At 70.4% G+C, this 109,992-nt stretch carries 119 protein-coding genes and 1 tRNA gene (2 of these 120 running past the window's edge); 50 read left to right on the top strand and 70 right to left on the bottom strand.

Annotation, left to right across the window (positions count from 1 at the left end; translation table 11 throughout):
- The 3 genes in view from kdpB to H284_RS20735 are tightly spaced (at most 14 nt apart) and all read right to left on the bottom strand, a layout consistent with a single transcriptional unit that may run on beyond the window.
- A protein-coding gene (gene kdpB / locus H284_RS0111785) for a potassium-transporting ATPase subunit KdpB (RefSeq protein WP_020076386.1) crosses the window boundary here: on the bottom strand, positions 1-1,250 show its 5' portion. 907 nt of this gene lie to the left of the window's left edge; 1,250 of the gene's 2,157 nt are visible here — the first part of the coding sequence; it begins with the start codon at positions 1,248-1,250; the stop codon falls past the left edge of the window.
- A 2-nt stretch (positions 1,251-1,252) separates the two neighbouring features.
- Positions 1,253-2,929, bottom strand: coding sequence for a potassium-transporting ATPase subunit KdpA (gene kdpA, locus H284_RS0111780; protein ID WP_029042914.1), 1,677 nt, complete (start codon positions 2,927-2,929; stop codon positions 1,253-1,255).
- Between the two features lie 14 nt (positions 2,930-2,943).
- Positions 2,944-3,033, bottom strand: a complete 90-nt coding sequence (locus H284_RS20735) for a potassium-transporting ATPase subunit F (protein ID WP_018192608.1) — start codon at positions 3,031-3,033, stop codon at positions 2,944-2,946.
- A 312-nt stretch (positions 3,034-3,345) separates the two neighbouring features.
- Between H284_RS20735 and H284_RS0111765 the strand changes: the two genes are divergently transcribed.
- A complete protein-coding gene (locus H284_RS0111765; protein WP_020076384.1) occupies positions 3,346-3,906 on the top strand; it encodes a hypothetical protein in 561 nt (186 codons plus the stop codon).
- A 108-nt stretch (positions 3,907-4,014) separates the two neighbouring features.
- Positions 4,015-4,533 (top strand): DUF6611 family protein, encoded by a 519-nt coding sequence (locus H284_RS0111760; RefSeq protein ID WP_020076383.1) that lies wholly within the window; start codon positions 4,015-4,017, stop codon positions 4,531-4,533.
- A 19-nt stretch (positions 4,534-4,552) separates the two neighbouring features.
- On the opposite strand, the gene H284_RS0111755 is transcribed toward H284_RS0111760, so the two are convergent.
- Positions 4,553-4,996, bottom strand: coding sequence for a DUF6069 family protein (locus H284_RS0111755; RefSeq protein ID WP_020076382.1), 444 nt, complete (start codon positions 4,994-4,996; stop codon positions 4,553-4,555).
- Between the two features lie 91 nt (positions 4,997-5,087).
- Here H284_RS0111755 and H284_RS0111750 point away from each other — a divergent pair, with 91 nt between their 5' ends.
- Entirely contained in the window at positions 5,088-5,675 is a 588-nt protein-coding gene (locus H284_RS0111750; protein ID WP_020076381.1) for a TetR/AcrR family transcriptional regulator, read from the top strand.
- A 27-nt stretch (positions 5,676-5,702) separates the two neighbouring features.
- Here H284_RS0111750 and H284_RS0111745 read toward each other — a convergent pair whose 3' ends face one another.
- From H284_RS0111745 to H284_RS0111730, 4 genes are read right to left on the bottom strand one after another with little or no spacing between them, the layout of a single operon-like run.
- A complete protein-coding gene (locus tag H284_RS0111745; protein WP_020076380.1) occupies positions 5,703-6,437 on the bottom strand; it encodes a Type 1 glutamine amidotransferase-like domain-containing protein in 735 nt (244 codons plus the stop codon).
- Between the two features lie 43 nt (positions 6,438-6,480).
- Positions 6,481-7,710, bottom strand: coding sequence for an ABC transporter permease (locus H284_RS0111740; protein ID WP_020076379.1), 1,230 nt, complete (start codon positions 7,708-7,710; stop codon positions 6,481-6,483).
- Positions 7,707-8,405: an ABC transporter ATP-binding protein gene (locus tag H284_RS0111735; protein WP_020076378.1), complete on the bottom strand. Its 699-nt coding sequence runs from the start codon at positions 8,403-8,405 to the stop codon at positions 7,707-7,709. Before H284_RS0111735 ends, H284_RS0111740 begins: the two co-directional genes overlap by 4 nt.
- The gene (locus H284_RS0111730; RefSeq protein WP_081630402.1) at positions 8,405-9,424 is read right to left on the bottom strand and encodes an efflux RND transporter periplasmic adaptor subunit; all 1,020 of its coding nucleotides are present in this window, start codon (positions 9,422-9,424) and stop codon (positions 8,405-8,407) included. The genes H284_RS0111735 and H284_RS0111730 overlap by 1 nt, the downstream gene beginning before the upstream one ends.
- 119 nt (positions 9,425-9,543) lie before the next feature.
- Between H284_RS0111730 and H284_RS0111725 the strand changes: the two genes are divergently transcribed.
- Together H284_RS0111725 and H284_RS0111720 are read left to right on the top strand one after the other, a co-directional pair.
- A complete protein-coding gene (locus tag H284_RS0111725; RefSeq protein ID WP_018192615.1) occupies positions 9,544-10,071 on the top strand; it encodes a winged helix-turn-helix domain-containing protein in 528 nt (175 codons plus the stop codon).
- Positions 10,068-11,327 (top strand): MFS transporter, encoded by a 1,260-nt coding sequence (locus H284_RS0111720; protein ID WP_020076376.1) that lies wholly within the window; start codon positions 10,068-10,070, stop codon positions 11,325-11,327. The genes H284_RS0111725 and H284_RS0111720 overlap by 4 nt, the downstream gene beginning before the upstream one ends.
- Positions 11,328-11,340: 13 nt before the next feature.
- Here H284_RS0111720 and erm read toward each other — a convergent pair whose 3' ends face one another.
- A complete protein-coding gene (gene erm / locus H284_RS0111715) occupies positions 11,341-12,102 on the bottom strand; it encodes a 23S ribosomal RNA methyltransferase Erm (protein WP_020076375.1) in 762 nt (253 codons plus the stop codon).
- Between the two features lie 166 nt (positions 12,103-12,268).
- Positions 12,269-13,264 (bottom strand): GlxA family transcriptional regulator, encoded by a 996-nt coding sequence (locus H284_RS20170; protein ID WP_020076374.1) that lies wholly within the window; start codon positions 13,262-13,264, stop codon positions 12,269-12,271.
- A 224-nt stretch (positions 13,265-13,488) separates the two neighbouring features.
- On the opposite strand from H284_RS20170, the gene H284_RS0111705 reads away from it, so the two are divergent.
- The 3 genes from H284_RS0111705 (at position 13,489) to H284_RS0111695 (ending at position 14,709) form a co-directional block, all read left to right on the top strand.
- Positions 13,489-13,971: a DUF2269 family protein gene (locus H284_RS0111705; protein WP_020076372.1), complete on the top strand. Its 483-nt coding sequence runs from the start codon at positions 13,489-13,491 to the stop codon at positions 13,969-13,971.
- Positions 13,968-14,243 carry a hypothetical protein gene (locus H284_RS0111700; RefSeq protein ID WP_020076371.1) on the top strand — a complete coding sequence of 92 codons (276 nt, stop codon included), beginning with the start codon at positions 13,968-13,970 and terminating at the stop codon, positions 14,241-14,243. Before H284_RS0111705 ends, H284_RS0111700 begins: the two co-directional genes overlap by 4 nt.
- 133 nt (positions 14,244-14,376) lie before the next feature.
- Positions 14,377-14,709, top strand: coding sequence for a hypothetical protein (locus H284_RS0111695; RefSeq protein ID WP_231371189.1), 333 nt, complete (start codon positions 14,377-14,379; stop codon positions 14,707-14,709).
- Positions 14,710-14,758: 49 nt separating this feature from the next.
- Here the strand turns inward: H284_RS0111695 and H284_RS0111690 are convergent.
- The 4 genes from H284_RS0111690 to serS form a co-directional block, all read right to left on the bottom strand.
- Positions 14,759-14,843 (bottom strand) — tRNA-Ser (locus H284_RS0111690).
- A 54-nt stretch (positions 14,844-14,897) separates the two neighbouring features.
- Entirely contained in the window at positions 14,898-16,190 is a 1,293-nt protein-coding gene (locus H284_RS0111685; protein ID WP_018192623.1) for an LCP family protein, read from the bottom strand.
- A gap of 154 nt (positions 16,191-16,344) precedes the next feature.
- Positions 16,345-17,148: an HAD family hydrolase gene (locus H284_RS0111680; RefSeq protein ID WP_018192624.1), complete on the bottom strand. Its 804-nt coding sequence runs from the start codon at positions 17,146-17,148 to the stop codon at positions 16,345-16,347.
- On the bottom strand, positions 17,145-18,410 hold the full coding sequence (serS, locus tag H284_RS0111675) for a serine--tRNA ligase (RefSeq protein ID WP_018192625.1): 1,266 nt from the start codon (positions 18,408-18,410) through the stop codon (positions 17,145-17,147). The genes H284_RS0111680 and serS overlap by 4 nt, the downstream gene beginning before the upstream one ends.
- Positions 18,411-18,448: 38 nt before the next feature.
- On the opposite strand from serS, the gene H284_RS0111670 reads away from it, so the two are divergent.
- Positions 18,449-19,447 (top strand): diacylglycerol/lipid kinase family protein, encoded by a 999-nt coding sequence (locus H284_RS0111670; RefSeq protein WP_018192626.1) that lies wholly within the window; start codon positions 18,449-18,451, stop codon positions 19,445-19,447.
- Positions 19,448-19,493: 46 nt separating this feature from the next.
- On the opposite strand, the gene H284_RS0111665 is transcribed toward H284_RS0111670, so the two are convergent.
- The 4 genes from H284_RS0111665 to pheA form a co-directional block, all read right to left on the bottom strand.
- The gene (locus H284_RS0111665; RefSeq protein ID WP_231371188.1) at positions 19,494-20,744 is read right to left on the bottom strand and encodes an SGNH/GDSL hydrolase family protein; all 1,251 of its coding nucleotides are present in this window, start codon (positions 20,742-20,744) and stop codon (positions 19,494-19,496) included.
- Positions 20,745-20,879: 135 nt separating this feature from the next.
- A complete protein-coding gene (locus H284_RS0111660) occupies positions 20,880-21,341 on the bottom strand; it encodes a hypothetical protein (RefSeq protein ID WP_020076369.1) in 462 nt (153 codons plus the stop codon).
- Between the two features lie 113 nt (positions 21,342-21,454).
- Entirely contained in the window at positions 21,455-22,078 is a 624-nt protein-coding gene (locus H284_RS0111655) for a hypothetical protein (RefSeq protein WP_020076368.1), read from the bottom strand.
- Between the two features lie 31 nt (positions 22,079-22,109).
- A complete protein-coding gene (gene pheA, locus H284_RS0111650; RefSeq protein ID WP_018192630.1) occupies positions 22,110-23,111 on the bottom strand; it encodes a prephenate dehydratase in 1,002 nt (333 codons plus the stop codon).
- A 57-nt stretch (positions 23,112-23,168) separates the two neighbouring features.
- On the opposite strand from pheA, the gene pgm reads away from it, so the two are divergent.
- Complete coding sequence (gene pgm / locus H284_RS0111645) at positions 23,169-24,788, top strand: phosphoglucomutase (alpha-D-glucose-1,6-bisphosphate-dependent) (protein ID WP_020076367.1); 1,620 nt, start codon at positions 23,169-23,171, stop codon at positions 24,786-24,788.
- A gap of 18 nt (positions 24,789-24,806) precedes the next feature.
- Here the strand turns inward: pgm and H284_RS0111640 are convergent, their stop codons facing one another.
- Positions 24,807-25,634, bottom strand: coding sequence for a M15 family metallopeptidase (locus H284_RS0111640; RefSeq protein WP_231371187.1), 828 nt, complete (start codon positions 25,632-25,634; stop codon positions 24,807-24,809).
- 60 nt (positions 25,635-25,694) lie between these two features.
- Entirely contained in the window at positions 25,695-26,594 is a 900-nt protein-coding gene (locus H284_RS0111635; RefSeq protein WP_020076365.1) for an amidase domain-containing protein, read from the bottom strand.
- 319 nt (positions 26,595-26,913) lie between these two features.
- Between H284_RS0111635 and H284_RS0111630 the strand changes: the two genes are divergently transcribed.
- The 6 genes from H284_RS0111630 (at position 26,914) to H284_RS0111605 (ending at position 35,076) form a co-directional block, all read left to right on the top strand.
- Positions 26,914-28,980 carry an MDR family MFS transporter gene (locus tag H284_RS0111630; protein ID WP_018192634.1) on the top strand — a complete coding sequence of 689 codons (2,067 nt, stop codon included), beginning with the start codon at positions 26,914-26,916 and terminating at the stop codon, positions 28,978-28,980.
- Between the two features lie 219 nt (positions 28,981-29,199).
- Positions 29,200-30,522, top strand: a complete 1,323-nt coding sequence (locus H284_RS0111625; RefSeq protein ID WP_018192635.1) for an ABC transporter substrate-binding protein — start codon at positions 29,200-29,202, stop codon at positions 30,520-30,522.
- A gap of 68 nt (positions 30,523-30,590) precedes the next feature.
- Positions 30,591-31,673 (top strand): carbohydrate ABC transporter permease, encoded by a 1,083-nt coding sequence (locus tag H284_RS0111620; RefSeq protein ID WP_020076364.1) that lies wholly within the window; start codon positions 30,591-30,593, stop codon positions 31,671-31,673.
- Positions 31,670-32,572 (top strand): carbohydrate ABC transporter permease, encoded by a 903-nt coding sequence (locus tag H284_RS0111615; RefSeq protein WP_020076363.1) that lies wholly within the window; start codon positions 31,670-31,672, stop codon positions 32,570-32,572. The genes H284_RS0111620 and H284_RS0111615 overlap by 4 nt, the downstream gene beginning before the upstream one ends.
- A 2-nt stretch (positions 32,573-32,574) precedes the next feature.
- Positions 32,575-34,026 (top strand): GH1 family beta-glucosidase, encoded by a 1,452-nt coding sequence (locus tag H284_RS0111610; RefSeq protein ID WP_020076362.1) that lies wholly within the window; start codon positions 32,575-32,577, stop codon positions 34,024-34,026.
- Positions 34,027-34,053: 27 nt separating this feature from the next.
- Positions 34,054-35,076 carry a LacI family DNA-binding transcriptional regulator gene (locus tag H284_RS0111605; protein ID WP_020076361.1) on the top strand — a complete coding sequence of 341 codons (1,023 nt, stop codon included), beginning with the start codon at positions 34,054-34,056 and terminating at the stop codon, positions 35,074-35,076.
- On the opposite strand, the gene H284_RS0111600 is transcribed toward H284_RS0111605, so the two are convergent.
- The gene (locus H284_RS0111600) at positions 35,064-35,624 is read right to left on the bottom strand and encodes a CGNR zinc finger domain-containing protein (protein ID WP_020076360.1); all 561 of its coding nucleotides are present in this window, start codon (positions 35,622-35,624) and stop codon (positions 35,064-35,066) included. The two genes, H284_RS0111605 and H284_RS0111600, sit on opposite strands and share 13 nt — an antisense overlap.
- Before the next feature lie 45 nt (positions 35,625-35,669).
- On the opposite strand from H284_RS0111600, the gene H284_RS0111595 reads away from it, so the two are divergent.
- From H284_RS0111595 to H284_RS0111585, 3 genes are all read left to right on the top strand, one after another.
- The gene (locus H284_RS0111595; RefSeq protein ID WP_020076359.1) at positions 35,670-36,917 is read left to right on the top strand and encodes a hypothetical protein; all 1,248 of its coding nucleotides are present in this window, start codon (positions 35,670-35,672) and stop codon (positions 36,915-36,917) included.
- Between the two features lie 120 nt (positions 36,918-37,037).
- Positions 37,038-37,430: an SRPBCC family protein gene (locus H284_RS0111590; RefSeq protein WP_020076358.1), complete on the top strand. Its 393-nt coding sequence runs from the start codon at positions 37,038-37,040 to the stop codon at positions 37,428-37,430.
- An 11-nt stretch (positions 37,431-37,441) separates the two neighbouring features.
- Entirely contained in the window at positions 37,442-38,326 is an 885-nt protein-coding gene (locus tag H284_RS0111585; protein ID WP_020076357.1) for an alpha/beta fold hydrolase, read from the top strand.
- A 4-nt stretch (positions 38,327-38,330) separates the two neighbouring features.
- Here the strand turns inward: H284_RS0111585 and H284_RS20525 are convergent, their stop codons facing one another.
- From H284_RS20525 to H284_RS0111570, 3 genes are all read right to left on the bottom strand, one after another.
- Positions 38,331-39,080 (bottom strand): DUF4190 domain-containing protein, encoded by a 750-nt coding sequence (locus tag H284_RS20525; RefSeq protein WP_020076356.1) that lies wholly within the window; start codon positions 39,078-39,080, stop codon positions 38,331-38,333.
- Positions 39,081-39,210: 130 nt separating this feature from the next.
- Positions 39,211-40,035, bottom strand: a complete 825-nt coding sequence (locus tag H284_RS0111575) for a phosphatase PAP2 family protein (RefSeq protein WP_020076355.1) — start codon at positions 40,033-40,035, stop codon at positions 39,211-39,213.
- Between the two features lie 68 nt (positions 40,036-40,103).
- Positions 40,104-40,991, bottom strand: a complete 888-nt coding sequence (locus H284_RS0111570) for a DNA-methyltransferase (protein WP_020076354.1) — start codon at positions 40,989-40,991, stop codon at positions 40,104-40,106.
- 31 nt (positions 40,992-41,022) lie between these two features.
- On the opposite strand from H284_RS0111570, the gene H284_RS0111565 reads away from it, so the two are divergent.
- A complete protein-coding gene (locus tag H284_RS0111565) occupies positions 41,023-41,901 on the top strand; it encodes a hypothetical protein (RefSeq protein ID WP_020076353.1) in 879 nt (292 codons plus the stop codon).
- A 154-nt stretch (positions 41,902-42,055) separates the two neighbouring features.
- Here the strand turns inward: H284_RS0111565 and H284_RS0111560 are convergent, their stop codons facing one another.
- The gene (locus tag H284_RS0111560; RefSeq protein WP_018192647.1) at positions 42,056-42,532 is read right to left on the bottom strand and encodes an ATP-dependent zinc protease family protein; all 477 of its coding nucleotides are present in this window, start codon (positions 42,530-42,532) and stop codon (positions 42,056-42,058) included.
- A gap of 26 nt (positions 42,533-42,558) precedes the next feature.
- Between H284_RS0111560 and rimK the strand changes: the two genes are divergently transcribed.
- Positions 42,559-43,785, top strand: coding sequence for a 30S ribosomal protein S6--L-glutamate ligase (rimK, locus tag H284_RS0111555; RefSeq protein ID WP_020076352.1), 1,227 nt, complete (start codon positions 42,559-42,561; stop codon positions 43,783-43,785).
- 8 nt (positions 43,786-43,793) lie between these two features.
- Here the strand turns inward: rimK and H284_RS0111550 are convergent, their stop codons facing one another.
- Positions 43,794-44,375 carry a helix-turn-helix domain-containing protein gene (locus H284_RS0111550; protein WP_020076351.1) on the bottom strand — a complete coding sequence of 194 codons (582 nt, stop codon included), beginning with the start codon at positions 44,373-44,375 and terminating at the stop codon, positions 43,794-43,796.
- A gap of 65 nt (positions 44,376-44,440) precedes the next feature.
- Between H284_RS0111550 and H284_RS0111545 the strand changes: the two genes are divergently transcribed.
- On the top strand, positions 44,441-45,427 hold the full coding sequence (locus H284_RS0111545) for an NAD(P)/FAD-dependent oxidoreductase (RefSeq protein ID WP_020076350.1): 987 nt from the start codon (positions 44,441-44,443) through the stop codon (positions 45,425-45,427).
- Here the strand turns inward: H284_RS0111545 and H284_RS0111540 are convergent.
- Positions 45,387-46,358 carry a PrsW family intramembrane metalloprotease gene (locus tag H284_RS0111540; RefSeq protein WP_020076349.1) on the bottom strand — a complete coding sequence of 324 codons (972 nt, stop codon included), beginning with the start codon at positions 46,356-46,358 and terminating at the stop codon, positions 45,387-45,389. The two genes, H284_RS0111545 and H284_RS0111540, sit on opposite strands and share 41 nt — an antisense overlap.
- A 98-nt stretch (positions 46,359-46,456) precedes the next feature.
- A complete protein-coding gene (locus H284_RS0111535) occupies positions 46,457-47,020 on the bottom strand; it encodes a TetR/AcrR family transcriptional regulator (protein ID WP_020076348.1) in 564 nt (187 codons plus the stop codon).
- Between the two features lie 106 nt (positions 47,021-47,126).
- On the opposite strand from H284_RS0111535, the gene H284_RS0111530 reads away from it, so the two are divergent.
- Positions 47,127-48,032, top strand: coding sequence for an SDR family oxidoreductase (locus tag H284_RS0111530; protein WP_020076347.1), 906 nt, complete (start codon positions 47,127-47,129; stop codon positions 48,030-48,032).
- Positions 48,033-48,036: 4 nt separating this feature from the next.
- Here H284_RS0111530 and gadC read toward each other — a convergent pair whose 3' ends face one another.
- From gadC to H284_RS0111505, 5 genes are all read right to left on the bottom strand, one after another.
- Complete coding sequence (gene gadC / locus H284_RS0111525) at positions 48,037-49,650, bottom strand: glutamate/gamma-aminobutyrate antiporter GadC (protein WP_020076346.1); 1,614 nt, start codon at positions 49,648-49,650, stop codon at positions 48,037-48,039.
- Positions 49,651-49,707: 57 nt separating this feature from the next.
- Positions 49,708-51,141: a glutamate decarboxylase gene (gene gad / locus H284_RS0111520; protein ID WP_020076345.1), complete on the bottom strand. Its 1,434-nt coding sequence runs from the start codon at positions 51,139-51,141 to the stop codon at positions 49,708-49,710.
- Between the two features lie 180 nt (positions 51,142-51,321).
- On the bottom strand, positions 51,322-51,678 hold the full coding sequence (locus H284_RS0111515) for an META domain-containing protein (RefSeq protein WP_018192656.1): 357 nt from the start codon (positions 51,676-51,678) through the stop codon (positions 51,322-51,324).
- Between the two features lie 109 nt (positions 51,679-51,787).
- Positions 51,788-52,498, bottom strand: a complete 711-nt coding sequence (locus H284_RS0111510; protein WP_039731379.1) for an esterase/lipase family protein — start codon at positions 52,496-52,498, stop codon at positions 51,788-51,790.
- Complete coding sequence (locus H284_RS0111505) at positions 52,495-53,268, bottom strand: alpha/beta fold hydrolase (protein WP_020076343.1); 774 nt, start codon at positions 53,266-53,268, stop codon at positions 52,495-52,497. Before H284_RS0111505 ends, H284_RS0111510 begins: the two co-directional genes overlap by 4 nt.
- A 127-nt stretch (positions 53,269-53,395) precedes the next feature.
- Between H284_RS0111505 and H284_RS0111500 the strand changes: the two genes are divergently transcribed.
- The 4 genes from H284_RS0111500 (at position 53,396) to H284_RS0111485 (ending at position 56,068) form a co-directional block, all read left to right on the top strand.
- Positions 53,396-53,797, top strand: coding sequence for a ChaB family protein (locus tag H284_RS0111500; protein ID WP_018192659.1), 402 nt, complete (start codon positions 53,396-53,398; stop codon positions 53,795-53,797).
- A gap of 2 nt (positions 53,798-53,799) precedes the next feature.
- Positions 53,800-53,973 (top strand): hypothetical protein, encoded by a 174-nt coding sequence (locus H284_RS21050; RefSeq protein ID WP_020076342.1) that lies wholly within the window; start codon positions 53,800-53,802, stop codon positions 53,971-53,973.
- Between the two features lie 65 nt (positions 53,974-54,038).
- On the top strand, positions 54,039-54,977 hold the full coding sequence (locus H284_RS0111490; RefSeq protein ID WP_020076341.1) for a helix-turn-helix domain-containing protein: 939 nt from the start codon (positions 54,039-54,041) through the stop codon (positions 54,975-54,977).
- 194 nt (positions 54,978-55,171) lie between these two features.
- Positions 55,172-56,068 carry a glucose 1-dehydrogenase gene (locus H284_RS0111485; protein ID WP_020076340.1) on the top strand — a complete coding sequence of 299 codons (897 nt, stop codon included), beginning with the start codon at positions 55,172-55,174 and terminating at the stop codon, positions 56,066-56,068.
- 56 nt (positions 56,069-56,124) lie between these two features.
- Here H284_RS0111485 and H284_RS0111480 read toward each other — a convergent pair whose 3' ends face one another.
- The 12 genes from H284_RS0111480 to H284_RS0111420 form a co-directional block, all read right to left on the bottom strand.
- A complete protein-coding gene (locus H284_RS0111480; protein ID WP_018192663.1) occupies positions 56,125-56,460 on the bottom strand; it encodes a histone-like nucleoid-structuring protein Lsr2 in 336 nt (111 codons plus the stop codon).
- 74 nt (positions 56,461-56,534) lie between these two features.
- Positions 56,535-57,071 (bottom strand): DUF6328 family protein, encoded by a 537-nt coding sequence (locus H284_RS0111475; RefSeq protein ID WP_020076339.1) that lies wholly within the window; start codon positions 57,069-57,071, stop codon positions 56,535-56,537.
- The gene (locus H284_RS0111470) at positions 57,068-57,547 is read right to left on the bottom strand and encodes a CinA family protein (RefSeq protein WP_020076338.1); all 480 of its coding nucleotides are present in this window, start codon (positions 57,545-57,547) and stop codon (positions 57,068-57,070) included. The genes H284_RS0111475 and H284_RS0111470 overlap by 4 nt, the downstream gene beginning before the upstream one ends.
- Positions 57,548-57,708: 161 nt before the next feature.
- Positions 57,709-57,915, bottom strand: coding sequence for a CDGSH iron-sulfur domain-containing protein (locus tag H284_RS0111460; protein ID WP_018192667.1), 207 nt, complete (start codon positions 57,913-57,915; stop codon positions 57,709-57,711).
- Positions 57,912-58,949 carry an iron-containing redox enzyme family protein gene (locus H284_RS0111455; protein WP_231371186.1) on the bottom strand — a complete coding sequence of 346 codons (1,038 nt, stop codon included), beginning with the start codon at positions 58,947-58,949 and terminating at the stop codon, positions 57,912-57,914. The genes H284_RS0111460 and H284_RS0111455 overlap by 4 nt, the downstream gene beginning before the upstream one ends.
- Before the next feature lie 117 nt (positions 58,950-59,066).
- Entirely contained in the window at positions 59,067-60,044 is a 978-nt protein-coding gene (locus H284_RS0111450) for a glycosyltransferase family 2 protein (RefSeq protein WP_020076335.1), read from the bottom strand.
- A 10-nt stretch (positions 60,045-60,054) separates the two neighbouring features.
- Positions 60,055-60,399: a PRC-barrel domain-containing protein gene (locus tag H284_RS0111445; protein WP_020076334.1), complete on the bottom strand. Its 345-nt coding sequence runs from the start codon at positions 60,397-60,399 to the stop codon at positions 60,055-60,057.
- Positions 60,386-60,790 (bottom strand): hypothetical protein, encoded by a 405-nt coding sequence (locus tag H284_RS0111440; protein WP_020076333.1) that lies wholly within the window; start codon positions 60,788-60,790, stop codon positions 60,386-60,388. The genes H284_RS0111445 and H284_RS0111440 overlap by 14 nt, the downstream gene beginning before the upstream one ends.
- Positions 60,787-62,019: an NRAMP family divalent metal transporter gene (locus H284_RS0111435; RefSeq protein WP_020076332.1), complete on the bottom strand. Its 1,233-nt coding sequence runs from the start codon at positions 62,017-62,019 to the stop codon at positions 60,787-60,789. The genes H284_RS0111440 and H284_RS0111435 overlap by 4 nt, the downstream gene beginning before the upstream one ends.
- Positions 62,016-62,465 (bottom strand): hypothetical protein, encoded by a 450-nt coding sequence (locus H284_RS0111430; protein ID WP_231371185.1) that lies wholly within the window; start codon positions 62,463-62,465, stop codon positions 62,016-62,018. Before H284_RS0111430 ends, H284_RS0111435 begins: the two co-directional genes overlap by 4 nt.
- 58 nt (positions 62,466-62,523) lie before the next feature.
- Positions 62,524-62,829 (bottom strand): hypothetical protein, encoded by a 306-nt coding sequence (locus H284_RS0111425; RefSeq protein WP_018192674.1) that lies wholly within the window; start codon positions 62,827-62,829, stop codon positions 62,524-62,526.
- Between the two features lie 160 nt (positions 62,830-62,989).
- Positions 62,990-65,947 carry a PAS domain-containing hybrid sensor histidine kinase/response regulator gene (locus tag H284_RS0111420; protein ID WP_020076330.1) on the bottom strand — a complete coding sequence of 986 codons (2,958 nt, stop codon included), beginning with the start codon at positions 65,945-65,947 and terminating at the stop codon, positions 62,990-62,992.
- A gap of 258 nt (positions 65,948-66,205) precedes the next feature.
- Here H284_RS0111420 and H284_RS0111415 point away from each other — a divergent pair, with 258 nt between their 5' ends.
- The gene (locus tag H284_RS0111415) at positions 66,206-66,853 is read left to right on the top strand and encodes a response regulator (protein WP_020076329.1); all 648 of its coding nucleotides are present in this window, start codon (positions 66,206-66,208) and stop codon (positions 66,851-66,853) included.
- Here the strand turns inward: H284_RS0111415 and H284_RS0111410 are convergent.
- Positions 66,850-67,068, bottom strand: coding sequence for a hypothetical protein (locus H284_RS0111410; RefSeq protein WP_020076328.1), 219 nt, complete (start codon positions 67,066-67,068; stop codon positions 66,850-66,852). The genes H284_RS0111415 and H284_RS0111410 overlap by 4 nt on opposite strands.
- Positions 67,069-67,295: 227 nt before the next feature.
- On the opposite strand from H284_RS0111410, the gene H284_RS0111405 reads away from it, so the two are divergent.
- Genes H284_RS0111405 through H284_RS0111395 form a run of 3 tightly spaced genes read left to right on the top strand, consistent with a single transcriptional unit; the run spans position 67,296 to position 71,475 of the window.
- Positions 67,296-68,501 carry an EfeM/EfeO family lipoprotein gene (locus H284_RS0111405; protein WP_020076327.1) on the top strand — a complete coding sequence of 402 codons (1,206 nt, stop codon included), beginning with the start codon at positions 67,296-67,298 and terminating at the stop codon, positions 68,499-68,501.
- The gene (gene efeB, locus H284_RS0111400) at positions 68,498-69,727 is read left to right on the top strand and encodes an iron uptake transporter deferrochelatase/peroxidase subunit (RefSeq protein ID WP_020076326.1); all 1,230 of its coding nucleotides are present in this window, start codon (positions 68,498-68,500) and stop codon (positions 69,725-69,727) included. Before H284_RS0111405 ends, efeB begins: the two co-directional genes overlap by 4 nt.
- 59 nt (positions 69,728-69,786) lie before the next feature.
- Entirely contained in the window at positions 69,787-71,475 is a 1,689-nt protein-coding gene (locus H284_RS0111395; RefSeq protein WP_020076325.1) for a phospholipase C, read from the top strand.
- A gap of 60 nt (positions 71,476-71,535) precedes the next feature.
- Here H284_RS0111395 and H284_RS0111390 read toward each other — a convergent pair whose 3' ends face one another.
- From H284_RS0111390 to H284_RS0111370, 5 genes are all read right to left on the bottom strand, one after another.
- Positions 71,536-71,808 (bottom strand): DUF4190 domain-containing protein, encoded by a 273-nt coding sequence (locus H284_RS0111390; protein ID WP_020076324.1) that lies wholly within the window; start codon positions 71,806-71,808, stop codon positions 71,536-71,538.
- 79 nt (positions 71,809-71,887) lie between these two features.
- The gene (locus tag H284_RS0111385) at positions 71,888-72,742 is read right to left on the bottom strand and encodes an SDR family oxidoreductase (protein WP_018192684.1); all 855 of its coding nucleotides are present in this window, start codon (positions 72,740-72,742) and stop codon (positions 71,888-71,890) included.
- Between the two features lies 1 nt (position 72,743).
- On the bottom strand, positions 72,744-73,109 hold the full coding sequence (locus tag H284_RS0111380) for a VOC family protein (RefSeq protein ID WP_018192685.1): 366 nt from the start codon (positions 73,107-73,109) through the stop codon (positions 72,744-72,746).
- Positions 73,110-73,162: 53 nt separating this feature from the next.
- Positions 73,163-74,377 carry an alpha/beta hydrolase family protein gene (locus H284_RS0111375; protein ID WP_020076323.1) on the bottom strand — a complete coding sequence of 405 codons (1,215 nt, stop codon included), beginning with the start codon at positions 74,375-74,377 and terminating at the stop codon, positions 73,163-73,165.
- A 73-nt stretch (positions 74,378-74,450) separates the two neighbouring features.
- A complete protein-coding gene (locus H284_RS0111370) occupies positions 74,451-74,855 on the bottom strand; it encodes an NUDIX domain-containing protein (protein WP_018192687.1) in 405 nt (134 codons plus the stop codon).
- A gap of 46 nt (positions 74,856-74,901) precedes the next feature.
- Between H284_RS0111370 and H284_RS0111365 the strand changes: the two genes are divergently transcribed.
- Positions 74,902-75,261 carry a nuclear transport factor 2 family protein gene (locus H284_RS0111365; protein WP_020076322.1) on the top strand — a complete coding sequence of 120 codons (360 nt, stop codon included), beginning with the start codon at positions 74,902-74,904 and terminating at the stop codon, positions 75,259-75,261.
- Here H284_RS0111365 and H284_RS0111360 read toward each other — a convergent pair.
- The gene (locus H284_RS0111360; RefSeq protein WP_018192689.1) at positions 75,258-75,707 is read right to left on the bottom strand and encodes an SRPBCC family protein; all 450 of its coding nucleotides are present in this window, start codon (positions 75,705-75,707) and stop codon (positions 75,258-75,260) included. The two genes, H284_RS0111365 and H284_RS0111360, sit on opposite strands and share 4 nt — an antisense overlap.
- A gap of 88 nt (positions 75,708-75,795) precedes the next feature.
- Between H284_RS0111360 and H284_RS0111355 the strand changes: the two genes are divergently transcribed.
- Positions 75,796-76,704, top strand: a complete 909-nt coding sequence (locus tag H284_RS0111355) for a 5'-3' exonuclease (RefSeq protein WP_020076321.1) — start codon at positions 75,796-75,798, stop codon at positions 76,702-76,704.
- 9 nt (positions 76,705-76,713) lie between these two features.
- Here the strand turns inward: H284_RS0111355 and H284_RS0111350 are convergent, their stop codons facing one another.
- Positions 76,714-77,922, bottom strand: coding sequence for a GDSL-type esterase/lipase family protein (locus H284_RS0111350; protein ID WP_020076320.1), 1,209 nt, complete (start codon positions 77,920-77,922; stop codon positions 76,714-76,716).
- 172 nt (positions 77,923-78,094) lie between these two features.
- Positions 78,095-79,024: an aldo/keto reductase gene (locus H284_RS0111345; RefSeq protein WP_020076319.1), complete on the bottom strand. Its 930-nt coding sequence runs from the start codon at positions 79,022-79,024 to the stop codon at positions 78,095-78,097.
- A gap of 84 nt (positions 79,025-79,108) precedes the next feature.
- Here H284_RS0111345 and H284_RS0111340 point away from each other — a divergent pair, with 84 nt between their 5' ends.
- Both H284_RS0111340 and H284_RS0111335 read left to right on the top strand, forming a co-directional pair.
- On the top strand, positions 79,109-79,378 hold the full coding sequence (locus tag H284_RS0111340) for a hypothetical protein (RefSeq protein ID WP_018192693.1): 270 nt from the start codon (positions 79,109-79,111) through the stop codon (positions 79,376-79,378).
- Positions 79,379-79,413: 35 nt separating this feature from the next.
- The gene (locus tag H284_RS0111335; protein ID WP_020076318.1) at positions 79,414-79,959 is read left to right on the top strand and encodes a hypothetical protein; all 546 of its coding nucleotides are present in this window, start codon (positions 79,414-79,416) and stop codon (positions 79,957-79,959) included.
- Between the two features lies 1 nt (position 79,960).
- Here the strand turns inward: H284_RS0111335 and H284_RS0111330 are convergent, their stop codons facing one another.
- Entirely contained in the window at positions 79,961-80,251 is a 291-nt protein-coding gene (locus H284_RS0111330; RefSeq protein WP_018192695.1) for a hypothetical protein, read from the bottom strand.
- Positions 80,252-80,316: 65 nt separating this feature from the next.
- On the opposite strand from H284_RS0111330, the gene H284_RS0111325 reads away from it, so the two are divergent.
- Positions 80,317-80,850 carry a TOPRIM nucleotidyl transferase/hydrolase domain-containing protein gene (locus H284_RS0111325; protein WP_231371183.1) on the top strand — a complete coding sequence of 178 codons (534 nt, stop codon included), beginning with the start codon at positions 80,317-80,319 and terminating at the stop codon, positions 80,848-80,850.
- Positions 80,851-80,859: 9 nt separating this feature from the next.
- Positions 80,860-81,375, top strand: a complete 516-nt coding sequence (locus H284_RS0111320) for a tetratricopeptide repeat protein (protein ID WP_020076316.1) — start codon at positions 80,860-80,862, stop codon at positions 81,373-81,375.
- A gap of 31 nt (positions 81,376-81,406) precedes the next feature.
- On the opposite strand, the gene H284_RS0111315 is transcribed toward H284_RS0111320, so the two are convergent.
- The 4 genes from H284_RS0111315 to H284_RS0111300 form a co-directional block, all read right to left on the bottom strand.
- Positions 81,407-82,330 (bottom strand): AEC family transporter, encoded by a 924-nt coding sequence (locus H284_RS0111315; RefSeq protein ID WP_020076315.1) that lies wholly within the window; start codon positions 82,328-82,330, stop codon positions 81,407-81,409.
- A 90-nt stretch (positions 82,331-82,420) separates the two neighbouring features.
- The gene (locus tag H284_RS0111310; protein ID WP_020076314.1) at positions 82,421-83,236 is read right to left on the bottom strand and encodes a TspO-related membrane protein; all 816 of its coding nucleotides are present in this window, start codon (positions 83,234-83,236) and stop codon (positions 82,421-82,423) included.
- 54 nt (positions 83,237-83,290) lie between these two features.
- Entirely contained in the window at positions 83,291-84,082 is a 792-nt protein-coding gene (locus H284_RS0111305) for a putative protein N(5)-glutamine methyltransferase (protein ID WP_020076313.1), read from the bottom strand.
- Between the two features lie 22 nt (positions 84,083-84,104).
- Positions 84,105-84,716 carry a flavodoxin family protein gene (locus H284_RS0111300; RefSeq protein WP_018192701.1) on the bottom strand — a complete coding sequence of 204 codons (612 nt, stop codon included), beginning with the start codon at positions 84,714-84,716 and terminating at the stop codon, positions 84,105-84,107.
- An 87-nt stretch (positions 84,717-84,803) separates the two neighbouring features.
- Between H284_RS0111300 and H284_RS0111295 the strand changes: the two genes are divergently transcribed.
- From H284_RS0111295 to H284_RS0111280, 4 genes are all read left to right on the top strand, one after another.
- Positions 84,804-85,142, top strand: a complete 339-nt coding sequence (locus H284_RS0111295) for a hypothetical protein (protein WP_020076312.1) — start codon at positions 84,804-84,806, stop codon at positions 85,140-85,142.
- Positions 85,143-85,223: 81 nt separating this feature from the next.
- On the top strand, positions 85,224-85,505 hold the full coding sequence (locus H284_RS0111290) for a hypothetical protein (protein WP_018192703.1): 282 nt from the start codon (positions 85,224-85,226) through the stop codon (positions 85,503-85,505).
- Positions 85,506-85,550: 45 nt separating this feature from the next.
- Positions 85,551-87,074, top strand: coding sequence for an FAD-dependent oxidoreductase (locus tag H284_RS0111285; protein ID WP_020076311.1), 1,524 nt, complete (start codon positions 85,551-85,553; stop codon positions 87,072-87,074).
- A gap of 155 nt (positions 87,075-87,229) precedes the next feature.
- Complete coding sequence (locus tag H284_RS0111280) at positions 87,230-87,643, top strand: hypothetical protein (RefSeq protein WP_020076310.1); 414 nt, start codon at positions 87,230-87,232, stop codon at positions 87,641-87,643.
- Between the two features lie 3 nt (positions 87,644-87,646).
- Here the strand turns inward: H284_RS0111280 and H284_RS20160 are convergent, their stop codons facing one another.
- Positions 87,647-88,618, bottom strand: coding sequence for a hypothetical protein (locus H284_RS20160; protein ID WP_155885489.1), 972 nt, complete (start codon positions 88,616-88,618; stop codon positions 87,647-87,649).
- 234 nt (positions 88,619-88,852) lie between these two features.
- Between H284_RS20160 and H284_RS21190 the strand changes: the two genes are divergently transcribed.
- The 3 genes from H284_RS21190 to H284_RS0111255 all read left to right on the top strand — a co-directional run bounded on the left by H284_RS21190 (position 88,853) and on the right by H284_RS0111255 (position 90,729).
- On the top strand, positions 88,853-89,506 hold the full coding sequence (locus H284_RS21190; protein ID WP_231371182.1) for a hypothetical protein: 654 nt from the start codon (positions 88,853-88,855) through the stop codon (positions 89,504-89,506).
- A 61-nt stretch (positions 89,507-89,567) separates the two neighbouring features.
- Complete coding sequence (locus tag H284_RS0111260) at positions 89,568-89,831, top strand: DUF7218 family protein (protein ID WP_020076308.1); 264 nt, start codon at positions 89,568-89,570, stop codon at positions 89,829-89,831.
- A 22-nt stretch (positions 89,832-89,853) separates the two neighbouring features.
- On the top strand, positions 89,854-90,729 hold the full coding sequence (locus H284_RS0111255; RefSeq protein ID WP_020076307.1) for a hypothetical protein: 876 nt from the start codon (positions 89,854-89,856) through the stop codon (positions 90,727-90,729).
- Positions 90,730-90,732: 3 nt separating this feature from the next.
- On the opposite strand, the gene H284_RS0111250 is transcribed toward H284_RS0111255, so the two are convergent.
- The 9 genes from H284_RS0111250 to H284_RS0111210 form a co-directional block, all read right to left on the bottom strand.
- Positions 90,733-91,698 (bottom strand): glycosyltransferase, encoded by a 966-nt coding sequence (locus H284_RS0111250; protein WP_020076306.1) that lies wholly within the window; start codon positions 91,696-91,698, stop codon positions 90,733-90,735.
- Positions 91,695-92,330 carry a hypothetical protein gene (locus tag H284_RS0111245; protein WP_018192710.1) on the bottom strand — a complete coding sequence of 212 codons (636 nt, stop codon included), beginning with the start codon at positions 92,328-92,330 and terminating at the stop codon, positions 91,695-91,697. Before H284_RS0111245 ends, H284_RS0111250 begins: the two co-directional genes overlap by 4 nt.
- Positions 92,323-92,772 carry a DUF6098 family protein gene (locus tag H284_RS0111240; RefSeq protein WP_020076305.1) on the bottom strand — a complete coding sequence of 150 codons (450 nt, stop codon included), beginning with the start codon at positions 92,770-92,772 and terminating at the stop codon, positions 92,323-92,325. Before H284_RS0111240 ends, H284_RS0111245 begins: the two co-directional genes overlap by 8 nt.
- Positions 92,753-93,235 carry a hypothetical protein gene (locus tag H284_RS0111235; protein WP_020076304.1) on the bottom strand — a complete coding sequence of 161 codons (483 nt, stop codon included), beginning with the start codon at positions 93,233-93,235 and terminating at the stop codon, positions 92,753-92,755. The genes H284_RS0111240 and H284_RS0111235 overlap by 20 nt, the downstream gene beginning before the upstream one ends.
- Positions 93,236-93,309: 74 nt before the next feature.
- The gene (locus H284_RS0111230) at positions 93,310-93,627 is read right to left on the bottom strand and encodes a DUF7882 family protein (protein ID WP_018192713.1); all 318 of its coding nucleotides are present in this window, start codon (positions 93,625-93,627) and stop codon (positions 93,310-93,312) included.
- Positions 93,628-93,701: 74 nt separating this feature from the next.
- Positions 93,702-95,252, bottom strand: a complete 1,551-nt coding sequence (locus H284_RS0111225) for an FAD-dependent oxidoreductase (protein ID WP_020076303.1) — start codon at positions 95,250-95,252, stop codon at positions 93,702-93,704.
- A complete protein-coding gene (locus H284_RS0111220; RefSeq protein WP_020076302.1) occupies positions 95,249-96,508 on the bottom strand; it encodes a 6-phospho-beta-glucosidase in 1,260 nt (419 codons plus the stop codon). The genes H284_RS0111225 and H284_RS0111220 overlap by 4 nt, the downstream gene beginning before the upstream one ends.
- Complete coding sequence (locus tag H284_RS0111215; protein WP_020076301.1) at positions 96,505-97,659, bottom strand: BadF/BadG/BcrA/BcrD ATPase family protein; 1,155 nt, start codon at positions 97,657-97,659, stop codon at positions 96,505-96,507. Before H284_RS0111215 ends, H284_RS0111220 begins: the two co-directional genes overlap by 4 nt.
- Before the next feature lie 445 nt (positions 97,660-98,104).
- The gene (locus H284_RS0111210) at positions 98,105-99,139 is read right to left on the bottom strand and encodes a LacI family DNA-binding transcriptional regulator (protein WP_020076300.1); all 1,035 of its coding nucleotides are present in this window, start codon (positions 99,137-99,139) and stop codon (positions 98,105-98,107) included.
- A gap of 477 nt (positions 99,140-99,616) precedes the next feature.
- Here H284_RS0111210 and H284_RS0111205 point away from each other — a divergent pair, with 477 nt between their 5' ends.
- The 3 genes from H284_RS0111205 (at position 99,617) to H284_RS0111195 (ending at position 102,947) form a co-directional block, all read left to right on the top strand.
- Positions 99,617-100,585, top strand: coding sequence for a carbohydrate ABC transporter permease (locus H284_RS0111205; protein WP_018192718.1), 969 nt, complete (start codon positions 99,617-99,619; stop codon positions 100,583-100,585).
- Positions 100,585-101,559 carry a carbohydrate ABC transporter permease gene (locus tag H284_RS0111200; RefSeq protein ID WP_020076299.1) on the top strand — a complete coding sequence of 325 codons (975 nt, stop codon included), beginning with the start codon at positions 100,585-100,587 and terminating at the stop codon, positions 101,557-101,559. Before H284_RS0111205 ends, H284_RS0111200 begins: the two co-directional genes overlap by 1 nt.
- Positions 101,560-101,693: 134 nt before the next feature.
- Positions 101,694-102,947, top strand: a complete 1,254-nt coding sequence (locus tag H284_RS0111195) for an MFS transporter (RefSeq protein ID WP_020076298.1) — start codon at positions 101,694-101,696, stop codon at positions 102,945-102,947.
- Positions 102,948-103,790: 843 nt separating this feature from the next.
- Here the strand turns inward: H284_RS0111195 and H284_RS0111190 are convergent.
- Positions 103,791-105,161, bottom strand: coding sequence for an extracellular solute-binding protein (locus H284_RS0111190; RefSeq protein ID WP_018192721.1), 1,371 nt, complete (start codon positions 105,159-105,161; stop codon positions 103,791-103,793).
- Positions 105,162-105,421: 260 nt separating this feature from the next.
- On the opposite strand from H284_RS0111190, the gene H284_RS0111185 reads away from it, so the two are divergent.
- The 3 genes from H284_RS0111185 to H284_RS0111175 all read left to right on the top strand — a co-directional run.
- The gene (locus tag H284_RS0111185) at positions 105,422-107,707 is read left to right on the top strand and encodes a glycoside hydrolase family 38 N-terminal domain-containing protein (protein ID WP_020076297.1); all 2,286 of its coding nucleotides are present in this window, start codon (positions 105,422-105,424) and stop codon (positions 107,705-107,707) included.
- Positions 107,708-108,007: 300 nt separating this feature from the next.
- On the top strand, positions 108,008-108,781 hold the full coding sequence (locus H284_RS0111180) for an ABC transporter ATP-binding protein (RefSeq protein WP_018192723.1): 774 nt from the start codon (positions 108,008-108,010) through the stop codon (positions 108,779-108,781).
- A protein-coding gene (locus tag H284_RS0111175) for a hypothetical protein (RefSeq protein WP_020076296.1) crosses the window boundary here: on the top strand, positions 108,763-109,992 show its 5' portion. The gene runs 342 nt beyond the window's last position; the window shows 1,230 of its 1,572 coding nt (coding positions 1-1,230); it begins with the start codon at positions 108,763-108,765; its stop codon lies off the right edge, out of view. The genes H284_RS0111180 and H284_RS0111175 overlap by 19 nt, the downstream gene beginning before the upstream one ends.

Genomic DNA, 109,992 nt, shown 5'->3' with positions numbered 1-109,992 from the left:
TCGGCGAAGTCGACGCCGCTCATCCGTGTCTGCGCGGTGAACGGCACCACAACGCCGTCGAGGGTTCCGGCCTGAACGAATCCCTGCTGTTCGGCGAGCACGACCACCGAGGAGCCCTCCGGCGTCGGGTCGCTCAGGGATGCCTGCGCAGCCGCCTTCACGAGCTCACGCTGGTCCACTCCCTCGACCGCGGTGAACTCCGCGGCCTGGCGGTTGCCGTAGGTGATGGTGCCGGTCTTGTCGAGGAGGAGCGTCGTCACGTCGCCGGCCGCCTCGACCGCACGCCCCGACATCGCGAGGACGTTGTGCTGCACCAGGCGGTCCATCCCGGCGATGCCGATCGCCGACAGCAGCGCGCCGATGGTCGTCGGGATGAGACACACCAGCAGAGCGACCAGGACCGTGACGCTCGGTGCGGCGTTCGCGAACCCGGCCGTGGGGCCGAGCACCAGGACGACGACGACGAACACGATCGTGAGTGCCGCGAGCAGGATGTTCAGGGCGATTTCGTTGGGCGTCTTCTGCCGTGCCGCGCCCTCGACCAGCTTGATCATCCGGTCGACGAAGGTCTCTCCCGGCTTGCTGGTGATCCGCACCACGATCCGGTCGGACAGCACCCGGGTGCCGCCCGTGACGGCGCTGCGGTCGCCGCCCGACTCGCGGACCACCGGGGCGGACTCGCCCGTGATGGCCGACTCGTCGACGGAGGCGATGCCCCAGACGATGTCGCCGTCCCCGGGGATGAGTTCCCCGGCCGTGACGACCACGACATCCCCCAGGCGCAGCTCGGCCGAGGGGACCTGCGCCACCGCTGCGGCGAGCGCCGCCGCATCCGACTCCGGGTCGTAGTCGGCGACCCGGTTGGCGACGGTCGTGGTCCGCGTCTTGCGGAGGCTGGCGGCCTGCGCCTTGCCGCGGCCCTCGGCGACCGACTCCGCCAGGGTGGCGAAGAGCACGGTGAGCCACAGCCAGACAGCGATCGCCCAGGTGAAGGCGAGCGTGGTGACCGTGCCGCCGGAGGTCTGCCGACCGAGGAACGGCTCGGCGATCGCTAGGATCGTGGTCAGCGCAGCGCCGACCTCGACGATGAACATGACCGGGTTGTGCCACATGTCGCGCGGGTCGAGCTTGCGGAACGCGCCGGGGAGCCCGGCCCAGAGCTGCCGCCCGTTGAAGGCGCCGGTGGGCGCCTTCCCGCCGTGGGGCTGGTTCTGACCGCGGTCCTCCGCGGTGTCGGTGAGAGTGGACATGATCAGTGAAGCCCTTCCGCCAGGGGACCCAGCGCGAGAACGGGGAAGTAGGTGAGTGCAGCGACGACGACGACCACGCCGACGACGAAGGCGACGAACAGGGGTCGATGCGTCGGGAGGGTGCCGGTCGTGGCGGGAACCTTGTCCTGAGCCGCCAGCGAGCCGGCGAGCGCCAGGACGAACACGATCGGCAGGAACCGGCCGAGGAACATGGCCGTGCCGAGCGCGGCGTTAAGCCAGGGCGTGTTCGCGGTGAGCCCGGCGAAGGCCGACCCATTGTTGTTCGCCGCGGAGGTGAACGCGTAGAGCACCTCGGAGAAGCCGTGCTGTCCGGGGTTCCAGATCGAGACCTTCTCGACGTTGTCCTTGATCGCGGGGATGGCGAAGCTGAGCCCGGTGCCGAGCAGCACCAGCGTCGGCGTGATCAGGATGTACAGGCTGGCCAGCTTGATCTCCCGCGACCCGATCTTCTTCCCCAGGTACTCCGGAGTGCGACCGACCATCAGGCCGGCGAGGAAGACGGAGATGATCGCGATGATCAGGATGCCGTAGAGTCCTGCGCCGATACCGCCGGGAGCGACCTCGCCGGTCATCATGTTCAGCATCGTCATCATCCCGCCGAGAGGCGTGAAGCTGTCGTGCATCGAGTTCACCGCGCCGGTGGAGGTCAGCGTGCTCGTCGTCGCGAAGAAGGTGGATCCGAGGATGCCGAACCGCTGCTCCTTCCCTTCGAGCGCACCGCCCGCGGCCTGAGTCGCCGTCCCGGCGCCCTGGAGCTCGAAGAGGGTGAGCGCTACGAGCGACACGAGGAAGATCGCGGACATCGCGCCGAGGATGGCGTAGCCCTGACGGTTGTCGCCGACCATCCGGCCGAAGGTGCGCGGCAGCGAGAACGGGATCAGCAGCATGAGGAAGATCTCGATCAGGTTGGTCCACGCCGTCGGGTTCTCGAAGGGATGCGCCGAGTTGACGTTGAAGAACCCTCCGCCGTTGTTCCCGAGCAGCTTGATGGCCTCCTGCGACGCCACCGGTCCGCCCGGGATCGTCGCCGATCCGCCCGTCAGCGTGCTCACGCTGGTGAAGCCGTTGAAGTTCTGGATGGCGCCGCCGATGATCAGGATGATCGCGAAGACCACCGAGAGGGGCAGCAGGATGCGCAGCACGGCGCGCGTCGCATCCACCCAGAAGTTGCCGATGGTGCCGGAGCGGTGGGCGGCGAACCCGCGGACCAGCGTGACGGCGACCGCGAGCCCGACGGCGGCGGAGAGGAAGTTCTGCACCGCCAGACCCGCGATCTGCACGGTGTACCCGACGGTCACCTCCGGCGAGTAGGACTGCCAGTTGGTGTTGGTGACGAACGAGATCGCGGTGTTGAACGACAACCCCTCGGGCACCGCGGGCAGCCCCAGCGAGTACGGGAGGACGGCCTGCGAGCGCTGCAGCGCATAGACGAGCAGCACGCCGAGGATCGAGAACGCGAGGACGCTGCGCAGGTAGACCGGCCAGCTCTGACCCACGCGGGAGTCGACGCCGATGATCCGGTAGAACCCGCGCTCGATCTTCAGGTCTTTGCGGGTGGTGAAGGTCGCGGCCATGTAGTCGCCCAGCGGGCGGTAGGCGAGGCCGAGCAGGAGGACGAGCGTGGCGAGGAACGCCACGAACAGCCAGAAGGTGCTCATCGAATCCGGCATCTCTAGAACTTCTCCGGCTTCAACAGGGCGTACACGAGGTACGCGATCGAGGCCAGGGCCGCTGCGGCCGCCAGCAGGTCGAAGAAGATCACAGCTTCTCCACCCCTCGACCGACCAGGGCGACGATCGCGCCGAGCGCGACGATCCCCACAACGCAAATGAGGTCCAACACGGAATCTCTCCATCCGGGTCAACCGCCTCGCCGACGTCCGGCAGCGCGGTGAGGACTGGCGGCACGCCAGAACCCCGGACCTATGTAAGTGCGGTGGGGAGCGCAGAGCGGCGGTCCTAACGCGATCCATACGGCGCGCGCCGGAGTCCTAACGTTTTCCCTCCGGCGGTCGGCGTGGAGATTCCGTTAGGAGTGCTGCGGGCCGGTCCGGAGCGGCGTAGAACCGTCGACTATGACACTCACGCACATCCTCCCCAGCCTCCGTGGTTCCGTCCCCGACCCGATCGGCCGGGACCTCTGGCCGGAGTTCACGATCACGACCCTCAGCGATGTCACGGTGGCCGGCGTCTCCCTGAGCCGGCTGGCCAAGTGGTGCGTGACGCCGTGCGTCCACACCGCCGCCGCCGTGGTTCCGGGCACGGGTGGGATGCCCTCGTCCGACGAACTCGCCTCGGTGGTCGTCTCACGCGTGCTCGAGGTCGTGACGGCTGCGGACGGATCGCTCGACGTGTGGATCGACGCCCGGCTCCCGGGTTCGGCGCTCGTCGGCGAGCTGAGGATGATCGGACGCACCTCCACCGCCTGCCATCGGCGTGCCCGCGTCCACGACGCAGGGACGAGCACGCCCTCCCCTGCGCTCGAGGAGGTGGTGTCGGATATCCGCGTCGGCGATCTGGTCGTCGTTCCCTGCCGTGGGGCCGCCCTGCTCCGCGAGGTCGACCCCGCTCGGCGCCACCTCGTCACGACCGTCGATGGCTCCCCGGCCTGGAGCCCCGCGATGTGCGGTCGATGACCGGTCCGGCCGTCAGCACCGTCAGCATCCCGTTAGGTTCGCGGTCGCGGCCGTATGGAGATCGCAAGGACCGGATCCGCTCGCGCCCCTCCGGCGCATCCTGGACGCATGAACGAGTTCGTCCGGCGTCTCCTCGAGGGTCGAGCACCCTGGGGAACCCTCGATGTCTCCCCGGCCAGCCGGGGGATCTGGCAGCAGGTGCGGTTGACGGTCTATCCTCCGGGGATCACGCACGCCGAGCGGCGCATCCTCCATCTCGCCCGTGTCTGGCCTGTGGGGGGTGGCATCCTGTGCCTGTTCGCCCTCGTCCTCCTCGGCAGTGAGAACCCCGCGCTGAGCCTCGCGGCCGCGCTCGCCCTCTACGCCGGGGGTTTCCTGATCCTCTCCCGCCTGGCTCGAGACCTGCGCTCCCGATCCCGCGCCGTGACCGTCACCTCGGAGTACGTCCACGGCGAACTGTACGAACACGGCGAGGTCGCGCTTCTCCGTGTCAGCGCCGAACGGTTGATGACGCTGGAGGCGAGGCGGAGGCATGGAGAGGTCGATCCCGTCAGCTATGAGGCCGAGTGGTCCGACGTGTTCGGCACTCTCCCCGTCCGCACCTCTCGGATGCTCCAGCGCCGCTGACTCCTTCACATCCGAGGGATTACGACCGGCGAGCCGGAGCGCCGCGGGACGCGAGGACGTACGCGGGGATGGCGACGCCTGCGACCACGAGGTGCATGAGGGCGAGCGCCAGAACTGCTCCGGACGTCGTTCCCGGAACGAAGCGCAGCGTCGCCAGCAGGACGTCCGGCAGGAAGGACGCGACGACGACGATCGGGACGACGATCGTCAGCGCACGCCGCGGGTTGCGGGCGCGGCGACGGATGAGGACCCATCCCACCCAGCCTGCTGCGACTCCGAGCACCGTCATCGACGCGTAGGCGGGAACCGTGAGCGGGCCGTAGGCGGACGAGACGCCCAACGCGTGAGCGAGGGAGGCGATGACGGCGTTCAGGCCGATCGCGATCAGTGTCGCCACGATGAGGATGATCGCCGCGCGGGCTTTGGATGCGGACGCGACCGGGGTGAGGGTTTGCGTAGTCATGAGCACCTCCGTTGTGATGGAGTTACGGTTCCGAGTGGTACCGTAATGGGATTACGGTACCGCCAATTCCCGAAAGGTACAATGGCCTCCTATGTCCGATGCCTCTGCGAACCCGGTGGGCCGGCCGCGCGATCTGGAGCTGGAGTCCCGTATCCTCTCGGCGACGCAGGACCTGCTCATCGAGATCGGCTACGGCGGCACGACGATCGCGGCGGTCGCGGAGCGGGCGCACTGCGGAAAGTCCGCCATCTACCGCCGATGGGAGACCAAGGCGGATCTCATCGTCGCCGCGGTCCGGGCATCCCAGCCCCGATCAGCCCCGCCCGACACGGGCTCGCTGCGCGGTGATCTGCTCGCAGCGGCCCTGCACTTCGCCGGGTCCGACGAGCGATCCGGCCGGGTGCTCGCGAGCCTGCTGAGCGCGATCGGCGGCGATCCGGTGCTGTACGAGGCGGCGTACCGGGAGGTCGGTCAGCCGCCCGTTCTGGCGCTGACCGCCGTCATCGAGCGCTGGATGGCGGAGGGCACGGTCCAGAAGGATGTTCCCGTCGGCCTGATCGCGGGCATCGTGCCGACCGCGGCTTTCGGAAGCGTCGTCCTCCGGAAGCAATACCTGGATCGGGAGGCCGTCACCGAACTCGTGGACCACGTGCTCCTGCCTGCCCTGCTGCGCCCGTGACCGACGCGGGCGGACGAGGACGAGGCGTCAGCGGACGTCGACAGTCGCCGCGTCGATCATCGACACAGCCACGCCGCTGCTGACCGACCGCACCCTCCACACGCTGCCGCTGCCCACGACCCGAAGACCCCCATCGCCGACGATCAGCACGGTGCGCTCGTCGACGCCGAGGGCACCGTCGATAAGCCCGGACTCCACGGCGGCGACCAGTCTCGAGAGCGTGCCTCGCTGTGCCACGTGCGGGTCGACCGAGCCGTCGACGAGTCCGATGCCCGGCGCCACCTCGAGCTCGATCCCGGGCTCGGACGGGTCCTCCGGGCAGACCAGCCGGCCGTGGATGCGGGATCCGCCGCCGAGCGCTCGCTCGGCGGCCACCATCGCGCCGGCCGAGACGCCGAGGTAGGGCACGCCGTCCGCGACCTGGCGGCGGAGCCCGCCGAACAGGGGTTCGAGTCCCTCCCGCACGGCTTCGACGATGCCGCCGCCGACCAGGATGCCGTCGACCTCCGCGATCGCGCTCGGCGACAGCTCCTCGCCGCCGTACGAGCTCGTCACATGCGCGTCGACCTCGCCGGCCGCCGCGAGCACCCGGCACAGCACCTCGGCCCGTTCCGGACCGCCGGGATGGATCGACACGATCGCGACCCGAGGCACCGTGCGCCCGACATCGCGGGCTCGCGCGGCGGCTTCAGCGAGGAACGGCGCGTACAGCGGCGCATCCGAGGGTTCCAGTGCACCGCCGCCCAGCAGGTGGACGCTCATCCCGCAACTGTACGGCGTCTCGCGCCGCGGGAGACGAGACCCGTCAATACCGGATGGCGTCGATCGGCCGCACCCGGACGGCGACGATCGAGGGCAACAGCCCGGCGAGTGCACCGACGCCGACGGCGATCAGCATCCCGAACGCGGCTGCGGAGAGGGGGAACGCCGGAACGTCCTGCAGGCCCTGGCGGTGCAGGAAGCCGATGACGACAGGGTTCTCGAGCGCGAGGATCGCGACCGTCACCCCGATGACTCCGGCGACGGCGGTCGCGACGACGCTCTCCATCATGACCCCCGCGAACACGCGTCCCGCCGTCGCGCCGAAGCTGCGCCGGATCCCGATTTCCCTGATGCGCGCTCGGACGGTCACCATCGAGATGTTCAGGAGCCCCAGGGCGCCGAGCAGCAGGATGAGACCCGCGCCGGCACCGCCGACGAGCTTCAGGAAGAGCAGCGGGTCAGGGCCGTCAGCAGCTTGGTAGTCCTGTCGGTTCACGCTCACCGTCGCACCGTTCCCGACGGCGCGCGAGAGGTCGGCGGAGAGACGTTCCGACAGCGGACCAGCCACCTCAGGCGGCACCCAGGCGAAGTACTGCGTCGAGCCCGCGTCTCCCTCAGCCGCGCCGGGAGGCTGGAGCGCCCGATAGGCGTCGTAGAGCATCCACAACTGGGCCAGGTGCTCGTCCCCGCCCGCGGCCACCCCGACGACGACCGCGTCGACCGAGGTCGGGGTGATCAGATGGAGCATCGGGTGCGAGGCCACGTCGGGTGAGCCGAGCAGACGCCACAGGCCCTCGTTGACGACCACCGCGGGCACGAGCCGTTCCGCATCGCGTGCGGAGAACCAGCTCCCGGCGACCATCCGGGTGCGGAACATCACCGCGTAGTCCTGGTCGACCAGCTGGCCGCTGAGGTTGGCGTCCGGCGGCAGCCCGCGCACGACCGGCTGCGCATATCCCTGGCGCGTCGAGTAGCTCACCTGGTACCGCGCGAGCGTGTCGGTCACCAGGTGGCCGAACTCCTCATCCGTGGTGAGCGGTCGGCCGTCCTCGGAGTACGGCAAGCTGATGTTCATCATCGCCGGCCGCCCCTGACCGCGTTCGAGCCCCTCAACCACCCCCTGCTGAGCGACCGCCGAAATGGCCGCGATGGAGGTAAGTGCCATGATCGCGACCGCGACGCCCACGATCGCCATCAGCACCCTCGCCCGGTAGACCCGGAACTCCGACCACGCCTCGACGAGGACGCTGTAAACCGACGTCAGCGCTCTCACCGGATGACCTCGACCTCGTCGGGATGCAAGACGCCGCCGTCGAGCCGGTGGCGGCGGTCGGCCAGTGCGGCGATGTGCGGATCGTGTGTGATGGTGACGAGGGCGGCCCTACTGTCGCGGGCGACGCCGTCGAGCAGCCCCATGACCGCCTGACCCGTCTCCACATCCAGAGCTCCCGTCGGCTCATCGGCCAGGATCACACGCGGCTCGCGGACGAGTGCCCGAGCGATCGCGACGCGCTGCTGCTCGCCGCCCGAGAGCCTGCTCGGCAGCCAGTCGGCCCGGTCGGCCAAGCCGACCCTGTCGAGCATCTCGAGCGCCAGACGTCGGCGACGCCAGAACCGGTGCGGTTCGGCGTACAGCAGAGGGGTCGCGACGTTCTCGGCCGCCGTGCGACCGGGGAGGAGATTGAACTGCTGGAAGATGAACCCCACCTCCCGGCCCCTGCGCTTGTCCCGCTCCGCCGCCGACATCCGCTGCACCGGAACGTCGTCGAACCGGATGCTGCCGCCCGTCGGCTCATCGAGCAGCCCGAGGATGTTGAGCAGCGTCGACTTGCCGGAGCCGCTCCGGCCGACGATCGACACGTGTTCGCCGGCGTCGACGACGAGGTCGACCCCGCGCAGGATGTGCAGAGGCTCGGCATCCGGGATCTCCACCACGCGGGTGACCCCGTCGAGCACCAGGATCGCCATCAGCCGCTGATGCCGTTCGCCGCCGCCGCCTGCTCGTCGACCTTGGACGGGACGAACTGCAGGATCTCGTCGCCCTTCTTCAGCCCGGAGACGATCTGCACCTGCTGACCGTCGAAGATCCCCAGCTGCACCTTCACGGCCGTCGGAGCGCCTCCATCGGCGGCCGGCCGGTACACCGTCCCCGCCGCACCGGCTCCCTCGACGGCCGTCGCAGGGACGAGGAGCGCGTCGTCGGCCGAGCCTGCACTGATGGTCAGCTTCGCCGCCAGGCCGGCGAAGACCGTCACATCGGCGGGCACCGCACACCGCACGGTCGGGCCCCCGGTCGATCCCGCTCCGGACGCCGAGCCCGTGGAGGGAGCCGGGGCCTGCGCCGATCCGTCGGACCCGGCGCTCGCGCCGGCCAGCGGTGCGCTGACGCTGAGGCCGGTGCACGTGAACGGCGCCGGGCCGCCCGCGATGGTCACCTTCGCCTCCGTCGGCTTGCTCAGCAGACGGTACTGCTGCACGGCGGCGATCGACCCGGTCACGTTGAACGTCGGCGGAGCCACCTGGGCGAGCACATCGCCAACGACGACCTGCTGACCGACGAGCACAGCGACCGCGGACACGGTCCCCGCGGCGCTGGCCGTGATCGTCACCGTGCCGTACCGCGGACTGCCGTCCGCCGCGGGCGTGGCGAGCTGCTGCTTGACGACCGCCACCGGTGTGCCGGCGTCGACCGCGGCGCCCGGTGCCACGGCGACCTTCGTCACCTCGCCCGCCGCGGTGGCCCGCACCGGCGCCGCCGCATCGGCGAACACGGTCGCGTCCACCGTGAGGTCGTTGCGGATCGACCCGCTCGCGACGGTCGTCGTCGGCTCGGAGACGACTCCCGTCGGCCTGACCCCGTCGGCTCCGGCGGTGGCACCGCTGAAGAACGCGAGCTTCACCAGCGCGGCCGCGATCGCGGCGAAGACGACGAGGCGAAGGACGGGGAACACCCAGCGGCGCATCACGCCAGGAGACGACACACTCATCCCCTCAGTCTGGCCGAGGCGGCAAATCGATCTCATCATCCTCTGGGCTGACTCGCACTCCGCCTGCAACCCCCAAAGACACATTTGACGGTCGGCTCGCCGCGCGCGACCATGGCGGAATGTCAACTCTCGAGGAGCTTCGCGCGACCGCCCATCCCATCCGTCTGCGGCTGCTGTCGTTGCTGACCGGCGCCGCCATGAGCGCCGCGGAGGCCGGCCGCGAGCTGGGGTACTCGCAGGCGACGGCGAGCTATCACCTTCGGGTGCTGGAGCGTGCGGGGCTGGTGCGCGTCGTCGAGGTCGTGCGCCTGCGGGGAGGGGAGGCGAAGCGCTACCGGCACGAAGCGTCGGCCGAGCCGTTCCTCCTCCCTCCCGCGCAGCCGACCTCGGCGGCCCTGCGGGAGGAGCAGGCCGTGTACTACGACGCCCTCATCGAGGAACTGCACCGCCGTGCGCGGCAGCGCGCGGCCGGGCCGTCGGTCTCCACGGACGCTGAGCTGTGGGTGGACCCCGAGGTCTGGCGTCGCGTCGTGCGCCGGGTCGGAGAGGCTTCGGCGCTCATCCACGCCGCAGCGCAGCGCCCGCGCACCCCGGGGACGGTACCCGTGTCGATGACCGTCGCGCTCTTCCCGCTGAGGCGTCCGTGACCGGCCAGATCGCCGCGTCGACGGCTCCCGCGACGAAGAATCCGAGCCCGCTGCGCCACGCACCGTTCCGCTGGCTGCTGGCCGCCCGCACCATCGGCATCGTCGGCAATGCCGTCGCCCCGATCGCACTGGCGTTCGCCGTGCTGGACCTCACCGGCTCCCCCGTCGACCTGGGACTGGTGGTCGGCGCCCGGTCCATCGCCAACGTCGCGGTGCTCCTCTTTGGCGGCGTCATCGCCGACCGGCTTCCCCGCCGGCTGGTGCTGGTCGGCACCTCCGTGGGCGCCGCGCTCACACAAGGCGTCGTCGCCGCCCTCGTCCTGACAGGGACGGCGGCGATCTGGTCGCTCATCGCCCTGAGCATCCTCAACGGTGCAGTCAGCGCCGTGAGTCTGCCTGCCGCGGCCGCGATGGTGCCCGAGACCGTCCCCGCGGATGTTCTCCGCCCGGCGAACGCGCTGCTTCGGCTGGGGCTGAACGGCGGGACCATCCTCGGCGCATCGGTCGGAGCGGGGGTGGTCGCGCTGGTCGGGCCGGGCGCGGGGCTCGCCGTCGACGCGGCATCCTTCGCTCTGGCGGCCCTGTGTTACGCGCGAATGCGGCTTCCTCACCAGACACCGCGGCCCGCGTCGAGCGGATCGGTCCTCTCCGATCTCCGCGAGGGCTGGCGGGAATTCTCCGGCCGCCGCTGGATCTGGATCGTCGTCGCGCAGTTCACCGTCCTGAACGCCGCCTACGTCGGCGGGTCGACGGTGGTCGGACCCGTCGTCGCCGACGCATCGTTCGGCCGCGCCGGATGGGGTCTCGTCGTCGCGGCGCAGGCCGTCGGCCTCGCGGTGGGCGCAGTCGTCGCGTTGCGCTGGCGCCCGCGCCATGCCCTCGGGATCGGCGTCGGACTCATGGCCGTCACCGCCCTTCCGCTCGCGGCGCTCGGACTGCTGCCGTCCCTCCCCGTCCTCCTGATCGCGTTCGGGCTCGGCGGGATCGCGATGGAGCTCTTCTCCATCGCCTGGGACCAGTCGCTCCAGACCAACGTCCCGCGAGATGCGCTCTCGCGGGTCTACTCGTACGACATGGTCGGGTCGTTCGTCGCCGTTCCGCTCGGCGAGACCCTGGTCGGGCCGCTCACGCAGTCCTTCGGGACCGTCCAGACGCTCCTGGGATGCGCGGTCGTTGTCCTGCTCGCGTCGATTGCGGCCGTGTCGACGCGCAGCGTACGCGGCCTGACCACGGACCCTCCTTCTGTCCGCGAGTGATCGCACGGGCCCGCTACTCCCGGAGCGTGAGCCAGAGGGCCGCCCACTGCTCGGCGGTGAGGTCGCGCGGCAGGGCGGTCTTCGGCACGGCGGAGCCGGAGAGGGCGCGGTGAGCGGTCGCCGGGCTGACCCGGGCGGCGACCTGAATGACGCGTTCCAGCGTGCCTCCTCTGCCGCAGAACACTGCGCGAACGAACGTCTCGTAGGGGCGGCGATCGGCGTGTGGCACGAGCGGCGATCCGCGGCGCGCGATGGTGAGTATGCCGCCATCGACGCTGGGGCGAGGCGTGAATCCCCAGCTGGGGATCCTTCCGTGCAGCTCGAAGGCGAACCAGGGCGCGCTTTGCGCGGTCATCATCGTGTGCCCTCCGACCCCGGCTCGCTTCCTCGCGACCTCCCATTGAGTCACCAGCACCGCCCGCATCCACGTCGGGTGCCCGAGGAGACGACGGAGGATCGGTGTGGTGAGGTGGAACGGGATGTTACCCACGATGACCGGGGTGTCCAGCGCGTGATGCAGGGCGTCCGCGTGAACCACCCGGACATTCGGGAGGGTCCGCGCGAGCCGGCGCACACGATGTTCGTCGATGTCGATCGCCGTCAGCGGTCGACCGGTTGCCGCGAGCGGTCGCGTCAGGGCGCCGTTGCCGGCACCGAGTTCGAGGATGGGGCCTCTAGTCGCTCCTACGAGGGAGACGATGGTCGCGATCGAGGGGGTGTGCGTGAGGAAATTCTGGCCGAGTTCGTGTCGGCCGCCATGCAGAGAACGAGGCATGAGCGTGCTCCAGGAAGTGAGGTGGAGCACCTGTGGAGGGCGGCGTGGGTACGCGGAAGCGCCCGTCCGAGGTGCGGTTGACGTCTCGGAAGGACGGCGCGCTTATGCGAGCAGGAGCGAGCGCGCCGTCAGGCGCGGCGGTCGCGGATGAAGAAGAAGCGCCCCGTCACGAGTGCGCTGGAAATCGTTCCCACGCCTCGACGGTAGCAGGAGTGGCAGCCGGATGGGGGCGGAAGACCTTCCGGTAGGCGCCGGGGGTGACGCCGAGGGCGTGCGCGAACTGTGCCCGGAAGTTGCTGGTGCTCGGGAAGCCCGTCTGGGCGGCGATCCGATCGACGGTGTAATCCGTGGTCTCCAGCAATTCCTGGGCATGCCGCAGACGCACACCGGAGACCCACTGCATGGGACTCTGGCCGGTCTCGTCTGCGAACCGCCGGGTGAGCGTGCGCGCGCTCACGCCGGCCTCGGCCGCAAGGTCCGCGAGCGTGAGCTCGCGGTGGGCGTTCGCCTCGATCCAGGTCAGGATGTCGCGGAGGGCCGATGCTCCGGCCGTCGGGCGGTTGCGGACGATGTACTGCGCCTGCCCTCCGGGGCGGTGCAGCGGGGCCACCGCCAGGCGGGCGGCGTCCGCGGCGACCGCCATCCCGTAGTCGCGCTGGATGATGTGCAGGCAGAGGTCGAGACCGGATGCGGCCCCGGCGGAGGTCAGAATGTCTCCGTTGTCCGTGTAGAGCACGTCCGGATTGAGCCGGACGGCGGGAAACCGGGACGCGAACTCGTCCGCGGCGAGCCAATGCGTCGTCGCATCCTTGCCGTCGAGCAGGCCGGCCTCGGCAAGGGTGAACGCGCCGACACAGATCGACGCGATCCTGGTCCCCTGTCGCGCGGCCGCGCGGAGAGCCGACAGGATCTCCGGCGGCGATGGTCGCGAGGGATCGTTCCGGCCGGGGACCACGACGAGGTCGGCGCGTTCGAGCACGTCCAACCCCTCGTCGAGCTGCACGCGCAGAGGCCCGGCCTGCACGGACTGCCCGAGACCGGCGACGACGACCCGGTATCCCGGCCTCCCGTCCGGCAACCGCACACGACCGAAGGTCTCGATCGGGGTGGCCAGATCGAATGCGATCGCATCCGGCAGAGCGAGCACGACGACGTTGTACATACCCGAACTATACCGAGGACGAGCGCTTGGCGAGATTTAGGCAAAGATTGGCCAAATGGCCATGGTGAACGCCCCGGATGTCCGAACAGGATCGAAGGAGAGCTCCACGAGAGGAAACCCGCCATGCCCCAGCCCCGTGCCCCGTTCGTGCCGTTCGACGGATTCGACCCGCTCGACGTGGGGGGTCTTCAGTGCACGCCCGTCAGCGGCGAACGGACGGGTGCATGAGCGCGTTCCTCCTGTCCGTCCACGTGCTCGCCGCCATCCTCACGGTCGGCCCGGTCGCCATCGCCGCGAGCATGTTCCCGCGGTATGCCCGCGTCGCCCTCGCGTCGCCCGGCGACACGAAGAGTGTCTCCGTGGTGAACCTCTTGCACCGGATCACCCGCGTCTATGCGGTGATCGGAGTGCTCGTACCGGTGTTCGGCCTGGCGACGGCGGCGAGCATTGGGGTGCTCGGAGACACCTGGCTGATCATCTCGATGATCCTCACCGCTCTCGCGGCGGCCCTGCTGATCGCGTTCATTCTTCCCGCCCAGACCCGCGTCGTCCGCGCCGTCGACTCGCCGCAGGACGACGACTCCGCGGCGCCGAGCAGCACCGCCCGCCGGCTCGGGATGCTGACCGGAGTGTTCAACCTGCTCTGGCTGATCGTGGTCGTCTTGATGATCTACCGGCCCGGATCCACGACGGGAGTCGGGCTGTGAGTCCCCGGCGCATCCTGCAGATCGTCGGCACGATCGAGCTGGCCACCCTGGTGGTCCTGCTGGCGAACCTCGTCACCGTTCACCTGCCGGAACTCTCGCGGGTCCTCGGCCCGGTGCACGGTCTCGCCTACACCGGCACGGTCATCACGGCCGTCCTGCTGTCGAAGGGGCGCCACCGGGTCTGGCTGTTCTCGCTGATCCCGGGGGTCGGAGGCCTCCTCGCCTCCCGGACCGCTTCTGCGGCGGCGATCACCGCATCCGGAGGCGACTGAGGCTCCCCATAGGATCTGCCCGGGAGCGAGCACCCCTCCTGGTCGTCGGGGAGCTGGATGCGAAGGGTCCCGCACATCCCCGTGTTCGCAGAGGTCCTCACCATCGCCATCGTCCCGGGTCTATGGTGCCGTCATGGTTGAACATGGAAAGGGCCACCCGGACAGGCTTCCGAGAGGCGAGGAACCGATCGCGGAAGTCGCAGCCGATCGATTGGATGAGGATGGCCGGCATGCCGGCCGGCTCGTTCTGACGCCGAACCGGATCTACTTCCTCGATGACGAGCACAACGGCGGCGCCCACGACGACATCATCGATCACATCCGCTTCCAGGGTGCCGAGGTGACAGGTGACGACACTGTCGGCACGTTGGCGCTCAGTTGGAGCGACCAGGGAAAGGTCTACGAGGGCAACACGATCGAACTGGGCGCCTTCAAGGTGGCGATCGACGACCAGCTGAACCCGTAGACGGCGGTGCCACGCCGGCTTGTCAGGTGAGCCCGGAGCACCCTGTCTGCGGAGGGCGTGGGATTCGAACCCACGAGACATTTCTGCCCACCAGTTTTCAAGACTGGCTCCATCGGCCGCTCGGACAGCCCTCCCGGCGCCGGGCGAACCCGGCGTCGCCCGATTCTAGCGAACCCGGGCGACGGTGATCACTCGGAGAACGGCTTCGAGCAGGTGTACTGCGCCGCCGTCTGGCCGTGCACGTCCGACGGGAGCTCGACCGAGCCGCCGCCGGCGGTGCCCGAGTCGGTGCCGGTGGCCGGAGCCTGGGTCGCCGGAGGCTGGGTGGCGGGCGCCTGCGTCGCCGGCGGCTGCGTGGCCGGGGTCTGCGTGGCCGGAGCGTTCGGGTCGGCCTGGGAACCGACGCCGGTGTCGCCCGTGAGGGTGACCGGCTGATCGTTCTGCAGGGCGCTCATCAGCTGGTCCGCCGCATCCGTCGTCGGGGCGACGCCGCCGTCCACATAGTGGTTCGGGTACTGCACGAACACGACCTTGCTGATGTCGATGTTCTTCAATGCCATCGCCATGGAGACGATCGTGGTCGGGTTGTTGAGGCTGTCGGAGAGGGTGATGTTGCTCGTCGCCGCCTTCGCCAGGCCGTACAGCTTCACCGGGTTGCTCAGCACGTCGGCGCTCTTGATGGTGCGGACGAGCGACGACAGGAACACCTGCTGGTTGCTGATGCGGCCCAGGTCCGAGCCGTCGCCGACGCCGTGACGGGTACGGAGGAAGGCGAGCGCCTGCGAGCCCTGGAGCACGTTCTGGCCGGCCTTCACATCCAGCCCCGTGTACGGGTCCTCGATGTCTCCGGCGACACAGACGGGCACGCCGCCCACGGCGTTCGACATCTCGATGACACCGTCGAACTGGATCACACCGGCGTACGGGATGTTGAGGCCGGTCAGCTTCTCGACCGTGAGCACCGTGCAGGCCAGGCCGCCGTAGCTCAGGGAGTTGTTGATCTTCTGGCGGCTCATCGAATCGAAGCTGCCGCCCTTCGGGTCCGGGCAGGACGGGATGGAGACGAACATGTCGCGGGGGAAGCTGACGACGGTCGCGTTCTGGTGGTCGGCCGACACGTGCAGCAGCATCGTCACGTCGTTGAGGTTCTCCTCGCGGTCGCCGTATGCGGTGTTGCCGCCACCGCTGTCACTGCCGGCGAGGAGGACGTTGAACGCACCGTTCATGGCGCCGACGCCCGGCGTCGTCTCGTTGCCCTTCGCGTCGACGAGCTTGACCGACTTCTTGACGCTGGCCACCACATCCACCGCCGCGTAGGCCGCGAGCGAGACGCCGGTCACGCCGAAGATGGCGACGACCGCGACGAAGATCTTGAGGAGTGCTTTGAGCGGATGGTGCTGCTTCAGTCGACCGTGGCGGACCGCTGGTCCTGCCGCCTTCTCCTGCGCTCGCGCTTGCGCGCGGGTGTGCATCTCGCTCATTCACTTCCTTCCGGCCGGGTGTGCGCACGTTCACAGGCGGGCGCCTGGAAATGAGCGCACGCCGTCTTAAAGGGTGGCACGGGAGGCTGGCAATGCTCTGGATGGGCGCGCGTCGTTGCGCGCGAAGGCCTCCCCCAGACCGAGGGGCGCTCGGTCAGAGCGCGTCGAGGACCTCCGCGACGCCGTCGTCGACGACCGGCGCGGTCGATCGCGTGGCGACCGCCTTCACCTCGTCCGGCGCCTGACCCATCGCGACCGCGAGACCCTCGGCGCCCGCCCAGGTGAGCAGCTCGATGTCGTTGCGGCCGTCGCCGACCGCGACCACGTGCGACCGCGGGATGTCGAGCGCATGCCGCACCCGCTCCATCGCCGTTGCCTTGCTCACGCCGTCCGGCGAGATGTCGAGCCACGCGGTCCAGCCGATGGCGTAGCTGACGCGCTGGAGGCCCATCCGGTCGACGATCGAGAGGAACTCCTCGGTGTCGTGCTCGGGCGACACCACGACGACACGGGTCGCGGGATGCTGCAGAAGCTCCTCGAACGGCACCTGCTCGGCGTTGACCAGCTCCCAGTCGGTCATGCCCTCGGTGTACCGGCGGAACCCGGTCGGCCCCTCCACCATGAAGCTGCCGCTCGGGAGGTGCGGCCGGATGGTCTCCAGCACCTCGGTCGGGTCGAACACCTCGATGAACTCGCGCCGGTAACCGCCCTCGAGGGTGTCGTCGCGCTTCATCGTCAGGGCGCCGTTCGCGCAGACGACGAACTCGCTGGTGAGGCCGAACTCCTCGTGGATGGGTCGCGCGGTCTCCCAGCTGCGTCCCGTGGCCAGCATCACCTCGTGGCCGGCATCGCGCACCCGGGTGACGGCGGCGCGCACGGCGTCGCCGACCGTCTCGTCTTCATGGATCAGCGTGCCGTCGACGTCGAGCGCGATCAGCAGCCGGGAGTCGTCGCTCACGAACGCGTCGGCTCCAGCAGCTCCAGTCCGCCGAGGTAAGGGCGCAGCGCCTCCGGCACGCGCACCGACCCGTCCTCCTGCTGGTGCGTCTCGAGGATGGCGACCAGCCAGCGCGTGGTGGCCAGCGTCCCGTTCAGGGTCGCGACCGGCGCCGTCTTGCCGCTCTCGGTGCGGTAGCGGATGTCGAGGCGGCGTGCCTGGAAGGTGGTGCAGTTCGAGGTCGAGGTGAGCTCGCGGTAGCGGCCCTGGGTGGGGATCCACGCCTCGACGTCGTACTTGCGCGCGGCGCTCGAGCCGAGGTCGCCCGCCGCCGTGTCGATGACGCGGTAGCTGAGTCCCAGCGCCTGCATCATCTCCTCCTGCCAGCCGAGCAGCCGCTCGTGCTCGGCCTCCGCCTCCTCCGGGCGGGTGTAGACGAACATCTCCAGCTTGTCGAACTGGTGGACGCGGATGATGCCGCGGGTGTCCTTGCCCGCCGAGCCGGCCTCGCGCCGGTAGCAGGTCGACCAGCCGGCGTAGCGGATGGGCTCGTCGACCTCGATGATCTCGTCGGAGTGGTAGCCGGCGAGCGCGACCTCGCTCGTTCCGGTCAGGTAGAGGTCGTCGTTCTCGAGGTGGTAGACCTCGTCGGCGTGGGCGCCGAGGAAGCCGGTGCCCTGCATGATCTCGGGCTTCACCAGGGTCGGCGTGATCAGCGGGATGAAGTCGTTCTGCAGGGCCTTGTCGAGCGCCATGTTCATCAGCGCGAGCTCGAGCCGCGCTCCGATGCCGCGTAGGTAGGAGAAGCGGGCGCCCGCGACCTTGGCGCCCCGGGCCATGTCGATCGCGCCGAGCAGCTCGCCCAGCTCCAGGTGGTCGCGCGCCTCGAACGGGAACTCGGGGATGTCGCCGACCGTCTTGAGGACGACGAAGTCGTCCTCCCCGCCCGCCGGGACGCCGTCAACGATCGGGTTGCCGATGCTGCGGACCAGCTGCTCGAACCGGGCATCCGCGTCGTTGGCGGCCTGCTGGGCCTCCTTCACGCGACCGGCGAGCTGCTGCGCCTGGGCGACGAGCTCCTTCTTCTGCTCCTTCGGCGCTTTCGCGACCTGCTTGCCGAACGCGTTCTGCTCGGCGCGGAGTTCTTCGAAGGCCGTGATCGCCGCGCGGCGCTCGATGTCGGCCTGGATGGCCTCGTCGACGAGCTGCACGGAGTCGCCCCGGGCCTCCTGGGAGCGCCGGATGATGTCGGGGTTCTCACGGAGAAGTACGGGATCGATCACCTGACCAGCTTATCGACCGATGCCGAACAGGTAGCGTGATGTGCGTGAACGGACGGGACGGGGAGCAGCGCCGTGTCGCCGCCGTCATCTACAACCCCGTGCGGGTCGACGTTCCGCGCATCCGGGCGGCGGTGGAGACCGCCGCTACCGGCCGGTTCGAGCTGCTCTGGCTCGAGACGACGCCGGAGGAGAGCGGGCAGTCCCAGGTCGGCGAGGCGCTGGCCCGGGGCGCGTCCCTCGTGCTCGCGGCGGGCGGCGACGGCACCGTGCGCGCCGTGGCTGAGGCACTGCGCGGACGGGATGCCACCCTCGGCATCATCCCCGGGGGCACCGGCAATCTTCTGGCGCGGAACCTCGGCATTCCGATCGCGAGCGTCGAAGCGGCGTGCGCCGTCGCGTTCAGCGGCCGCGAGCGGCGGATCGACATCGGCATCGCCGTGGCGCACCGCCCGGACGGGTCGGCGACCGAGCACGCGTTCCTGGTGATGGCCGGTGTCGGGATCGACGCGGCGATGATCGCCAACGCCCGGCCGCAGCTGAAGCGCCGGTTCGGTTGGCTGGCGTACGTCGACGCGGCCTTCCGTGCTCTGCCGAAGGCGTCGAAGGTCCCGGTGCGTTACCGGCTCGACAACGGACACGAGCGGTCGGCGCACGTGAGCACGATCCTGGTCGCGAACTGCGGCGCGTTGCCGGGGAACATGGAGCTCATCCCGGACGGCGAGCTCGACGACGGTCTCCTCGACGTGGCGATCGTCCAGCCAGCGACGGTATTCGGCTGGCTGGCGATCTGGCGCAAGGTGACCTGGGAGAACCGCGTCCTGCGGAAGTCGAGCATCGGTCGCCGGATCATCCGTTTCACCGACCGCGCGATCCGCACCCGGCTCAGCTACCTGCGCGGAGCCTCGGTGCAGCTGGCGGTGGATGCGCCGGAGCCCTTCGAGTTGGACGGGGACGCGTTCGGCGAGATCCTGCGCCTCGACCTCCGGGTGGACGAGTTGGCGCTGCGCGTGAAGGCTCCGGGCATCCCGGTCGGCTGACGCGGCCGCCGCCCCGGAATCCGGGAGGGCGACCGCGCCGCTCGGCCTACGCCTTCGGCGTCAGGGTCAGCACCTGCACCGCGCCGGTCGCCGTCCGCAACCGCACGGTGTCGCCCGGCTTGACCGTGACGGTCACGTGGTACACCCGGGTGTCCTCACGGTTCTCGAACCAGACGTACCAGCCGTGCTCGCCGTTGACGTTCGCGACGTACGACCCGTTCACCTCGGCCGCGACATCCGGCGTGGTGTGCAGCGTAGCCAACGGAACGTGGATCTGCAGGTCGGCGGAGGTCCCGCCGAGGGAGACCAGCGCGCCGGTCACACCCTGGAAGTCGCGCGGCGCCTTCAGCACCGCGCCGACGGCCCGGCCCTGGTAGCCGAGGCCGGCCAGGTTCGGGTGCATCGAGGTCGGGGAGAGCACGAAACCGGAGAGGGTGATCCCGTCGATGTACGGCGTCGTGCTGCAGACCGAGTGCTCGGCGGTGTCGGCCAGCAGCGAGACGTATTCGGCGCCCGCGGCGTGGACCGCAGCCTGGGTGCGGGTGTCGAGGGTCGACTGGACGCCGTGGAAGTAGTCCAAGTCAGTGGTCGCGAACGGCAAGGCCGGCTTGCTCGAGGTCAGCGGCGAGAAGCAGCCTCCTGCGGGTGTGTGGGCGGCATCCGGCATGAGCGTGGGGTAGCCCACCACGACGACGCGGGCGTTCGGCGCCTTCGCTCGGATGCGGGTGACGGCCTCGCCGACCGCCGGAGCGACGGCCCCGGCCGCTTTCGCGCTCAGGGTGTCCACGCCGCCGACCGTGTACTTCTCACGGCACGACTTCTCGCCGCTCCACAGCGGACCGTCCGCGGAGGCGGCCAGGCACGAGCGCAGGATGGCCGAGAACCCGAGGTCGTTGCCCCCGATCGAGAGGGTGACCACCTGAGTGGATGCGCTGAGCGCGTCGGTCTGCGCCGGGATCGCGCCCTTCGCGGCGAAGAGGTCGGGGATCGTCGCGCCCGAGCAGCTCTGGTCGTTAGCGATCAGCCCGGCACGCCACGCGGCTGTGCGCGGGTAGTTCGCCACGGACTGGAGGCACTCGGGGTACGCGCCCGTCAGGTGGTCGAGTGCCTGGCCGGCGACGTACGAGTCACCGAGCGCCACGTAGGAGCCGGGACCGGGCGTCGCGGCGGCCCCCTGCGCCGGGACGGCGACGGCGGCCGCGGCCAAGCCGAGGACGGCGGCCACGGGCCAGGCGCGCCGGGCTCGCCTCCGTCTCGGCGATCGTGCGCTGGTGTTCGGAGGGGTGTCTCGATCCATCTGTGGACTCCTTGCCTGTCGAAGGTGGCTTCACCTGGACAGAGAGGTCTACTGATCGAATCATGACGAGGAACGCCCGAAGTCGCGCCTATAGAGCGGAAGTCGGGCGCAAAAGGAACAGGCCGAGCGGGCGAGTCAGCCCACCCCGCGGAGCACGCACAGGGTCTTCGGGGTCGGGGTGAGCTTCGACGCGACCGTCCACCGAGTTTCGGCCTGCGGTTCCACCGCGACCTTCGTGTCGCCCGTCCCGAGCACGGTGCCCTTGTCGCTCGTGAAGAAGATGGTGACCGTCAGTTCGACGGGAGCGTCGGTGGTGTTCTTCGCCGTCCCGGCCGCCTTCCAGCCGCCGTCCGCCTTCTCGCACGACGAGACGGTGACGGCACGGCGCAGTTCGGGAGTGTTCGGTACAGCGGTCGGCACGTCCGTCGCCTGCTGAACCCCGGCAGGCAGCCCGTTGACGTCGGCGGCGCCCGACGGCGAGGGGTTGGCACTCGGTTCGGGCGAGGCGGTGCAGCCGGCGAGCAGCGGGAGGGTCGCCGCGACCGCCAGCATGCCGACAGCGAGACGGGCGGGGAAGGGAGTGCGGCGCAACGTCACGGTGGATCCTCTCTCGCGTCGGTTCGACGGGTCGTCGACATCGTCGAGAGCCGTCGGCCTGGCCGCAGTGTATGGCGACCTCCGCGCGCTCCGAGAGACAGCTGTGCCCGGCATCATCCCGCCGGGGCGTCGTCCTCCGGAATCGCATCCCGCATCCGCCGACCGGAGAGCGCGGTCAGGAAGAGCAGACCGACGAGCGTCAGCAGCCCGACCGTGATGAGCGGCCCCGCGAGCATCCACCCGAGCTGGGCGAACACCAGCGCGCCCACGTCGGTGCTGGGCGTCGGGCCGCTGTACGACGACGTCACCGAGACGGCGTAGAGCACGATGCCGAGCACGACGAACCCGCCGCCGATGAGCCAGAGGGCGAGGATGAAGGGGTTGCGCCGCGGGTTCAGCTCGACGCCCGCGAGCGAGCCGGCGGAGGCGACCACGACCGTCTGAGCGGCGGGTGCCCCGGCCTCCAGCGGATCGGGCAGGACGGGGCGGCCCTCATCGAGCGAGAGCGCCGCCTCCTCGTAGGGGGTCAGCGGTTCGGACGGCGTCGCGGGCGCAGCGTCCTCACGCGTTCGCAGCAGCGACGACGGCCGGCGGTAGGCCGAGTCGGGAGCATCGGCGCGGACGCGCGTGCGGGCGCGCTCGCCCGGCTGCGGCTGATAACCGCGCTGGAATGCGGGGTCGAAGCGCGGGTCGAATCCGTCCGCCCGACCACTGTCGTCACGCTCGTCTGCGACCATGATGACCTCCCCGGCTGTCCTGTTCGGCAGCCTACGCCGACGCGCCGCCCTGCGCGCCTGCCGGCCGCTCCTCGTCGGTCAGGGAGGCCAGCCACTCGCGCGCCTCGGTGAAGACGTCGTCGCGATAGCGCTGGTCGAACTCCACCCGCTGACCGTCGGCCCGCGGGTACGAGCCGAGGAACATCACGGACGGGCTGAACCGGCGGAGACCGAGCAGGGCGTCGGCGACGCGCTCGTCCGCGATGTGGCCGTCCGCGTCGATGACGAACCGGTACCGGCCGAGCGCGTCGCCGATCGGGCGCGACTCGATGAGGCTCAGGTTGATCCCCCGCGTGGAGAACTGCTCGAGGAGGTCGAGGAGGCTGCCGGGACGGTCGTCGGGAAGCTCGGCGATGAGGCTGGTCTTGTCGGCGCCGGTCGGCTCCGGCACGCTGCGCGTGGTGCTGACGAGCACGAAGCGGGTGACGGCGTTCGGGTTGTCGCCGATGTTGTCGGCGAGGACGACCACGTCGTGGTGGTCGACGATCCCGGGCGGCGCGACCGCCGCATCCGCCGCGCTGCCCTCGAAGAGCGATGCGGCCGCGGCGACGTTGCTCGACGCCGGCAGGTGGCCGTGGTCGGGGAGGTGACGGTCGAGCCACTGGTGACACTGCGCGTAGGCCACGGGATGCGCGTTCACGGTGTGCACGTCGGCGAGTGTCGTGCCCGGGCGGGCGACGAGGACGAAGTTCACCGGCACGAGGTACTCGCCGATGATGCGCAGGCCCGGGATCGTGGCCAGCGCATCCTGCGCCACCGACACCCCGCCCTCGATCGAGTTCTCGATCGCGATCATCGCGGCGACACTGCGGCCCTCGACGACATCCGCGAGCGCCTCGCCGAGGTTGTTGACGGCCCGCCACTGCTTGCCGCGCGCCTCGGGCACCTGCTTGAGGGCCGCCTCCGTGAAGGTACCCGACGGTCCGAGGAAGCTGTACACGTCGTCGAGGGAGGCGGGCAGCTCCGCGGGGGCGCTGTCGGGGGCGGAGGACATGCCGCTCAGCTTACCGAGCCGTTGGCGTGGCTCCCGTGCCGTGGAAGAGTAGTCACCATGGACGAACGAGCCGGCACCCCCGCCCAGCCTTCCGACCTGATCGACGTCGACGCCCTGCGGCGCGCGTACTACGAGCTGAAGCCGGATGTGAGCATCCCGGAGCAGCGCGTGGTGTTCGGCACGTCGGGCCATCGCGGCTCGTCGCTGAACACCGCGTTCAACGAGGACCACATCGCCGCCACCACGCAGGCGATCGTCGAGTACCGCAACAGCCAGGGCATCACCGGCCCGCTGTTCCTCGGTGCGGACACGCATCTGCTGAGCGAGTTCGCGACGACCACTGCCCTCGCCGTGCTCGTCGGCAACGAGGTGCGCGTGCTGGTCGACGAGTTCGACGACTGGGTGCCGACCCCCGCCCTGTCGCACGCGATCATCCGCTACAACCGGGGCGGCCATGACGACCAGGCCGACGGCATCGTCGTCACCCCGAGCCACAACCCGCCCTCGGACGGCGGCTTCAAGTACAACCCGCCGCACGGCGGGCCGGCCGATACCGACGCGACCGGCTGGATCGCGAAGCGCGCCAACGAGATCATCGCGAACGGCATGACCGAGGTGCGGATGGCGGAGCCGTCGGGCGTCGAGACCTACGACTTCCGCGGCCATTACGTCGACGACCTCGAGAACATCATCGACGTGAAGGCGATCCGCGACAGCGGCATCCGCATCGGCGCCGACCCGCTGGGCGGCGCGAGCGTCAACTACTGGCAGGCGATCGCCGAGCGCTACGAGCTCGACCTGACCGTCGTGAACCCGGAGGTCGACCCGACCTGGGGCTTCATGACGCTCGACTGGGACGGCAAGATCCGGATGGACCCGTCCAGCCCCTCCGCGATGGCCTCCGTCGTCGCCCGACGCGCCGACTTCGACATCCTCACCGGCAACGACGCGGACGCCGACCGCCACGGGATCGTCACGCCCGACGGCGGCCTGATGAACCCCAACCACTACCTCGCCGTCGCGATCGACTACCTGTTCCGTACGCGCACCGAGTGGCGGAAGGACGCCGCGGTGGGCAAGACCCTCGTGTCGTCGTCGATCATCGACCGCGTCGCGGAGTCGCTCGGCCGTCGGCTGTGGGAGGTTCCGGTCGGCTTCAAGTGGTTCGTGCCCGGCCTCATCGACGGCACGGTCGGCTTCGGCGGCGAGGAGAGCGCCGGCGCCTCCTTCCTCCGCTTCGACGGCACGGCCTGGACGACCGACAAGGACGGCATCCTGCTGGCCCTGCTCGCCAGCGAGATCCGGGCCGTGACCGGCAAGTCGCCGTCGCAGCTGTACCGCGAGCTGACCGAGCGGTTCGGCGACCCCGTGTACCAGCGGGTGGATGCTCCGGCCACGCCCGAGCAGAAGGCCGCGCTCTCGAAGCTCGACGGTGACGCGATCACCGCGACCGAGCTGGCCGGCGAGCTGATCACGGCGAAGCTGAGCCGCGCGCCGGGCAACGACGCACCGCTCGGCGGCGTGAAGGTGCAGACGGAGTCGGCGTGGTTCGCCGCGCGGCCCTCCGGCACCGAGAACGTGTACAAGATCTACGCCGAGTCGTTCGTGGGCGAGGACGACCTGCGCGAGGTCCAGGACGAGGCGAAGCGGATCGTCGGGGACGCGCTGGGCGCCTGACTCAGCGTCGCCCCGCCGTCAGCCGGGGTAGGTCTCGCCGCCCGGGAGCCCGAAGAACTCCTCGAGAGTGGTGACGCCCGTGGTGTGCAGCTGCGTGGAGAGGAGCACTCCGACGTAGCGAAAGTGCCACGGCTCGTACGTGAAGCCCGTGACGGCGACCTTGTCGGCCGGGTAGCGGAGGATGAATCCGAAGCGCCAGGCGTTCGCCGCCAGCCAGCGGCCCTGCTCCGTCTCGCCGAAGCAGGCGTCGAGAGAGCAGTGCGCGGGGACGGCGCTGATGTCGACGGCCAGGCCCGTCTGGTGCTCACTGTGCCCCGGCCGTGCGGTGTCCGTGTCCGCGTATGCCTGCCCGTTCCGGGCGACGTCGTCGGCGTACACGCGCGTCTGCGAGTCGAAGGAGCGATAGGCGCTCTGGATGGAGAGGCTCAGGCCCGCCTCCGACTTCGCCGCCTGGAACATGGCCACGACGGCGGCGGCAGTCTCCTGCCTCATCGGCTGGTCGTTGAGGTTCGGCAGGTCCGGATAGATGAGGTCGGTGGGGGCGTAGTTCGCCGGGTTCAGCCCCCGCGCCTTGTTGACCACGACCCAGGGACTGGCCGGATCGTCGGTCGACTGCGCCGTCTTGTCGAAGGGCACCGGTGTCGGCGTCGGCGGGAGGGTGGGGGTCGGACGCGGCGGCCGGGGCGACGGGGCGGAGCGGTGCGGTGTCGGACGATGCGTCGCGCCGGCCGCCGCGACAGAGCCGGGGACGCATCCCGAGAGCACGAGCATCGCCACGAGTGCGCCGCCGATCACGGCGGCGCGCCGCATCCCCACCCGCCGTTCGCGGGCACCCCCCAGAGTCACGCGATGAGCATAGCTCACGCACGTGACGCGGCCCGGCGGGTGTGACCGGAATGGCGACCGTTACTTGGAGAGGCTCCAGAAGTGGCCGATGCCACCCGGGTGGTCGACCGTGATGGCCTCGTCGAGGTCGCGGTAGTCGCTGTCCTCGTTGTGGCCCACCATCTTGATCTTGATCTGGCCGTTCACGTTCTGCACGGCGGACACGATCTGGACGTGGTCGAGCGAGTTGTTGTCGTTCCAGTCGAACATCACGATGTCGCCGACCTTGATCTTGTCGCGCTGGTCGAACGAGTACTCGGTGAGACCCAGCTTGGCGGCGTTCTCACGGAAGTAGTTGTCCATGGCGGGGACGTATCCCCACGCCGGGCTCCAGTCGGCCGCGGCGTCGTGGTTGTACCAGTCGCCGTTCATCTGCCAGCCACGGGCGATGAGGGTCTGGCTGACGAAGTTGGCGCAGTCGCCGCCGACCGGGTTGAGGTCGCCGTACTCGGCCGTGTTGTAGTTCTTCCAGTAGGTGAGCGCGTACGCGAGCTGCTTGTCGACCGGCGTCTGCACCTGGTAGTCGTACGTGGCGGTGGTCGCGGTCACGGGCTTGCCGCTCTTATCGGTGACCGTGATGGGCACGCTGCCCGCCTGGAAGTTGGCGGCGGCGGGCACCGTGACCACGACCTTGTCGTCGGTGGCGTGGGTGACGGTGGCCGACTGACCGCCGACCTGGACCGCTGCGACCTTCTCGAGGTTGGAGCCGGTGAGGGTGACGGTTCCGCCGGAGACGCTGCCCGCGGCGGGCTGCACCGACGACACGACGGTCGCGGACGGGGACGGCGTGGGCGCGGCGGCCTGCGCGACGGCTTTCGTGACCGGCGACGGCTCACCGGCGCATGCCGTGAAGACGAGCGCCGCGGAGGCGGCGACAGCGGCTGCGGCGAGGATGCGGCGGGGACGGCTGAGAGATCTCATAGAACTTTCGAGGCGATTTAAGAGACGGTCGGGGGTCGGCGTTTCCAACGTACGCCTTCTATATATGCGTCACCTGGATGGGGGCCACCTGCGTTCGTTTTCCGCCACACGGAGAGCGCGGTTTCCCGCTGATGGCAACGCTGCCACCGTCCCCTGTTCGCCGCTGGCGAACGAGTGAGCGCGGTACCTCCCGCATGCGTTGTGAGTATCGAGGCAGCGGGTGTAACTTTGCAGTCTCCGCAAAATTCTCTTTGCCCCACACCGGTGTGACGTTCCGCGTGCCGGGCGTCCCCACACCCGACTCTCGACACGGAGACAGATGTCCAGTCAGACCAGCGCGGCGACAGCCGCACCCAAACCGATCATGTCGCATCGCGAGATCCTTCTCGTGATCTTCGGCCTCATGGCCGGCATGTTCCTGTCCGCCCTCGACCAGACGATCGTCGGCACGGCGATCCGCACCATCGGCGACGACCTGCACGGACTCAGCGAGCAGGCGTGGGTCACCACCGGTTACCTGATCGTCTCGACGATCTCGACGCCGATCTACGGCAAGCTCTCCGACATCTTCGGCCGTCGGCCGCTGTTCGTCATCGCCATCGTGATCTTCATCGTCGGATCGATCCTCGCGTCGTTCTCGACGTCGATGGTCGAGCTCGCGGCCTTCCGTGCCATCCAGGGCCTCGGCGCCGGCGGTCTGATGTCGATGCCGCTCGCGATCATGGGCGACATGCTCGCACCGCGAGAGCGGGCGAAGTACCAGGGCTACTTCCTCGCCGTCTTCGGCATCTCCAGCCTCATCGGCCCGCTCATCGGCGGACTCTTCGCCGGTGCGGACCAGATCCTCTGGATCACCGGATGGCGCTGGGTCTTCCTCATCAACGTGCCGATCGGCCTCGCCGCGCTCGCGATGGTGCTGCGGTTCCTGCACCTGCCCAAGCGGGAACGCGGGTCCGCCCGCATCGACTGGTGGGGTGCAGCCGGCGTGATCGTCGCGCTCGTCCCGCTGCTGCTGGTGGCCGAGCAGGGCCGCACGTGGGGCTGGGACAGCCCGGCCTCCATCGCCTGCTACGTGATCGGCGTCATCGGCGTCATCGCGTTCATCCTCATCGAGATCGCGATGAAGGACGACGCGCTCATCCCGATCAAGCTGTTCCGCTCGAGCACCTTCTCGATGGCGACCATCATCGGCGTCTTCGTGGGCTTCGGGATGTTCGGAGCCATGCTGACCCTGCCGCTCTACCTGCAGCTGGTGCTCGGCTCGACTCCGACGGAGTCCGGTCTGCAGCTGCTGCCGATGATCCTCGGCCTGATGGTGTCGTCGATCGTCTCCGGCCAGATCATCGCGCGCACCGGCCGCTACCGGCAGTTCCCGATCATCGGTACCGCGATGCTCGCCGGCGGGTTCTTCTACCTGACCTTCATCAAGGCGGACGACTCGTACTGGTTCATCGCGGGCGCCATGCTGCTGATCGGCCTGGGCCTCGGCCAGCTGATGCAGACGCTGACCATCGCCAGCCAGAACTCGGTCGGCCTGCGGGACATGGGTGTCGCGACCAGCGCATCCACGTTCTTCCGGCAGATCGGTGGAACGCTCGGCACGGCCGTCCTGCTGTCCCTGCTGTTCACGGTGTTCCCGACGAACATCAAGACGGCGCTGACCGACACCCCGACGCTGACCAGCGCTCTGGATGCCGCGCTCACCCCATCGGTCGCCAGCGCGCCCGAGAACAAGCAGATCATGGACCAGATCTACAACAAGATCGTCGACCCGATCGAGAAGCAGGCGCAGGCCCAGGCGCACCAGGCCGGCGTCCAGCAGGCGGTCGCCCAGGGCGTCCCGCAGGCCGTCGCCGAGCAGAAGGTGCCCGCCGAGCCGATCGACTTCTCGAACGCCGATCAGCGCAAGCAGGTCGTCGACGCCGTCGTGCCGACGGTCGCCGACAAGCTCAAGACGACGAACAGCGGCTCCAACAGCGCTGACGTCAACGACACCTCGTTCCTGAACGACGCGGACCCGCGCCTCGCGCAGCCGTTCCTCGTCGCCTTCAACGCCTCGGCGGTGACGGTCTACTGGGTCGCGATGATCGTGGTGCTGATCGCCTTCGTGCTGTCGCTGTTCTTCAAGACCCCGCCGCTGCGCGCCAAGTCGGCCCTGCAGGAGGCGGCGGACGACGCAGCCGACGCGGCCGACGCGCAGGCCGAGAAGGATCGGGCGCTCACCCCGGCGGGCGTGCTCGCCTCCGCGGCGGAGGACGACGACGCCGAGGAGTACGACACCGGCATCATCGCCAATCGCGCTGCTGCCGAATTCGGTGCGCTGATCGAGCCGGGTGCGGACACCGCATCCACTCGGGCGCAGCGCCCGCGGCCCGCGGTCGACTAGCGCGACGCTCACGGGACGGCCGTCACCCCTCGGGGTGGCGGCCGTTTCGCATGTCCCGGAAAGACGCGGATGAGAGCGCGACCACGCAGGACTTGACACGAGCACGCGAAGCGATCTACATTCTGTTCCAACGCGTGAGAGCGCTCTCACGCTTTCAGAATGAGAGCGCTCTCAGCGCGCACCAGGCGCACACAAGACACACGCACAAAGGAGTGAACCGTGAAGCTTTCACGACGCACCAGGATCGCCGCGGCCGTCGCCGGCGCAGCATCCTTCGCCCTCATCGCAGCCGGATGCTCATCGAGCGGAGGCAGCGGATCGAGCTCGGACCCCACCACGCTGACCGTCACCACGTTCGGCACGATGGGCTTCGACAAGCTCTACTCGCAGTACGAGAAAGAGCACCCCGGAATCAAGATCAAGGCCACCAACATCGACACCGGTGACAACGCGCTCACCGACTGGCAGACCAAGCAGGCGGCCGGAAGCGGCCTCCCCGACGTCCAGGCCGTCGAAGAGGGCTGGCTCAGCAAGGTCATGCAGGTCTCCGACCAGTTCAACGACCTGAAGGACTACGGCGCGAACGACATCAAGGACCGCTGGGTCGACTGGAAGCTGAAGCAGGCCACCGACAAGAGCGGCCGGATCATCGGCTACGGCACCGACATCGGACCGGAGGGCCTCTGCTACAACGGCAAGCTCTTCGCCGCGGCCGGCCTCCCCAGCGACCGCGAGTCCGTCGCCAAGCTGTTCGGCGGCGACAACGCCACCTGGGACGACTTCTTCAAGGTCGGCGAGCAGTACCACGCCGCCACCGGCAAGCCCTGGTACGACCAGTCCGGCTTCATCTGGAATGCCATGGTGAACCAGCAGGAGGAGGGCTACTACACCAAGGACGGCAAGCTCAACATCGAGGACAACAGCGACCTCAAGGCACTGTGGTCGAAGCTCGCGGCCGGCGCTGCTGCCGGTCTCTCCTCCAACCAGACCCAGTGGGACTGGGGCAAGGGCAAGGCCTTCACCGACGGCTCCTTCGCCACGTTCGTCTGCCCCGGCTGGATGCTGGGCGTCGTGCAGGGCCAGGTCAAGGCCGGCGGCGGGGATGCCACCAGCGGCTGGGACTTCGCCAACGTGTTCCCGGGCGGCGCGGCCAACTGGGGCGGATCGTTCCTGACCGTCCCGAAGCAGTCGAAGCACCCGAAGGAGGCCGCGGCCCTCGCGGCATGGCTGACCACCGCCAAGTCGCAGGTCCAGACCTTCCAGGCCGCCGGCACCTTCCCGTCGGTGACCGCCGCCCAGACCGACGCGGGCGTCACTGGTGAGAGCGACCTGACGAAGTTCTTCAACAACGCGCCGATCGGCCAGATCCTCGGTGAGCGCGCCAAGGGCGTCGTCGCCCAGTACAAGGGACCGGACGACTCCGTCATCCAGTCGCAGGTGTTCGGGCCGTCCGTCCAGGAGCTCGACTCCGGCAAGGCGAACGGCGACCAGGCATGGAGCAACGCCATGAAGCTGCTCAACCAGCTGGTCGTCAACAAGTAACCCGAAACCGCACAAGGGCCCCCGCCGTCGCAACAGCGGCGGGGGCCCGCTCCACGGGGAGAACCGCCATGACCACCACCGCACCCACCGCCCGGGACGACGCCGCAGGCGCCGCCGCCCCCGCTGCATCGCGGCGGCGCGGCCGCGCCCCACGCGCCGACCTCAACTTCAAGCAGCGCCTCAGCCGCTTCGACGTCAAGGCGTCGCCCTACTTCTACATCGCGCCCTTCTTCATCCTCTTCGGGCTGGTCGGGCTCTTCCCGCTCGTCTACACGTTCGTCGTCTCGCTCAACAACTGGAACCTGCTCACCGGGCCCGGCGAGTGGGTCGGCTTCAAGAACTATGCAGCGGAGCTCAGCGACCCGTTCTTCTGGAACTCGCTGTTCAACACGATCAGCATCTTCCTGCTCTCCGCCATCCCGCAGCTGATCGCCGCCGTCTTCATCGCGGCGATCCTCGACCAGAACATCCGCGCCAAGACCTTCTGGCGGATGAGCGTGCTGCTCCCCTACGTCGTCACCCCTGTCGCCGTGACCCTCATCTTCTCGAGCGCGTTCGACGAGAAGTACGGGCTCATCAACAACATGCTGCAGGCCATCGGCCTCGACCCGGTGATGTGGAAGACCCAGACCTTCCCGTCGCACGTCGCCATCGCCTCCATGGTGAACTGGCGGTGGACGGGCTACAACGCGCTCATCCTGCTGGCCGCCATGCAGGCGGTCCCCCGCGACATCCACGAGTCGGCCGCCCTCGACGGCGCCGGATCGTTCCGCCGCTTCTTCTCGATCACGCTGCCGAGCATCCGCCCGACGATGATCTTCGTCATCATCACGGCCACCATCGGCGGACTGCAGATCTTCACCGAGCCCAAGCTGTTCAATCCGTCCAGCGCAGTCCCGGGTGGCCCGCAGCGGCAGTACCAGACCACCGTGCTCTACCTCTGGGACATGGCGTTCAACCGTCAGAACTTCGGAAAGGCCTCCGCGATCGCGTGGCTGCTGTTCCTTCTGATCGTGGTGTTCGGCGTGCTCAACTTCCTGATCTCGCGCCGCATCGCCTCGACCGAGAGCCGGCTCAGTAAGAAACGGACCGCGAAACGACTGCAGGCCTCGCGCATCCTGGCCGCAGCGAGCGAGGAGAAGAACCTGTGACCGCCACAGCACGCGAGACCCGCGCGCCCCGCCCCGTCGCCGGGACCCGACCCGGACGGGCCCCCAAGCGCAAGGCCCTCGGCATCGACCGCCGGCCCGGATTCCTCACCTACGGCATCCTGCTCGCCCTGTTCATCGGCGGCGCCTACCCGCTGTGGTGGTCGTTCGTCGCCGGCTCCAGCGACAGCACTGTGCTCACGTCGACCTGGCCGCCCCTGCTGCCCGGCGGGCAGTTCTGGACCAACGTCGGCGAAGTGCTGAACACCGTGCCGTTCTGGCTGGCGCTCGGCAACTCGATCATCGTCGCGTCGGTCATCACCGTCTCGGTCGTCGGATTCTCGACGCTGGCCGGCTACGCGTTCGCCAAGCTGCGCTTCCGCGGACGGGAAGGCCTCATGGTCTTCGTCGTCGGGACGCTGGCGGTGCCGACACAGCTGGGCATCATCCCGCTGTTCATGGTCATGAAGCAGTTCGGCTGGACGGGCACCCTCGGCGCGGTCATCGTGCCGACCCTGGTCACGGCGTTCGGCGTGTTCTTCATGCGGCAGTACCTGGTCGACGTGATCCCCGAGGAGCTCATCGAGGCGGCCCGCGTCGACGGCGCGAGCATGATCCGCACGTTCTGGCACGTCGGCGTCCCGGCCGCGCGACCGGCCATGGCTATCCTCGGCCTCTTCACGTTCATGACCGCGTGGACGGACTACCTCTGGCCGCTGCTCGTCGCGCCGCAGAACCCGACGCTGCAGGTGGCGCTCAGCCAGCTGCAGTCGGCGAAGTACGTCGACTACTCGATCGTGCTCGCCGGAGCCGTGCTCGCCACCATCCCCCTGCTGATCCTCTTCGTGCTCGCCGGCCGGCAGCTGGTCTCCGGCATCATGGCCGGCGCGGTGAAAGGTTGAGAATGAACCGCACCTGGCCCGACGGCTTCCTCTGGGGGTCGGCCACCGCCGCAGCGCAGATCGAGGGCGCCGCCCACGAGGACGGCAAGGAGGACTCCATCTGGGATGCCTTCGCCCGGGTCCCGCAGACGATCGCCGGCGGCGACACCCCCGAGGTGGCGGTCGACCACTACCACCGCATGCCGCAGGACGTCGCGCTCATGGCCTCCCTCGGGCTGCAGTCGTATCGGTTCTCGACGTCGTGGGCGCGGGTGAAGCCGGGCGACCGGACCGTGAACCCGGCCGGGCTCGCGTTCTACGACCGGCTGGTCGACGAGCTGCTCGGCGCCGGCATCCTGCCGTGGCTCACGCTGTACCACTGGGACATGCCGCAGGCGCTCGAGGAGAAGGGCGGGTGGGCGGACCGCGACACCGCGTACCGGTTCCGGGATTACGCGATCGCCGTGTACGACGCCCTCGGCGACCGGGTCGACCACTGGACGACTTTCAACGAGCCGCTGTGCTCCTCCCTGATCGGCTACGCGGGCGGCGAGCACGCCCCCGGGCGGCAGGAGCCGCGCGCCGGGCTCGCCGCGCTGCACCACCAGCACCTCGCCCACGGGCTCGCCGCCGCTGCGATCCGCTCGCGGGCTGCCGAGCGCGGGAAGGGCGATGAGCTGAAGCTGGGCATCACGCTCAACCTGACGACCGCCGTGCCGAACGATCCCGCCGATCCGGTGGACCGCGAGGCCGCCCGCCGCATCGACGGCCTGTGGAACCGGATGTACCTCGAGCCGCTGCTGCTCGGCGCCTACCCGGCCGACGTGCTGGAGGACGTTCGCGAGTACCGGTTCGAGGAGCTCGTCCACGACGGCGACCTCGCCGCGATCGCGGAGCCGCTCGACTTCCTCGGCGTGAACCACTACCACGACGACAACGTGAGCGGGCATCCCCTTGGCGCGGACGAACCCGCGCCGGTCGTGCCGACGCCGCGGCCGACCTCGTCACCGTTCGTCGGAAGCGAGGACGTGACCTTCCCGTCGCGGCGCCTGCCGACCACCGCGATGGGATGGGAGGTCAACCCCGACGGGCTGCGCGGGCTGCTGGTGCGCCTCACCCGCGACTATCCGACCCTCCCGCCGCTGTACATCACCGAGAACGGCGCCGCGTACGAGGACGTCGTGTCCGACGACGGCCGCGTGCACGACAGCGAGCGCGCGGCGTACATCCTCGCCCACCTCGACGCGGTCGGTCGCGCCATCGACGAGGGAGCCGACGTGCGCGGGTACTTCGTCTGGTCGCTGCTCGACAACTTCGAGTGGGCGTGGGGCTACGCCAAGCGGTTCGGGATCGTCCGCGTCGACTACGAGACGCAGGAGCGCACGGTCAAGGACTCGGGGCGGGCGTTCGCCGAGGTCATCGCGGCAGCACGCGCGGAGGGCGTCGCGGAGGAGGTCGCCGCGTCGCGCGTCTAGCATGGACGCGAGCGACGAGGAGACCCGATGACGACGGAGCAGATCACGGGCGGGGCGGTGCCGACCCTGGAGGCGGTGGCCGCGCGCGCCGGGGTGTCGCGCGCGACCGTGTCGAGGGTCGTCAACGGATCGCCCAAGGTGACGGCGGAGGTCGTCGCCGCGGTCGAGCGGGCGATCGCCGACCTCAACTACGTGCCCAACCGCGCCGCGCGCTCGCTGGCGTCACGGCGCACGCAGGTCGTCGCCCTCGTCGTGCCGGAGTCGACGGCCAAGGTGTTCGCCGACCCGTTCTTCGCGTCCATCGTCCAGGGGGTGGCGCTCAGCCTCGCCGACACGGAGTACACGCTCAACATGGTGATCTCGTCGGAGACCACCCCCGACAAGACCCGGCGCTACCTGATGGGCGGCAACGTCGACGGAGCGCTCGTGGTCTCGCACCACTCGGGCGACCACTCCTACGCGCAGCTGGGCGCATCCCTCCCGCTCGTCTTCGGCGGACGCCCGGTCAGCGAGACCGAGCACCTCTCGTATTACGTGGATGTGGACAACGTCGCCGGCGCTCAGGTCGCCACCCAGCACCTGATCGACCGCGGGCGACGCAACATCGCCCTCATCACCGGACCGCAGGACATGCCGGCCGGCCTCGACCGCTACACGGGCTGGAAGCGGGCGATGGATGCGGCCGGGCTCGACGCCACACGCGTCGCGTATGGCGACTTCTCACCCGCCTCGGGCTCGGAAGCGATGCGGCGGCTGCTGGCGGAGGGCCGTCCGATCGACGGGCTGTTCGCCGCGAACGACCAGATGGCGGCCGGAGCGTACTCGGCGATCCACGAGGCAGGGCTCAGCATCCCGGGCGACATCGCGGTGGTCGGGTACGACGACGACAGCTTCGGCCTGATGTCGACGCCGCCGCTGACGACGGTGCACCAGCCGTCGATCGGCCTGGGCGAGACCATGGCGCGCGTGCTCGTGCGGCGCCTCGCGGGCGAGAACGTCGACCGCGTGACGCTGCTGCCGACCGAGCTGGTGGTGCGTCAGAGCACCTGAGGCGCACCGCGTCCGGCGCGCTTGCGGGCGCGGTAGGCGGCGGCCTTCGCGCGGTCGCCGCAGCCGGCCATCCCGCACCAGCGGCGATTGGATGCGCGCGACGCGTCCAGGAACGGCCGCGTGCAGTCCGTGCCCTCGCACCACTTGAGGTGCCGGGCGTTCTCGGGACGGAACGCGTCCACGGCGGCCCGCGCGACCGCCGCGAGGCAGCCGCTGAGGTCGCCCGTCGTGGTGACGGCACGGTCGGTCGCGAGGACGGCGACCGGGAGGGGCGCCGCGGCGTGACGCTGCAGCTGCCGGACGGCGTCCGCGTCGAGCGGTTCGCCCGGATCCGTGGTGAGCAGCTGCCAGATCGTCTCGCGGAGGCGGAGGGCCTCGCGGTGGCCGGTGTCGTCGACAGGCGGCGGCGCATCCACCACTCCCGCGTCGGCGAACCAGCGGGCCAGCGCCTCAGGGGTCGGGACGCGTTCGACCGCCGTCGTCCGGCGTTCGGCGACGGTCGCCACGAAGTCGAGGGCGAGATTGCCCGCGACGAACTCGAAAGTCACGTCACTATCTTGACAGGTGACGCGACCCGGAGCAACGTGTGGCGCATGAGCGAGCGGAGAGCCGGCGTCATCGCCTACCTCACCTCGGCGGTGACGGCGCGGTCGGCGGACGCGGGGGCGATCGTCGCGGCGGTGCTCGCGGGAACGGCCGTCGGCGGTCCCGCCGCGGGAGGGCTGCTGGCCGCCGCGCTCACCATCCCGCACCTGATCGGGCCGCTCGCCGGACGGCTGCTGGATGCGCGCGAGCGGCCGGGTCCGGTGCTCGCCGGCGCCTTCCTCTGGTACGCGGCGTTTCTCGTCGTCGCCGCGGTGACGCTGCCGGTGAGCATCATCGGTGCGGCGGCGGCGCTGGCGGCGGCGGGATGCGCGGGACCGCTCGTCACGGGAGGGCTGAGCAGCCGGTTGGCGTCCATCCTGGCGGTTCGGTCGACGGCAGATGCGACCGCGGCGGACGCAGCCAGTGTCACCCGACGGCGCGGGCAGGCCCTGGACGCGCTGACGTACGGCGCCGCGGGGACAGTCGGCCCGGCCGCCATCGCCGCCGGCGCTGTCCTCCTCTCGCCCGCCGGAGCACTGGCCGCAACGGCAGGGCTGCTGGTGATCGCCGCGGTCCCGGTGCTCTGGCTGCCGCGCACGCGCCGGACCGCAGCGCGTGCTGCGGGCGGCGGCATCCTTCGAGTGCTGCTGACGTCCGCGCCCCTTCGGCGCACCACCGTCGCCACGGTCGGCTCGGCGACCGCCCTCGCTGCGGCGCCGGTGATCGCGGCCGCTCTCGCGTCGAGCCGAGGCGCGGCGCCGTCGTCGGCGGCCCTCCTCATGGCGCTGTACGGCGCGGGCGGCCTGGCCGCGGCGCTTCTGCTCATCGCACGGCCGCTGTCCGGGTCGCCCGAGCGGCTGGTGCGCATCGGCGTCGCGGTCACGGGCGTCGCGCTGCTGCTGCCCCTGGCGGCGCTGCTTGCGCCTTCGGCCGAGACAGCGATCGGCGGTGTGGCGTTCGCGCTGGTAGGAGCATCCAACTCCGCCCTGTTCGCGGCGACCCTTGCCGCCCGCACCGAGTACTCGCCGCCCGGGGCAGCCGCGCGCGTCTTCGCGACCGTCGCCGGCGTCAAGGTGGCCGGGAGCGCGATCGGCGTGGCCGCCGCCGGACTGATCGCTCCGTTCGGCGCCGGGGTCCTCATCCTCTGCGCCGCAGGCGTCTGCGCACTCACCCTCACCGCCGTCGCCCTCGACGCCGCGATCGCGTCCCGTCCCTCGCGCGCCGCCCGCTCGTCCCGCACTTCCCTCGCCCCCTGACCCCCACCGTCGAGTCCGCACATTTTGCACACTTCGACGGCGTGGGGCGTGCAAAGTTCGCGGACTCGACGGTGGGGGCAGGGGGATGCGGAGGGGGCGGGGCGAGCGTACGGTCGCGGCATGCCTACATACACCGCGAAGCGAGCGCTCGATGGCGACGCCGACGAGTACTTCGACTACGTCTCCGACCCGGAGAACCTTCCCGCCTACTTCCCGCGCATGACCGAGGCGCACGAACTGCCCGACGGCAAGGTCGAGACGACCGCCCACGTCGACGCCGACCAGGACGGCACCGACGAGACGGTCACCTCAGAGGCCAACTTCGACGTGGATCGTGCCGCACGCGAGGTGCGCTGGTCGGCTCCCGGGCCGCACGACTACCACGGCTCCCTCCGCCTGACCGACGACGGTGTCAAGCTGAGCATCCACACCACGCAGGAGTTCGACGGGATGCAGCAGGCGCTCGACGGGTCGCTCGCGAAGATCGCCGAGAACCTGCGCGAGAAGGCCTGACCGTCCGGACGATGTTCGACGGGTTCGAGATCACCGACGTCGATGTCGGCGAGGCGCGCATCCACGTCCGGATCGGCGGCGACGGACCGCCGATCGTGCTGCTGCACGGCCACCCGCGCACAGGCTCCACCTGGCATCGGGTGGCGCCGCTGCTCGTGGAACACGGCCGTACCGTCGTCGTGCCGGATCTGCGCGGCTACGGCCGCTCGACCGCACCGCCGCCGCGCGGCGACCACGCGCAGGCGTCGAAGCGGGCGATGGCCGACGACGTCCGCGAACTGATGCATCGACTCGGCCACGACCGGTTCGACGTGGTCGGCCACGACCGCGGCAGCTACGTGGCATTCCGGCTGGCGATGGACCATCCCGAAGCCGTCCGCCGCGTCGCCCTGCTCGACTGTCTTCCCATCGTCGAGCACCTCGACCGCATCACGCCGGAGTTCGCCACCCAGTGGTACCACTGGTTCTTCTTCGCCCAGCCGGACGCTCCCGAGCGCGTCATCACCGCCGACCCGGACTCCTGGTACCACGGCGACCCCGAGGCGATGGGACTCGAGAACTTCGCCGAGCGACGGGAGGCCATCCACCGCCCCGAGGTCGTGCGCGCGATGCTGGAGGACTACCGCGCGGGGCTGACGGTCGACCGGGCCGACGAAGAGAGTGACCGCGCGGCCGGGCGACAGCTGACGATGCCGCTGCTCGTGCTCTGGTCACTCCGCGACGACCTCGAGCAGCTCTTCGGCGACCCCCTCGCGATCTGGGATGCGTGGGCCACCGACGTCCGGGGACACGGGATCGACTCGGGCCATCACGTCGCCGAGGAGGCTCCCGCGGAGCTCGTCGGAGCGCTCACCGGGTTCTTCGACGAGCACGAGGACGGCTCCGCGGCGCCCTGATCCGCTAACGGCAGGCGGTCTCCAGCTCCGTCATCGCGGCTGATAGCGTCGTGAGCTGCTCCTTGGCCCGGGCGATCGTGTCGTACGCGCTCCCCGGGTCGGCCGGGGCATCGGTGGACGCGGCCTCGAAGGTCGCGATGACATCGTCGAGCGCCGTCACTGCGTTCTCCGCAGCGTCGGCGACCTTCGGGTCGTCGATCGTCACGGCGAGCGCGTGCGCCTCAGCGGAGAGCTCCTGCATTTCCGAGATCGCCTCGATGCGCTCAGCACCTGTGGCCTGGGCGATCCCGCCCATCTGCTCGCTGATGTCGACGACGAGTTCGCCGATCTCCTGGCACCCCGGCTTGTGGAACGCGGACGGCGAGCCCTTCTGCGATGCCGTGTCGACGGCGCTCTGCACGGCGGCCGCGGTAGCGACGACGATCAGGATCGACACCACGATGGTGAGCACGCTCACGACCGCGCCGACGATGATGCCGGACCAGGCCAGACCGCGACCCTTGTCGCCCGTCCGCTTGATCTGGGAAAGAGCGATGCCTCCGCAGATGAAGGCGGCGAGGGGGACGAGGAAGCCTGCGATCAGGGCGATGATCGCCAGGACGTTGGTCTTCTGCGGGCGCGCGTGCGCAGGAAGGCCGGGCGGGATGGGCGGGATGGGCGGGGCCGAATCACCGGGTGGGACCGACGCGGCGGGTTCGATGGGAGCGGCGGGTCGGGCGTCCGTCTCCGCGGGGGTGGGGGTGTCGTCGTTCATGGGGCCTTCCTGGGCGCGGCAGGCGCGCCGGGCGTCGAAGGGCGGCGCGAAATCACCGCCCACCCGTGCAGACGCACCGAATGTCGGCACTATGACGCGGCTGCGGCCGAGGCGAACACCCGCCCGAGTGTCAGGCCAGGCGGCGGTACAGGCGGTTGCCCAGCGCGGCCAGAACGAACCCGGTCGCCACGATCGCGGCGACGCCGCCCGCGTAGGCGATGAACAGGTGTTCCGTTCCCGATTGGGCCGAGAAATAGGTGACCAGCAGCGCGATGACCGAGCCGGCCGCGCAGACCGCACCGATCCAGACCAGCGGCCACAGCTTGCTGCGCACCGGCGGTTCGGCACCCGGGAGGTGCAGCCACGAGAGCACGATCCCGGCGAGGCAGCCCCAGAACGCGACGACGAGCATTCCGGCGACGACGTCGCTGGGCCGGTGCCACTGCTCGACCAGGGTGGATGCGCCGGCCGCGATCGCGAAGATCGAGCCGATGACCGCGGCGACCGGGCGGAGGCGCGGCGACGCCACCAGGAATACGACCAGCGCCGCAGAGGCGGCGACCGCCGTGTGGCCGGAGGGCAGCGAGTTGGAGAGCCCGACATCCACGCCCTTCTCGGGCCGGGACAGGATGGTGTACTTCAGCACCTGCGTGCTCACGTTCGCGCCGATGGCCGCTCCGACCGCTACCGCGAAGACCAGCCAGTTGCGCCGGACCAGCACGATCACGATGGCCGCGATCGCTCCGATCACCACCGAGGCGACCGGCAGCGCGTTGAGGAAGGTGTGCGCGAACTCGATCACGTCGCCCTTCCACGCATCCGCCCCCGCGAACGCCCGCTCATCGATCACCTGGCCGATGTAGCTCTGCACGAACACCAGGTAGACGGCGACGAACGAGCCGGCGGAGACGAGCGCACCCCAGAAGAAGGGGAGGGCGCGGAGGCTCGATCGCATAGTGCATCCACCCTTCCACACACGACTCTGAGATTTCCGGACGAACGCCGAGGATCGCGGGGATCCGCTCAGTCGACGAAGCGAACCCCGGGTTCGCAGGCCGCCAGCCGGTCGCGCATGACCGCGACGGCGGCCGGATTGCTGTCCACCAGCACGAAGCGCCGCCCGAGCGCCGAGGCGACCGCGCCGGTCGTGCCGCTCCCCGCGAAGAAGTCGAGCACCCAGTCCCCCTCCCGGCTGGACGCCTGGACGATGCGACGAAGCACACCCTCCGGCTTTTGCGTCGGATATCCGGTCTTCTCGCGGCCGGTCGGCGACACGATGGTGTGCCACCAGACGTCCGTCGGCAGCTTGCCGAGCTGCGCCTTCTCCGGCGTGACGAGCCCCGGCGCCATGTACGGCTCGCGCTCGACCGCGGCATTGTCGAAGTGGTACGCCGACGGGTTCTTCACGTAGACGAGGATCGTGTCGTGCTTGGCCGGCCACCGGTTCTTCGGCTTCGCGCCGTAGTCGTAGGCCCAGATGATCTCGTTGAGGAACGACTCCCGGCCGAACAGCGCATCCAGCAGCACCTTCGCGTAGTGCGATTCGCGGTAGTCGAGGTGGAGGTACAGCGTCCCGTCGTCGGCAAGCACCCGCCAGGCCTCGATCAGGCGCGGCTCCAGGAAGCCCCAGTAGTCCTCGAAGCGGTCGTCGTAGCTGAGCAGGTCGCCCTTGATGCGCTCGTAGCTGCGCCCCTTGAACCCGATCACGCTGCCGGCGCCGCCCTCGGAGCGCACCGACGTGAGCGTCTGCCGCGCCTGCGGCCGCCCGGTGTTGAAGGGAGGATCGAGGTAGATCAGGCGGAAGGACGCGTCCGGCAGGGCCGCCAGCACCTCCAGGTTGTCGCCCTGCACGACCGTGCTGGGCGCATCCGGATGCCACAGCGGTTGGGCTGCGGGAGCGGGCTGCGACATGCGACCATTCTCGCAGCGGAGAGAATGGACTGTGCACAACCTCGGCCTCCTCTTCGACGTCGACGGGCCCATCGCGAGTCCCGTCACCCGCACCATCGCCATCCGCAGCATCGTCACCGACCTGGTGGCGATGGCCGCCGCGGGCGTCCCGATCGCGTTCATCACCGGGCGGTCGGGCGATTTCATCCGCAACCAGGTGGTGACGCCGCTGTGCGACGCGGGCCTCGGCGATGCCCTCGACCAGCACGGCGCGCGGATGTTCGGCGTGTTCGAGAAGGGCGGCGCGTGGGCGCCGATCACCGGCGAGGGGATGGGCGAGGTCACCGTGGACGAGACGGTCGCCTTCACGCCCGAGGCGGTCGACGCGGTCCGCCGGCTCGTGCGCGACCGCTTCGCCGACACCATGTTCTTCGACGAGACGAAGCGCGCGATGATCTCGGTCGAGCAGCGCACCGACGTGGATGCGGACAGCTACGCCGAGGCCCAGTCGCGCTTCCAGGACGCCGCCTTCGACGCGCTGACCGGCCTCGGAGTCGGCCTGCGCTACGGCGACCGGGAAGCCCGCGACGCCGACGGCGCGGTGCCGTACCGGATCGACCCGACCATCATCTCCACCGACATCGAGTCGGTGCTGCTCGACAAGGACCGCGGCGCGCAGCGCGCCTTCGACTACTTCGCGGCGCGCGGGCCGCTCCCCCGCCGTTGGCGGTCGGTGGGCGACTCGCGCAGCGACTACAAGATGGCGGACTTCGTGCACGACGCAGGCTACGAGGTGGCCCACGTGGATGTGCGGCCCTCCGACGGTGTGCTCGACCGGCCGTACCAGGTGATCACGATCGGCGACGCCATCCACGACGACGCCGGCGCCGAGTTCCTGGCGCACTGGAGGCGCGAACTCGGTCTGGACTGAGCGCCGCGCCTCGCCGTCCGCGAGATTTGCGCCAAATCTCCGTTATGGGGCCGTCAAAACCGAGATTTGCGCCAAATCTCCGTTATGGGGCCATCAAAACCGAGATTTGCGCCAAATCTCGCGACAGCCGGTGGGAGACGCGGAGGTGCGCGCGTCAGGCGAGCTCGCGGCCGCGGTTGCGGCGGCGGATCTCTCGCGGCGCCCGGCCGCCGAGGAAGGAGCGCGCCGGGTCCACCATGAAGCCCTGGCGGAGCGCCTCGCGCCCGACCAGCATCCGGAAACCCATCTGGTCGCGGTTGGTCAGCGTCGTCTCCGCGGTCACCGGGCGGCCGCCGAGCACCAGGTCGAGCAGCACGACGATCCGCTCCTCCGTGTGACCGGACGAGCTGCGCACCACGCGGCGGTCGTGCACCGCGCACTCGGCGGTGACCGCATCCCGATCGGAGTCCTGCCACGGCTGCACCCGGAATCGCACCCGATCGCCCGGCAGCTCCTCGATGTCGAAGGCGTGCAGGGACGAGCTGCGGGCTCCGGTGTCGACCTTCACCTTGATCCACGGCACGCCGATGCCGGGAAGGCTCACCCACTCACGCCAGCCGACCGTGTCGGTGGTTGGATGGAGGTCGGCCATTCCCCCATCTTTGCAGGAGCCCTCCCGTGAAACTCGCCATCCTCTCGCGCGCCCCGCACGCGTATTCGACGCAGCGGCTGCGCTCGGCGGCCGAGAACCGCGGTCATACGGTCAAGGTGCTCAACACGCTCCGGTTCGCGATCGACCTCTCCGGCGACGAGCCGGACCTCCAGTACCGCGGCCGGCTGCTGTCCGATTACGACGCGATCCTGCCACGCATCGGCAACTCGATCACCTATTACGGCACCGCCGTCGTGCGGCAGTTCGAGCAGATGGATGTGTACACGCCGAACACCGCGAACGGCATCACGAACTCGCGCGACAAGCTGCGGGCGACGCAGATCCTCTCGCGCCACAACATCGGGATGCCGCGCACGGCGTTCGTGAACAGCCGCGCGGACGTGCGCATGGCGATCGAGCGCGTCGGCGGTGCGCCCGTCGTGATCAAGCTGCTCGAGGGAACCCAGGGCATCGGCGTCATCCTGGCCCCGGAGGCGAAGATCGCGGAGTCGATCATCGAGACGCTGCACTCCACGAAGCAGAACGTGCTCATCCAGAGCTTCATCGCCGAGAGCCGCGGGCGCGACATCCGCGCGCTCGTGGTCGGAGATCGGGTGGTGGCCGCGATGCGGCGCGTGGCGAGCGGGGACGAGTTCCGCTCCAACGTGCACCGCGGCGGCACCGTCGAGAAGGTCGCGCTGACTCCCGAATTCGAGGAGGCGGCGGTGCGGTCGGCGCAGATCATGGGACTCCGCGTCGCCGGCGTCGACATGCTGGAGGGCAAGGACGGCCCGCTGGTCATGGAGGTCAACTCCTCGCCGGGGCTCGAGGGCATCGAGCGGGCGACCGGACTGGATGTGGCCGGAGCGATCATCGACTTCATCGACAACCAGGTGGCGTTCCCCGAGATCGATGTCCGTCAGCGCCTCACCGTCTCGACCGGCTACGGAGTCGCCGAGCTGCTCGTGCACACCAACGCGGACCTCGTCGGCAAGACCCTCCGCGACTCCGGTCTCGGCGACCGCGACATCTCGGTGCTCACCCTGCACCGGGGCGCGTCCGTCATCCCGAACCCGCGCAGCGGCGTCGTCCTGGAGGCGGGCGACCGGCTGCTCTGCTTCGGACGGCTGGAGGAGATGCGGTCGATGATCCCGGACCGCCGCAAGCGCCGGGCCAAGGTGCGCAAGCTGCCGAAGGAGGCCCAGGAGGCGCTGACCGAGAGCGAGACCGCACCCGTCGCAGCGACGCAGTGAGAGCGCCGCTATCCGTCCCCCGCCGCCGTCGTGCGGGCACGGACATGCGCCCGCTCCCCCTGCGCGCCGAACAGTGAGAGCAGTTCGACCGCGCCTCCGGTCTCCGTACCGAACCAGTGCGGCACCCGGGTGTCGAACTCGGCCGCTTCCCCGGGCTCCAACACGACCTCGTCGTCGCCGAGCTTCAGGCGCAGGCGGCCGCTGAGCACGTAGAGCCATTCGTACCCCTCGTGGGTCCTCTGCCGCGGAACCGAACGGGCGCCGGGCGGAATGACGATCTTGAAGGCCTGCAGTCCGGCGGCGTGGCGCGAGAGCGGAAGCATCGTCATGCCGTCGCGACGGATCGGCTGGGCTCGCACACGCGGGTCGGCGGAGGGCGCGTGGACGAGCTCGTCGAGGGTCGTCCCGTAGACGCGCGCCAGCGGCAGCAGCAGCTCCAGGGTCGCCCGGCGGCGGCCGGACTCCAGGCGGCTGAGTGTGCTGGCGGAGATGCCGGTCGTCTCCTCGACCTCGGCGAGGGTCAGGCCGCGGTCGTTGCGCAGACGGCGCAGGCGGGCTCCGGCGGCGACGATGGCGTCTTCGGTGTCCATCCGCCCAGTTTGCCACTTCGGCAAGAGAATTTGCCATCCTGCATCCCCGCACCGACACTGGCTGCATGACGGACCAGTGGGAACAGCGGGACGAGATGGTGGACGCCGTGGTGATCGGCGGCGGTGCGGCGGGACTCAACGGCGCGCTCATGTTGGCGCGCTCGCGGCGAGAGGTGCTCGTGATCGACTCGGGGTCGCCACGGAACGCTCCGGCGGACGGCGTGCACGGTCTTCTCGGCCGTGAGGGGATGCCGCCGGCGGAGCTGCTGCGGATCGGGCGCGAGGAGGTCCGGCGTCATGGCGGACGCATCCTCGACGGCGAGGTGACGGATGCGGTGCGCTCGGGCGACGGATTCGTCTTGACCCTCGGCGACGGACGCACCGTCGGGGCACGCCGCCTGCTGGTCGCGACCGGGCTGCGGGATGTGCTCCCCGACATCCCGGGCCTCGCCGAGCGCTGGGGACGCGACCTCGTGCACTGCCCGTACTGCCACGGCTGGGAGGTCCGCGACCGGGCCATCGGAATCGTCGCGACCGGGGAGGGATCGGTGCATCAGGCGCTGCTCTTCCGGCAGCTCTCCGACGACGTCGTGTACCTGGCGAACGGTCACGAGCTCGACGAGACCACGCGGACGCGATTCGAGGCGCTGGGCGTCCCAGTCGTCGAGGGGCGTATCGCCGCCGTCGAGACGGCGGACGACCGCATCGCCGGCGTCCGGTTGGACGACGGCACGCTGGTCGCGCGGGAGGTGCTCGCCGTCGGCTCGCGCATGGAGGCCCGCACGCACGGCCTACAGTCCCTGGGTCTGCGCAGCATCGAGCTGCCCGGCGGGATGGGCACCAGCATCGAGTCGGACGAGTTCGGCCGAACCGGTGTGCCCGGAGTCTGGGCAGCGGGCAACGTCGCCGACGCCAAGGCGCAGGTCGGCGCCGCCGCAGCCGCCGGCGCGCTGGCCGGCGCCCAGATCAACGCGGAACTCGCGCTGGAGGACGCCGACCGCGCGGTGGCGCTCAGACGGTCGGCTGCCGCGGGCCGTCCTGCGGGCCGCTGACGGGCTGCTCGACCGCCCGCAACCGCTCGGCGCGGCGGTAGTGCCGCAGCACGAGCCAGAGGGTCAGGATGCCGCCGGCAGCGACGACGATCAGCACGACGATGTAGAGGATGCCGGCCAGCGCTGTCACGGCCGACGCGGTCTGCGCGCTGAGACCGCCGGCCGTGGTGAGCTCCTCGACCGCGCGACCGTTCGCGAGCAGGGCGATGACGGCCGCCAGATCGCTCGCCGAATCCCAGAGCCCGTGCAGGATGGCGACGCCGACGTAGGTCACGACGATCCAGATCGAGAACCGGAAGCGGTCGCGTCCCCGCGCCGCGCCGAACAGCACGGCACCGAGCACCGCCGTCCAGAGCACATGGCCGACCGGCGCGAGGATCGCACGGAGCACCTCGGTCTGCAGCAGTGAGACGAGGTCGATGCCGCGCGCCGTGATCGCCGCATTGAAGGCGTACCCGGCCGACTCGAACGCGGCGAAGCCCGCTCCGACGGTCGCACCGAGCAGAGCGCCCTGCGTGGCCGTCTTCGGCACGACCCGCCAGCCGATGATGACCAGCAGGATGCCTTTCACCAGCTCCTCGATGAGGCCGACCAGCAGATACAGCCAGTAGCTCTGGTGCAGGTTCACCTCGAGCAACGAGGCACCGAGCACGCCGAAGATCCCGCCGATGAAGAAGGCGAGCACCAGCTGCAGCGAACTGACGCTGCCGCTCACGCGCTCGATGGCGAAGAGGACGACGCAGAACGGGACGAGGAAACTCCCGAGGAGGATGAGCGTCGGGATGAGGTTGGTATTGCCGGTGACGATCGTCACGACGATCGTCAGGATCCACAGCGCCAGGCCCGTGAGCAGCGTCTTCCACCACCAGCCGTGATGGTGGTGCGGGTGCGGCGCTGCTTCAGGCCGGTCTGTCCACGTCTCTGCTGCCATCCGACTCCCCTTCGCTCGATGCCGCGCCGCCCGCTGACAGTGCGATCATCTTCCCACTGCGGCGGCTCTACGCCAGGGCTCCGGCTCGCCGACAGGGCTCAGGCGAGGGAGCGGAAGCGTGCGACGCCCTCGGCGACGAGCTCGCGGAGGTCGAGCGGCTCGTCGGAGGCGATCCAGCGTTCGAAGGCGATACGGAAGGCGGCCATCGCGGCCTCGGCGGCGATGGCCGCCTCGTCCGGCTCGAAGCCGCGCTCGACCAGAGCGGAGGCGGACGCGGAGGTGACGGTCGCGAGCTTCAGCAGCTCGCGCTCCTGAAGGCTCGCGTTCGCCGCGATGACGGCCGCGCGTCGGCGTGCGAACGTCGGGTCGGGACTGCTCTGGAGGAACCCTGCCGCGGCATCCATCCCCGCGGCGGCGGCGGCCAGCGCGGTCGTGGCCTCCGTGTGGTCCGCGATGGCCGAGAGCACCGTCTGCTGGAACGCGGCGGACCCGGCGAAGAGCACCTCGCGCTTGTCGGCGAAGTGACGGAAGAACGTTCGCTCGGTCACGCCTGCGCGGGCGGCGATGTCGGCGACCGTCGTCTGCTCGTATCCCGGGTCGAGGTAGAGCTCGAGCGCGGCGCGCGCGAGACGTCCCTGCGCATCCGGCTCCCAGCGTCCCATGTGTCCAGTGTAGTGATGACAGTTGCTGACATGAGTGCTACGCTGACGTCAGTCTCTGACATCAGCGGTTGATCGATCGGGAAGAGACGAGCGAAAGGAGCACATCATGCGTGTATTCATCACCGGGGGATCGGGCTGGATCGGATCAGCCGTCGTCCCCGAACTCCTCGCCGCCGGCCACGAGGTCCGCGGGCTGGCCCGGTCGGACGCGTCCGCCGCACGCCTCCGCGCCGCGGGCGTCGAACCGGTCTTCGGCGGGTTGACCGACCTGGACGTCCTGCGCGACTCCGCCGCCGCGGCCGACGCCGTCGTCCACCTCGGCTACAACCACGACTTCAGCGACCAGGCGGGAGCGGGTCGCGCGGAACGCGCCGCCCTCGAGACCTTCGGCGACGCCCTGGAGGGCCGGGATGCGCCCCTGCTGTTCGCTTCCGGAGTCGCGTTCGTCGCCCCCGGCCAGGTCGCGACGGAGGACGACCTCGCACCGTTCTCCGGGCCGGACGCCCCGCGCGGAGGGGCAGAGGAGCTGGCGTTCGGGTTCGTCGACCGCGGCATCCACCCGGTCGCCCTGCGCTTCGCTCCGACCGTCCACGGCGCCGGCGACCACGGCTTCACCGCCGAGCTGGTGCGCGTCGCACGCGAGAAGGGCGTTGCCGCCTATGTGGGCGACGGGTCGAACCACTGGCCCGCCGTGCACCGGGGGGATGCCGCCCGCCTGGTCGCCCACGCCCTGGAGAACGCCGGAGCCGCGACCGTCGTGCACGCGATCGGCGAGCAGGGTGTGCGCACCCGTGATATCGCCGAGGCGATCGGCGGCGGGCTCGGCCTCCCCACCGTATCGATCGACCCGGCCGACGTGGAGCCGCATTTCGGGTGGATCGGGCGGATCTTCGCCCTCGACCTCCAGGCCTCCAGCGCACTCACGCAGCGCCGGTTCGACTGGGCGCCGACCGGCCCGACCCTGCTGGAGGACCTGGCCGCCGGCTCCTACTTCGCCCGCGCCGCGGCCTGACCCCTCACGGGGCTCGAGGCGGAGAGGGAGGGGACGAGGACGACGAGGAGTCGGCGGGTGGGTTCACGAGGACGTCGTCGAAGGTCGCCTTCTCCGCCGCGGTGCGCTGGTCCCAGCCGGGACGCCGCGCCGCGTAGAAGATCAGCGGAGGGACGCCCAGCAGGATGACGATCACCGCGACGAGCGCCGGGTACGCCCATCCCGGCGCGCCCGCCGCGAAGCCCTCCGGCGGCACGAACCCGAGCGCGAACGCGGCCAGGCAGGCGAGGAAGCCGATCGTCGCGATCAGTCCCATCGCCGGCGTGCGGTAGCTGCGCGTGACGTGCGGATGGGTGCGGCGGAGCCGCATCGCGGCCGCGAACATCATCATGTACATGATCAGGTAGAGCGCCGCAGCCATGTCCACCAGCAGGATGAACGCGGTGTTGATGTTCGGCACGAAGATGAACAACGCCGCGAGCAGCGTGACCACGATGCCCTGCACGTTCAGGATGCCGACCTGCACGCCCGCCTTGTTCCGCCGCTGCAGGAACGTGGGCAGGTAGCCGGAGCGCGCCGCCGCGAGCAGACCGCGCGACGGTCCGGCGATCCATGTGACGACGGAGGCGAACGCGCCGAGCGCGATCAGCAGGGAGATGAGCGGGGTCGCCCAGGACATCCCCCAGGTGTCGAAGTAGGTCTTGAACGCGAGGTTGATGCCGGTGGTGAGCCCGAGCTCGGACGACGGGACAGCCACCGCGATCGCGATCGTCGGGAAGATGAAGATCCCGAGGATGAGGATCGACGCGATGAGCACCGTCTTCGGGTAGCCCTTGCCCGGGCTCTTGAGGTCGTTCGCGTGGACTGCGTTGACCTCCATGCCGGCGTACGCCAGCACGTTCGAGACGATCAGCACGATGGAGGCGATACCGGTGAACGGCGGGATGATCGCCGACGCCTCCAGCGGCGTCTCGCTGGGCTGTCCCGTCCCGAGCCAGATCGCGCCGAACACGATCAGCAGGACGCCCGGGAAGATCGTGCCGGCGAGTCCCGACCACGACCCGACCTTCGCGAACAGGTTGCCGCCGCGCAGGGTGATGAACGTCGAGAACCAGTAGATGACGAGGATCACGATCGCCGTGTAGAGGCCGGAGTTCGCCAGGTTCGGGTCGAGGAACACGAACGCCAGCGACGCCGCGATGAACGCGATCTGCGTCGGATACCAGACGACGTTCTGCACCCACTGGAGCCAGATCGCCTGGAATCCCCAGCGCTCGCCGAACGCCAGGCGCACCCAGGTGAAGACGCCGCCCTTCCAGCCTGTGGCGAGCTCGGCGGCGACGAGCGCCACCGGGATCAGGAAGAAGATCGCCGGGATGATGAACAGCGTCACCGAGCCCAGCCCGTACCCGGCCATGGCGGGGAGGCTGCGCAGGGACGCGACGGCGACGACGGTGAGCATCGCCAGCTGGGTGATGCTCATGAACGTGCGCGCCGTCGTGCCCGGCGACCCGATCGCCGGCTTGTGCGGCACGGAGTCGAAGGGATGCGGTTTGACGTGGTCGGGCCCGGGCGCCGGTGTGCCGTCCGCCCGGGTGTAGTCCGTCGCGGACTTGTTCGGCTCGCTCGTTGCGGTCATGGTCTTCTCCCGCTCGTGTGAGGCGCGCTGCGCCGGGTCTCGATCGCGTTCCGGCGATCAGTGGGTGAAGGAGGCCGTCTGGCCTTCCAGCGGCATCGGCCCCTCGAGCTGGTCGAGGTACGCGACGGCCTCTTGGATGTCGCCGATCAGCGACTCCGCCAGGTTGCGGCTCAGCCCGTTGCGCACGACGATGCGCTGCACGGTGAGGTCGCTGATGTCGTCGGGCATCGGGTAAGCGGGGATGAGCCATCCCTTCAGCCGCAGGCGCTCCGACAGGTGGTACAGGTTCCAGTTCTCGGTGTGCCCCTTCTTCAGCTGCCAGGCGAAGACGGGGATGTCGGAGCCGTCGTTCCACAGTTCGAACGCAGGCATCTTGGCGATCTCCCCCGAGAGGTAGAGCGCGACATCCTGCGACGCCTTCTGCACGCGGTAGTAGCCGTCGAACCCGAGCCGCAGGAAGAGGTAGTACTGCAGCAGCACCTGCGCGCCCGGGCGCGAGAAGTTCAGCGCGAACGTCGGCATGTGGCCGCCGAGGTAGGTGACGTCGAACACGAGGTCGGAGGGGAGGTCCTCCACCGTGCGCCAGACCACCCACCCGAGCCCCGGGTAGACCAGACCGTACTTGTGGGCGGACGTGCTGATGGAGACGACGCGGTCGACGCGGAAGTCCCACTCCAGCTGCGGCTGCAGGAAGGGCGCGATCATCCCGCCCGACGCTCCGTCGACGTGGATCTTGATGTCGAGCCCGGTGTCCGCCTGGATGCGGTCCAGGGCCTCGGAGATCTGCGCGACCGGCTCGTACATCCCGGTGTAGGTGACGCCCATGATGGCGACGACGCCGATGGTGTTCTCGTCGACGTACTTCTCGAGCTCATAGCCGTCGAGGACCTTGTGGTCGAGGCTGATCGGCACGTACCGGGCTTCGACGTCCCAGTAGTTGCAGAACTTCTCCCAGCAGACCTGAACGGCGCTGGAGAGCACCAGGTTCGGCTTCTCGGTCGACTTGCCCTCGGCCCTTCTCGCCTGCTGCCAGCGGCGCTTCAGCGCGAGGCCGCCCAGCATGCACGCCTCCGACGAGCCGATGGTGGAGGTGCCGATCGCCTTCTCCGGGTCCGGCGCGTTCCAGAGGCCGGCGATCATCTTCCAGCAGCGGGTCTCGATCGCCGCGGTCTGCGGGTACTCGTCCTTGTCGATCATGTTCTTGTCGGCGGACTCGGCGTACAGCCGCGCGGCGTGATCGTCCATCCAGGTGCCAACGAAGGTGGCCAGATTGAGGCGGGCGTTGCCGTCGAGCATCGACTCGTCGTGGACGATCTGGTAGGCGGTCTCGGGCAGCGACTCATTGTCGGGGATGCGGTCCACCGGCAGATCGGTACTCTCGCCCGGCCGGGCGAAGATCGGGTTGAGCTGGGTCCGGTCGCTGGTGCCGGTGTAGGCGGTGGAGGGCGACTGCGACGCCTTCGCCCGCTCCTTCGACTCTGAGATGGTCATTCGCTTCACTCCTCGGACGGCGCGGGCACCGGCTCGCGCAGTGGACGTTCGCTTGTACGTCGTCCGGCCGGCCGATCCGTGACCGCGCCGAACAGCGTCACCGTAACGAGGGCGTGATTCGCGGCGATAGACAGTTCTCGCGGCTCTTCCTGGATCCGCCGGCGCCTGCGCCGGACGGGCTCAGGAGCCGGATCGCTTCAGCGTTCCGATCGTGGAGCCGCCGTCGTCGAGGACGGTCATCGTGTCACCGGAGACGTTGCCCGTCGCGGCTTTGCCGAGCCAGGTGTCCACGTCCTCGCAGGCCATGAGGGTGGATGCGATCGGGCCGAAGGTGATCTCGTCGCCGTCGATCTGGCCCTTGCCCGACAGCGTGTTGCAGCCGTCGGAGCCGGAGAAGGTGCCGTCGTTCTCGATGTCGAGGTTGGGCTGGCCTGCCGAGGTGGAGCCCCACCGACCCACGACCGCTTGCCCGCTCGGGGTGCCGGCGCACCCGGCGAGCAGCAGGACCGCGGCGGCCACCGCGGTCAGACGTTGCATCCGTCGGTGGCTCAGCATGATCCCTCCCCGCTTTCTGGGCGCCAGGGTAGCGCCGGTGCCGCCGCGCGCGACAGGGGGAATCGGGCGCGGCGCGGTGCTCGATCCGGGGTCAGTCGGCGGCTCGGTCGTCGGCGACGGCGGTCGGGGACAGCACCTCGTCGACGATGGCGAGCAGCTCGGGCCGGGCGAGGATGCGGAAGTGTCCGCCCACGTCCAGCTCGATGTTGCGGGCGCCTTCGAGCCTGCTTCCGGCGGGGACGTGCGGGTCGAACCAACCCCAGACGGAGATGATCTGGGCGTTCACCGCGCGGTTGAGCGCGAGCCGGACGAGTCCGGGAGACGACGGCATCAGTGCGCGGACGCTCGAGATCGGGATGAACCGGGCGAGCGACGACCCGCCGAACGGCGTGGCCACGGCGACGGTGGTGCGGATGCGCGGGCCCGAGTCGGGCATCCCCATCAGGTATTTGGCGATCAGGCCGCCCTTGCTGTGCGCGACGATGACGACATCCGTGAGGTCCTGCTCGTCGAGGTGACGCTGCACGAGCGCGGCGGCCTCCGGTACGGACATCCGGTTGTCCTCGAGCGCGGTGACGACGTGCACGGGGTGGCCGGACGCGTGGATGTGCTGGGCGAGCGGGCGGAGGAAGCGCCACGTCTCGAAGATGCCGGGGATGAGCACGACGGGCGTGCGCGAGCCCTCGCCGGCCACGAGCGCGTCCGGGTTGCTGCGGTCGAACGCGGCGCGCAGCTGGTGACGGCCGGCGTACAGCCAGTCGAGCGCGAGCACGCCGGCACGGCGCAACACGGTGCGCCTCATCCCGGCACCCGCACCAGCTGCGAGATCAGGGCGGCGGTGCGCCAGGGCGCGCCGTGCATGACGAGGTGGGCGACGGAGGGGAGGCGCGCGGCCGTGCCACCGGCCCGCTTCGCCAGCTCGGCGACCCACTCGTCGCGGGCGATCGGGTCGCGGGCGCCGCGCACCACGACGACGGGCACGGTCGTGTGCTCCAGCTCCTCTTCGGTGCGGAATTCCAGCATGGCGGGCAGCGTAGCGAGATACCAGGCCGGTCCGCAGTGCAGGTAATCGCCGATGACGATGCGGTTGCCGCGCGCGTCCTCCCGCAGGGTGTCGATTCCGAGCAGGACGCCGGCCTTCACCGCGTTGCGATCCTGCGGTGCCATGACCGGGCCGAGCAGCGCGAGGCCGCGCACGAGGTCCGGCCGTCGGGCTGCCAGGCACACCGCGATCTGGGTTCCCATCGAGTGGCCGACCACGACGGCGTCGGTGATGCCGGCGTCGTCGAGGAGGGCGGCGACGGAGTCCGCGAACTCCGCGATGGAGAGCCCGCGTCCCGGACGGAACGGCTTCGCCTTGCCGAACCCGGGCAGGTCGAGGGCGACGACACGCCCCTCCTCGGCGAGCGCCGGCACCAGCCGCTCGAAGTAGCGCGAACTGACCCCGATGCCGTGCACGAGCACGAAGACGGGAGCCGTCGGCTCCGCGTGCTGCGGGGCCGGGCGCTGCGGACCGGTGTCGACCGTGACGACGGCGCGGGGCGGGAGCGGAGGCGTCAGGTCGTCGGTCACTCCACCACGGTACCCGGGGCCCTTTGCGGACCATGAGCGGCACGGGACCCGGTTGAAAACCCGGAGGAGTGGGGTAGCTGTGGAGAAGTACTAGCCCCGACGGCAGCGGAAGGAGTACCACAGGACCATGCCCGCATCGCAGGAGCTGCCCTCCACCCTCGAGCGTTCGGAGAAGCACGCCCAGGCCCTCTGGTCGAAGGCGCACGACTCGGCGGTCGAGGAGTACGGCGAGGGCGAACGGGCGCACCGAACCGCCTTCGCCGCACTCAAGCACGAGTACGAGAAGGTCGGCGACCACTGGGAGCGCAAGGCCGAGAACGGGCCGTCCGACCGGAAGGCGGCCGGCGGCCGCGACACGGACGCACCGACCGAGGAGGGCGTGGACGCGAACGCGTCGAAGGCGCACCTGCTCGAGATCGCCAAGCGCCTCGACATCTCGGGCCGCACGCGCATGACGAAGGACGAGCTGATCGACGAGATCAAGCGCGCCAATCGTCGCGAGACGGCGGCCAAGCGAAAGAAGGGCTAGCAATGGGCGACGTGCTCGCGTTCATCGGATGCTTCATCCTGTTCCTGGTGGGGATCTTCCTCCTCGGGCTCGCCGACACCCTGCCGGCGTGGCAGGGCCTCGTGTTCTTCGCCGGCATCGTCTGCATCGCGCTCTCCTTCGGCATCCCGGTGGGTGTCCTCGGCCATACCGAGTAACGCCCACCGCGTCAACCGCCTCCCTCGCCCTCCCTTTCCTCAGGGGGGCGAGGTAGCGTTGGTGGATGGCTGACTTCACGCGCCTGCACAGCCACACCTCCGATCCGGAGGAGGCGGATGCGGCGATGGCCGCAGCCGGAGGCCGGTTCGCCTTCGCTCAGCTGCCGCAGAACGACTTCTCGTTCGACGTCGATCAGGCGATCGATCCGTCGTTCTCTGTCGCGCGCTATGCGATCGGCGGTCAGTGGGAGACGTCCGGGGACTTCGACGACGTCGTCATCGTGAACGTCAAGACCGACGTGTACCGCTGGGACATCGACGGCGAGCGGGGCTTCGGCGCCCGGTCCCCCTTCCTGATCCGGCCGGGTCACGACTTCACCTGCTTCGCCGAGGACAGCGACGTCGTCAACATCTTCCTGTCGCCGCAGACGCTCAGCGACGTGGCGGCCACCGCCCTGGGGCATGAGGGCCCGGTCGTGTTCGGCTCGGCGCAGACGCGGAGCCCGAAGCACGCGGAGTACATGATGACGGCCGCGACGGTCGCCGCCGAGTACATGGAGTCGGGCACGTTCCGGCATCCTCTGGTGCGCGCGAGCCTCTTCCACACGCTCTCGCTCGCCGCCCTCAACTGCTTCTCGCTGAGCACCGATCCCCGGGAGCAAGCACAGACGCCCACCGCGCAACTGGAGTCGTACCGCCGGGCGGTCGGGTTCATCGAGGACTACGCGTCCCTGCCCATCACGGTGACGGACATCGCGGGCGCGGCCGGGGCCACCATCGCTCAGCTTCATGCCGCGTTCCGCACCCACGCGGGGACGACGGCCCAGGGATACCTGCAGCAGGCGCGGCTGTCGGCGGCGCACACCGAGCTCCAGGTCTCCGACCCGGCGACCACCGACCTCGCCGACCTCGCCGGCCGCTGGGGTTTCGCCGACCTCGACCGCTTCGCCCGCCGCTACCGCGAGGCGTACGGGATGCATCCTGCCGTGGCGCTGCAGGACTGAGCCCGCCGCCCCTCCCTCTCCCCGCCCCCCTCCGACTTTCGCCGAGGTGCACGTAGTTGCGGTCGACACGCCGTGGAGGTGCGCAACAACGTGCACTTCGGCGAAAGAGGAAAGGGGAAGGGGAGGGGCGTACCCCGGGATGCGGGAGCGCGCAGCCCCCTGGACGCACGCGCGTGCGGTGATTGCTTGGGGGTATGCCAGAGAACCAGTACACCTTCGACAACCCTGTGGACCGCTACCCCAGCATCTCGCCTGACGAGGAGCAGGTGCCCGAGCCGGGTCTCGAAAGCGACCTGAGCCCCCGCGCCGACCTGGGCGAGGACAGCTACGTCGGCACCGGCCGTCTGACCGGCCGGAAGGCGATCGTGACGGGAGGCGACTCCGGGATCGGCGCCGCTGCGGCGATCGCGTTCGCGCGCGAGGGCGCCGACATTGCGCTCGTCTATCTCCCGGAGGAGGAAGAGGATGCGCAGCGCATCGCCGGTCTCATCCGCGACGCCGGCCGCACGGCCGTCACCATCCCGGGCGACCTCAAGGAGCGCGCCTTCAGCGACGAGATCGTGAAGCGGGCGCTGGGCGAGCTCGGCGGCATCGACATCCTGGTCAACAACGCCGGCAAGCAGATCGCCACGGAGAGCCTCACCGACATCCCCGACGACCAGTTCGACCACACGATGAAGACCAACGTCTACGCGATGTTCTGGCTGACGCGCGCGGCGCTGCCGCACCTCCCGGCGGGCGCGACGATCATCAACACCACGTCCATCCAGGCGTACCAGCCGGGCGAGCAGCTCGTCGACTATGCGACGACGAAGGCCGCAATCAACGCCTTCACGAAGGCTCTCGCCCAGCAGCTCGCGCCGAAGGGCATCCGCGTCAACGCGGTGGCTCCCGGACCCATTTGGACGCCACTGCAGGTCAGCAAGGGACAGCCCGCCGAGGCGATCCCCGAGTTCGGGCAGCAGACGCCGCTCGGACGCCCGGGGCAGCCGGCCGAGCTGGCGCCCGCGTACGTGTTCCTCGCGTCGCCCGAGTCGAGCTACGTCATCGGCGAGACGCTGTCGGTGACGGGCGGCATGCCCACTCCGTGATCAGTGCGCCGGGCGGGCCGTCGGCTCGCCCGGCGCTCACCCGAAACAGCGTCAGGTCAGCGGGCGAGCGGCCGCCCCGTCCGGAACGCGTCGACGACATCCCGCGGGATCTGGCCCCTGCTGCCGACCTCGACGCCGTTCTTCCGCGCCCACTCCCGGATCGCCCGGCGCTCGTCCGGCGACGGCGGGGCGTCCGATGCGGGAGCGTCGTTGCGACCGGCCGCCTCGATCCACTTGGCGAAGTCCGCCCGCAGCTGGTCGGCGTGCTCGGAGGACAGGTCGATGACGTACTGCGCGCCCGCGAGCGAGAACTCGATGGTCTCGCCCTCGCCTTCCGGGATCACGGACTGGTCGAGATCGTCGATCAACTGGTAGGTGACTCGCTTGGCCATATCCATCCCGCCACTTCGTCGATTGGATGCACCCGCGGGTGCGCTTGTCGCGAAGCCTACCGGTGACGCGCGCCTCAGCGACCGGCGACGTGCGCCCTCCGCTGAGCCCGGACCACCAGTGGCAGCACGACCCAGATGACGATCAGCACGATGAAGACGCAGCTCGCGGCGATGATGCCGGCGGGCGGCGCGAGCAGGAAGTCGACGATGAACAGCACGATGCCCGTGAACAGCAGGGATGCGGCCGCCAGGCACACGATCAGGATCTTGCTCCCGAGGCCCACCAGCTCCGTCTTCGCCTTTTGCCGGAAGAGGAGTCGGTGCAGCGCGACCGGCGCGAGGGCCAGCAGCGTCACGATCACCGCGAGGAAGACGAGGACGAGGTAGACCACCACGTCGAACGGCGCCAGTTGTGCGAAGCGCTGCTGGAACGGCAGCGTCAGCAGGAACGCGGCGAGGATCTGGGTCCCCGTCTGGAACACGCGGAACTCCTGCAGCAGCTCGTTCCAGTTGCGGTCAGCGCGCTGGGCGGTCGTCTCGTCGCGGCCGTCTCCCGGGTCGGCATCCACGCCTTCGCTCTCGGGCGCATCCCACACGTCGTCGTTCGTCATCGTCGCTGTGCCTCCAGATCGCGCGCCATGGCCGTCAAGGCCGCGTCGACCGTGCCTCGGACGACCTCCTCGGGGTCGCCGTCGAAGTGGAGCTCCTCGACCTGCGGCGCGTCCGGCCGGCCGTGGGCGAGGAAGACCGTGCCGGCCTCCTTGCCCTCCTCGGACCCGGGGCCGCCCGCGCCGGTGACCGCGGCGACGAGTTCGGCGCTGAGCAGCCTCCCCACGCCCGACGCCATCTGCTCGGCGCACGCGGCCGTGATCACGGGGCCGGGCGTCACTCCGAGCACGTCGAACTTGACGTGCTCGGAGCAGGCGACCACCCCGCCGGCGAACCAGTCGCCCGCCTGCGGGGAGGCGCCGAGGGCCGAGGCGATCGCGCCGCTGGTCAGCGATTCGGCGACCGCGATGGTGAGGCCGGCGGAGGAGGCGAGGTCGGCGATCGTGTCGCCGAGGTCGGTGTCGTTCTCCGTCGTCATGCAGGAACCTTAGCCGTTGTCGCTGTCGCCCTCGTCGCCTTCCGCCTGCGAGGGCTTGTCGATGATCTGCTGCTCCGCCTCGGTGTTCTCGTCGTGGCGGTCGCCTTCGGTGTTCTGGGGGTCGGACATGTCCGCTCCTTCTCTCGTGTGGTGGGTGGTCTTCAGTGGTCGGTGCGGAAGTGCACCGCTTTGTGGCTGCCGTCGCAGAACGGCTTGATCGTCGAGACGCCGCAGCGGCAGAGCGCCACCGTGCGCCGGTGCTGCTCGATCGGTGTGCCGTCGGGTGTCGTCAGGTCGATGTGACCGCGCACGAGCAGGGGGCCGTCGGGGCAGGCGACGATCACCGGCTCCTCCTCGTGGGCCGTCATGCCGCCACCGCCACGGGCTGGCGGAGCGAGCTGCGGCCCGCTTCGAAGCTCTCCAGCATGTGCTGGCCGGCGAGGCCGTCCACGTAGAGGCAGGCGGCGGCGCCGAAGACGATGTCGGGCAGGAGCTCGGGATGCTGCTCGGCGAGACCGCCGGCGAGGTCGCGGCCCGCGATCTGCTCGTGCACCGCATCCGCCTCGACGTGCTCGTCGTAGTACCAGGTGACCTCGTCGTCGTGACCGAGCCGCCGGAAGCCGTTGCCGTAGAAGCGGTTCGGGATGGACGAGGTCATCTCGAATGCCGCGAGATGACCGGTGATCGCGCCGCGGAGACTGCGGTTGAGGCCGAACATCGACATCATCGTGAACGACGCGAGGGTGATCGCGGGCACGTTGTCGATGTAGGCGCCGTAGCTGTCGTCGAGCCCGAGGTTGCGCATCGTGCGACCGAAGATCTCCGCGTGGATGCGGTCCGGGCGCCCGGCGCCGTACTCGTCGGACTGCACCTCCACGAGCGCCGCCTTCGCCCGGCCGGTGAGACGCGGGATGGCCCAGGAGTGCGGGTCCGCCTCCTTGCGCGTGTAGATGGAGCGGTGGATGACGAACTCCACCGCCTGCTCCTCGGTCGCCTTCTTGGCGAGGAAGCGGGAGAGGCTGGGGCCGCCGTCCTCCGAGGTGAGGTCGAACAGATAGGCCGCGACCGCATCCGCGTTCGGCTCGGGCAGGTCGCCGACGGGGACGCGCTCCCGCAGCTGGCGCTCGAACACGCGCTCGATGGCTCGGCGGGTGCGCAGCAGGTCCGGGTTCCACTCCCACTCGTCGTCGGCTTCGACGGTGTCTCCGTAGTGGAGGCCGTAGAGCAGGAGGAGGGTCAGCTGGAGGTCCTCGTCGGCGAGGAGGTCCGGCTCCGCTGCGAGGGCGGCGGTGGCGTTCTCGGTGAAGCGGACGACGTCGTCCGCTGCGGCGGAGGGATGGCTTGTGAGCGCGTCCAGCAGCGCCTCGCTCACCGGCCCCCGCGGGGTGATGCGTGGTGTCATACCCCCAAGCAACCGGGGGAAGCGCGCCGGGTCAACCGGTTGCCTGGTCGCCGCTTCGGTGCGTGCGCCGTCAGAGTTGGCGCTCGATTCGTGCCGAATGTGCGGTTAGGCGCGTCGTTAGCGCACATTCGGCACGAATCGTCGGCGTGATGAAGCACGGCGGAGAGTACGGAGGGGGGTCGCCGCGCGTCGGAGGCGGCCGTCCGAGTACCGGACGCCGCCGCGGAGGCGAGCGCCGACGGCGAGCCAGACGCAGACGGCGCGCTCGGCGAGCCACGCCGGCGCCCACAGTGCAGCCGTCGCCGGGAACAACCGACGTCCTCCCGCCCGGCGACGGCCCACCTCGGCGAGCGCCACCACGGCGAGCACCCCCGCGAGCAGGCGTCCAGGACGCCGCAGCGAGGCGAGCGCGAGGGGCAGCACGGCCAGCTCGGCCGCCAACCGCGCCGGCTGCGCGAAGTCGTCGTAGGCCTGCCGCACCCGCTGCCGCAGGAAGTGGCCGACCTCCGGCGGCCGCCGGACGACGCCGATCCGATCCGCCGCGATCACCCGTCCACGCGCCACCTGCACGGTGCGGATGAGCTCCAGGTTCTCGAAGAGCACGTCGCCGTCGTACCCGCCGGCCGCGAGCACCAGCGAACGGCGGACCGCGAGTGTGCCGGGATAGTCGTGACCGAGTGCGCGGTTCAGGAGGCTGCGCCCGGTGTCCCAGCGCGCATGCCACGGCGCGGGGTCGAACACGTTCTGCGGCCGCACGAGGTCGCCCGCGTCGAGCATCCCGACGACCGCGCGCAACGCTCCCTCGTCGTACCGGACGTCGTCGTCGGCCAGCACGACACGGTCGTGGCGGGCGCTCCTGAGCCCGGTCATGACCCCGGCGACCTTGCCGTTGTGACCGGGCCACGGCTCGGCGGGGAGGTGACGGACTCCCGGCGGGAACGCCCGGGCGTGCGCGCTGAAGCGCTCCGGCTCCGACCCGTCGACCACCGTGACGTCGATGAACTCACGCAACCTCGTCAGGTACGCGACCAGCTCCGCGAGGACGGCGTCGTCCGACCAGCGGAGCGGCAGCACGTATTCGGCATCGAGACTCATCCGGCGCCCCTCAGGACTCGGAGGAGTCGAAGCGGGGCGAGTACAGCGTCGCGCCCGGACGCAGCCGGATGACGTCGTCACTGAACGACGCGAGGTCCGGCCACAGCACCAGCACCGAGCCGCGCGCACGCCAGCGCAGGAAGCGCGCGATCAGCGCCGGCGCATCCACGTCTCTCCGCTCGTAGCCGGCGAACGATTCGTGGGCGTGCGGGCTCACCACCAGGCCGTGCAGTCGCGCGGCGGCGAGCAGCCCGTCGGGCGGGCCGTCGAGCGCGAACCGCGCGTCGACCACGACGCCGAGCCGCTCGCCTTCCGCGGTCAGCACCGGGCTGCCGAGCAGGTCACTCAGGATCATGACGACCCCCGGGGATGCGCGCGATCACGTGGTCGCGCATCCATCGTTCGGTCCAGCTCGCATCGAGCGAGTCGGCCGCGACGCCCACCCTCACGACCGTTCCCGGGTCGGCGACCACCTTCCACGGGATTCGGATGAACCGGGAGTCGGGAAGCCGCCCGCCGAAGACCCGGGTCAGCAGGATGGGACCGGTGAGCAGCGACTCGATGATCGGCGGGGAGTCCGGGTCGAGGTGCTCCAGGTCGTCCGGCGTGGTCAGCTCCAGATCGTCGACGGTGCTGACCGGGACGGCGTCGGGGTCGAGGATCTGCCGGTCGAGGAGATCGAGCCCCGCGTCCAGCACACGGCCGGCGACGGCCGGCGCCGGCGGAAGGTGGCGTTTCTGCGTCATGCTCCTGCTCCCGTCACGATCATGAGGGGGATGGCGGCGATCGACGCCACCAGGATGAGTCCGAGGTAGATCAGGCCGAAGAAGTTCGTCGCTCTGCCGTTGACCTCGTCCCCCATGTATTTCGGGTCGTTCGCCACGATCAGGATCGGCAGATACGTCAACGGCAGGGCGATCGCCGAGAACACCACCGAGAACTCGGTGACCTGCACCGGGTCGACGCCGGTGAAGAGAATGCCGAGGGCGACCACCAGCGACAGGATCATCACGGCGTGGAACCGCGACGCCGAGGCCGGGCGCCGGAACTTGCCCCACGGCCAGCCGAAGAACTGCCCCAGCGTGTACCCGCTCGACAGCGTCACCTCGAGGGCGGCGCCGAAGGTCGCGGCCACGAAACCGAAGATGACGATGATGAGCCCGATCTTGCCGAACGCCTGCGCCACGGGAAGCGCCGTCTCGAACAACGACTCCACCTGGATGCCCTTCGGGAGGAGCATGACCGTGGCGCACGCGGCGATGGCGAGCGACAGCAGCCCGCCGAGCGGGAAGCCGACGAGCACGTTGAGACGCGACTGAGCCAGGTCCTTCTTCTTCCACTTCTCCTCGATCGCGCCGGACGAGAAGAAGAACACCTCGTAGGGCGTCATCGCGGCGCCGAACAGGGCGATCGCGTAGTACCAGTACGTCGCGGGCGTCTCGTCGGTGTGCGGCGACGGCTGGAGCAGCACCTGCGAGCCGAGGGCGGACCAGTCCGGGTGGAGGAAGAACAGGGCGACGGCGAACACGACCAGGGCGAGGCCCAGCAGCCCCGTCACGTTCTCCATGATCGAGAACTTGACCCGCCAGACGACGATCCACACCGCGATGGCCGCGACAGGGAACCAGAGCACGGGCTCGATGCTGGAGGCGAGCTGCAGGGCGAGCGCGATACCGCCGATCTCCGCGGTCAGGGTGAGCAGGTTGATCAGGAACGAGGCCGACAGGTTCGCGAGGGCCATGCGGGCTCCGAGCCGCTCGCGGATGATCTCGAACGTCGCCCGGCCACTCACCGCGGCGACCCGTCCGGACATCTGGGCGAACAGGCAGATGCCGACCACGCCGACGAGGACGACCCAGGTCAGCGTCATCCCGAACCGCGACCCGACGACGCTGTTGGTGACGAGGTCACCGATGTCGACGAATCCGCCGATGGCGGTCAGCACGCCGAGCGCGACGGCGAAGATCCCCTTCATTCGCGCTCCAGCCGCCGGGATGCCGCCTGCAGCTCCTGAGCGAGCCGATCGAGCTCGCGGCGCTGCCGGTCGACCGTGGCCGACGAGTCCGTGCCGGACGCCTGGGCCCGCTGGGCGGCGGTCACCACATCCTGAGCCGCCCGGATGTCGGCCAGCACGCTGTCGCGCCTGGCGCCGATCCCGCCGATGGCGGTCATCGTCGAGACCGTCTGCGCCTCCTGCGCCAAGCGGTCGGCGACATCGGTCAGACCGGTGTCCTGAACGGTGGACAGGATCTGGTCCTGCTCGTGCAGGCCGAGCACGAGACCGGCGGCGCGGGCGGCCGATGCCGCCGTCCCGGCGGACTGCGACAGGGAGCCGCGTGCGCTGTCGTCGGCGGAGCAGCCCACGAGCACGCCCGCCACCAGCAGCGCCACCGCCCCCGTAGCGATGTGTCGATGCTTCACGCCGTGGACTGTACGCGCGCTGTGAGAATGGTGAAAGTGGTGCTGCTGCGGCCGACTCCTACACGTCGGGCGCCGTTCGTGCGGGGACGTCCGGGCGGAATCCCGCCGTCGCCTCCTCGTAGGTGGTGTGCCTCCGCGCGGGGTGCGAGTCCGCCGGTGGTGGCACTTCGGCCCGGCTCAACGCGTGCAGCACCAGCTTCTCCACCAGGGCTGCTGCTGTGGTCTCGCGTGAGCGTGCGATCCGGACGAGGGCGGCGTACTCCTGCTCGCCGAGGCGGATCGTGAGGGGCATCCCAGCCGGGGCGCGGCCCGGCCCGTGAACGGACGCCGGTTCCGTCATCTCGGCGCTGTGAGATTCCTTCATGTCCGAAGCCTTACACAAGAGAGCGCTCTCCTTGGCTACTCGATTTGTTCGCACGACGCACAGCCATCCGGTGGCCTCGTTGCACTCGCCGGTCGTCACCGGCGAAGATCGTGTGCGTCGCGCGCAGGCGCCGTCCCGTTCCCCCCGGTCCACGACGGCGTCAGCGCGACACCTCCGCGGCGGGATCCTGGTCTTCGGGTGGCCAGGATCCCGCCGCCACAAGCCTCAGGCCCTCCTCCAGCCGCTCCCGGATGTCCGCCACCGGGACGATGTCGGCGCCGAACGAGAGCGCCATCGCCGCGGATGCTGCCGCACCCACGATCCGGTGGATGCGCGGCTCCGACGCCCGGTCGCCCAGGGCCCGCTGGGACGACTCGGCTGCCGCCGTCAGCGAGGCCCGCAGGCGCTCCCGCTCCGTCTCGGAGGGGAGCCCCGTTTGCAGGGCGGCGACCGCCTCCCGCAGCGCCGGCTCGACCAGAGAGCGGAGGACCGCCTCCGGGGCGAGGCCCCTCTGCTGCTTCAGCGCGGAGTCCAGGGTCGCGAGCAGGGCGGCAGGGGTGAACGGCTTGGCCAGGAAGTACGCGCCATCGCGCTCGACCGACGCTCGCGCAGAGGGACCGGGCAGCATCCCGCTCATCAGCACGATCGCCGCCCCGGGCTGCTGCTCCGCCACCATCCGGGCGATCCGTTCGCCGGGGACGCCGGGCATCATGATGTCGGTCACGACCGCATCGAAGCGACGGCCGCCGGCCAGCAGCTCGAGCGCCTCCGGGCCGCCAGCGACCTCTGTCAGGAAACCGTTCTGGTCGAGGGTCTGCCGCACCAGCTCGCCGATCGCGGCCTCGTCGTCGACGACGAGCACCCGACGGCCGGCTCCGCGCGGCACGGCCGGCGCACGCACCGGGGAGCGGCCGTCCGCCTCTCCCTTCACCGCCGGAAGGACGAACGCGATCGACGTGCCGGCGCCGGGAGCCGTGTCGACCTGCAGCTCGCCGCCGTGCGCCTTCACGATGGCGGCGGAGGTCGGCAGGCCGAGGCCGGTTCCGCTCTCCTTCGTCGTGAAGAACGGCTCCAGGATGCGGCCGGCCGTCCGCCCGTCCATCCCGACCCCCGAGTCGCGCACCTCGAGTCGCACTCCGTCGTCGCCGGCGGACGCGCGCACGGTCAGCACGCCTCCCTCGGGCATCGCGTCGCGGGCGTTCGTGATCAGGTTCACCAGCACCTGGAACAGCTCGGTGTCGTCCCCCGTCACCGGCGGCAGCTCGGCGGGCGCATCCACCACCAGCTCGATGGAGCGCGGAAGCGTCTCGCGGCAGAACCGCTCGACCTCCCGCAGCAGGGCGCCCAGGTCGACCGGCTCCCGCCTCCCCTCGGAGCCGCGTGCGAACGACAGCACCTGACGGATCATCCCTGCCCCGCGCTGCGCCGCCGCATCGAGGGTGTCGAGCAGGTCGCGTCTGCGCGCATCCTGTTCGTCCTGCCGGAGCAGCTGCACCGACATGAGGATGGGCGTGAGCACGTTGTTGAGGTCGTGGGCGATGCCGCCGGCGAGGGTTCCCAGGCTCTCCAGCCGCTGGGTCCGGATGCGCTGCTCCTCCTGCCTGCGATGCTCGGTGATGTCCGAGTTGACGGCGAAGACGGTCACCTCGCCGTCCTCGCCGCGCGACAGCTGCCAGCGGCAGTCGGCGATGAGCAGCGAACCGTCGACCCGTCGCTGGCGCAGCTCGCCCACCCAGAACCCGTCGCGCATCAGCGCCTCAGTCGCCGCATCGAACTCGGCCGGGTCGTCGTAGAGCAGCTCGCGCACGGAATGCCCCACCGCCTCGGACGCCGGGATGCCGTAGATCGCCTCCGCGCCGCGGTTCCAGTAGCGGATGACACCGTCGAGGTCGCGCACCAGGATCGCGTCGCGCGCGGCATCCAGCAGGGCGGCCTGCGACGCCACCCGCCGCGTGTACTGCTCGAGCGTGCGCCGGGCCTCCTGGTCCTCGGTCACATCCCGGACGATGATCGCGATGCCGCCTTCGGTGGGATGCGCGTCCACCTCGAACCAGCAGCCCCACTCCGGCGAGTAGGCGCGGGCGCTCCCGGCGACGCCGCGGTCCATCGCGTCGCGGTAGATGCCCTCGAACGCGCTGCCGAGCGCGGTGGGGAACATCTCCCACACCGTCCGGTCGCGCAGCCGCGCCTCGTCGATCCCGCCGAGCTGCAGCGCCCACGAGTTCGCGAACGTGAACCGCCAGGAGCGGTCGACGAAACCGATGGCGTCGTGCACCTGGTCGAGCGAGTTCCGCAGCAGACGCGCCATCGCCCGCTGCTCCTCCCGGTGGCGCACCAGCGCGGTCACGTCGTGGAACGCGCCGTGGATGCGGACCACCTCGCCGTTCTCGTTGCGCTCCGGCTCGCCCACCAGGTGCGCGTGCACCAGCCGGCCGGACGCGTCGACGATCGTGGCGCGCACATCCAGAGGGTCGCCGTGGAGCGCGGTGCGCTGGAACGCGGTCCGTACTGCGCGACGGTCCTCCGGCTCGAACAGCGCGAGCGCCTCCGCGTCCAGGGGCACGCGGCCGGGCTCCATCCGGAGCAGGCGGAACAGTTCCTCGCTCCACTCGACCCCGCCGGTCGTCACGTCGACGACCCACCCGGCGAAGCCGGCGATGCGGGCCGCCATGCGCACCAGCGCCTCGTTGCCCGCGGCCGCCGCAGCCGAGCGCTCCACGTCGCCGATGTCGCGGGCGATCGCCAGCACGGCCGCCACCGCGCCGTCGGTGCCGCGCAGGGGGATGATCGTCACATCCAGCGAACGCATGCGGCCCTCGGGCGTGAGGACGCGCGTGACGTACCGCCGATTCTGGCCGGCGAGCGCCTCCTCGAACCGGGCGAGCGTGTACCCGAGGGAGTCGGGATGCAGCAGCCGAGCGAACGACATCCCCGTCAGCTCCTCGGCGGAATAGCCGGTCAGGTCGGCGAGCGCACGGTTGCACTCGACGAAGGTGCCGTCGACGTCGACGACGCACACGCCGTCCGGGTGACCGTGGAAGAGCGCGTCCAGCCCGTTCAGCCGCAACGCGTCGGACGGGGTCGTCTGCGACGCGCGCGGAGGCTTCGGCTGGGGCATGGGGGGATTGTAGGCGGACTTTCGGGCCTACACTGACGGCCATGGGCACGGAAACCCCGGGCCGGGAGGTCCTCGCGGTCGCTGACGACCCGCTCCCCCGTGGATGTTCGCTGCGCGAACGCCCGCGCCTCCTCGGCCGCCGGGGACGCGACCACGCTCAGCCGATACTGGTCAGCAGCGGCTGCCTGACCCGACCTGCTGAGCTCGCCGCGTGGCGTCCACCTCTGGGACGGTGACGAAGGGGCAGGAGCCAGAACCATGACCGACATACCCGCGCGAACACGGACCCTGCGCGCCGTGGTGGCCGACGACGACGTCTTCACGGCCTCGATGGTCGCGTCCGCACTCCGCTCCACCGGCATCGAGACCTCCCAGGCCACCAGCGCGGCCGACGCCTGGGACGTCATCGCCGAGGTCGAGCCGAACGCCGTGGTCACCGACCTCGACTTCGGCGGAGGCGATTCCGGGGCAGAACTGCTGTGGCGCGTTCACCGCGAGCAGCCGTGGGTCGGGCTCGTCGTGCTCACCTCGCACCTCTCCCCGCAGCTGGCGGTCGGCGACGGCACCCTCCCGCCCTCGGTCGTGTACCTGGTCAAGTCGCAGGTGAAGGATGTGGATGTGCTTGTCGCCGCGGTCGACGCGGCGATCGTCGGCGGCGAGCACCAGCCCGCCGAACCCGACGACGACGTCCGCACGGTCACGCGGGCGCAGGCGGAGGTGCTGCGCCTCGTCGCCTCGGGCGCATCCACCCGGCGCATCGCCGCCGAGCGCGGGACGAGTGTCCGCGCCGTCGAGACCATGCTCGGCCGCCTCTACACGGCACTCGGGGTGGATGCGGACGAACAGGCCAACCCGCGGGTGACGGCCGCGCGCATGTGGCAGCAGGGGCGCGTGCGGATCCGCTAGCGCCCGGTCACGAAGCGGAGGAGGCGCCTCAGCGCGCCCTCGCGCGGCGGCGGCGCCACGTCGTCGGTCACCGCGTCGTCGTTCTCGGCGAAGCCGGAGTAGCCGCAGTCCTGGCAGACCAGGAGGTCGCGGTGCACGGCCAGGCCGGCGCCGTAGTAGGGGTTGCTGACGAGTCGGGCCACCCCACGGCACTGCGGACAGCTCGCCTCGCGCATCGCCCCTCCTCTCGTCCGTCCCATCATCCGCCCGCTGGCCCACTGAATCCGGCGCGTTTGTTCGGCACCCGAACGTATTCGACGCATCCTCACCCCCCGTCCGGGGGCATACCGGTGACGGTCCGATGAACAGCGGGTGAAGCGGGGCACGGCGCGCCGGGAGCCACTTCTAGGATCGCTGACGCCGGACCGTCGCCGGCGTCCGACCCCACAGGAGCCCTCCCCCGATGTCGACCCGCGCCCGGCTCGCCGCCTTCTTCGCGGCCCTCGGAGCGCTCGTCGTCGTCGCGACGATCCTGACGATCGTGTTGCGGCCGGTGGCCGTCGCGCCGAACGCACCCGATGCGTTCGACATCACCGCGGGGATGGACGACTGCGGCCGTGGATGGGGCGAGAGCGGCGCCCCGAGCGGCGCGGCCGCCTCCGGTCCGACCGTGCACGGCGGCGACCAGACCTTCACGGTCACCAACACGACCGTCGGCGGCATCGAGGTCTACGTGCAGGCCGTCGACAGCAAGCGCGTCTACCTCGACCTCGAAAGCATCGGGGCCGGCGCCCACGCCACCGCACGTGTCACGCTCGGCGCCGGCCGCTACCGGTTCGTCTGCCTGCCCGCCGACGCCGACCCCGTCCACGGGCCCGTCGTCACGGTCGGCAAAGCGCCACCGGGCTCGCCGCTCACGCCCGGTATCGTGCCCGTCACCCGCAACGACCTCATCCCGGTCGCCAAGGCCTACACGACCTGGGTCGCCTCACGGCTGCCCGCGCTCCGCCAGCAGGTCGCCGCCGTCGCGGCCGACGCCGAGGAGGGCGACTTACCAGCCGCACGACGCGACTGGCTGACGGCACACACCACCTACGAGACGCTCGGCGCGGCGTATGACGCCTTCGGCGAGCTCGGCGACCAGCTCGACGGCCCCCCGCGCACAGATCCGACCGGTTTCCACCTCGTCGAATCGCAGCTCTGGCACGGGGATGCGGCGGCGACGGTCGCCGCATCCGCCCACGACCTCCTCGGCCTGGTCGACCGGCTGCAGACCGAGTTCGCCGGCGTCCAGCTCGACCCCGGCGATGTGGCGCTCCGGGCGCACGAGATCGTCGAGGACGCCATCCAGGACACCCTGACCGGTGCGACCGACGCCGGCTCCGGCACGTCGCTGGCGAGCGTCGACGCCGAGCTGACGGGCGCGGAGCAGGCGCTCGCACCGCTGGAACCGGTGCTGACCGGGCGATACGAGCAGCTCGGTGACACGCGGGCCGCCCTCGCCGCCGCCCATGCGGTCGTCGAGGCCCATCGCGCGCCCGACGGCACCTGGACGCCACTCGACCGGCTCAGCCGAACGGACCGGGAGCGGGTGGATGCGGCTCTCGACCGCGCCGCGGAACTGCTCGCCCCGGTCGCCGCCATCTGCGACCCGAGGAGGGACTCATGACGCCCATCGACCGCCGCGGCTTCCTCCAGGCGGGTGCCATCGGAGCGGCCGGCGCCGCCGTCGCCGGAGCCGGCCTCGCGACCGACGCCCGAGCCGCGGCCGCCTCTCGGCCGTCAGCCGCCCATCCCGCCTCCCTCCCGTTCCACGGGCATCACCAGCAGGGCATCCTCACCCCGCCGCAGCGCGAGGCGTCGTTCGTCGCGCTCGACGTCACCGCCGCATCCCGAGCCGAGCTCGCCGACCTGCTGAAGACGATCACCGAGCGCGCGCGCTTCCTCACCACGGGAGGCACACCGCCCGACCCGGGGCTCGTCGCACCGCCGCGCGACTCGGGCGTGCTCGGGCCGACCGTCGTCCCCGATTCGCTGACCGTCACGCTTTCGGCCGGCGCTTCGCTGTTCGACGAGCGCTTCGGGCTGGCCGCGCGGAAGCCCGCTCGGCTGCGGACGATGGACGAGTTCCCCGACGACGCCCTCCGCCGCGAGGTCTGCGACGGCGACCTGCTGCTGCAGGTGTGCGCGGCCGACCGGGACGCGGTCACGCACGCCGTCCGCGAGATCGCCCGGGCGACCCGTGGTGCCATGCAGGTTCGCTGGCGGCAGGACGGTTTCGTCTCGCCCCCACGCCCCAGCGGGACGCCGCGCAACCTGATGGGGTTCAAAGACGGCACGAGCAACCCGGACACCGGGAACGCCGCCGAGATGGCGCGGCTGGTCTGGGCGAAAGCCGGCGACGAACCCGCCTGGGCGGCGGGAGGCAGCTACCACGTCGTCCGCGTCATCCGCATGCTCGTCGAGTTCTGGGACCGCGTGAACCTGCACGAGCAGGAGAACATGATCGGCCGCCGACGCGACAGCGGCGCCCCGCTCACCGCCTCCGCCGAGTTCGACGATCCGCACTTCGAGAACGACCCGACTGGCGACGTCATCCAGCTCGACGCGCACATCCGGCTCGCCAACCCGCGCACGAAGGACACCGACGACCAGCGGATGCTGCGCCGCGCCTACAACTACGACGGGGGTCTCGACGCCAACGGCAACCTCGACATGGGCCTCGTCTTCGTCGCCTTCAACCAGGACCTCGACCGGCAGTTCGTCACCGTCCAGAAGCGCCTCGCCGGCGAACCGCTCACCGACTACATCCAGCCCTTCGGCGGCGGCTACTACTTCGCGCTCCCCGGAGCCCGCGACTCCTCCGACTGGCTCGGGCGCACCATGCTCGCCTGACCAGTGGAGGCCGCCCGTCACGACCGTGCCGGGATCAGTGAAACAAGGAAGAAGGAATCGTGTTCAGACCCTCCCGTCTGCGCCGCTCCCCGGTCGCCCTCGCGGGCGTCGCGCTCGCCGGCGCGGCCGCCCTCGCCGGTGCCGGAATCCTCGCGGGTGCGCCCGCGGTCGCCACGGCCGGCGGCTCGCACGCCGACCACTCCGCCCAGACCCTCACCCCGATCAAGCACCTCGTCGTGATCTTCGACGAGAACGTCTCGTTCGACCACTACTTCGGGACCTACCCGAACGCCGCGAACACCGACGGGACGCCGTTCCAGGCGTCGCCGCGCACCCCGCGCACCGACACCCTCACGTCCTCCGGCACGCTGACGAACAACCCCAACCTGTACGCGCCGAAGCGGCTCACGCCCGCGCAGGCGGTCACGTGCGACCAGAACCACAGCTACGCCGCCGAGCAGGCCGCCGTCGACGGCGGGAAGATGGACATGTTCGTCCAGAAGACCGAGACCGACACCTGCACCGGCGCGTACGGGGCACCGGGGCTGGTCATGGACTACTACGACGGGAACACCGTCACGGGTCTGTGGAACTACGCCCATAACTACGCCATGAGCGACAACAGCTGGGACACCACGTTCGGCCCGTCCACGCCGGGCGCACTCAACCTCATCTCCGGTCAGACGCACGGCAGCACCGCGTACGACCCCAAGACCGGAGCCGTCCTCACCGCATCCACGGCTGTCCAATCGCCCGACGCCAAGGGCGTCGGAACCGTCATCGGCGATCCCGACCCGGCCTACGACGACTGCTCGGACAACGACCACACGTCGTCGTCCGCCGTGGTCGGCATGTCCGGCCGCAACGTCGGCGACCTGCTCAACGCGCGCGGTGTCAGCTGGGGCTGGTTCCAGGGCGGATTCACGCCGACCACGGCCTGGAACGGCCAGGCCGGTTCGTACGCCAAGTGCGACGCCGTGACGGCCAATATCGCCGGCGCGACGCCGAAGGACTACTCGCCGCACCACTCCCCGTTCCAGTACTACAAGTCCACCTCGAACCCGCATCACCTGCCGCCGACCTCGGTGAAGGCGATCGGGCACACCGACCAGGCGAACCACCAGTACGACCTGACGTCGTTCGACGCGGCCCTGAAGGCGGACAACCTGCCGGCCGTGTCCTTCCTGAAGGCCCCGGAAGCGCAGGACGGCCACGCGGGATACTCCGACCCGCTGGACGAGCAGAAGTTCCTGGTGAACGAGATCAACGCCCTCCAGAAGTCGGACAGCTGGTCGAGCACCGCCGTGGTCGTCGCCTACGACGACTCCGACGGCTGGTACGACCACGTCGCCCCGAAGGTCGCGAACGGGTCCGCCGACCCGGCCGTCGACTCGACGGTGTGCACGAGCGTCAAGCGCACGCAAGGCGGCTACGCCGACCGCTGCGGGCCGAGCCAGCGCCTCCCCATGCTGGTCATCTCGCCCTGGGCCGCCCAGAACCGCGTCGACCACACGCCGGTCGAGCAGGCCAGCGTGCTGCGCTTCATCGAGAACAACTGGCTGACCGGACGCATCGGCGACGCCTCGTTCGACACGCGCGCCGGATCGCTCGGCGGGATGTTCGACTGGTTCCACCCGCAGCAGCGGGAGGTGCTCCTCGACCCGGCGACGGGTGCGGTCAACTCGATCGTCCCCACCCGCCCGCACTGGCCGGCGCCTCCGCGCGGCGGCTGGTCGGCGCAGCCGTAACGCCACCTCGGAGGGCGGTCCGCAGCGTGCGGGCCGCCCTTCGTCGTGTTCGGGCTGCGGTCAGCGGACGTGCGACATGGCGTTGAGGAAGAGGCTCAGCCACACGATGAAGAACCCGACCTGCAGCAGGGTGAACACGGAACCGAGGATCACCGCGGCACGCGCCAACCCACGGCCGCCCTCGCCGGTCACCCGCGTCTGATTGAGGCCGATCACGCCGAGGACGATGCCGACGACGGGGATGACGAAGGCGCCGATGAACCCGATCAGGGCAATCGTGTTGATCTTCTGCGCCTGCGGAATCTGGGGCTGCGGAGGCTGGGCGGCGGTCACCGGTCCTGTCTACCGGATGCGGCGCCCGCGCGCGCATCCCCCGTCCGGTTGACACGCCGAGCGGCTCCCCGCGGTGCCGTCAGGCGATGGCGCCGCGCAACAGCTCGTCGAGCGACAGCGGGCGTCGGCCGGTCACGCGCTCCACATCGTCGGTGACGCCCGCGAGCTCGCCCGCCGCGATCGCCGTGTACGTCGAGACCCAGGCGTCGACCTGCCAGTCGGGGGCGTTCCACTTCGCACGCGAGGCGTACGCCTCCGGGATGGTCTCGTCATGGAACGAGACCGCCCGACCCGAGTGGGCGCTGAGCTTCTCGGCGACCTCCGCCAACGTGAGCTCCTCCGGACCGGTGAGGTCGTAGGTGACGTCGGCGTGCGCCGCCGGGTCCTGCAGAGCGACGGCCGCCACCCGGGCGACGTCGGCACGGGCGACCATGGCCGCTCGACCGTCGCCGGCGGGACCGCGGATCACGCCGTCGTCGCCGACGAGGAACTCGGCGAAGTCGAGGTACAGGTTGTCGCGCAGGAAGGTGTGGCGCATCGCCGACGAACGGATGCGCTGCTCGGTCGCGTAGTGGTCGCGGGCGAGCGTGAAGGTCGCGTCCGGCGCGGCCCCGAAGAACGACGTGTAGACGATGTGGCGGACGCCCGACTCCTCGGCCGCATCCACGAACGCCAGGTGCTCGCCCAGCCGTTCGGCGTTCTCGGCCGCGGACACCATGAGCAGGGTCTCCACGCCGTCGAGTGCGGAGAGCACCGCGTCACGGTCGCTGTACGTCGCCGCGGCCACGGTGGTCCCCGGGTAGCGGGGCGCACGCTCGGGCGACCGCGCCAGCATCCGGAACGGCACACCGGCGTCGGCGAGGAGGTCGGCCGTCATCCGACCGATCGCCCCGGTGACGCCGGTGACGGCGAGCGCGGGAAGGTCGCCGCTCATCTCAACCCCAGCACAGGCAGAACGGGTGGCCGGACGGATCCTCGTACACCTGGAACCCACCCTCCGCGTCGAGGTCGTCCGCCTGCCTCAGCAGCGTCGCGCCCACGGCGAGCGCGTGCTCGTGCGCCTCGCGGATGTCGTCGACGTAGAGGTCGAGGTGGAGCTGCTGCTGCGCACCGTTCGGCCAGTCGGGCCGCTCGTGGTTCGGCGCGAGCTGGAATCCGAGGCGCGGCTCGCCGTTCACGTAGACCGAGCGCCAGTCGTCCTCGTCGCCGCGCACCTCCCCGCCCATCAGGTCGGCCCAAAAGGCCGACTCGCGATCGATGTCGGGGGTGTCGAACACCACGATCTGGCGGCTGATCTGCATGACAGCATCCAACTCCACGCCACCGACACGGGCAAGAGCCGGCCACGCGCCGGTCAGCGGCCCAGCCGGTCGTCCAGCCAGTCGAACATACGCTGCTCGGTGAGCGCAGGGGCGAGCGGCTGGACGTGGAAGTCCGCGCCCTCCGCCTCGGTGAACTTCACGAGGGTCGAGACGCCCGGCGTCAGCGATGCGAGCTGCCCCGACTGGCCCGGCCAGAACTGCTCGTGCTCCGGATCGGTGATGAGCAGCGGAGTGGTGATTCGAGCGGCGACCTCCGTGACGTTGTACTGGAGCACGGCGCGCATCGTCTCGGCGTAGCCCGTGGTGCCGTACGGACGGGCGCGGAACTTCCAGGTGTACGCGAGCTCGTGCGAGAACTTCATCCCTATCTGCATATCGCGGTCGAACTTCTCGTCCTGCCCCTCGTCGAGCAGTTTGCGCATGTTCGCGGGGAGGTGCTCGGTCCAGGACGTCGAGACGTCCACCACTCCCGGGTCGGCGATCGCGGCCGCGAACCGGTGCTCGAAGGCGAGCGCCCGCGGGACCCAGTACCCGGCCTGGCTGATGCCGTAGAGGGCGATGCGGTCGGCGTCGACGCCGTCCTGGGCGCGTACGAAGTCGAGGACGGGGGTGAGCACGGCCTCCCAGTCCGGCCGGAACGGCACGTTCCGCTCGAACAGCATCGACTGCTGCCCCGGCCCGTCGAAGACGAGGGCGTGATAGCCGCGCGCGAGCGCCCCCGACACCGCCGACGACCACAGGCTGGTGAGCGCCCCGTCGCTGCCGTTGGCGACGACCAGCAGCGGGCGGTCGTCGCCGGCCGCACCGGGCGCGCGGAACAGGTAACCGGGCATCGCGGTGTCTTCGTAGGGGATCTCGACCCGGGCGATATCCCGGTCGACGAGATCCACCCAGCGATCCCATGCGGCCCGGTGTTTGCGGAACGTCGGCAGCAGCTCATCCTCCGTCGGCAACGAGGCCACCGCGTTCAGGGCCGTCGCGTAGTACGAGGCCGCCCGCAGGTACGCACTCGCGGCACTGACCGCGTGACCCGCCGTAGCGGACGCGTCCGCCTGGGCGGCGATCCGGTCGCCGAGGCCGAGCCAGGCGCGGAACCAGCCGTCGTGGTCCTTCTCGCCGACCCCCTCGACCGCGGCGAGCACCTCTCCGATGTCGGCAGCGCCGCTGAAGGCCTGACCGATCGTGGTGCGGATCTCGAAGTCGAAGTCGGCATTGCCGGAGAACCGGAACTCGTGCGTTCGCGCCATGGCACCAGCCTGGCCGCAGGTCGCCGCGGTCGCCAGCCCTCGCGTGGGGCACATCCGCCCGGTGGATGCTGCATCAATCGATGAGGTCGAGCTCGACCAGTCGCCGCAGCACCTCTCTTCCGGCGGGCGGGCAGCGGTCCGCGTCGGCGCTGGTGGTCCAGTGGATGGCGTCGACTTCCGCCGACGGAGCCGGCTCCTCGTCGGTCACCGCGCGGAACACGCGCATGTGCACCTGACGTCCGTCCGGCTCGCCGTGCGCCTGCGTCCGCACCTCGAAGAGCTCCTCCAGGTCGTCGGGCGCCAGACGGAGCGCCACCTCCTCGAACGCTTCCCTGGCCGCCGCCTCCGCCGCGGTCTCGCCCGCATCCACTTTGCCGCCCGGCATGTAATAGACATCGCGCCGACGGGCGGTCACCATGAGCACGGTTCGGTCGCGCACCACCGCGACGGCGGACACGATGAGCGGAGCGGAGGTCACCACTCCACGCTAGCGAAGGCGGGGTGAGCGCGTGTCACGATGGACCATGCTCACGGACGACTTCGCCGACGCCTTCGTCGCAGGCTGGCTGCGCGACTGGAATGCCCACGACCTCGAAGCCCTGCTGTCCCACTACACGGACGACGTGACCTTCAGCTCGCCGCTGGCCGTGCGGCTGCTGCCCGGCAGTGACGGAGTCGCCCGGGGGAAGGACGCGCTCCGCGCCTACTGGACGGCCGGTCTGGCGGCGCTGCCAGACCTCCGCTTCGAGGTGCTCGACCACTTCGTGGGCGTTGAGACCCTCGTCATCCGTTACCGCAACCAGAACGGCGGAGTGGTCTGCGAGGTGCTCGAGTTCCGCGACGGACTGGTCGCGCGCGGCCACGGAACCTACCAGCGCCCTTAGCCGGCCTCGGCCACCTGCTTCAGGTTGCGGAGGCCCTTCTCGAAGTCGCCGCCGACCAGCTTGTCGAGGTTGACGAAGCGCGTGTAGAGCTTCTGCGGCGTCTCCATCCGCCAGGTCACCCGCGTGGCGTCGCCCTCCGGCTCCAGCACGAACCGCAGCTCGTTCGAGGAGCGGAAGGGCCGCGTGAAGTCGAGGTGGATGCCGACTCCCGCGTCGTCCACGGCGGTCACCCTCATGGCTCCGGCGCCCGCCTTGCGGTTGCCGGACCAGGTGTACGTCGAGCCGATCGCGCCCGGCTCGCCCGCGTACTCGCGCTTCAGCTCCGGGTCCATGTCCTCCCACGGCGACCACTGCGTCCACTCGGGCAGCCGGGAGATCAGCGGCAGCAGTCGCTCCCTGCCCGCCTGGATGCGTTCGGTGCGTTCGACGACGACGGTTCCGGCCATGCGCTGACCATAGCGCTCGGGTGCCCTAGGAGGAAGCGTTCCGGCGAACGGCCGGACGTGCCAGGATCGGGGCGTGACCGGCCGAACAATGCTGCTCGACAGCGCTTCCCTCTACTTCCGTGCGTTCTACGGCGTGCCCGACACCGTGAAGGCGCCCGACGGGACGCCGGTGAACGCGGTGCGCGGGTTCCTCGACATCATCGCGAAGCTGGTGACCGACTACCAGCCGGATGCGCTCATCGCCTGCTGGGACGACGACTGGCGGCCGCGCTGGCGCGTCGACCTCATCCCGAGCTACAAGGGACATCGGGTCGCGCAGCTCGACCCGGGCGGCGTCGACGTCGAGGAGACGCCGGAGGCCCTCGTTACGCAGGTGCCGGTCATCCGCGAGGTGCTGGACGCCGTCGGCATCCCGATCGTCGGTGTGGCGGAGCACGAGGCCGACGACGTCATCGGCACGCTCGCGACGACGACGAAGGGGTCTGTGGATGTGGTGACCGGCGACCGCGACCTGTTCCAGCTCGTCGACGACGAGCGGGAGGTCCGCGTAATCTATACCGCTCGCGGCATGAGCAACCTCGAGCTCGTCACGGGCGACGTCGTGCAGAGCAAATACGGCGTGCGCGCCGACCAGTACGCCGACTTCGCGGCGATGCGCGGCGACACCTCGGATGGCCTCCCCGGCGTCGCGGGCATCGGCGAGAAGACGGCCGCCGCGCTCTTGGCGGACTACGGCGACCTCGCCGGGATCATCGCGGCGGCGGAGGATTCCTCCAGCGGCATGAAGCCGGCGGCCCGGGCACGCTTCGCCGCGGCGGTCGACTACCTGGCGGTCGCGCCGCGGGTGGTCGAGGTCGTCCGCGACCTGCCGCTGCCCGAGGTGGATGCGCGACTCACGGCGCCGAGCGCCGAGCAGCGCGAGGCGCTGAGCGCGCTCTCCGAGCGGTGGGGGCTGGGCGGTTCGCTGGACCGGCTGCTCACAGCGCTGGAGCGCTGACCCCGCGGCTCAGGCCTCCGAGGTCGGCTCCCAGCGCCACAGCTCCCGCTGGGCGAGCAGCGCCAGCTCGCGCAGCACGTCGAGGTCGGCCTCGCCGTCGGCCTGTTCCCGTGGCGCGCGACCGAAGACGCAGAGCGCTCCGATGCGGGTGCCGTCGGGCGCCTCGACCGGGTAGCCGGCGTAGTACCGCAGACCCGCCGGCCCGGTGACGAGGGCGTTGCCCGCGAACCGCTCGTCCTCGACGGCGTTCGGCACGATCATCCCGTCGGGCGTCTGGATGGTGTGGATGCACGCCGACTGCTCGATCGGGATCGAGTCGAGCACTGAGCCTGTCGACGCCAGCGGCCACTCCCGTGCGTCGTCGAGCACGGTGAACATGGCGATCTCCGTGCCCAGGGTGCGTTTGGCGGTGCCGACGATGCCCTCGAGGCGGGCGTCTCCGCCACGACGGCTCAGCTTGAGGCGTTCGATGGCCTCGACGCGGTCCGCACCCTCCGTGGTCGGGGCCGTCCGCTGCGAAGCGCACTCCTGCAGGGAGGGGGCCAGCGCATCCACGATCTGCCGGGCCCAGAACAGGTAGTCCCCTGGGGTTCGGTGGCGACGGCCGTCGACGCGCGGGGGTGCCGAGAGCGCGACGAACAGGCTGCCTGTGTCGTGGCAGGCCTCCCGGGCGATGGCGTTCAGGCGCTCCGCGTGCGCGTCGGCCAGGAGGCCGGAGGGGGTGTCGTACGGGCGGATCGAGCGGATGGGCTGGGCCCCCAGCCACAGCACGGAGCGCGGGCCGCGCTCGTGTACGTCGACGAGCAGTCGCCGCAGGCGCGCGCCCCAGCGGCGCGGCTCGGCGAACCGGAGCGCGTCGGCGACGGCGGCGCTCAGCACGACGGCGTCGTAGCGGTCGACGCCCGCCGCATCCACCATCCGCTTCAACCGGCGGACCCCCGCCGAGGGGTGCGGCACCACATCCACCACCGCGCCGCGGTCGGTCGCCGCAGCGAGCGACCGGGCCACCGCCCCGGGAAGCGCGAGATCGTGGCTGCCGACGCCCCAGCCGACGACCGGGCCGGAGCCGATCAGCAGGACGCGCAGCGGGCGACGCCCAGCGACGGAACCCTGCCGCCCGTCGAGCGGGCGCACCAGGCGAGCACGGACGGCGGCGACGCGCGCCAGCTGCGCACGCCTCGCGAGCCGGCGCGGCAGAGACACCCGTTCGTCGTCCACCTCTCGACCGTATCCCGCGCGCCACCGGTGACCGCAATCGGATCGGCGCGTCCTGTTCGCTGCGCGACGCGGGCGGGCGGGAAGGGAGGAGTTACGAAGACGACACACCGGCGGCGACCGGAAAAGGAGGAGGATGCGGACCGCGCCGCGCATCCTCCTCCTGTTGAGGCCGCTACGGCAGGATGTGGCCTGCCGACGTGAAGAGCCGGTACCACTCCTCGCGGGTCAGCGGGATCTCGGAGCCGGCCGCCGAGTCGCGCACCCGCTGGTCGTTGGTCGTGCCGAGGACGACCTGCATTCCCGCCGGGTGGCGGGTGATCCACGCCACCGCGATCGCGGTCGGAGTCACGTCGTACTTCTGCGCCAGCTCGTCGATCACGTCGTTGAGCTCGGCGTAGTTCTCGCGGTCGCCGAGGAAGACGCCGTCGAAGAAGCCCTTCTGGAACGGCGACCACGCCTGCAGCACGATGTCGTGAAGGCGGGCGTAGTCGAGGATGCCGTTGTCGCGCGAGATCGACTGGTCGAGTCCCGCCATGTTCGCGGCGACGCCCTGCGCGATCAGTGGGGCGTGCGTGATGCTGAGCTGCACCTGGTTGGCGACGAGCGGCTGCGAGAGCGACCGCTGCAGCAGCTCGATCTGACCCGGCGTCTGGTTCGAGACGCCGAAAGCGCGCACCTTGCCCGCGCTCTGCAGCTCGTCGAAGGCGAGCGCGACCTCGTCCGGCTCCACCAGGGTGTCCGGGCGGTGCAGCAGCAGGATGTCGAGGTAGTCCGTCTTCAGCGCCTCCAGCGACTCGTCCACCGAGCGCAGGATGTGCTCACGGGAGAAGTCGAAGAAGCCCTCGCGGATGCCGACCTTGGACTGGATGACGACCTGGTCGCGCTCCGAGGCCGGGATGGCGCCCGCGTCGCCGAAGCGGCGCTCGCAGCCGTGACGCTCGGTGCCGTAGATGTCGGCGTGGTCGAACATGGTGATGCCCTCGTCGCGGGCGGTGCGGACCAGCGTGCGGATCTGCTCGTCGTCGAGGGACGAGATGCGCATCAGGCCGAGGATGATGTTGGAGGCGGTGATGTCGGTTCGGGGGAAGGTGAACATCTTCATGCCTTCCATCTAACTCCGCGTCAAGCCCCTGTCTGCACCGGTTTTCCGCGACTACCGTCGGCGAGGCCAGAGAAGGAGCCCCCGATGACCATGACGCCTGAATTCCATGTCGCCGTCGACGACTTCGCGCAGGAGACGGCGCTGGGCCGCCGCCCCACCACGCGGTCGCGGTACATCGTCCACGCTCTGGGCCGCGACTTCCGCGTCACCGACGAGATGGCCCGCATCTTCCTGAACCAGGTGGAGCGGGTGGCGGCGACCGACGCGTCCGCTCTGGTGGTGCTCCGGCATGAAGCCGGGGTCGAGCTCCTGCTCGTCACCGACGACAACTCGTTCTCCATCCGGACGGTGTAGCCGGGCGTCGACGGTGCGCCCGTAGGCTTCTCGGCGTGGGCTCGGAGACGGACGACGGCGCGGACGGGGAGGCGGTCGCCCGCATCCGTGCGGCCATCGCCTCCGCGGTCGCGACGCTCGCCGAGGCCGGTGCGCGCCAGGAGGCGCTGGCGGAGTACATTCCCGCCCGCCGTCAGTTCCTGATCCAGCGGGAGCCCGTGCTGCGCGGAATCGGAAGCGTGTGGCGTCTCGGCGTCTTCCTCCTGGATGCGGAGGGCGTTCTGCGAGCCACCGGGACGCTGGTCCGGGCGACGCCTCCAGGGCGGCCGCAGTACCAATCCCGGTCGGCGGAGGAGCGCAGGGCCTTGCGGGCTGCCGCGGCTCGCGGACGCTTCCGGGACGGCGAGACGGTGAACTTCGACGCGCCGGTCATCCCGCTCGACGCATCCATCCTCCGCGCCTCGACGGGCCCACTGTTCGTGCGGGATGCTCAGCCGCTGGTGCGCTGGAGCCCGGCGGCGGGGGACGCGGGTGCGCGCGACTTCGGCGCGTACCTGAGCGAGCGGGTGGACCTGCTGGCCCACCCGCCCGAGGGAGCCTGACTCAGACGGCCGGCGAGGTGGAGCTGGAGCCGTTCCCGCTCTTGCCCGTGACCTCGTCGATCTTGGAGGTCGCCTTCTCGGTGACCTTGCTGACGGTCTCGCTGACCTTGTCGCCGACGTCGGAGGCGGCACGTCCGGCGAAGTCCTTGACGTCGCCCTTCACGTGCTGCACGGTGTCCGATTCGGCGAACCCGCGCCACTTGCGGCGCATGTCCTCGTATGCACCGCGCCCGGCGCGCGACCCGATGATGAAACCGACGGCGACTCCTGCGGCAAAGGTGATGATCTTCATGGCTCGCACCGTACGCGCGGCTTCGCGAGCGCGACAGGGGTCGACGGCGAGTGCACAATGTGACCGTGACCGGACAGTGGGTGGATGCCAGCACGGCGATCCTGGTCGAGGGCGCCAGTGATCGGGCGGCCGTGCTCGCCGCCGCCCGCATCCTCGGCGTCGACCTGGCGGCCGACGGGGTCGCGGTCGTGCCCATGGGCGGTGCGATGAGCGTCCGCCGGTTCGCCGCTGAGCTCGGAGGGGATGCCGGACTCCGGCTGCGCGGGCTCTGCGATGCCGCCGAACTGCGCTTCTTCCAACGAGCCGGCCTCGACGAGGAGGCCGTGTTCGTGTGCCGTCCGGACCTCGAGGCCGAGCTCGTGCGTGCGCTGGGGCATCGACGGACGGAGGACGTGCTCGAGCGGGAGGGCGACCTCCGACTGTTCCGGATGTTCCAGCAGCAGCCCGCCCAGCGGGTGCGGTCGCTCGACCAGCAGCTGCACCGGTTCTTCGGCACCACCTCGGGCCGGAAGGAGCATTACGGCGCCGTTCTGACCTCCGCCCTCGCCGCGCACGAACTGCCCGCGCCGCTCCGGGGCGTGATCGGGGCCGGCCAGTAGGGTGGGCGGATGCCCGAGACGACCGACCCCGCCCTGCTGCAGCGGCTGAGGGACCTGTTCGACGCCAGGGACCGCGACGACATGGCGCCGACGATCGCCGCGCTGCGCGCCGTGCTGGCCGAGCATCCCACCGATCCCCGCGTGCTCTACGAGGTCGGCGGCGCCTACGACACCGCGGGCGAGGAGGAGACGGCGGCGGGATACTACGAGCGCGCCCTCGACGCCGGGCTCGCCGGCGACACCCTGCGGCGCTGCCTGCTGCAGTACGGCAGCACGCTGCGGAACCTCGGCCGGTTCGACGAGTCGCTCGCCGTGCTCGACCGGGCGAGGGAGCTCTTCCCCGAATCCGAGTCGGTGCTCGTCTGGCATGCGCTGTCGTTGCACGCGGCCGGCCGCAGCGATGGCGCGGTCGCCGAGCTGATGGAGCTGGCCGCCGACCGCATCCGCACGCCGGACCTGCTGCGCTACGAGGCGGCCATCCGCGGCAACGCCGGGTACCTGCGGTCGCTCGACGGCGAGCGCTGACCGGGTCGGCTCAGGGCGCGGTCAGGCGCGGTCAGGGCGCGAGCAGCGCCGCGATGACCAGCAGGGAGGGCACGGCGAAGATCGTCGTGAACAGCACGATGTCGCGCGCGACGGGCATCCCGCGTTCGTAGCGCGCCGCGAAGTTGTAGACGTTCTGCGCGGTCGGCAGCGCGGCGAGCGCGACCGCCGCGAACAGCGGCTGTCCCTCCAGCCCGAAGACGAACCGGGCGACCAGGAACGCGAGCAGCGGCATCACCGCCGACTTGAGCGCGACGGCCACGACGATCGGTGTGCGGCCCGTCCCCGGCTGCAGCGGCTTCGATCCGACCAGCGACATCCCGAACGCCATCAGCACCAGCGGCACCGCGGCACCGCCGAGCAGCTCGAACGGCTGGTACACGGCATCCGGCAGCCGAATCCCGCTCACGTCGACGAGGATGCCGAGCACCGACGCGATGATCATCGGGTTGCGGATGGGCTGGGTCAGGATGGAGCGCACCGACATCGTCCCGCGGCTGGTGGTGTCGAGGATCGTGAGGGCGATCGGCGCGAAGACGATGAGCTGGAGCAGCAGCACGGGCGCGACATAGGACGCGCTGCCGAGCACGTACACGGCGACCGGGATGCCGATGTTGTTGGCGTTCACGTATCCCGCGCCCAGCGCTCCGATCGTGGTCTCGGGGGCGGGCGACCGGAAGAACGCGCGGGACAGCGCGACGAACACGGCGGCCGAGGCGACGGCGGCGATCGCGGCGACGAGCAGCTGGGTCGAGAACACCACCCGGAGGTCCGCGTGGGCGAGGGTGACGAACAGCAGAGCAGGATTCGTCACGAAGAACGCGATCCGGTTCAGCACGTACGGGGCGGTCGGACCGCCGATCCGCAGCCGCCCGGCGACGTAGCCGACGAGGATCACGAAGGCGATGATCCCGAACCCGGTCAGTACGCCGCCCACCGGTCCAGCGTACGGGAGGGATCAGCACCGATCGGGTTGACGCGACGCGCCGTCGCTGACTGCCGCGCGACGGCGTGTCTCGTCAATCCGTCAGCCGCGCGCCCGGCGCGACGGCCGCGCCACCCGCACGGCCAGGGCGACCAGGAGCAGAAGCAGCGCCGCCGCGAAGGCCGTGATCGCGACCGGAGCCGAGATGAGCGAGCCGGTCAGACGCGAGACGCCGATCCAGGCGAGCCCCCACGCCGACGCGACAGCCGGGGCGAAGCGGCCGCCGTCCCAGACCGCGAGGGCGCAGCCGATGACCGCGAAGACTGCGAGCAGGGCCATCGCCCAGGCGTGCGGACTGCCGCCGAAGCCGTCGAACCCGGCCACCTGCAGTAGCGAGGTGATGTTCGCGACGGTCGCCACCATGACCCACCCCAGGTACAGGCCCATCACGCCGTCGAGGAGCACGGCGTCGGCGGTGGAGTCCCCGGGGTGGCGGCGGAGCACGACGAACGCGGCGATGAGGACGACGAGCAGCGCCACGATCGCGACCACCGAGAGCGCCAGCTGACCGGCTTGAACGGAGAGGATCCACGCGGCGTTCAGGAGCAGGGAGGCCAGCACCCAGAATCCGGCACGGCGCTGGCGGTCGCGCGCGGCCTGCGACGGCAGCGTCTGCCAGATGGCGTAGGCGACCAGCCCGCCATAGATCACCGACCAGATCGCGAACGCCGGTCCGGCGGGGGCCAGCAGGGTCGCGTCCGCGCTCAGGGCGCCGCCCGCGACTTCGGGGATGGGCGTTCCCCCGGCGAAACCGGAGCCGACGACCGCACCGATCAGCGCCACAACCGTGCCGGCGATGACGAGGGATTGGCGGACGCGGTCGGCCGGCATGGGCCGCGCGGCGGCGAGCGTGCTCATGCCACGCACGGTAGTCCTGTCGCCCGCGGCGGTGAAGGGATGCGCCCGCCGGCGCTACGCGGACGGCGCGGACGCGACGACCACCGTCGCGCCCAGGTCGTCGTCCGATTCGATGCGCGACGTGAGCCCGGCAGCTGCGAAGAGGGCGGCCGAGACGGCTGCCTGCTCCTCCCCGGCCTCGATCAGCAGCGTCCCGCCCGGTGCGAGCCAGTCCGCAGCCTCCGCGGCGATGCGGCGGTGGATGTCGAGGCCGTCCGCGCCGCCGTCGAGCGCAATTCCCGGCTCGTGGTCGCGCGCCTCCGGCGGCATGAGGGCGATCGCCTCCGTCGGGACGTAGGGCGCGTTGACGGCCAGCACATCGACGCGGCCGCGCAGCTCGGAAGGGAGCGCCGCGAACAGGTCGCCCTCGAAGACACGGTCGGGAGCGACGTTGCGCCGCGCGCATGCGACGGCGACCGGATCCAGATCGGCGGCATACACCTCGGCGGCGGGCACGCGGTCGGCGACGACCGCGCCGATCGCACCGACACCGCAGCACAGGTCGACCACGACGGCGGCGCCGGACACGGCGACCGTGGCCGCGGCGAGTTCGGCCGCGCGCCCGGCGAGCAGTTCGGTGCGCCGCCGTGGCACGAAGACCCCCGGGGCGACGTGGAGGCGGAGTCCACCGAACTCGACCCAGCCGAGCAGCGGCTCGAGCGGCTCTCCGGCGACGCGACGCGACACCAGGGCGTCGAGTTCGGCGGGTGAACCGGCCGCCTCGATCAGCAGGCGCGCCTCGTCTTCGGCGAAGACGCATCCCGCAGCCCGCAGGCGCGCGACGATCCGGGGGTCGGGTTCGGTCACGCGGCCATGCTAGCTGCGCCCGTCAGTACGGGCGCTCGGAGAGCAGCCGCGCCAGGTGGGCGGCGTTCTTCGCCACGACGGCGTTCGCGCTCGCCACGGCCTCCGGGGTCTCGTCGAGGTCCTTGTAATCGACGGTCTGCATCGCCTCGCCGTTCCAGTACGTCGCGCCCTGCGACGGGATGCTGAAGCCGACGTCGTTGAGCCCCTGGAAGAGGTCGGCGATGATTCCGTGCGCGCCGTCCTCGTTGCCCACGACGCCGACGATGCCCACCTTGCCCTCGACGAGCGGTCGGCCGGCGTCGTCCGTCTCCGACAGCTCGGCGTCGAGACGCTCCAGCGCGCGCTGCGCCACCGACGAGAGGTGTCCCATCCACGTGGGCGTGACGATGAGCAGGATGTCGGACGCGATGATCTGCTCGCGGATGTGCGGCCACTGGTCGCCATCGCCCTCGTCGAGCTCGACACCGGGCTTGATGTCGTAGTCGACGAGGCGCACCGCGGTGCCGGTCACATCGTGGGTCGCCAGCTCATCCAGGAGCTGGCGCGCGAGCAGCTGACTGCTCGACTCACCGGGCGACGGCTTGAGCGTGCAGACGAGGGCGAGCGCGGTCAACGGTCTGGTCTGATCGGTCATTCCGCGAGTGAACGCGCACCGCTCCATCACCGCAAGGCCACACCGCAAAGCCTTGACCTTTCCCCCAGGTGATCGTATGGATTGGTGATGAAGCGCATCCATTATGCGAGCGGTTCTCTCCTCACCGGAGACGACATCGCCGACGTCATCGTGCGCTTCGCCGCCGCGCTGGCCCAGAACAACGCCGCCGCCGAAGTCCGCGCCCCCGTTGTCGTGGACGGGGGCAGCACCGGGGAGGTCCTGCTGCTGCTCGGCCCGGCCAGCCAGATGCTGGCGGAGGACGCCGAGTATTCGGGATCCGAGCTGCACGATCAGCCGTTCGTCGACGAGTTCGAGCACCGGATCGCGGCCCTCGCGCCACAACGGGCGACCTACGTCGAGCACGGTACGGACGACATCCCCGACGTCGATCTCGACCTGCTCTGACCGCGCCCGATACAGAGTCGGACTGGCACAACGCGGGGGGCCGCGTACTATCGGGCAGGAAACGACGACCGGGAGAGGTAAATGCAGGTGTTCCACGTCTACATCGACGACCTGAGATTCACCTTCGTCGACCGCGCACCGGTCGAGGAGCTGAAGGCCCGGGTCGTTCAGGCGAGCAGGAACGACGGCGACTTCGTCTCCATCTCGCAGTCCAGCAGACCTCCGAGTGAGATCTTCGTCACCGCGCAGACGCGCGTACGGATCGAGACCGCCACGATCCCGCGCGACCCCGTCGCCTCCGGAGCCACCGCCGGGGAGGACGACGACGACGCGTTCTGGTTCGACTTCGACTCGCTGGCCTGAAGTCAACCGCTTCCCACGGCGTCCTCGACGGGGGATGCTCGTCTCATGCCGCCGACGACGTCCCTCTGGCTCGAGACCTCCCCGCACATCCCGACCGACACGTTCGAGTGGGATGGGCACTACGACACGATCGTCGTCGGCGCCGGCCTGACCGGCCTCGCCACCGCCCTCATGCTCGCCCGCTCGGGGATGCGCGTCCTGGTGCTGGAAGCCCGCACCGTCGGCGCGGTCACGACTGGCAACACGACCGGCAAGGTCAGCCTGTTGCAGGGCACGACGCTCTCGTCGATCCGCCGCCACGCCTCCGAGGCCGTGCTCTGCGCCTACGTCGACGGCAACACGGCGGGCCAGGGCTGGCTGCTCGACTTCCTCGAAGAACAGGCCGTCCCGTACGAGACGCGTGACGCCGTCACCTACGCGACGACGCTCGACGGTCTGGACAAGCTGGATGCGGAACTCGCCGCCGCCCGCGTCGCCGGCCTCGACGCCGTGGAGGAGCGCACCACCGAGCTTCCGTTCGCGGTGGAGGGCGCCCTCACCCTGGGCGGTCAGGCGCAGGTCCATCCGCTGAAGGTCCTAGCCGCGCTCGCGGCGGAGTTCCGGCGGCTCGGCGGGAGGATCGTGGAGGGGGAGCGCGTCACCGACGTGTCCGCCGCGAAACCGGCTGTGGTGACCAGCAGCTCCGGCACATCCCGGGCCGACCAGGTCGTCCTCGCGACCGGGACGCCCATCCTGGACCGCGGGCTGTACTTCGCCAAGGTCGAGCCGACGCGCTCGTACGTCACCGCGTTCCGGGTTCCGGGCGACATCCCCGAGGCCATGTACATCTCCGCCGACTCGCCCACCCGCTCCCTCCGCACCGCGACGGCGGCGGACGGGAGCCGCCTGCTCCTCGTCGGCGGCAACGGTCACCCGGCCGGCCGCGCGGACTCGCCGGCCGAGAAGCTCGCCGACCTCACCACCTGGGCCGAGCGCACCTTCCCCGGGGCGGAGCGGACCCACTGGTGGGCGGCGCAGGACTACCGGTCGGCGAACCGCATCCCATTCGTCGGCTGGCTGCCCCGCGGACGCGGCCGCATCTACCTGGCCACCGGATACGACAAGTGGGGGATGACGAACGCCGTGGCCTCGGCACTCAGTCTCACCGCCGACCTGACCGGGGAGACGCTCGAGTGGGCGCGCGTGATGCACCACCGGGTCACCCGGCCCGTGGACATCGCCTCGGGCGTCGCCATGAACGCCGGCGTCGGCAAGGCCGCGGTGACCGAGTGGGCATCCGCTCAGGCGGGCCCGGAGGTCGGAGACGAACCGGTCGCGGAAGGCACCGGCACGGTCGGACGCCGCGGCCGCACACCGGTCGCGGTCTCGACGGTCGACGGGACGACGTGCGCGCTCACCGCGGTCTGCAGCCACCTCGGCGGTGTGGTCCGCTGGAACGACGCCGAGCTGTCGTGGGACTGCCCCCTGCACGGCTCGCGCTTCGCACCGGACGGCACGGTTCTCGAAGGTCCGGCCACCCAGCCGCTCGCGCCGGCCCCCGCCGCCCGCGCGGCGGAGACGGCGGGCTGACGAGCGTGTCCCGACGCGCACGGTGACCTTTCGGCCCGTCCGTCACGTTTCATTGAGATCACGCGTCTGCCTGAGTGAGGGTGTTCCCCGATTCGGTTGACCACTGTCGGCCGGTCACGTCCGCTCTCGTCGGCACAAGGGTGAGGAAACTGCGGATGAAGGCGATCCAGGAGTCCAGCGTGAGTGAGCGCCCGGCCCGCCGCCTACGGTACTTTCTTCCTCTTGCGTCGGTTGCCGGCGCGTCCGTCTTCGCTTTTGCCGCATTGCCCCAGCAGATGGGCGGGCTGGTCTCATTGCCGACCGTGCTGTTGCTGATACTCATCGACCGGAGCACCCGGCGAACGATCGACGCGCGACCACGGGGGACCAAAGCGATTCTCTATTTCGTGCTCACGGCCATCGTCTACGTCGGTTCACTCATCGTGGCGGTGACCATTGCACGCGACGAACCACTGTGGGTCGCAGGCTCGCTCGCGGTGGTCGTCTTCGTCGTCGTCGCCCTGGGAGCGTGGGTCCCCAACCGCCGCCGAGCTCACCAGGTCAACCCCAGCGAGCCCGGCCTTTCCTAAGCGCTATAGCTGGTAGCAGCTCCCGTACGCTCCCAGCAGCGTGCTCGCCGTTCCCAAGAGCCAGGCGCCGGTGGCAGTGAGCGGGTTCCACGCAAGAGCGGCCACACCTGCCAGGGAAGCGATACACCATCCAGCGCCAGTGACCTTCACCGCGCTTCCGCCTCCGTTATAGGCAAGCGCTACAGATTTGACCATGGCACCGTTGATGTACTTCTTCAGGTAGCTTCCCTTGCAGTTGGTGAGCGCAGAGCCCGGTGCCATGAAATAGCTGCTGCCATTGGTGAGCACGCAGTTGTACGAGTAGACACCCGTGCTCGGATCGGCGACGACCGGGTAAACGGTGCGCTCACCATGCTCGACGACCTGTGTGAGTGTGTTGCCCGTCACTCGGTAGTGGGTGGGCACCGGGTTGCCGTCCGCGTCCTTAGCCCACGCCGCACCGAACACGGCCAACGGTGCGCCGTCGGGGGCCACGACGGCGACAGTGCCGTCTGGCGCCTCTACCAGTGCGGCGTCCGCCGGCACATCGATCGGGTAGTCGTACCTTGTGGGGGCGCCAGCGTTCTCGATCACAGTACTGATCTGGATAGTGCCGTCTCGGTGGACTACAGGGACGGTGGAGGAACCGTTGTTGTTGTCGTAGACGACCACGCCGGCCTTCTGCGAGCCCGTCGCCGCGGTGGCCCGGTCCGCAAACGGCAGACCGATCGTGATGTCCGGAGCGGCAGCTGGCGCGTCTAGGTGCAGGCCGGCCCGCGCATCCAACGGTACCGACACGGTGGTCCCGTCTCCGACCTCCATCCGTGCCGATGTTCCTGAATCACCCGAATCACGTGCCACCTCCGATACCGCCGCTGGCGCCACCTTCTCAATAGCAGCCACGGCATCGACGGCGTTGGCTCGTGCGGCGTCCGGGGAGGCGAAGCCGGTGAGACCTACACCGATCAAGAACGCGCCGCTCAGCGCCGTAGCCATCTTCAACACTCGAGGTCTCGGCATGCGAGAAGCCCTTTCGCTCAACATCGAACGAGTGGACTCGCGTTCTCGACCCGGGCAGGACCGGAAAGAACGTTCAATCAGAAGTCCACAACCGTGACCGGCAAGACGCCCGTCACCCTCTATGACGCGACCCGCGCAGGATCGTGACGACGCGCGGCGCCGCCCCGTGAGGCCTAGTCAGGCCAATCGGCCCGGGAGTATGGTCGCCGCATGACGAATCCAGACGACGAGAGCACACCGCGCCCCGCCGGACCCACCGGGGCGGGCGAGCCGGTCAGCCCGCCGCCCGCATCCGATCCCACGCCTCCGCCTCCTCCTCCGCCCAGTCAGGGCATCCCGGCTGCACCACCGCCGCCGCCCAGCTCCTACCCCGCCGCGGCCACCGGTCCGTCCACCACCGTCGCGCCGACGTCTCCGCCGAACACGGTCAACATCGCGTTCTGGCTGTACGTCGCCGGTGCGGTGCTGAGCGTGATCAGCGGCATCATCACGATCGCGGTCGTCTCAGGATCGCGCGCCGACCAGGTGCGCGTCATCGAGCAGCAGGGCGCCGACCTCCGAGGCCTCACAGCGCAGCAGGTCGCGGACGCGTCCGTCACGTTCCTCGTGACCTGGTCGATCGTCACCCTGATCTTCTGGGCCGTCGTCTTCGTCCTCTTCGCCTACTTCATGCGCCGCGGCGCGAACTGGGCGCGCATCGTCCTGACGGTGCTCACCGTGCTCTCGCTGCTCAACCTGCTGACCGGCTTCGGAACCGGGCTGCTGCAGGTGCTGGCGACGATCGTCGCGGTCGTGCTGATGTGGCTGCGCCCCTCGAACGAGTACTTCGGCGCGGTGAAGGCCGCGAAGGGACCGCGCGTCTGACCGCACCCTGACAGCCGGCTGTGCCGGGCGTACTGTTCCTGCCGAAACGGAAGGAGCGGATATGCCCGGCAACAAGCCGCAGCTGAAAGACCAGGAGCTCTACGAGAAGCTGCGCACGGAGGGGGACTCCAAGCAGAAGGCTGCTCGCATCTCCAACGCCGCAGCATCCCGCGGCCGATCCTCGGTCGGCCGCACGGGCGGCGACTCCGGTTCGTACGAGGACCGGACGGTGCCCGAGCTGAAGAAGCGCGCGAAGGAGCTCGGCCTCAGCGGCTACTCCAAGAAGAACAAGGGCGAGCTCGTGAAGGAGCTCCGCAACCACTGAGTCCCGCGCGTACACTCGCCGCATGGACCTGCGGGATGTGGCCGGCGAGTTGTACTCGGTCGCACCCGGCGACTTCATCGCCCGGCGCAACGCCGCCGCGGCCCAGGCCGACCGCTCGACGGCCAAGCAGATCAAGACCCTGCGCAAGCCGTCGGCGTCGGCGGCCGCGATCAACGCGCTCACCCGCGAGCACCCGGACCTCGTCGGCGACGTGCTGGAGATCGGCTCGCGGATGCGGGATGCGTTCGCCTCCCGCGACCGCGCCGAGATCCGCGCACTCACCCAGGAGCGCCAGCGGCTGCTGCAGCGCGCGACCGACGGACTGGACCTCAGCCCGGCGGTGCAACGTGAAGTCGAGGAGACGTTGCAGGCGGCCGTCATCGACCCGGCAGCGGCCGCCGCGGTTCGGAGCGGGATGCTGGTGCGCGCCCTCGAGTCGACCGGTCTCGAGCAGGTCGACGTCTCCGACGCCGTCGCGCTGCCGATCGACATCGAGGACTTCCCGGCGCCGCGGCCCGGCCGCCGGAAAGCGCAGAGCGGAGGCGGCGGGAACGAGGATGCCGGCGCGGCCGAAGCGGACGACGAACCGGGCGCAGAGGAGCACACCGAGTCGCCGAGCGAACGCCGGGAACGGCAGCGCCGCATCCGGGCCGCCGAGAAGGCGGTCGCGCGCGCCCGCGAAGACGCCGAGGCCCTCGACGACGAGCTCGACGAGACGGTCGACCACCGCGGCGACCTGGAGGCGGAGCGGGACTCGCTGCAACGACGGCTGCAACGGATCACGGACGACCTGAGCGAGACGCGTGCCGCCGAACGCGAGCTGCGCTCGCGGATCTCCGACGCGCAACGCGCCGTCCGCGAAGCGGAGAAGGCTCTGCGCGACGCACGCGACGACTGACGCTCAGCTCACCCAGTGCGCCAGCAGGTCGTCCCAGTCCGCCTGATAGCGGCCGAGACCGAACCGCTCCAGCGCCCACTCGCGCGCGCGGCCGCCCGCCTCCGCCCCGCGACCCGGGTCGTCCACGAACGCGCGGACCGCGTCATGCAGCTCGGCCAGGTCGGTGGAGATGGCGCCGACTCCCGGCACCACGGCGCGGCGCGCGTCCGTCGCATCCAGCGCCACGACCGGGATCCCTGCCGTCATCGACTCGAGCAGCGAGAGTCCCAGCGACGTCCAGCGGTTGGGATGCACGTACACACGCCGACGCCCGACCTCGGAGAACAGGCGAGGCGCCTCGATGTCGCCCGCGGCGACCACCCGGTCGCTGCCGACGCCGAGCGCCTGCGCCAGGCCGTCCACCTGCATCCCGAAGACGTCGACGGGCGCCACAGCGGCGAAGCCGCCGAGAAGATCCGAACCCGTCACACGCCAGCGGCGCACCGGCTCGTTGATCACCGCCGCGGCGCGCGGAAGCTCGCCGGTGAAATGGTTGCCGTAGTCGACGACACCATGCTCGATCACCCGGGTGCGGGTGGAGCCGGTGTCCCAGAACAGCGCGTTGAAGTGCGAGACGTGGGCGATCAGCAGGTCGTCCCGATCGGCGAGAGGATGCCGTGAGTTCGGAATGCTCTCCTGGGGCGTGTTGTGCTCGACGAACACGACCGGCACATCCACACCTGGCCGGCGCCCGGTGAGCCGCTCGACCAGGTCGAACTCCTCCAGCCGCTGAAGCACGACGGCGTCGAACGGCGTGGACGCCAGCTCGGCCTCCGGGACGTCGACCACGCTCGACGGCCAGTCCCGGCCGCCGACACCACCCTCGCCCGCCGCATCCACCGGGAGCAGGTAGGTGTGCCGCCCGCGCACGAATGCATCCATCCAGCCGCCGTGGACCTGCCAGACGAGAAGCCGCAGAGCGCGGCTCACAGCTGCGACCCGGGGCCGGGGTGGCCCCTCACTTCCAGAGGCCCGGTCTCGGGCGCCGGCCCGTCCTGGTCCTGGCCGGCGGCGACGCCCGCGTGCGTGTGCCCGGCCACGCCGTGCGCGGCCGTGTGCGGCTCCTTGGTCGGGCAGAGCTTGCCGCAGTACGAGCAGATGTAGCCGTCGCCGATCCGCGCTTCGCCGTTCAACCGGTACTCCAGCACGTCGCCGTCGCCCTCCAGCGCGAACTCCACGTACGCCGGCCGCTCCAGCGACGGGATGGGCACCCGCATCCGGGCGAACGGGCGCCGCGAGTCGTCGAGCGGCACCCACAGCTTGTCCGGGGCGGGGCCGAAGATCGAGCCGGCCTTGTCGACGCGGGCCGGCCGGTGGTCGTCACGGATGTGGAGGATGTGGCCGGCGCTCAGCATGTCGCGCGGCAGCACCTGATACAGCTCGGGGACTCCGTAGGCGATCGCGCCGCGCCGCAGCCGCGAGAAGCCCTCCTCCGTGTCGTCGCCCATCACCACGAATGGCGGCGCCTCGGGCGTCCGCAGCACAATGGCCGTGCCGCCCGACGGACTGTCGGAGATGAGCTGCAGGATGGCCGTGGCCTCGACGAGCAGACCCTCAGGCATGCGCCACCGACACCAGCTCCGCCTCGCGACGCCCGGGCTCCGCGTCGAACCGCTCGTCGCATACCCGGTCGGCCTCCGCGATGAGGCACTCGGCCAGGCGACCGACCACCTCGATGTCGGTGACGAGTGCCTCGCCGTCCAGGCCGTGACCGGCGGGGCGGCCGCGCAGCAGCCACGCGAAGCGCTCGGGGTGCACGCCCTCGAACGTGGCGTGCCGGGCAGCCGGAAGCTGTGTCAGCTGTCGCGCGATCCACTCCCGGCGGGGCAGCGTCCACCACGCCTCCGGGTCGAGGGGACGCGCGGGCAGCCCGGGGAGCGCGAGTCCGCTCGCGGCGTCAATCGGACCGGCCTCCAGGTCGGCCGCATAGCCGGCCGAGTAGCGGACGTAGAGCCCGGGCGCCTCAACGAGAAGGCGCTCGATCTCAGAGAGCTGATAGAGCACGGGAACCTCCGGTCGGGACGCCGTCGCGTTCGCGGACCACGCGGTAGCGGCACTCCATGCGGGTGCGCGACACCAGCTCGAATTCGTGCCACGACGGGCGGTCGAGCGACGGGATGGGGATGGCGACATGAGCGGGCGCCTCGCCGTCACCGTCCAGCGGCACGAACACGACGACGTCCGTCGCGCCGAACACCGAGGCGGAGCACGCGAAGCGCGCCTGGACATACCGGTCTGAGATCACGACGAGTGCCGGCTCCGACCCCGCGGGGTAGTCGTCCCGCGACACTTCGCGGTACGGCTCGCTGAGACCGTGGGCTCCGGGTCCGCGCCGCATCCGGACGAACACGTCGCGGCCGCCGAAGACGTCGAGCCGAAGCGACGACGGGACCGCCCCATCCGCCAGGATCGCCACCGGCGTCCTTGCGCGGCGCGGCAGCATCATCAGCACTGCCGTCGCCGTCATATCGCCCACGCAAGCAAAGCTAGGTCGAGTCGGATCCGAAAGCAGGGGATTGACGAAGCGCTCGAGCCGTGCGGTCAGCTGGGGAGGTGGCGGCCGACCTCGTCCTCGGGCATGATCACCATGCCGCCGGTGCGCTGGGACGTGTGCATCAGCGCTTCGAGCCACTGGGGGTTGATGGCGGGCGGGCGGCTGCCGCTGAACTGGAACGCCAGCGGCACCTCACGGCTGATCCAGAGCGAGACCCGGCCGGATCCCTGCTCGACGGGGACGTCCCAATTCAGCAGGAAGCTCTCGTGACGGCGAAGCTTCGCGACGATGGCGAGCTTGACGTGGCTGAGCACCCGATCGTCGAGGTCATACTCCTGGCCCGCGCCGTAGACGAGTTTTCCCATGGTCCTCATAGTGCCCTAACGAGGCACGCAAATCCTGTCGCGTCAGGGGGATTGACACCGGTACCAGAGCGTGGTTAAGAGAGACGTATCGCCTGTCCTGAGGACTCCAACCGGTCCTGAAGCAGGGCGATCCACACATCCTGCACCGGCGTGCCAGCGCTTGACGCGAGCGCTGCCGCCGCACCTGCGGCCTGACCGAGCATCATGTACTGCGGCTCCATCCTGACCGACGCGAAAGCGACGGCCGAGGCGGACAGGCAGACCGGTACCAGGAGGTTCGTCGCGTCCTCCCGCTTGGGCAGCAGTGCGGAGTACGGGATGCCGTACACCGGCACAGGGACCGAGAGGTATCCCTCCGTGAAGACGGTGCCGATCGGGTCCGGATGCTCGTACACCCAGCGCCAGACACGCTGCACCTCGCGGATGTCGATGTGGTACGAGCCGAGGGCGACGGTGTCCTCCGGCATCGAGCCGGCGAGCAGGTCGTGCTCGGTCAGGATGCGCTCGCCGACCATCCTTCTCGCCTCGCGCACGTAGAGCTGGTGGGGGAGGTGGCCGGTGTCGGCGAACTCGCCGCGCGGCAGTCCCCAGCGCGACAGCTCGCGCCGGATCGCAGACGGCACCGCGGGGTCGTGCGACAGGAAGTACAGGAAACCGCGCGTGTGGTCGACATGGTGCCGACGGATCTCCTCGCGCCGCTCCGGGGAGGCGTCCGGGTACTCCCATGCCGATCCGTCCAGCACGCTCAGCGACACCGGTCCGAGCGAGTTGCCGTCCGCCATCCCGCCGGGCAGGTTCGGCTCGAGCCCCAGCATCCGGCCGGCCGCACGTTCGACGCCCTCCCGTCGGTCGCGCGCGAAGAGGCGGCGCCCCAGCTCCCAGTACTCCTCGTCGTAGCCGTCGGGACGGTCGAACGAGATGCGGTCGGCAGCCGTGGTGAGGCAGACGCGGAAGCCGTACGACATCACGCCGCCGTCGCCCTCCCCCAGCTGTGCGAGCGGGCGGTCGTGAAGCTGCGGCAGGAGGCGTCCCGTGGTGAGCCCGGTCGGATCGTCGGCGAAGGGCGACACCGACGGCGGCATGTTGTGCATGCCGGGGAGAAGCTCCTGCCTGCCGGCGAACCGCTCGCCGTGCAGGCCGCGGTCCTCGCGGCCGACGCGGTACGGCACCCCCGCGGTCGCGAGCAGGTCGCCCTCGTAGCTCGCATCCACGAACACGCCGGCCTGGATGCGGTCGCCGCCGGTCACCGTGAAGGACCGCAACTCGCGGCCGTGACCTTGCTGCACGGCCTCGACCCCGGTCAGCCGCGCCCCGAAGAGGACATCGACGCCCGCCTCCTCCAGCCAGCGCCGGAAGATCGCCTCGGCCACGTGAGGTTCCGGTCCGGCGTAGTGCCAGGGGGTGGTGCCGTAGTGCTGCGCGATGTCGGCGCGGAGGCGCGCGGCCGCGCCGCCGAGAGCGCGGACGTCTCCGACGTCGGTGTAGCCGAGGCCGCCGGAGGTCATGCCGCCGAGGTGCCGGCCGGGCTCGACGAGGACCGTCCGGGCGCCACCCTCGGCCGCCGCGACGGCTGCCGTGACGCCGGCGGAGGTGCCCCCGTAGACCGCGACCTCGAACGCGCTCATGCGAACTGCGGGAGGAGCCGGCCGCCCGTCTCGAAGATGCCCCTCTCGAGAGCCGTCACCAGATCCCACTGGCCGACGAGGGGATGCGCCAGCAGCGCCTTCCGCACCAACTGGCGGTCGCCGGTCACCGCGGCCCGGGCGGCCAGCCGCTCGTACGCGCTGACGTGCTGGATGAGCCCGAGCAGTTCCGGCGCGACCGGCTCCTGCGGCAGCGGGGTCGCGCCCGACGCATCCACTCGGCACAGGGTCTCGACCACGTCGTCGTCCGCGAGACCGGGGATCAGCCCGTTGTTGCGGACGTTCACGACGTGGTTGTCGCCGGTGCCGGCCACCAGCGACGCGAGCAGCGCCGTCGCCGCCTCGCTGTAGAAGGCGCCGCCGCGGGCCTCCAGCTGCGGGGGCTTGGTGTCGACCGTCGGGTCGGCGTACAGGGCGAGGAGCTCGCGCTCCACGTCCGCGACAACGGTCGCCCGGGGCGTGCCCGCGACCATCTCGCCGACGGTGGCGTCATGTGCGTAGTAGTACTTCAGGTAGTAGGAGGGCAGCACGCCGAGGTCGCGGATGAGCTCGCCCGGAACGCCTCCGCGGCGGCCCAGCTCGTCCGAACGATCCGCGATCATGCCGGGCAGCACATCCACGCCGTCCACCCGGATGTGCCGCACCCACGACAGGTGGTTGAGGCCGACCGGGTCCACCTCGACGCGGTGCGGCTCCACGCCGTGCTCGCGTGCGATCCACCGCTGGACGCCGATCGCGAAGTTGCACAGCCCGATCGCGCGGTGGCCGTCGTCGAGCAGCGCGCGGGTGTTGATGCCCACGGGGTTCGTGAAGTCGACGATCCACGCGCCCGGGTCGGCGCGCTCCCGAGCCTCGCGGGCGATGTCCAGAACGACGGGGACGGTGCGCAGCGCCTTCGCGAGACCGCCCGCGCCCGTCGTCTCCTGGCCGACGCAGCCGCAGGCGAGGGGGAACAGCTCGTCCTGCAGCCGCGCGCTCTGACCGCCGACGCGCAACTGGATGAGCACGGCATCCGACCCCTCGATGGCGGCTGCGCGGTCGGTCGTCAGGGTGACCGGGACGTCGGCGCCCTGGCGGGCGAGCATGCGGCGGACCATCCCGCCGACGATCTCCAGGCGAGGGCCGTCCACATCCATCAGCCAGAGTTCGTCGACCGTGAGACGCTCGCGCTCGTTCCACAGCCCCGAGACCAGCTCGGGAGTGTAGGTGGAGCCTGCGCCGATGACCGTGACCTTCATCGCGGGGTCCTTTCGTGGTTCGGGTGGGGGTGGTTGTGGGCTTCCGGTGAGGCCGGCGTCGGTGCTTCGCGGAGGGCGCGGACGACGCCGTCGACCGGGCGGAACTCCAGCGGGCGCGGGTCGAATCCGAGGCGGCGGAGGCCCGCGGAGACGGCGTCCCGGAAGCCGGGGTCGGAGAACGTTCCGCCGGCGAGGACGGCGGGGGTGCCGGGCGGGACGACGGGGGTGCCGGGCGGGACGACGGGGGTGCCGGGCGGGACGACGGGGGTGCCGGCGAGGACGGCGGCGGTACGGGGCGGGACGACGGGGGTTCCGGGCGGGACGACGGCATCCGGCGCGTCTGCATCCTCGGCGGAGGCCGGATCGGCTGCCCAGGCACGCCGGGCCACGACGGCGGCCAGCGCCACCGCTTCGGCGGCCGCCCGCGCGATGAGGTCGGATGCGACCGTGTCCCCCTCTGCTGCGGCTCGGGCGACGACAGAGGCGAGGGATCCGACTTGCCGCATCGACACGGACCCGTCGCGGATCGCTCGGGCGAGGGCGACCGTGTCGGCGGCTCGCGTCTCGGCGAGGACCAGCGGCAGCAGCGACGTGGATGGCCCGCGGCCGTCCTCGGCGCGCGCGGCTGCGCGGACCGCCTCACGGCCCAGTTCGTCGCCGCCGCCCCAGTCGCCGCTCGGCCAGCCGAGGGCGGGGACGGTCGCGAGTCCGTGCGGTCCGCGCGCGACGGCGTTCAGGCCCGCGCCGCAGACGACGGCGAGCGCGTGGCCGAGCCCGGCGCCCGCATCCAGCACCGCGACCGCGTCGCCGACGACGTCGACCGCCGCGCGGCGGAACAACTCGGCCAGCGCGGCGCGGTGGCCGTCTTCGTCGCCGGGGAAGTCGAGTCCCGCCACGGCGGCCGAGACGCGGGTGACGTCGGCGGGTGCGATGCCGAGGTCGCGGAGGACTGCCGAGACGGCGGCGGCGACCGCCTGCGGTCCGGCTCCGCTGCCCGGGCCGATGCCGCGGGAGCGTTCGATGAGGCCCTCCGGACCGCCCTCGAGCACGACGACCTCCGTCTTCGAGTTGCCGCCGTCGATGGCGACGGACAGCCCGACCTCGGGTGCGTGGTGCGTGTTCGTCAGCGTCGATCCTTTCGCCGCGCCCATCCTGCCGCAAATATGGGATCGTTTCCACCCTGCCGGTCCGCCTTCCCGCCCATCCCGACGCGACATTTGCGCCAAATCTCCGTTATCGCCCCGCCAGAACCGAGATTTGCGCCAAATGTGCCGGCCCGCCCGCCCCGCCAAGCTCGACATTCGTGCCGAATGTGCGGAATGCGGGCCGCAAAACGCACATTCGTGCCGAATGTGCGTTATTCACCTCCCGCCGAACCGACGCGCGATTTGCGCCAAATGTGCCCGCCCGCCTGGCTCCCGGGGGTCGACATTCGTGCCGAATGTGCGGAATGCCGCCCGCAAAGCGCACATTCGGCACGAATGTGCGCTGTCGACCCGGCGAACGGACACGAGATTTGCGCCAAATGTGCGTTATCGAGCCGCCAAAGAGCACATTTGCGCCAAATGTGCGTTGGCGACGCGACGCGGGGCGCCGCTACAGCGCGCGCGGAGCCGCGGTGGAGCCGCGGGGCAGCACCTGCGCCTCGAGCACGATGGTCTGCGGTTCGGCGGCGGGGTCCTGCAGGCGCCCCAGCAGGCGGTCGAGCGCAGTCTCGCCCAGCGACACCGCATCCTGAGCCACCGCCGTGATGCCCGGGCTGACCATGCTCATCCACTCGGAATCGTCGAAGGCGACGACGCTGACGTCCTCGGGGATGCGCAGGCCGAGATCGTTCGTCGCCCGCCACACGCCCTCCGCGAGCAGGTTGTTGGCGGCGAAGATCGCGGTCGGGTGGTCGCGGCGGGCCAGGATGTCGATCGCCGACTTGCGGGCGCCGTCCGCATCCCATCCGGTCGAGATCACGAGGGACGGATCGGCGGGGATGCCCGACCCCTCCAGCGAGCTGCGGTAGCCGGCGGCGCGCTCGCCACCGGTCGTCCAGGTCGTCTCGTCGATGAACAGGGCGATACGGCGGTGACCGAGGTCGATCAGGTGGTCCGTCATCCGCTTCGCCACGCCCGCGTTGTCGATGATGACCGCGTCGCAGCGACCGGCCGAGAACTGGCGGTCGGCTTCGATGACGGGGATGTGCTGGCGCATCAGGTAATTGGAGACGTCACCCGAGAGCGGCGTGACGATCACTCCGGCGACACGGGTCGCGACGAACGCGCGCGCCGCATCCATCTCGGCCTCGGTGGAGCCCTGGTCGTCGACGAGCATCATCGTGTAGCCCTCGCGGCGGGCCCGGGCGGCGATGCCGGCGGCGAGATCGGCATAGAAGGCGTTGCGCAGGTCGGAGACGAGCACGCCGATCGTGCGGCTGTCCTGCTTGCGCAGGCTGCGGGCCATGGCGTGCGGCACGTACCCGAGCGATTCGGCGGCGGCGAGCACCCGCTCGCGGACCCCGGCGGCGACGTAGCCCTCACCGCTCAGGGCGCGGGATGTGGTCGACTGCGACACCCCGGCGGCCAGCGCGACATCTTTCAGCGTCGCGCGCCGCTGCGTGCCGTCGGCGTCGTTCTCGATCATCGAACCCTTTCCACGGGCGCCGGAGCGCCGGACGCCCGGCGAATCCACCCTAATGGCCGACGCGCCGGCCCGCTGCCGTGCCGTCACGGATGCGTCACGCTGCCTCCGCGGCTGCGGGATGCGCGACTCACCCGGGCGGAACCGCGGCGCGGAGGAGGGGCGATCGCGCGGCGACAGAGCCGCCGCAGAGCGCATCCCGGACCGGTGACGACCGGTCCAACCGGGTGTACCGTGCCCCGCACACAGGCAGTTCCCCCGCCGGCACCGCCCGCATAGCCGAGACGGGTCCGCATCCCGAGAGAGTCCACCCCCGCCCGGGAATGGGCTGGGCTCCGGTTGCAGGCACGCTCGGGAGGACTTATAGTCGCTGCTATGTGGTAACGATGCCACACACTACGCCGACGCAGGCGGAGGACGGATCGAAAGGGTGGCGATGAAGATCACCGAGCTCGATGGCGCAAGGAAGAGGAGCCGGTGATGGCCGTCCTCTCCGACACGTCACGCGGGAAGACCCGGACGGGCGACGACAAGCCCGCCAAGAAGAAGGGCACCAAGTACAACAGGCGCGAGGCGATCGCGGGTTACCTCTTCATCAGCCCGTGGATCATCGGCTTCCTCGTGTTCACGCTCGGCGCGATGCTGTACAGCCTCTTCATCTCGTTCAGCAACTACAACCTGGCGACGAACAGCGCGACACCGGCCGGCTTCGACAACTACTCGGAGCTGTTCAACGACCCCAAGGTCGCGCTCTCGCTCGGCAACACGCTGTTCTACGCCGTGATGGCGGTGCCGCTGGAGATCATCTTCGCGCTACTGCTCGCCCTCCTCCTCAACTGGGTCGGGCGCGGCGCCGGCGCCTTCCGCACCATCTACTACCTCCCGAAGATGACCCCGGCGGTCGCGACCGCATCCATCTTCCTGCTGCTGCTCAACGGCAACACCGGAGCGATCAACCGCTTCCTCGCCATCTTCGGCATCGAGGGCCCGCAGTGGCTGATCGACCCGAACTGGGTGAAGCCGTCGATCGTGCTGATGACCCTGTGGGGCGTCAGCGGCACCATGGTGATCTTCCTCGCGGCACTGAAGAACGTGCCTCGCGACCTCTACGAGGTGGCCTCGCTCGACGGTGCGGGACCCATCCGCAAGTTCTTCACCATCACCATCCCGATGATCTCCCCGGCGATCTTCTTCAACGTGGTCGTGCTCACGATCGCGGCCCTCCAGGTGTTCGACCAGGCCTACCTGCTGTTCTGGCGAGACCAGACGAACGCCTCCCCCGACTCGTCGTTGTTCTACGGCGTGTACCTCTTCCAGCAGGCCTTCCGGCAGTTCAACTTCGGCTTCGCCGCGGCGATGGCCTGGCTGCTGTTCGTGATCATCCTCCTGATCACGCTCATCCAGGTGAAGGTCAGCAACCGCCTCGTCTACTACGAAGGAGACAAGTGATGTCCTCCGCGACCCAGTCCACTGCCGCCGCGGCCCTGGCCCCGCTCGCCTCCGAGCTGGATGCCGCCCAGCTGCAGGGCAGCACCCCCAACGGGCGCGGCGAGAAGCCCGTCGGCGGCCGGTGGTACAAGCCGAGGACGATCATCGGGAAGACGGTCCTCTGGATCGTCGCCATCGGCTTCGCGCTGCTGTTCCTGTACCCGTTCGCCTGGCTGCTCGCCGCGAGCCTCAAGCCGCGGCAGGAGGTGTTCGACAACTCGCTGTGGCCGAAGACGTTCACGCCGCAGAACTACGTCGAGGTGTGGAACCAGCTCCCGCTGCTCTCGTGGATCGGCAACAGCGTCATCATCGCGGTCCTCGCCGCCGGCCTGGTCGCGATCTCGAGCTCGATCGTCGCGTTCGGGTTCGCGTACTTCAAGTTCCCCGGGCGGACGCTGCTGTTCGGCCTGGTGCTGGCGACGATGATGCTGCCCGGCGCGGTCACCATGGTGCCGCAGTACCTGATCTGGAAGAACCTGGGCCTGATCGGCACCTGGCTTCCGCTGTTCGGTATGAACCTGTTCGGCTCGGCGTTCTACATCTTCCTTCAGCGGCAGTTCTTCATGGGGCTCCCGCGGGAGCTGTTCGAGGCCGCACGACTCGACGGCGCGAGCTACTGGAAGCTGTTCACGAAGATCGCGATGCCGCTCAGCATCCCGTCGTTCATCATCATCTTCCTGTTCGAGTTCCAGGCCAGCTGGAACAACCTGCAGGCGGCGCTGATCTACCTGAACGCGGGAGGCGTCGACGGCTTCACCGTGCCGCTCGGCATCTCGTACGCGATGACCACGTTCAGTCCGACCAACGGCGGTCACGGCGACTACCAGTACGTGATGGTGGCCGCGCTCATCGTGACGCTGCCCATGCTGCTGCTGTTCGGCTTCGGCCAGCGGTACTTCATCGAAGGTGTGGCGACGCAGGGTCGCAAGGGCTGACCTCATCCCGGACACCGGGCGCGGTTGGACATCGTCCACCGCGCCCGGTAAGGTTTAACCCCCCTAGCGACGATTTTCGGATCCAGCCGGCGGGTGGGAGGACCACCTGTTCCGGACTCGAAAGGCCACTCGTCGTGACACCTCCTTCTCCTTCGCTGTTCGCATCCCGCGATTTCCGCCTGCTGCTCATCGGGCAGACCACCAGCCAGCTCGGCGCCCAGGTCTCCGGTGTCGCCCTGCCGTTGCTCGCCGTGGTGAGCCTCGACGCGACGCCGTTCGAAGTGGGGATGCTCGGGGCGGCATCCACCGTGGCGTTCGCCGTGCTCGGGCTCCCCGCCGGGGCGTGGGTCGACCGGATGCGTCGGCGGCCGCTCCTCGTCGCCAGCGATCTGGTTCGTGCGGTGCTGCTGGCGACCATCCCTCTCGCTGCGGTTCTCGGGCTGCTCACCATGGGTCAGTTGCTCGTCGTCTCGTTGCTGGCCGGCGTGGCCCGGGTGTTCTTCGATGTGGGGTATCGCAGTTATCTACCCTCGGTGATCGGACGGGAGCGCGTGCTCGCCGGCAACTCCTCCCTCGAGTTCGTGCGCGCCTCCGGACAGGTTGCCGGGCCCGCCCTGGGCGGAGTGCTGGTGTCGCTGATCGGCGCGGCGACGGTCGTGCTGGTGCAGGCGGGCACGTTCGCGGCGTCCGCGCTGTGCCTGCTCGGCATCCGGGCACGGGAGGACGAGCCGACGGCTCCCGAGCACCGTCGGCGGATGCGGACAGAGATCGCGGAGGGTCTCGGCTTCGTGTTCCGCTCGCGGGTGCTGCGGTCGACGGCACTGGCGAGCGCCCTGAGCAATTTCTCGTTCGCGGTCGCGTCCGCGGTCAAAATGGTGTTCCTGTCGCGGACGCTCGGCCTCTCCCCCGCGCTGATCGGCCTCGTCATCGCGGTCGGCTCGGTCACGGTCATGGTCGGCGCCGCCTTCACCACGCGCCTGTCGCGGGCGGTCGGGTCGGTGCGGATCGTCTGGCTGTCGCTCGCCGTCACGGCGCCGCTGTCGCTGCTCGGCGCCTTCGCGCAGCCGGGATGGTGGACGCTCCTGATCGTGCTCGGCATCGCCGCCGGGGAATTCGGGCAGATCGTCTACGCGATCACCCAGGTGAGCGTGCGGCAGCAGATCTGCCCCGACCGCGTCCTCGGGCGGGTCAACGCGACCATGCAGGTCGTCGTGATGGGCCTCTTCCCCGTCGGCGCGATCGTCGGCGGCCTGCTGGGCGACGCGATCGGAGCCCGCTGGACGCTCATCGTCGCCGGTATCCTCCTCCTCGCGTGCCCCGTCATCCTGTGGGCGTCGCTGCGCGGCGTCCGGGAGGTCGCGGACCTTCCCGCCGCCGCGGACGCGTAGCGCCGCCCGCTCGCCCTCCCGCGCTCGGCGCGCGCATCCCGCATATGCCCGGCCGCGAAGTGCACGTAGGTGCGCTCGACACGCCGCAGGAGCCCGCAACTACGTGCACCTCGACGCCACCCGGACCGACGCGAGACGTGAGTGGATGCGGGAAAGCGGGGCGAGTTGCGACACGTACTCGCAGCCCGGCGCGCGCATCCCGCACATGTCCGCCCCCGAGGTGCACGTAGGTGCGCTCGACACGCCGCAGGCGACCGCAACTACGTGCACCTCGACGCGAGGCGGACCGGCGCGAGGGGTGAGTGGATGCGGGAAAGCGGGGCGAGTTGCGACACGTACTCGCAGCCCGGCGCGCGCATCCCGCACAGGGAAAGAGCCCGCGAAGTGCACGTAGTTGCGCTCGACACGCCGCGGGAGCCCGCAACAACGTGCACCTCGACGCGAGGCAGACCGACGCGAGACGTGAGTGGATGCGGGAAAGCGGGGCGAGTTGCAGCACGTACTCGCAGCCCGGCGCGCGCATCCCGCACAGGGAAAGAGCCCACGAGGTGCACGTAGTTGCGCTCGACACGCCGCGGGAGGCCGCAATAACGTGCACCTCGACGCGAGACGGACCGGCGCGAGACGTGAGTGGATGCGGGAAAGCGGGGCGAGTTGCAGCACGTACTCGCAGCCCGGCGCGCGCATCCCGCACAGGGAAAGAGCCCGAGAAGTGCACGTAGTTGCGCTCGACACGCCGCGGGAGCCCGCAACTACGTGCACCTCGACGCGAGGCGAGGGGCACGAGACGTGGGCACGCAGAAGGGGCGGCCTCCGCGAGGAGACCGCCCCTGTGCGAGCGCGTTACTTGCTGCTCTTGGTCGACTGGTCGTAGGCCTTCATGGCCGCGGCCTGCGCATCCTTCAGGGCCTCGCTCGGCGACTTGCTGCCGAGGAGCACCGACTGGATGGCGTTCTGCAACTCCGTCTGGATCTGCTGGCCGGCCGGCGACGCACCGAACGACTTTCCGTTGCCCACCACGTCGTAGTAGGTGGAGATCGCCTTGTCGAAGCCCGCGTTGCCGGACGGCTTCACGTACTTCTCACGCAGCGTCTTGTCGGCCTCGGGCGAACCCGTGAAGAGGCCGGTGTTGATCGCGCCCGGCGTCTTCTTCAGCGTCTCGGCACGGGCCGCGCCCGCCGCCTCCCACGCCTGCAGGCTGGTCAGGTTGAGCGCCCAGGCGCACGCGGCGTCCTTGTTCTTGGCACCGGTCGGGATGACGAACGACGTTCCCGAGGCGACCGTGAACGGCTGGCCGTCCGGACCCTTGAACGGGACCGCGCCGATGTCCACCTTGTCGACGAACGGGGTCAGCACGTTGACGTACCACTGGGCGTTGACCTGCGCGCCGACCTGGTCCTTCACGTACTGGTTGTTCTCGCCGAAGGTGTCGAACGAGTCGGTGAAGCTCTTCACCTTGGCGTAGCCGCCCTGGGCGTCGGTGATCTGCTTGAGCACCTCGAGGCCCTTCTCGTTCTTCGAGTCGTCGAGGGTGGGCTTGCCGTCGCTGCCGATGAGCTGACCGCCGTAGCCGAGGATCCACAAGCCCGCCTGGCCGCCCGCCACCGGGTCGAAGCCGAGGACCGACGGGTTGCCGCCGGACGACTTGTACATCTTCTTGATCGCTGCGACGAGGGTGTCCGGCTTGGACGTGTCGATCTCGGCGTCGGTCACTCCGGCCGCCTTCATGACGCGCTCGTTGGTGATGATCGCCGGCGGCTGGTAGAACTGCGGGACCGCGTAGACCTTGCCCTTGTATGTGACGTCGTCGATGACGGACGGGTAGTAGGTGGACGTCGGGTCGACGTCGTGCACCTTGTAGCACTGGTCGAGCGGCTGGATGAGGCCCTGCGCCGCGTAGGTGGCGACGAAGTTGCGGTCCATCTGGACGACGTCGGGCACGTTGCCGCCGGCGACGCGGGTGGTGAACTTCTGCGCGTCGAACGGCGTCTGGTCGATCTTGATGGTGACGTCTTTGAGCTGGCTCTTGGCGTAGTCGATTCGGGAGGTGCCGACGTCGTCGGCGTTGTCGAAGCCCCAGGCGTTCAGGCTGCCCTTGGCGTCTTTGGAGAAGTCCCCGCCGGACGAGCTGCCGCCGCTGGAGCTGCAACCGGCGAGGAGCGCCACCGACGCGGTGAGTGCCAGCGCGGCGAAGGCGGTGTGCCTCTTGTTCATCTGATTTCCCTTCAGTGGTGTCGCAGCGGGCGTCCTCGCCCGTGCGAAGAGGTACGGGATCCCCTACTGCCGGGGTCTGAGCGACAGTATGGAAACCTTCCCACATCGCACGCTAATGCAGGGGTGACGCTCTTCACAAGGGGACCGGGTCCCCGGAGTCGGTTTTCGTTACTTGATCGTTTCTTACGCTTGAAGGCCGCACGGCTCAAGCCCTAGGGTCGTATGGCAACGATGCCACATCTACCCCGGAGGAAGGCCCGATGCCCCGCATCCGCCGTTTACTGCTGCTCGGCCACACCCACCACGACGTCGGCTACACGAACAGCCCCCGGATCATCGACGGGATGCACGCGCAGATCGTGCGCGAAGTGCTCCGGTTGGCCGACCAGGACACGGCCGCGCCGGACGCTCCCGACCGTTTCCGCTGGACCTTCGAGGTGGCGCGGCCGGTGCTCGAGTTCCTCCGCACGGCGACGCCCGCGGAGGTGGCGCGCCTGCGCGAACTGGCGGCGGACGGCACCATCGCGGTCACCGGCGGCTACCTCAACATGACGCAGTTGCCCGACCTCGCCGAGTTCGAGGCCGCCTATCGGTCGCTCCAGCGCATCCACGACGCCGGCATCCCGGTCCGCACCGAGCAGCACGGCGACGTCAACGGCATCGCCTGGGGAGTGGCCGATGCGATGCTGGACGCCGGGATCGACCGCCTCGTCATGGCCCTCAACCCGGACCACGGCCGCGCACCGCTCGAGCAGCCGAGCCTGTTCTGGTGGGAGGCGCCGTCCGGCCGCCGGGTGCTCACCCTGCTCTCGACCCACTACGGCTTCGGCGAGGAGTGGGGCATCGTCGACGGGGATGTCGCCCTCGCCGAGCAGCGCATCCTCGCGTTCGTCGAGCGCCTCGACGCGCGTGACGATTATCCGTTCGACACGGCGGTCGTGCACGCGGGCAACGACAACCGCTGGCCGACGGCGCTCTTCACCGAGGTGGTGCGCCACTGGAACGACCGGCACCCCGGCATCCCGATGGAGACCGCGACCATCGACACGGCGATGGATGCGCTGGCCGCGCAGGCGCCCGACGATCTGCCCGTGCTCCGCGGCGAGTGGGCCGACTGGTGGTCGCACGGTCACGGCTCCACCGCCCGCGAGGTCGCCGTCTACCGCGAGGCGCGGCGGTTCGCGGTCTCCGCACGCGCGGCCCTCGACCTCGCCCGGGCGCGCGGGGAGGGCGAGCCGGCGCTCGCCACGGTCCTGGGCTACCGCCGGGGCCCGGTTCGCGTGCGCGACGACGCCGAGCTCGCCGCCACGTTCGACCGGGTGGATGAGGAGCTCCTGCTCTTCGGCGAGCACACCTGGGGCTCGTGGGAGACCTACTCCAAGCCGCACTCGCACTTCAGCCATTCGCACTGGAACGCGAAGGCCGGCTTCGCCTATGGCGCCTGGGATCTCGCCCGCGACCTGAACGTCGAGGCCCTGTACCGCCTCGCGGCGTCCGGCCGCGATCCCGAGCCGGCGGACGGCGTGCTCGTCGCCAACCTCACCGACCGTCCGCGCCGGGAGGCCCTCGAGGCGGAGTTCGGAGGGACACGCAGGGTGACGCTGGTGGCCGACGTGCCCGCATCGTCCGTCGTCGTGCTCCCGGTGCCCGGCAAGGAGCCGGCCGCCACGACGGGCACGACCATCGAAGCCGGACGCTTCCGAGCGACGGTCGACCCGGAGCGCGGCGGTGTCGTCTCGCTCGTCGACGTCCGCACCGGCCGGGAGCTGGTGGATGCGCACGTGCCGCACGGTCTCGGGGCCGTCGTCGCCGAGACGGTCACCGCCGCCGGTCGTTCGCACGCGATCTTCGACAACCCGAAGAACTTCAACCCCGGCTTCCCCGGCCCGGAGTTCGCGCGCTCGCACGCCGCATCCACCTCCGCACCGGAGGTGATCGAGACGGACGCCTACGCGCGCATCCGGTGGTCGAGCGAGCTCCCCGGCAGCCTCGCGGCCACGCACACGCTCACCCTCTACCGCGACCTCGACGACATCGACCTCGCCGTGCACATCGCGAAGCCCGAGCACTTCGGTCCGGAGAGCCTGTTCGTCACATTCCCGTTCGCGGTCGACCGCCCTGAGTTCCTCCTGGAGACCGCCGGCGCAGTCTTCGCCGCCGAGAGTGAGCAGCTGCCGGACACGTCGAAAGACTGGTACTCCGTGCAGCACGCGGTCGGTGTGCGCAGGGCCGAGGGCGGCCCGGCGGTGCTCTGGGGCACCGTGGATGCGCCGCTCGTCCAACTCGGCGGCTTCCACACCGGGAAATGGGCGCGCACCCTCGATGCGCCTGCGGGGCACATCAACAGCTGGGTCATGAACAACCTGCATTTCACCAACTTCCAGGCGCGCCAGGAGTTCACCGGAACGCTGCACTACCGCTTCCGGCCGGTGCAGACGGCGGAGGGATCGGACGCGGCGGACCTGCGCGCGGAGGTCGCAGCATTCGGCGCCGACCTCGCGCTGCCGCTGCAGGCGCGCTCGTACACCGGACCGCTGGGGAGCTGACCGCCGCATCCCTCGGCCGAACCTGGGAAGGCCCTCACAACCGGGCGGATCCGCCATCCGATCGCATCCGCGCCTGCGGACAACTCCCTGGCGGGCGTTCCCTCCCCCGCCGGAGAACAGGCGCGGCGTGCCGACGGCGACCAGGGGCGCGCGCGGCATGCCGCGTCCTGTCCGCCCCGCCGCATCCGCCGGATCCGCCGTGTCGGATCGCCCGTACTCCTGGACACGGCGTCGGAGCCCGCCGATAGGGTGGTTCGCACGGGCTGTCCGACGTGCGGGCGGCACGGACGACGTGAGGGGGTGCGCGTGGCGGAGGACGACGACCTCGCGATCAGGATCCGCGGGCTGCACAAGCGGTTCGGGCAGAAGGTCGCGGTCGACGGGATCGATCTGGACGTGCCGTCCGGCAGCTTCTACGGGCTGGTCGGACCGAACGGCGCGGGCAAGACGACGACGCTCAGCATGGCGACCGGCCTGCTGCGTCCGGATGCCGGCGAAGTGCTCATCCACGGCGTCGACATGTGGAAGAACCCGCTCGCCGCGAAGGCGATGGTCGGCGTGCTGTCGGACGGCGTCCGGCTGTTCGACCGGCTGACCGGGCAGCAGCTCGTCGAGTACGCGGGGCTCCTGAGCGGTATGGACCGCCCGACCGCGCAGCAGCGCACCCACGACCTCCTGCAGCTGCTCGACCTGGAGTCGGCGGGCGGAACGCTCGTCGTCGACTACTCGGCGGGCATGACGAAGAAGATCGCCCTGGCCGCCGCGATGGTGCACGCCCCGCGCGTGCTCGTGCTGGATGAGCCGTTCGAGTCGGTCGACCCGGTCTCGGCGGCGAACATCCGCGACATCCTCCGCACCTACGTCGACGGCGGCGGGACCGTGGTGGTCTCGTCGCACGTGATGGACCTGGTGGAGCGGATGTGCGACCACGTCGCCGTCATCACGGCAGGACGCGTGGTCGCGGCCGGCTCGGTGGACGACGTGCGCGCGGGCTCGACGCTCGAGGACCGGTTCGTCGAGCTCGTCGGCGGACGCCGTGTCGGGGAGGGGCCGGAGTGGTTGCGACACTCGTAAGGCTGCGCCTGCTCGTCCTCAAGAACTCGTTCCGCCGCAGCACCGGGCAGCTGGTCGCCGTGATCATCGGCGCGATCTACGGGGCCGTCGGCCTCCTCGTCGTGCTCGGAGCGCTCGTCGGCCTGTCGTTCGCTCCTGCGGAGGTCGCGACGACCGCCGTGGTGCTCGCGGGCTCGGCGGCCGTCCTCGGCTGGGCGGTGCTGCCACTGCTGCTCTCCGGCGTCGAGCAGACGCTCGACCCGGGCCACCTCGCGGTCTATCCGATCGCCTTGCGGCCGCTGATGATCGGGATGCTGCTGAGCGGCGCGGTCGGTGTGGCCGGCGCGGCGACGACTCTCGCATCCCTCGGCACCGCCCTGCCCTGGCTGCACTCGCCGGGAATCGCGCTGATCGCCCTGGTCACGGGCGTGCTCGGCGCCGCGACCTGCATCGTCGTGTCGCGCGCGGTCACCTCCATCGCGAGCGGGCTGTCGTCGGGCCGCCGCTTCCGCGAGGCCAGCGGGCTCCTCATCCTGATCCCGCTCATCCTCGCCGGCCCGATCATCATCGGGATCACCAGCGGGCTGCGGTCGTCGGCGGACGCCCTGCCCGCGGTCGCCGCCGGTCTCGGGTGGTCGCCACTCGGCGCGGTGTGGGCCGTCCCCGGAGCCGTCGCCGCAGGCGACCCGCTCGGCGCGCTGCTGCGGCTGCTCATCGCCGTTGCGACCTTCGCAGTGCTCTGGGCGGTCTGGCGCTGGGGGCTCGCGCGCTCCCTCGTCACGCCCGCTCGAGCTTCGTCGCGCGTGCGCGCGCCCGGCAAGTCGGGCCTGTTCGGCATCCTGCCCGGGACTCCGGCCGGCGCCATCGCCGCGCGCTGCCTGACCTACTGGTTCCGCGATCCGCGATACCTGCGGCAGCTGCTCGTCATCCCGCTGCTCCCGGCGATCATGTGGTTCTACTCGAGCATCAACCACTCGAACGGCTACTTCTTCGCCGCCGGGCCGGTGATCGCGTTCGCCCTCGGGATCGGGATGATCGCCGATGTGTCGTACGACTCGACCGCGTTCGCGCTCCATGTGTCGAAGGCCGTGCCGGGCCGAGCGGATCGGTGGGGACGTGCGGCGGCCCTGCTCACCTTCGCCATTCCCGCCGTCGTCCTCGTCTCGGTCGGCGCCACGGCCGTCGAGGGCGACTGGCTTCCCGCACCCGGTCTGCTCGGGCTGTCGCTCGGG

This window comes from Cryocola sp. 340MFSha3.1, assembly GCF_000383315.1.
Taxonomy (GTDB): Bacteria; Actinomycetota; Actinomycetes; order Actinomycetales; family Microbacteriaceae; genus Leifsonia.
The sequence above is the reverse complement of the archived record's forward strand: the minus strand, read 5'-3'. Positions and strand labels throughout refer to the sequence as shown.

Bases quoted from the DNA above. Each gene is read 5' to 3' on its own strand.
- kdpA (WP_029042914.1), bottom strand. From the start codon at position 2,929: ATGAGCACCTTCTGGCTGTTCGTGGCGTTCCTCGCCACGCTCGTCCTC.
- H284_RS0111765 (WP_020076384.1), top strand. From the start codon at position 3,346: ATGACACTCACGCACATCCTCCCCAGCCTCCGTGGTTCCGTCCCCGAC.
- H284_RS0111760 (WP_020076383.1), top strand. From the start codon at position 4,015: ATGAACGAGTTCGTCCGGCGTCTCCTCGAGGGTCGAGCACCCTGGGGA.
- H284_RS0111755 (WP_020076382.1), bottom strand. From the start codon at position 4,996: ATGACTACGCAAACCCTCACCCCGGTCGCGTCCGCATCCAAAGCCCGC.
- H284_RS0111750 (WP_020076381.1), top strand. From the start codon at position 5,088: ATGTCCGATGCCTCTGCGAACCCGGTGGGCCGGCCGCGCGATCTGGAG.
- H284_RS0111745 (WP_020076380.1), bottom strand. From the start codon at position 6,437: ATGAGCGTCCACCTGCTGGGCGGCGGTGCACTGGAACCCTCGGATGCG.
- H284_RS0111735 (WP_020076378.1), bottom strand. From the start codon at position 8,405: ATGGCGATCCTGGTGCTCGACGGGGTCACCCGCGTGGTGGAGATCCCG.
- H284_RS0111730 (WP_081630402.1), bottom strand. From the start codon at position 9,424: ATGAGTGTGTCGTCTCCTGGCGTGATGCGCCGCTGGGTGTTCCCCGTC.
- H284_RS0111725 (WP_018192615.1), top strand. From the start codon at position 9,544: ATGTCAACTCTCGAGGAGCTTCGCGCGACCGCCCATCCCATCCGTCTG.
- erm (WP_020076375.1), bottom strand. From the start codon at position 12,102: ATGCCTCGTTCTCTGCATGGCGGCCGACACGAACTCGGCCAGAATTTC.
- H284_RS20170 (WP_020076374.1), bottom strand. From the start codon at position 13,264: ATGTACAACGTCGTCGTGCTCGCTCTGCCGGATGCGATCGCATTCGAT.
- H284_RS0111705 (WP_020076372.1), top strand. From the start codon at position 13,489: ATGAGCGCGTTCCTCCTGTCCGTCCACGTGCTCGCCGCCATCCTCACG.
- H284_RS0111695 (WP_231371189.1), top strand. From the start codon at position 14,377: ATGGTTGAACATGGAAAGGGCCACCCGGACAGGCTTCCGAGAGGCGAG.
- H284_RS0111685 (WP_018192623.1), bottom strand. From the start codon at position 16,190: ATGAGCGAGATGCACACCCGCGCGCAAGCGCGAGCGCAGGAGAAGGCG.
- H284_RS0111670 (WP_018192626.1), top strand. From the start codon at position 18,449: ATGTGCGTGAACGGACGGGACGGGGAGCAGCGCCGTGTCGCCGCCGTC.
- H284_RS0111665 (WP_231371188.1), bottom strand. From the start codon at position 20,744: ATGGATCGAGACACCCCTCCGAACACCAGCGCACGATCGCCGAGACGG.
- H284_RS0111655 (WP_020076368.1), bottom strand. From the start codon at position 22,078: ATGGTCGCAGACGAGCGTGACGACAGTGGTCGGGCGGACGGATTCGAC.
- pheA (WP_018192630.1), bottom strand. From the start codon at position 23,111: ATGTCCTCCGCCCCCGACAGCGCCCCCGCGGAGCTGCCCGCCTCCCTC.
- pgm (WP_020076367.1), top strand. From the start codon at position 23,169: ATGGACGAACGAGCCGGCACCCCCGCCCAGCCTTCCGACCTGATCGAC.
- H284_RS0111635 (WP_020076365.1), bottom strand. From the start codon at position 26,594: ATGAGATCTCTCAGCCGTCCCCGCCGCATCCTCGCCGCAGCCGCTGTC.
- H284_RS0111630 (WP_018192634.1), top strand. From the start codon at position 26,914: ATGTCCAGTCAGACCAGCGCGGCGACAGCCGCACCCAAACCGATCATG.
- H284_RS0111620 (WP_020076364.1), top strand. From the start codon at position 30,591: ATGACCACCACCGCACCCACCGCCCGGGACGACGCCGCAGGCGCCGCC.
- H284_RS0111610 (WP_020076362.1), top strand. From the start codon at position 32,575: ATGAACCGCACCTGGCCCGACGGCTTCCTCTGGGGGTCGGCCACCGCC.
- H284_RS0111605 (WP_020076361.1), top strand. From the start codon at position 34,054: ATGACGACGGAGCAGATCACGGGCGGGGCGGTGCCGACCCTGGAGGCG.
- H284_RS0111595 (WP_020076359.1), top strand. From the start codon at position 35,670: ATGAGCGAGCGGAGAGCCGGCGTCATCGCCTACCTCACCTCGGCGGTG.
- H284_RS0111590 (WP_020076358.1), top strand. From the start codon at position 37,038: ATGCCTACATACACCGCGAAGCGAGCGCTCGATGGCGACGCCGACGAG.
- H284_RS0111585 (WP_020076357.1), top strand. From the start codon at position 37,442: ATGTTCGACGGGTTCGAGATCACCGACGTCGATGTCGGCGAGGCGCGC.
- H284_RS20525 (WP_020076356.1), bottom strand. From the start codon at position 39,080: ATGAACGACGACACCCCCACCCCCGCGGAGACGGACGCCCGACCCGCC.
- H284_RS0111575 (WP_020076355.1), bottom strand. From the start codon at position 40,035: ATGCGATCGAGCCTCCGCGCCCTCCCCTTCTTCTGGGGTGCGCTCGTC.
- H284_RS0111570 (WP_020076354.1), bottom strand. From the start codon at position 40,991: ATGTCGCAGCCCGCTCCCGCAGCCCAACCGCTGTGGCATCCGGATGCG.
- H284_RS0111560 (WP_018192647.1), bottom strand. From the start codon at position 42,532: ATGGCCGACCTCCATCCAACCACCGACACGGTCGGCTGGCGTGAGTGG.
- H284_RS0111550 (WP_020076351.1), bottom strand. From the start codon at position 44,375: ATGGACACCGAAGACGCCATCGTCGCCGCCGGAGCCCGCCTGCGCCGT.
- H284_RS0111545 (WP_020076350.1), top strand. From the start codon at position 44,441: ATGACGGACCAGTGGGAACAGCGGGACGAGATGGTGGACGCCGTGGTG.
- H284_RS0111540 (WP_020076349.1), bottom strand. From the start codon at position 46,358: ATGGCAGCAGAGACGTGGACAGACCGGCCTGAAGCAGCGCCGCACCCG.
- H284_RS0111535 (WP_020076348.1), bottom strand. From the start codon at position 47,020: ATGGGACGCTGGGAGCCGGATGCGCAGGGACGTCTCGCGCGCGCCGCG.
- H284_RS0111530 (WP_020076347.1), top strand. From the start codon at position 47,127: ATGCGTGTATTCATCACCGGGGGATCGGGCTGGATCGGATCAGCCGTC.
- gadC (WP_020076346.1), bottom strand. From the start codon at position 49,650: ATGACCGCAACGAGCGAGCCGAACAAGTCCGCGACGGACTACACCCGG.
- gad (WP_020076345.1), bottom strand. From the start codon at position 51,141: ATGACCATCTCAGAGTCGAAGGAGCGGGCGAAGGCGTCGCAGTCGCCC.
- H284_RS0111515 (WP_018192656.1), bottom strand. From the start codon at position 51,678: ATGCAACGTCTGACCGCGGTGGCCGCCGCGGTCCTGCTGCTCGCCGGG.
- H284_RS0111510 (WP_039731379.1), bottom strand. From the start codon at position 52,498: ATGAGGCGCACCGTGTTGCGCCGTGCCGGCGTGCTCGCGCTCGACTGG.
- H284_RS0111500 (WP_018192659.1), top strand. From the start codon at position 53,396: ATGCCCGCATCGCAGGAGCTGCCCTCCACCCTCGAGCGTTCGGAGAAG.
- H284_RS21050 (WP_020076342.1), top strand. From the start codon at position 53,800: ATGGGCGACGTGCTCGCGTTCATCGGATGCTTCATCCTGTTCCTGGTG.
- H284_RS0111490 (WP_020076341.1), top strand. From the start codon at position 54,039: ATGGCTGACTTCACGCGCCTGCACAGCCACACCTCCGATCCGGAGGAG.
- H284_RS0111485 (WP_020076340.1), top strand. From the start codon at position 55,172: ATGCCAGAGAACCAGTACACCTTCGACAACCCTGTGGACCGCTACCCC.
- H284_RS0111480 (WP_018192663.1), bottom strand. From the start codon at position 56,460: ATGGCCAAGCGAGTCACCTACCAGTTGATCGACGATCTCGACCAGTCC.
- H284_RS0111475 (WP_020076339.1), bottom strand. From the start codon at position 57,071: ATGACGAACGACGACGTGTGGGATGCGCCCGAGAGCGAAGGCGTGGAT.
- H284_RS0111470 (WP_020076338.1), bottom strand. From the start codon at position 57,547: ATGACGACGGAGAACGACACCGACCTCGGCGACACGATCGCCGACCTC.
- H284_RS0111460 (WP_018192667.1), bottom strand. From the start codon at position 57,915: ATGACGGCCCACGAGGAGGAGCCGGTGATCGTCGCCTGCCCCGACGGC.
- H284_RS0111455 (WP_231371186.1), bottom strand. From the start codon at position 58,949: ATGACACCACGCATCACCCCGCGGGGGCCGGTGAGCGAGGCGCTGCTG.
- H284_RS0111450 (WP_020076335.1), bottom strand. From the start codon at position 60,044: ATGAGTCTCGATGCCGAATACGTGCTGCCGCTCCGCTGGTCGGACGAC.
- H284_RS0111445 (WP_020076334.1), bottom strand. From the start codon at position 60,399: ATGATCCTGAGTGACCTGCTCGGCAGCCCGGTGCTGACCGCGGAAGGC.
- H284_RS0111440 (WP_020076333.1), bottom strand. From the start codon at position 60,790: ATGACGCAGAAACGCCACCTTCCGCCGGCGCCGGCCGTCGCCGGCCGT.
- H284_RS0111435 (WP_020076332.1), bottom strand. From the start codon at position 62,019: ATGAAGGGGATCTTCGCCGTCGCGCTCGGCGTGCTGACCGCCATCGGC.
- H284_RS0111425 (WP_018192674.1), bottom strand. From the start codon at position 62,829: ATGAAGGAATCTCACAGCGCCGAGATGACGGAACCGGCGTCCGTTCAC.
- H284_RS0111420 (WP_020076330.1), bottom strand. From the start codon at position 65,947: ATGCCCCAGCCGAAGCCTCCGCGCGCGTCGCAGACGACCCCGTCCGAC.
- H284_RS0111415 (WP_020076329.1), top strand. From the start codon at position 66,206: ATGACCGACATACCCGCGCGAACACGGACCCTGCGCGCCGTGGTGGCC.
- H284_RS0111410 (WP_020076328.1), bottom strand. From the start codon at position 67,068: ATGCGCGAGGCGAGCTGTCCGCAGTGCCGTGGGGTGGCCCGACTCGTC.
- H284_RS0111405 (WP_020076327.1), top strand. From the start codon at position 67,296: ATGTCGACCCGCGCCCGGCTCGCCGCCTTCTTCGCGGCCCTCGGAGCG.
- efeB (WP_020076326.1), top strand. From the start codon at position 68,498: ATGACGCCCATCGACCGCCGCGGCTTCCTCCAGGCGGGTGCCATCGGA.
- H284_RS0111385 (WP_018192684.1), bottom strand. From the start codon at position 72,742: ATGAGCGGCGACCTTCCCGCGCTCGCCGTCACCGGCGTCACCGGGGCG.
- H284_RS0111380 (WP_018192685.1), bottom strand. From the start codon at position 73,109: ATGCAGATCAGCCGCCAGATCGTGGTGTTCGACACCCCCGACATCGAT.
- H284_RS0111375 (WP_020076323.1), bottom strand. From the start codon at position 74,377: ATGGCGCGAACGCACGAGTTCCGGTTCTCCGGCAATGCCGACTTCGAC.
- H284_RS0111365 (WP_020076322.1), top strand. From the start codon at position 74,902: ATGCTCACGGACGACTTCGCCGACGCCTTCGTCGCAGGCTGGCTGCGC.
- H284_RS0111360 (WP_018192689.1), bottom strand. From the start codon at position 75,707: ATGGCCGGAACCGTCGTCGTCGAACGCACCGAACGCATCCAGGCGGGC.
- H284_RS0111355 (WP_020076321.1), top strand. From the start codon at position 75,796: ATGCTGCTCGACAGCGCTTCCCTCTACTTCCGTGCGTTCTACGGCGTG.
- H284_RS0111345 (WP_020076319.1), bottom strand. From the start codon at position 79,024: ATGAAGATGTTCACCTTCCCCCGAACCGACATCACCGCCTCCAACATC.
- H284_RS0111340 (WP_018192693.1), top strand. From the start codon at position 79,109: ATGACCATGACGCCTGAATTCCATGTCGCCGTCGACGACTTCGCGCAG.
- H284_RS0111330 (WP_018192695.1), bottom strand. From the start codon at position 80,251: ATGAAGATCATCACCTTTGCCGCAGGAGTCGCCGTCGGTTTCATCATC.
- H284_RS0111320 (WP_020076316.1), top strand. From the start codon at position 80,860: ATGCCCGAGACGACCGACCCCGCCCTGCTGCAGCGGCTGAGGGACCTG.
- H284_RS0111310 (WP_020076314.1), bottom strand. From the start codon at position 83,236: ATGAGCACGCTCGCCGCCGCGCGGCCCATGCCGGCCGACCGCGTCCGC.
- H284_RS0111300 (WP_018192701.1), bottom strand. From the start codon at position 84,716: ATGACCGATCAGACCAGACCGTTGACCGCGCTCGCCCTCGTCTGCACG.
- H284_RS0111295 (WP_020076312.1), top strand. From the start codon at position 84,804: ATGAAGCGCATCCATTATGCGAGCGGTTCTCTCCTCACCGGAGACGAC.
- H284_RS0111290 (WP_018192703.1), top strand. From the start codon at position 85,224: ATGCAGGTGTTCCACGTCTACATCGACGACCTGAGATTCACCTTCGTC.
- H284_RS0111285 (WP_020076311.1), top strand. From the start codon at position 85,551: ATGCCGCCGACGACGTCCCTCTGGCTCGAGACCTCCCCGCACATCCCG.
- H284_RS0111280 (WP_020076310.1), top strand. From the start codon at position 87,230: ATGAAGGCGATCCAGGAGTCCAGCGTGAGTGAGCGCCCGGCCCGCCGC.
- H284_RS20160 (WP_155885489.1), bottom strand. From the start codon at position 88,618: ATGGCTACGGCGCTGAGCGGCGCGTTCTTGATCGGTGTAGGTCTCACC.
- H284_RS21190 (WP_231371182.1), top strand. From the start codon at position 88,853: ATGACGAATCCAGACGACGAGAGCACACCGCGCCCCGCCGGACCCACC.
- H284_RS0111260 (WP_020076308.1), top strand. From the start codon at position 89,568: ATGCCCGGCAACAAGCCGCAGCTGAAAGACCAGGAGCTCTACGAGAAG.
- H284_RS0111255 (WP_020076307.1), top strand. From the start codon at position 89,854: ATGGACCTGCGGGATGTGGCCGGCGAGTTGTACTCGGTCGCACCCGGC.
- H284_RS0111245 (WP_018192710.1), bottom strand. From the start codon at position 92,330: ATGCCTGAGGGTCTGCTCGTCGAGGCCACGGCCATCCTGCAGCTCATC.
- H284_RS0111235 (WP_020076304.1), bottom strand. From the start codon at position 93,235: ATGACGGCGACGGCAGTGCTGATGATGCTGCCGCGCCGCGCAAGGACG.
- H284_RS0111230 (WP_018192713.1), bottom strand. From the start codon at position 93,627: ATGGGAAAACTCGTCTACGGCGCGGGCCAGGAGTATGACCTCGACGAT.
- H284_RS0111225 (WP_020076303.1), bottom strand. From the start codon at position 95,252: ATGAGCGCGTTCGAGGTCGCGGTCTACGGGGGCACCTCCGCCGGCGTC.
- H284_RS0111220 (WP_020076302.1), bottom strand. From the start codon at position 96,508: ATGAAGGTCACGGTCATCGGCGCAGGCTCCACCTACACTCCCGAGCTG.
- H284_RS0111215 (WP_020076301.1), bottom strand. From the start codon at position 97,659: ATGGGCGCGGCGAAAGGATCGACGCTGACGAACACGCACCACGCACCC.
- H284_RS0111210 (WP_020076300.1), bottom strand. From the start codon at position 99,139: ATGATCGAGAACGACGCCGACGGCACGCAGCGGCGCGCGACGCTGAAA.
- H284_RS0111205 (WP_018192718.1), top strand. From the start codon at position 99,617: ATGGCCGTCCTCTCCGACACGTCACGCGGGAAGACCCGGACGGGCGAC.
- H284_RS0111200 (WP_020076299.1), top strand. From the start codon at position 100,585: ATGTCCTCCGCGACCCAGTCCACTGCCGCCGCGGCCCTGGCCCCGCTC.
- H284_RS0111190 (WP_018192721.1), bottom strand. From the start codon at position 105,161: ATGAACAAGAGGCACACCGCCTTCGCCGCGCTGGCACTCACCGCGTCG.
- H284_RS0111185 (WP_020076297.1), top strand. From the start codon at position 105,422: ATGCCCCGCATCCGCCGTTTACTGCTGCTCGGCCACACCCACCACGAC.